The sequence below is a fragment of the Roseicella sp. DB1501 genome (assembly GCF_013112485.1).
Taxonomy (GTDB): Bacteria; Pseudomonadota; Alphaproteobacteria; order Acetobacterales; family Acetobacteraceae; genus Paracraurococcus.
Map to the genome: position 1 here is coordinate 1 of NZ_JABFHG010000007.1, position 109,214 is coordinate 109,214.

General features: G+C 70.5%; 112 protein-coding genes, 3 tRNA genes and 5 pseudogenes (1 of these 120 running past the window's edge). 79 read left to right on the forward strand and 41 right to left on the reverse strand.

Annotated elements, in window-relative coordinates; all coding sequences use genetic code 11:
- Window positions 1–140: 140 nt before the first annotated feature.
- Window positions 141–2,018, forward strand: coding sequence for an ATP-binding protein (locus HJG45_RS14650; protein ID WP_171612883.1), 1,878 nt, complete (start codon window positions 141–143; stop codon window positions 2,016–2,018).
- A gap of 155 nt (window positions 2,019–2,173) precedes the next feature.
- Window positions 2,174–2,976 (forward strand): annotated as a pseudogene (locus HJG45_RS14655) (IS5 family transposase).
- Window positions 2,977–3,234: 258 nt separating this feature from the next.
- On the opposite strand, the pseudogene HJG45_RS14660 reads toward HJG45_RS14655, so the two are convergent.
- Window positions 3,235–4,225, reverse strand: a pseudogene (locus tag HJG45_RS14660) (IS701 family transposase); the annotation flags it as partial.
- Here HJG45_RS14660 and HJG45_RS14665 point away from each other — a divergent pair.
- From HJG45_RS14665 to HJG45_RS14690, 6 genes are all read left to right on the forward strand, one after another.
- A complete protein-coding gene (locus HJG45_RS14665) occupies window positions 4,119–4,337 on the forward strand; it encodes a hypothetical protein (RefSeq protein ID WP_006023163.1) in 219 nt (72 codons plus the stop codon). The pseudogene HJG45_RS14660 and the gene HJG45_RS14665 overlap by 107 nt on opposite strands.
- A 193-nt stretch (window positions 4,338–4,530) precedes the next feature.
- A complete protein-coding gene (locus HJG45_RS14670) occupies window positions 4,531–5,049 on the forward strand; it encodes an RNA polymerase sigma factor (RefSeq protein WP_011995928.1) in 519 nt (172 codons plus the stop codon).
- A gap of 31 nt (window positions 5,050–5,080) precedes the next feature.
- Window positions 5,081–5,851, forward strand: a complete 771-nt coding sequence (locus HJG45_RS14675; RefSeq protein ID WP_006023165.1) for an anti-sigma factor — start codon at window positions 5,081–5,083, stop codon at window positions 5,849–5,851.
- Between the two features lie 86 nt (window positions 5,852–5,937).
- Complete coding sequence (locus tag HJG45_RS14680; protein ID WP_006023166.1) at window positions 5,938–7,155, forward strand: molybdopterin-dependent oxidoreductase; 1,218 nt, start codon at window positions 5,938–5,940, stop codon at window positions 7,153–7,155.
- Between the two features lie 10 nt (window positions 7,156–7,165).
- Window positions 7,166–7,480: a hypothetical protein gene (locus HJG45_RS14685; RefSeq protein WP_006023167.1), complete on the forward strand. Its 315-nt coding sequence runs from the start codon at window positions 7,166–7,168 to the stop codon at window positions 7,478–7,480.
- 65 nt (window positions 7,481–7,545) lie between these two features.
- The gene (locus HJG45_RS14690; RefSeq protein ID WP_006023168.1) at window positions 7,546–7,929 is read left to right on the forward strand and encodes a cytochrome c family protein; all 384 of its coding nucleotides are present in this window, start codon (window positions 7,546–7,548) and stop codon (window positions 7,927–7,929) included.
- Window positions 7,930–8,025: 96 nt separating this feature from the next.
- On the opposite strand, the gene HJG45_RS14695 is transcribed toward HJG45_RS14690, so the two are convergent.
- From HJG45_RS14695 to HJG45_RS14710, 4 genes are all read right to left on the reverse strand, one after another.
- Window positions 8,026–9,009 carry a malate dehydrogenase gene (locus HJG45_RS14695; protein WP_006023169.1) on the reverse strand — a complete coding sequence of 328 codons (984 nt, stop codon included), beginning with the start codon at window positions 9,007–9,009 and terminating at the stop codon, window positions 8,026–8,028.
- 32 nt (window positions 9,010–9,041) lie between these two features.
- Complete coding sequence (locus HJG45_RS14700; RefSeq protein WP_006023170.1) at window positions 9,042–9,509, reverse strand: hypothetical protein; 468 nt, start codon at window positions 9,507–9,509, stop codon at window positions 9,042–9,044.
- A gap of 135 nt (window positions 9,510–9,644) precedes the next feature.
- Window positions 9,645–11,081, reverse strand: a complete 1,437-nt coding sequence (locus HJG45_RS14705; RefSeq protein ID WP_006023171.1) for a beta-propeller fold lactonase family protein — start codon at window positions 11,079–11,081, stop codon at window positions 9,645–9,647.
- A 44-nt stretch (window positions 11,082–11,125) separates the two neighbouring features.
- Window positions 11,126–11,509 carry a DUF305 domain-containing protein gene (locus HJG45_RS14710; RefSeq protein WP_006023172.1) on the reverse strand — a complete coding sequence of 128 codons (384 nt, stop codon included), beginning with the start codon at window positions 11,507–11,509 and terminating at the stop codon, window positions 11,126–11,128.
- Between the two features lie 174 nt (window positions 11,510–11,683).
- On the opposite strand from HJG45_RS14710, the gene HJG45_RS14715 reads away from it, so the two are divergent.
- The 7 genes and pseudogenes from HJG45_RS14715 to HJG45_RS28810 form a co-directional block, all read left to right on the forward strand.
- The gene (locus tag HJG45_RS14715) at window positions 11,684–12,109 is read left to right on the forward strand and encodes a nuclear transport factor 2 family protein (protein ID WP_006023173.1); all 426 of its coding nucleotides are present in this window, start codon (window positions 11,684–11,686) and stop codon (window positions 12,107–12,109) included.
- Window positions 12,110–12,184: 75 nt separating this feature from the next.
- Window positions 12,185–12,691: an RNA polymerase sigma factor gene (locus HJG45_RS14720; RefSeq protein ID WP_006023174.1), complete on the forward strand. Its 507-nt coding sequence runs from the start codon at window positions 12,185–12,187 to the stop codon at window positions 12,689–12,691.
- Window positions 12,688–13,488, forward strand: a complete 801-nt coding sequence (locus HJG45_RS14725; RefSeq protein ID WP_006023175.1) for an anti-sigma factor — start codon at window positions 12,688–12,690, stop codon at window positions 13,486–13,488. The genes HJG45_RS14720 and HJG45_RS14725 overlap by 4 nt, the downstream gene beginning before the upstream one ends.
- Before the next feature lie 101 nt (window positions 13,489–13,589).
- Window positions 13,590–14,672: a YeiH family protein gene (locus tag HJG45_RS14730; protein WP_006023176.1), complete on the forward strand. Its 1,083-nt coding sequence runs from the start codon at window positions 13,590–13,592 to the stop codon at window positions 14,670–14,672.
- A 10-nt stretch (window positions 14,673–14,682) separates the two neighbouring features.
- Window positions 14,683–15,624 (forward strand): LysR family transcriptional regulator, encoded by a 942-nt coding sequence (locus tag HJG45_RS14735; RefSeq protein ID WP_006023177.1) that lies wholly within the window; start codon window positions 14,683–14,685, stop codon window positions 15,622–15,624.
- Window positions 15,608–15,808 (forward strand): annotated as a pseudogene (locus HJG45_RS28805) (cytochrome ubiquinol oxidase subunit I); the annotation flags it as partial. The gene HJG45_RS14735 and the pseudogene HJG45_RS28805, both read left to right, overlap by 17 nt.
- A pseudogene (locus HJG45_RS28810) lies at window positions 15,809–15,916 on the forward strand (cytochrome BD quinol oxidase subunit I); the annotation flags it as partial. It lies immediately after the preceding pseudogene.
- Between the two features lie 235 nt (window positions 15,917–16,151).
- Here the strand turns inward: HJG45_RS28810 and HJG45_RS14745 are convergent.
- Window positions 16,152–17,204: an IS110 family transposase gene (locus tag HJG45_RS14745; RefSeq protein WP_006023179.1), complete on the reverse strand. Its 1,053-nt coding sequence runs from the start codon at window positions 17,202–17,204 to the stop codon at window positions 16,152–16,154.
- Between the two features lie 70 nt (window positions 17,205–17,274).
- Here HJG45_RS14745 and HJG45_RS14750 point away from each other — a divergent pair.
- Window positions 17,275–17,538, forward strand: a pseudogene (locus HJG45_RS14750) (IS3 family transposase); the annotation flags it as partial.
- Between the two features lie 597 nt (window positions 17,539–18,135).
- Here HJG45_RS14750 and HJG45_RS14755 read toward each other — a convergent pair.
- Window positions 18,136–18,402 (reverse strand): conjugal transfer protein TraD, encoded by a 267-nt coding sequence (locus HJG45_RS14755; protein WP_011995933.1) that lies wholly within the window; start codon window positions 18,400–18,402, stop codon window positions 18,136–18,138.
- 1 nt (window position 18,403) lies between these two features.
- Complete coding sequence (locus tag HJG45_RS14760; RefSeq protein ID WP_011995934.1) at window positions 18,404–18,742, reverse strand: conjugal transfer protein TraD; 339 nt, start codon at window positions 18,740–18,742, stop codon at window positions 18,404–18,406.
- Between the two features lie 159 nt (window positions 18,743–18,901).
- Between HJG45_RS14760 and traA the strand changes: the two genes are divergently transcribed.
- From traA to HJG45_RS14790, 6 genes are all read left to right on the forward strand, one after another.
- The gene (gene traA / locus HJG45_RS14765) at window positions 18,902–21,832 is read left to right on the forward strand and encodes a Ti-type conjugative transfer relaxase TraA (protein ID WP_006023182.1); all 2,931 of its coding nucleotides are present in this window, start codon (window positions 18,902–18,904) and stop codon (window positions 21,830–21,832) included.
- Window positions 21,833–21,961: 129 nt separating this feature from the next.
- Window positions 21,962–22,177, forward strand: coding sequence for an AlpA family transcriptional regulator (locus HJG45_RS14770; protein ID WP_006023183.1), 216 nt, complete (start codon window positions 21,962–21,964; stop codon window positions 22,175–22,177).
- Window positions 22,170–22,415, forward strand: coding sequence for a hypothetical protein (locus HJG45_RS14775; protein WP_006023184.1), 246 nt, complete (start codon window positions 22,170–22,172; stop codon window positions 22,413–22,415). The genes HJG45_RS14770 and HJG45_RS14775 overlap by 8 nt, the downstream gene beginning before the upstream one ends.
- A gap of 61 nt (window positions 22,416–22,476) precedes the next feature.
- Entirely contained in the window at window positions 22,477–22,773 is a 297-nt protein-coding gene (locus HJG45_RS14780) for a type II toxin-antitoxin system RelE/ParE family toxin (protein WP_006023185.1), read from the forward strand.
- Window positions 22,774–22,786: 13 nt separating this feature from the next.
- Window positions 22,787–23,095, forward strand: coding sequence for a HigA family addiction module antitoxin (locus HJG45_RS14785; RefSeq protein ID WP_006023186.1), 309 nt, complete (start codon window positions 22,787–22,789; stop codon window positions 23,093–23,095).
- A gap of 55 nt (window positions 23,096–23,150) precedes the next feature.
- Window positions 23,151–24,773: a recombinase family protein gene (locus HJG45_RS14790; protein ID WP_171612884.1), complete on the forward strand. Its 1,623-nt coding sequence runs from the start codon at window positions 23,151–23,153 to the stop codon at window positions 24,771–24,773.
- Here the strand turns inward: HJG45_RS14790 and HJG45_RS14795 are convergent.
- Window positions 24,741–24,830 (reverse strand) — tRNA-Ser (locus tag HJG45_RS14795). The two genes, HJG45_RS14790 and HJG45_RS14795, sit on opposite strands and share 33 nt — an antisense overlap.
- A 244-nt stretch (window positions 24,831–25,074) precedes the next feature.
- Here HJG45_RS14795 and rplU point away from each other — a divergent pair.
- The 3 genes from rplU (at window position 25,075) to obgE (ending at window position 26,809) form a co-directional block, all read left to right on the forward strand.
- Window positions 25,075–25,392 carry a 50S ribosomal protein L21 gene (gene rplU / locus HJG45_RS14800; protein ID WP_171612885.1) on the forward strand — a complete coding sequence of 106 codons (318 nt, stop codon included), beginning with the start codon at window positions 25,075–25,077 and terminating at the stop codon, window positions 25,390–25,392.
- A gap of 12 nt (window positions 25,393–25,404) precedes the next feature.
- Window positions 25,405–25,674 carry a 50S ribosomal protein L27 gene (gene rpmA / locus HJG45_RS14805; RefSeq protein WP_111472341.1) on the forward strand — a complete coding sequence of 90 codons (270 nt, stop codon included), beginning with the start codon at window positions 25,405–25,407 and terminating at the stop codon, window positions 25,672–25,674.
- 85 nt (window positions 25,675–25,759) lie between these two features.
- Window positions 25,760–26,809, forward strand: a complete 1,050-nt coding sequence (obgE, locus tag HJG45_RS14810) for a GTPase ObgE (protein ID WP_171612886.1) — start codon at window positions 25,760–25,762, stop codon at window positions 26,807–26,809.
- A 64-nt stretch (window positions 26,810–26,873) separates the two neighbouring features.
- On the opposite strand, the gene HJG45_RS14815 is transcribed toward obgE, so the two are convergent.
- Both HJG45_RS14815 and HJG45_RS14820 read right to left on the reverse strand, forming a co-directional pair.
- Window positions 26,874–27,038, reverse strand: coding sequence for a DUF1328 domain-containing protein (locus tag HJG45_RS14815; RefSeq protein ID WP_171612887.1), 165 nt, complete (start codon window positions 27,036–27,038; stop codon window positions 26,874–26,876).
- 177 nt (window positions 27,039–27,215) lie between these two features.
- The gene (locus tag HJG45_RS14820; RefSeq protein WP_171612888.1) at window positions 27,216–27,977 is read right to left on the reverse strand and encodes a PhyR family response regulator anti-anti-sigma factor; all 762 of its coding nucleotides are present in this window, start codon (window positions 27,975–27,977) and stop codon (window positions 27,216–27,218) included.
- A 102-nt stretch (window positions 27,978–28,079) separates the two neighbouring features.
- Between HJG45_RS14820 and HJG45_RS14825 the strand changes: the two genes are divergently transcribed.
- The 5 genes from HJG45_RS14825 to HJG45_RS14845 all read left to right on the forward strand — a co-directional run bounded on the left by HJG45_RS14825 (window position 28,080) and on the right by HJG45_RS14845 (window position 31,101).
- Window positions 28,080–28,583 carry a sigma-70 family RNA polymerase sigma factor gene (locus HJG45_RS14825; protein ID WP_368040596.1) on the forward strand — a complete coding sequence of 168 codons (504 nt, stop codon included), beginning with the start codon at window positions 28,080–28,082 and terminating at the stop codon, window positions 28,581–28,583.
- Window positions 28,584–28,661: 78 nt separating this feature from the next.
- Window positions 28,662–29,270: a sigma-70 family RNA polymerase sigma factor gene (locus tag HJG45_RS14830; RefSeq protein ID WP_171613169.1), complete on the forward strand. Its 609-nt coding sequence runs from the start codon at window positions 28,662–28,664 to the stop codon at window positions 29,268–29,270.
- Window positions 29,271–29,342: 72 nt separating this feature from the next.
- Window positions 29,343–29,540 carry a hypothetical protein gene (locus HJG45_RS14835; RefSeq protein WP_171612890.1) on the forward strand — a complete coding sequence of 66 codons (198 nt, stop codon included), beginning with the start codon at window positions 29,343–29,345 and terminating at the stop codon, window positions 29,538–29,540.
- A 246-nt stretch (window positions 29,541–29,786) separates the two neighbouring features.
- Window positions 29,787–30,026, forward strand: a complete 240-nt coding sequence (locus HJG45_RS14840) for a hypothetical protein (protein ID WP_171612891.1) — start codon at window positions 29,787–29,789, stop codon at window positions 30,024–30,026.
- Between the two features lie 274 nt (window positions 30,027–30,300).
- On the forward strand, window positions 30,301–31,101 hold the full coding sequence (locus HJG45_RS14845) for a helix-turn-helix domain-containing protein (RefSeq protein WP_171612892.1): 801 nt from the start codon (window positions 30,301–30,303) through the stop codon (window positions 31,099–31,101).
- Between the two features lie 39 nt (window positions 31,102–31,140).
- On the opposite strand, the gene HJG45_RS14850 is transcribed toward HJG45_RS14845, so the two are convergent.
- Window positions 31,141–32,733: a 2-isopropylmalate synthase gene (locus HJG45_RS14850; RefSeq protein ID WP_171612893.1), complete on the reverse strand. Its 1,593-nt coding sequence runs from the start codon at window positions 32,731–32,733 to the stop codon at window positions 31,141–31,143.
- Window positions 32,734–33,092: 359 nt separating this feature from the next.
- Here HJG45_RS14850 and rpmE point away from each other — a divergent pair, with 359 nt between their 5' ends.
- The 3 genes from rpmE (at window position 33,093) to HJG45_RS14865 (ending at window position 35,069) form a co-directional block, all read left to right on the forward strand.
- Window positions 33,093–33,320 carry a 50S ribosomal protein L31 gene (gene rpmE, locus HJG45_RS14855; RefSeq protein ID WP_171612894.1) on the forward strand — a complete coding sequence of 76 codons (228 nt, stop codon included), beginning with the start codon at window positions 33,093–33,095 and terminating at the stop codon, window positions 33,318–33,320.
- 312 nt (window positions 33,321–33,632) lie between these two features.
- Window positions 33,633–34,118, forward strand: a complete 486-nt coding sequence (locus HJG45_RS14860; protein ID WP_171612895.1) for an Hsp20 family protein — start codon at window positions 33,633–33,635, stop codon at window positions 34,116–34,118.
- A gap of 111 nt (window positions 34,119–34,229) precedes the next feature.
- On the forward strand, window positions 34,230–35,069 hold the full coding sequence (locus tag HJG45_RS14865) for a helix-turn-helix domain-containing protein (protein WP_171612896.1): 840 nt from the start codon (window positions 34,230–34,232) through the stop codon (window positions 35,067–35,069).
- A gap of 10 nt (window positions 35,070–35,079) precedes the next feature.
- Here HJG45_RS14865 and HJG45_RS14870 read toward each other — a convergent pair whose 3' ends face one another.
- Window positions 35,080–35,271 (reverse strand): DUF1192 family protein, encoded by a 192-nt coding sequence (locus HJG45_RS14870; RefSeq protein WP_254452540.1) that lies wholly within the window; start codon window positions 35,269–35,271, stop codon window positions 35,080–35,082.
- 129 nt (window positions 35,272–35,400) lie between these two features.
- Here HJG45_RS14870 and HJG45_RS14875 point away from each other — a divergent pair, with 129 nt between their 5' ends.
- A complete protein-coding gene (locus HJG45_RS14875; protein ID WP_171612897.1) occupies window positions 35,401–35,973 on the forward strand; it encodes a DUF1013 domain-containing protein in 573 nt (190 codons plus the stop codon).
- Between the two features lie 228 nt (window positions 35,974–36,201).
- Here HJG45_RS14875 and HJG45_RS14880 read toward each other — a convergent pair whose 3' ends face one another.
- Window positions 36,202–36,372 (reverse strand): YdcH family protein, encoded by a 171-nt coding sequence (locus HJG45_RS14880; RefSeq protein WP_171612898.1) that lies wholly within the window; start codon window positions 36,370–36,372, stop codon window positions 36,202–36,204.
- 133 nt (window positions 36,373–36,505) lie between these two features.
- Between HJG45_RS14880 and HJG45_RS14885 the strand changes: the two genes are divergently transcribed.
- From HJG45_RS14885 to HJG45_RS14905, 5 genes are all read left to right on the forward strand, one after another.
- Complete coding sequence (locus HJG45_RS14885; protein WP_171612899.1) at window positions 36,506–36,706, forward strand: YdcH family protein; 201 nt, start codon at window positions 36,506–36,508, stop codon at window positions 36,704–36,706.
- Window positions 36,707–36,761: 55 nt separating this feature from the next.
- Entirely contained in the window at window positions 36,762–37,286 is a 525-nt protein-coding gene (purE, locus tag HJG45_RS14890) for a 5-(carboxyamino)imidazole ribonucleotide mutase (protein ID WP_171612900.1), read from the forward strand.
- 11 nt (window positions 37,287–37,297) lie between these two features.
- Window positions 37,298–38,452 carry a 5-(carboxyamino)imidazole ribonucleotide synthase gene (locus HJG45_RS14895; RefSeq protein ID WP_171612901.1) on the forward strand — a complete coding sequence of 385 codons (1,155 nt, stop codon included), beginning with the start codon at window positions 37,298–37,300 and terminating at the stop codon, window positions 38,450–38,452.
- A 352-nt stretch (window positions 38,453–38,804) separates the two neighbouring features.
- Window positions 38,805–39,896: an OmpA family protein gene (locus HJG45_RS14900; protein ID WP_171612902.1), complete on the forward strand. Its 1,092-nt coding sequence runs from the start codon at window positions 38,805–38,807 to the stop codon at window positions 39,894–39,896.
- Between the two features lie 275 nt (window positions 39,897–40,171).
- The gene (locus tag HJG45_RS14905; RefSeq protein WP_171612903.1) at window positions 40,172–40,756 is read left to right on the forward strand and encodes a glutathione S-transferase family protein; all 585 of its coding nucleotides are present in this window, start codon (window positions 40,172–40,174) and stop codon (window positions 40,754–40,756) included.
- A 48-nt stretch (window positions 40,757–40,804) separates the two neighbouring features.
- Here HJG45_RS14905 and HJG45_RS14910 read toward each other — a convergent pair whose 3' ends face one another.
- Window positions 40,805–41,407 (reverse strand): TIGR04282 family arsenosugar biosynthesis glycosyltransferase, encoded by a 603-nt coding sequence (locus HJG45_RS14910; RefSeq protein WP_171612904.1) that lies wholly within the window; start codon window positions 41,405–41,407, stop codon window positions 40,805–40,807.
- 101 nt (window positions 41,408–41,508) lie between these two features.
- A complete protein-coding gene (locus HJG45_RS14915) occupies window positions 41,509–42,219 on the reverse strand; it encodes a TIGR04283 family arsenosugar biosynthesis glycosyltransferase (protein WP_171612905.1) in 711 nt (236 codons plus the stop codon).
- Between the two features lie 74 nt (window positions 42,220–42,293).
- Here HJG45_RS14915 and HJG45_RS14920 point away from each other — a divergent pair, with 74 nt between their 5' ends.
- Window positions 42,294–43,403 (forward strand): PA0069 family radical SAM protein, encoded by a 1,110-nt coding sequence (locus tag HJG45_RS14920; protein WP_171612906.1) that lies wholly within the window; start codon window positions 42,294–42,296, stop codon window positions 43,401–43,403.
- A gap of 326 nt (window positions 43,404–43,729) precedes the next feature.
- Here the strand turns inward: HJG45_RS14920 and HJG45_RS14925 are convergent, their stop codons facing one another.
- Complete coding sequence (locus tag HJG45_RS14925; RefSeq protein WP_217362931.1) at window positions 43,730–44,143, reverse strand: cupin domain-containing protein; 414 nt, start codon at window positions 44,141–44,143, stop codon at window positions 43,730–43,732.
- Between the two features lie 132 nt (window positions 44,144–44,275).
- On the opposite strand from HJG45_RS14925, the gene HJG45_RS14930 reads away from it, so the two are divergent.
- The 3 genes from HJG45_RS14930 (at window position 44,276) to HJG45_RS14940 (ending at window position 46,648) form a co-directional block, all read left to right on the forward strand.
- The gene (locus HJG45_RS14930) at window positions 44,276–44,716 is read left to right on the forward strand and encodes a cupin domain-containing protein (RefSeq protein ID WP_171612907.1); all 441 of its coding nucleotides are present in this window, start codon (window positions 44,276–44,278) and stop codon (window positions 44,714–44,716) included.
- A gap of 32 nt (window positions 44,717–44,748) precedes the next feature.
- Window positions 44,749–45,387, forward strand: a complete 639-nt coding sequence (locus tag HJG45_RS14935) for a ribonuclease HII (protein WP_171612908.1) — start codon at window positions 44,749–44,751, stop codon at window positions 45,385–45,387.
- A gap of 160 nt (window positions 45,388–45,547) precedes the next feature.
- Window positions 45,548–46,648 carry a site-specific DNA-methyltransferase gene (locus HJG45_RS14940; protein ID WP_171612909.1) on the forward strand — a complete coding sequence of 367 codons (1,101 nt, stop codon included), beginning with the start codon at window positions 45,548–45,550 and terminating at the stop codon, window positions 46,646–46,648.
- A 106-nt stretch (window positions 46,649–46,754) separates the two neighbouring features.
- Here the strand turns inward: HJG45_RS14940 and HJG45_RS14945 are convergent, their stop codons facing one another.
- The gene (locus HJG45_RS14945; RefSeq protein WP_171612910.1) at window positions 46,755–47,327 is read right to left on the reverse strand and encodes a hypothetical protein; all 573 of its coding nucleotides are present in this window, start codon (window positions 47,325–47,327) and stop codon (window positions 46,755–46,757) included.
- Between the two features lie 165 nt (window positions 47,328–47,492).
- Here HJG45_RS14945 and HJG45_RS14950 point away from each other — a divergent pair, with 165 nt between their 5' ends.
- From HJG45_RS14950 to HJG45_RS14960, 3 genes are all read left to right on the forward strand, one after another.
- On the forward strand, window positions 47,493–48,101 hold the full coding sequence (locus HJG45_RS14950) for an NAD(P)H-dependent oxidoreductase (protein WP_171612911.1): 609 nt from the start codon (window positions 47,493–47,495) through the stop codon (window positions 48,099–48,101).
- A 2-nt stretch (window positions 48,102–48,103) separates the two neighbouring features.
- A complete protein-coding gene (locus HJG45_RS14955; protein WP_171612912.1) occupies window positions 48,104–49,999 on the forward strand; it encodes a monovalent cation:proton antiporter-2 (CPA2) family protein in 1,896 nt (631 codons plus the stop codon).
- Window positions 50,000–50,170: 171 nt separating this feature from the next.
- Window positions 50,171–51,688 (forward strand): HWE histidine kinase domain-containing protein, encoded by a 1,518-nt coding sequence (locus HJG45_RS14960; protein ID WP_171612913.1) that lies wholly within the window; start codon window positions 50,171–50,173, stop codon window positions 51,686–51,688.
- Between the two features lie 9 nt (window positions 51,689–51,697).
- On the opposite strand, the gene HJG45_RS14965 is transcribed toward HJG45_RS14960, so the two are convergent.
- Both HJG45_RS14965 and HJG45_RS14970 read right to left on the reverse strand, forming a co-directional pair.
- Window positions 51,698–52,009: a DUF4387 domain-containing protein gene (locus HJG45_RS14965; protein WP_171612914.1), complete on the reverse strand. Its 312-nt coding sequence runs from the start codon at window positions 52,007–52,009 to the stop codon at window positions 51,698–51,700.
- A gap of 14 nt (window positions 52,010–52,023) precedes the next feature.
- Complete coding sequence (locus tag HJG45_RS14970) at window positions 52,024–53,382, reverse strand: acyclic terpene utilization AtuA family protein (RefSeq protein ID WP_254452541.1); 1,359 nt, start codon at window positions 53,380–53,382, stop codon at window positions 52,024–52,026.
- Window positions 53,383–53,506: 124 nt separating this feature from the next.
- On the opposite strand from HJG45_RS14970, the gene HJG45_RS14975 reads away from it, so the two are divergent.
- From HJG45_RS14975 to HJG45_RS14990, 4 genes are all read left to right on the forward strand, one after another.
- The gene (locus tag HJG45_RS14975) at window positions 53,507–54,001 is read left to right on the forward strand and encodes a MarR family transcriptional regulator (RefSeq protein ID WP_171612915.1); all 495 of its coding nucleotides are present in this window, start codon (window positions 53,507–53,509) and stop codon (window positions 53,999–54,001) included.
- A gap of 9 nt (window positions 54,002–54,010) precedes the next feature.
- Window positions 54,011–55,339 (forward strand): DUF2254 domain-containing protein, encoded by a 1,329-nt coding sequence (locus HJG45_RS14980; RefSeq protein WP_171612916.1) that lies wholly within the window; start codon window positions 54,011–54,013, stop codon window positions 55,337–55,339.
- Between the two features lie 74 nt (window positions 55,340–55,413).
- Window positions 55,414–56,631, forward strand: coding sequence for a M20/M25/M40 family metallo-hydrolase (locus HJG45_RS14985; RefSeq protein ID WP_171612917.1), 1,218 nt, complete (start codon window positions 55,414–55,416; stop codon window positions 56,629–56,631).
- A gap of 173 nt (window positions 56,632–56,804) precedes the next feature.
- Window positions 56,805–57,260 (forward strand): multidrug efflux SMR transporter, encoded by a 456-nt coding sequence (locus HJG45_RS14990; RefSeq protein WP_254452542.1) that lies wholly within the window; start codon window positions 56,805–56,807, stop codon window positions 57,258–57,260.
- On the opposite strand, the gene HJG45_RS14995 is transcribed toward HJG45_RS14990, so the two are convergent.
- Window positions 57,223–58,299 (reverse strand): A/G-specific adenine glycosylase, encoded by a 1,077-nt coding sequence (locus tag HJG45_RS14995; protein WP_171612919.1) that lies wholly within the window; start codon window positions 58,297–58,299, stop codon window positions 57,223–57,225. The genes HJG45_RS14990 and HJG45_RS14995 overlap by 38 nt on opposite strands.
- A gap of 108 nt (window positions 58,300–58,407) precedes the next feature.
- Here HJG45_RS14995 and HJG45_RS28815 point away from each other — a divergent pair, with 108 nt between their 5' ends.
- From HJG45_RS28815 to HJG45_RS15030, 7 genes are all read left to right on the forward strand, one after another.
- The gene (locus HJG45_RS28815) at window positions 58,408–58,977 is read left to right on the forward strand and encodes a DUF721 domain-containing protein (protein WP_368040597.1); all 570 of its coding nucleotides are present in this window, start codon (window positions 58,408–58,410) and stop codon (window positions 58,975–58,977) included.
- A gap of 147 nt (window positions 58,978–59,124) precedes the next feature.
- A complete protein-coding gene (locus tag HJG45_RS15005; RefSeq protein ID WP_171612921.1) occupies window positions 59,125–59,745 on the forward strand; it encodes a thioredoxin domain-containing protein in 621 nt (206 codons plus the stop codon).
- Window positions 59,742–64,412, forward strand: coding sequence for an AAA family ATPase (locus HJG45_RS15010; protein WP_171612922.1), 4,671 nt, complete (start codon window positions 59,742–59,744; stop codon window positions 64,410–64,412). The genes HJG45_RS15005 and HJG45_RS15010 overlap by 4 nt, the downstream gene beginning before the upstream one ends.
- An 85-nt stretch (window positions 64,413–64,497) precedes the next feature.
- Complete coding sequence (locus HJG45_RS15015; protein ID WP_171612923.1) at window positions 64,498–64,956, forward strand: VOC family protein; 459 nt, start codon at window positions 64,498–64,500, stop codon at window positions 64,954–64,956.
- A gap of 218 nt (window positions 64,957–65,174) precedes the next feature.
- Window positions 65,175–67,052: an ABC transporter ATP-binding protein gene (locus tag HJG45_RS15020; protein ID WP_171612924.1), complete on the forward strand. Its 1,878-nt coding sequence runs from the start codon at window positions 65,175–65,177 to the stop codon at window positions 67,050–67,052.
- 125 nt (window positions 67,053–67,177) lie between these two features.
- Window positions 67,178–68,269: a TRAP transporter substrate-binding protein gene (locus HJG45_RS15025; RefSeq protein ID WP_171612925.1), complete on the forward strand. Its 1,092-nt coding sequence runs from the start codon at window positions 67,178–67,180 to the stop codon at window positions 68,267–68,269.
- 112 nt (window positions 68,270–68,381) lie between these two features.
- Window positions 68,382–69,458: a TRAP transporter substrate-binding protein gene (locus HJG45_RS15030; protein ID WP_171612926.1), complete on the forward strand. Its 1,077-nt coding sequence runs from the start codon at window positions 68,382–68,384 to the stop codon at window positions 69,456–69,458.
- A gap of 48 nt (window positions 69,459–69,506) precedes the next feature.
- Here HJG45_RS15030 and HJG45_RS15035 read toward each other — a convergent pair whose 3' ends face one another.
- The 6 genes from HJG45_RS15035 to HJG45_RS15060 all read right to left on the reverse strand — a co-directional run bounded on the left by HJG45_RS15035 (window position 69,507) and on the right by HJG45_RS15060 (window position 73,882).
- Window positions 69,507–71,096 (reverse strand): ABC transporter substrate-binding protein, encoded by a 1,590-nt coding sequence (locus HJG45_RS15035; RefSeq protein ID WP_171612927.1) that lies wholly within the window; start codon window positions 71,094–71,096, stop codon window positions 69,507–69,509.
- Between the two features lie 184 nt (window positions 71,097–71,280).
- Window positions 71,281–71,784 (reverse strand): F0F1 ATP synthase subunit B, encoded by a 504-nt coding sequence (locus HJG45_RS15040; RefSeq protein WP_171612928.1) that lies wholly within the window; start codon window positions 71,782–71,784, stop codon window positions 71,281–71,283.
- Complete coding sequence (locus HJG45_RS15045; protein ID WP_368040598.1) at window positions 71,784–72,407, reverse strand: F0F1 ATP synthase subunit B'; 624 nt, start codon at window positions 72,405–72,407, stop codon at window positions 71,784–71,786. Before HJG45_RS15045 ends, HJG45_RS15040 begins: the two co-directional genes overlap by 1 nt.
- A 68-nt stretch (window positions 72,408–72,475) precedes the next feature.
- The gene (locus HJG45_RS15050; RefSeq protein WP_111471394.1) at window positions 72,476–72,700 is read right to left on the reverse strand and encodes an ATP synthase subunit C family protein; all 225 of its coding nucleotides are present in this window, start codon (window positions 72,698–72,700) and stop codon (window positions 72,476–72,478) included.
- Window positions 72,701–72,771: 71 nt separating this feature from the next.
- Window positions 72,772–73,530, reverse strand: coding sequence for a F0F1 ATP synthase subunit A (locus tag HJG45_RS15055; protein WP_171612929.1), 759 nt, complete (start codon window positions 73,528–73,530; stop codon window positions 72,772–72,774).
- 58 nt (window positions 73,531–73,588) lie between these two features.
- Complete coding sequence (locus tag HJG45_RS15060) at window positions 73,589–73,882, reverse strand: AtpZ/AtpI family protein (RefSeq protein ID WP_171612930.1); 294 nt, start codon at window positions 73,880–73,882, stop codon at window positions 73,589–73,591.
- A 208-nt stretch (window positions 73,883–74,090) separates the two neighbouring features.
- On the opposite strand from HJG45_RS15060, the gene HJG45_RS15065 reads away from it, so the two are divergent.
- The 11 genes from HJG45_RS15065 (at window position 74,091) to HJG45_RS15115 (ending at window position 82,114) form a co-directional block, all read left to right on the forward strand.
- Window positions 74,091–74,267, forward strand: a complete 177-nt coding sequence (locus tag HJG45_RS15065; protein WP_171612931.1) for a hypothetical protein — start codon at window positions 74,091–74,093, stop codon at window positions 74,265–74,267.
- 156 nt (window positions 74,268–74,423) lie between these two features.
- A complete protein-coding gene (gene dcd, locus HJG45_RS15070; protein ID WP_171612932.1) occupies window positions 74,424–74,978 on the forward strand; it encodes a dCTP deaminase in 555 nt (184 codons plus the stop codon).
- Between the two features lie 22 nt (window positions 74,979–75,000).
- Complete coding sequence (gene murA, locus HJG45_RS15075; protein ID WP_171612933.1) at window positions 75,001–76,260, forward strand: UDP-N-acetylglucosamine 1-carboxyvinyltransferase; 1,260 nt, start codon at window positions 75,001–75,003, stop codon at window positions 76,258–76,260.
- Window positions 76,261–76,350: 90 nt separating this feature from the next.
- Window positions 76,351–77,052: an ATP phosphoribosyltransferase gene (gene hisG / locus HJG45_RS15080; RefSeq protein ID WP_171612934.1), complete on the forward strand. Its 702-nt coding sequence runs from the start codon at window positions 76,351–76,353 to the stop codon at window positions 77,050–77,052.
- A complete protein-coding gene (gene hisD / locus HJG45_RS15085) occupies window positions 77,049–78,338 on the forward strand; it encodes a histidinol dehydrogenase (RefSeq protein ID WP_171612935.1) in 1,290 nt (429 codons plus the stop codon). The genes hisG and hisD overlap by 4 nt, the downstream gene beginning before the upstream one ends.
- A gap of 370 nt (window positions 78,339–78,708) precedes the next feature.
- A complete protein-coding gene (gene infA, locus HJG45_RS15090) occupies window positions 78,709–78,927 on the forward strand; it encodes a translation initiation factor IF-1 (RefSeq protein WP_111471402.1) in 219 nt (72 codons plus the stop codon).
- A 6-nt stretch (window positions 78,928–78,933) separates the two neighbouring features.
- Window positions 78,934–79,521 (forward strand): nucleoside triphosphate pyrophosphatase, encoded by a 588-nt coding sequence (locus HJG45_RS15095; protein WP_171612936.1) that lies wholly within the window; start codon window positions 78,934–78,936, stop codon window positions 79,519–79,521.
- Between the two features lie 22 nt (window positions 79,522–79,543).
- Window positions 79,544–80,698, forward strand: coding sequence for a ribonuclease E/G (locus tag HJG45_RS15100; RefSeq protein ID WP_368040599.1), 1,155 nt, complete (start codon window positions 79,544–79,546; stop codon window positions 80,696–80,698).
- Window positions 80,691–80,897, forward strand: coding sequence for a DNA gyrase inhibitor YacG (locus HJG45_RS15105; protein WP_171612938.1), 207 nt, complete (start codon window positions 80,691–80,693; stop codon window positions 80,895–80,897). The genes HJG45_RS15100 and HJG45_RS15105 overlap by 8 nt, the downstream gene beginning before the upstream one ends.
- Window positions 80,898–81,003: 106 nt before the next feature.
- A tRNA-Phe gene (locus tag HJG45_RS15110) sits at window positions 81,004–81,079 on the forward strand.
- Window positions 81,080–81,628: 549 nt separating this feature from the next.
- A complete protein-coding gene (locus HJG45_RS15115) occupies window positions 81,629–82,114 on the forward strand; it encodes a DUF421 domain-containing protein (RefSeq protein WP_171612939.1) in 486 nt (161 codons plus the stop codon).
- A gap of 61 nt (window positions 82,115–82,175) precedes the next feature.
- Here the strand turns inward: HJG45_RS15115 and HJG45_RS15120 are convergent, their stop codons facing one another.
- Window positions 82,176–82,544, reverse strand: a complete 369-nt coding sequence (locus tag HJG45_RS15120) for an H-NS family nucleoid-associated regulatory protein (protein ID WP_171612940.1) — start codon at window positions 82,542–82,544, stop codon at window positions 82,176–82,178.
- 553 nt (window positions 82,545–83,097) lie between these two features.
- Between HJG45_RS15120 and HJG45_RS15125 the strand changes: the two genes are divergently transcribed.
- A complete protein-coding gene (locus HJG45_RS15125; protein ID WP_171612941.1) occupies window positions 83,098–84,330 on the forward strand; it encodes an ABC transporter substrate-binding protein in 1,233 nt (410 codons plus the stop codon).
- Between the two features lie 13 nt (window positions 84,331–84,343).
- Here the strand turns inward: HJG45_RS15125 and HJG45_RS15130 are convergent, their stop codons facing one another.
- From HJG45_RS15130 to hemC, 6 genes are all read right to left on the reverse strand, one after another.
- The gene (locus HJG45_RS15130; RefSeq protein WP_171612942.1) at window positions 84,344–85,624 is read right to left on the reverse strand and encodes a PepSY domain-containing protein; all 1,281 of its coding nucleotides are present in this window, start codon (window positions 85,622–85,624) and stop codon (window positions 84,344–84,346) included.
- Window positions 85,625–85,927: 303 nt separating this feature from the next.
- A tRNA-Thr gene (locus tag HJG45_RS15135) sits at window positions 85,928–86,002 on the reverse strand.
- A gap of 108 nt (window positions 86,003–86,110) precedes the next feature.
- Window positions 86,111–87,403, reverse strand: a complete 1,293-nt coding sequence (locus HJG45_RS15140) for a heme biosynthesis HemY N-terminal domain-containing protein (RefSeq protein WP_171612943.1) — start codon at window positions 87,401–87,403, stop codon at window positions 86,111–86,113.
- Between the two features lie 4 nt (window positions 87,404–87,407).
- A complete protein-coding gene (locus HJG45_RS15145; protein WP_171612944.1) occupies window positions 87,408–88,796 on the reverse strand; it encodes a hypothetical protein in 1,389 nt (462 codons plus the stop codon).
- Window positions 88,797–88,805: 9 nt separating this feature from the next.
- Window positions 88,806–89,540, reverse strand: a complete 735-nt coding sequence (locus HJG45_RS15150) for a uroporphyrinogen-III synthase (protein WP_171612945.1) — start codon at window positions 89,538–89,540, stop codon at window positions 88,806–88,808.
- A gap of 4 nt (window positions 89,541–89,544) precedes the next feature.
- Window positions 89,545–90,534 carry a hydroxymethylbilane synthase gene (hemC, locus tag HJG45_RS15155; protein ID WP_254452543.1) on the reverse strand — a complete coding sequence of 330 codons (990 nt, stop codon included), beginning with the start codon at window positions 90,532–90,534 and terminating at the stop codon, window positions 89,545–89,547.
- Window positions 90,535–90,576: 42 nt separating this feature from the next.
- On the opposite strand from hemC, the gene tsaD reads away from it, so the two are divergent.
- Together tsaD and HJG45_RS15165 are read left to right on the forward strand one after the other, a co-directional pair.
- Window positions 90,577–91,617 (forward strand): tRNA (adenosine(37)-N6)-threonylcarbamoyltransferase complex transferase subunit TsaD, encoded by a 1,041-nt coding sequence (gene tsaD, locus HJG45_RS15160; RefSeq protein ID WP_171612947.1) that lies wholly within the window; start codon window positions 90,577–90,579, stop codon window positions 91,615–91,617.
- Window positions 91,618–91,705: 88 nt separating this feature from the next.
- Window positions 91,706–92,158, forward strand: coding sequence for a hypothetical protein (locus HJG45_RS15165; RefSeq protein ID WP_171612948.1), 453 nt, complete (start codon window positions 91,706–91,708; stop codon window positions 92,156–92,158).
- A 224-nt stretch (window positions 92,159–92,382) separates the two neighbouring features.
- Here HJG45_RS15165 and HJG45_RS15170 read toward each other — a convergent pair whose 3' ends face one another.
- Complete coding sequence (locus HJG45_RS15170) at window positions 92,383–93,132, reverse strand: SDR family NAD(P)-dependent oxidoreductase (RefSeq protein ID WP_171612949.1); 750 nt, start codon at window positions 93,130–93,132, stop codon at window positions 92,383–92,385.
- 115 nt (window positions 93,133–93,247) lie between these two features.
- Here HJG45_RS15170 and HJG45_RS15175 point away from each other — a divergent pair, with 115 nt between their 5' ends.
- On the forward strand, window positions 93,248–94,264 hold the full coding sequence (locus tag HJG45_RS15175; protein WP_171612950.1) for an NAD(P)-dependent oxidoreductase: 1,017 nt from the start codon (window positions 93,248–93,250) through the stop codon (window positions 94,262–94,264).
- 154 nt (window positions 94,265–94,418) lie between these two features.
- On the opposite strand, the gene HJG45_RS29230 is transcribed toward HJG45_RS15175, so the two are convergent.
- Together HJG45_RS29230 and HJG45_RS15180 are read right to left on the reverse strand one after the other, a co-directional pair.
- Entirely contained in the window at window positions 94,419–94,541 is a 123-nt protein-coding gene (locus tag HJG45_RS29230; protein WP_302479765.1) for a hypothetical protein, read from the reverse strand.
- A gap of 26 nt (window positions 94,542–94,567) precedes the next feature.
- Window positions 94,568–96,028 carry an MATE family efflux transporter gene (locus tag HJG45_RS15180; RefSeq protein WP_171612951.1) on the reverse strand — a complete coding sequence of 487 codons (1,461 nt, stop codon included), beginning with the start codon at window positions 96,026–96,028 and terminating at the stop codon, window positions 94,568–94,570.
- A 148-nt stretch (window positions 96,029–96,176) separates the two neighbouring features.
- Here HJG45_RS15180 and HJG45_RS15185 point away from each other — a divergent pair, with 148 nt between their 5' ends.
- From HJG45_RS15185 to HJG45_RS15205, 5 genes are all read left to right on the forward strand, one after another.
- Window positions 96,177–97,220 (forward strand): alpha/beta hydrolase, encoded by a 1,044-nt coding sequence (locus tag HJG45_RS15185; RefSeq protein WP_171612952.1) that lies wholly within the window; start codon window positions 96,177–96,179, stop codon window positions 97,218–97,220.
- Window positions 97,221–97,299: 79 nt separating this feature from the next.
- Window positions 97,300–99,090 (forward strand): IlvD/Edd family dehydratase, encoded by a 1,791-nt coding sequence (locus HJG45_RS15190; RefSeq protein WP_171612953.1) that lies wholly within the window; start codon window positions 97,300–97,302, stop codon window positions 99,088–99,090.
- Window positions 99,091–99,226: 136 nt separating this feature from the next.
- Window positions 99,227–99,487, forward strand: coding sequence for a hypothetical protein (locus HJG45_RS15195; RefSeq protein ID WP_171612954.1), 261 nt, complete (start codon window positions 99,227–99,229; stop codon window positions 99,485–99,487).
- 147 nt (window positions 99,488–99,634) lie between these two features.
- On the forward strand, window positions 99,635–100,384 hold the full coding sequence (locus HJG45_RS15200) for an SDR family oxidoreductase (protein WP_171612955.1): 750 nt from the start codon (window positions 99,635–99,637) through the stop codon (window positions 100,382–100,384).
- A gap of 70 nt (window positions 100,385–100,454) precedes the next feature.
- Complete coding sequence (locus HJG45_RS15205) at window positions 100,455–101,303, forward strand: fumarylacetoacetate hydrolase family protein (RefSeq protein ID WP_171612956.1); 849 nt, start codon at window positions 100,455–100,457, stop codon at window positions 101,301–101,303.
- A 236-nt stretch (window positions 101,304–101,539) separates the two neighbouring features.
- On the opposite strand, the gene HJG45_RS15210 is transcribed toward HJG45_RS15205, so the two are convergent.
- From HJG45_RS15210 to HJG45_RS15220, 3 genes are all read right to left on the reverse strand, one after another.
- The gene (locus HJG45_RS15210; RefSeq protein WP_171612957.1) at window positions 101,540–103,072 is read right to left on the reverse strand and encodes a UxaA family hydrolase; all 1,533 of its coding nucleotides are present in this window, start codon (window positions 103,070–103,072) and stop codon (window positions 101,540–101,542) included.
- Window positions 103,073–103,257: 185 nt separating this feature from the next.
- Window positions 103,258–104,925: a Na/Pi cotransporter family protein gene (locus tag HJG45_RS15215; RefSeq protein ID WP_171612958.1), complete on the reverse strand. Its 1,668-nt coding sequence runs from the start codon at window positions 104,923–104,925 to the stop codon at window positions 103,258–103,260.
- A gap of 82 nt (window positions 104,926–105,007) precedes the next feature.
- On the reverse strand, window positions 105,008–105,889 hold the full coding sequence (locus tag HJG45_RS15220; RefSeq protein WP_171612959.1) for a TauD/TfdA family dioxygenase: 882 nt from the start codon (window positions 105,887–105,889) through the stop codon (window positions 105,008–105,010).
- 185 nt (window positions 105,890–106,074) lie between these two features.
- On the opposite strand from HJG45_RS15220, the gene HJG45_RS15225 reads away from it, so the two are divergent.
- Window positions 106,075–107,658: an ABC transporter substrate-binding protein gene (locus HJG45_RS15225; RefSeq protein ID WP_368040601.1), complete on the forward strand. Its 1,584-nt coding sequence runs from the start codon at window positions 106,075–106,077 to the stop codon at window positions 107,656–107,658.
- A 106-nt stretch (window positions 107,659–107,764) separates the two neighbouring features.
- Here HJG45_RS15225 and rnd read toward each other — a convergent pair whose 3' ends face one another.
- A complete protein-coding gene (rnd, locus tag HJG45_RS15230; protein WP_171612960.1) occupies window positions 107,765–108,943 on the reverse strand; it encodes a ribonuclease D in 1,179 nt (392 codons plus the stop codon).
- Window positions 108,944–109,053: 110 nt separating this feature from the next.
- On the opposite strand from rnd, the gene aspS reads away from it, so the two are divergent.
- On the forward strand, window positions 109,054–109,214 hold the 5' end (the start) of the coding sequence (gene aspS, locus HJG45_RS15235) for an aspartate--tRNA ligase (RefSeq protein ID WP_171612961.1). It continues 1,699 nt past the right edge of the window; 161 of the gene's 1,860 nt are visible here — the first part of the coding sequence; it begins with the start codon at window positions 109,054–109,056; the stop codon falls past the right edge of the window.

Consider the following 109,214-nt stretch of genomic DNA (forward strand, 5'->3'; position numbering starts at 1 on the left):
CGAGCCTGCCGGCCGTGCGCCGCGCCATTATGGCGCGGCTGCTCGCTGAGCTTGTCCCACCGATCTGCTGTCCGCATTGCCGACGCCGGTTCCGACCGCCACCAGATCGAATACTGCCCAGGTAGTGCTATCGCGACCTCATGGGCGCGAAGCATCCGGGCGGGCTCGGCCAGCCGACCCGGGACTGCTGGCCGGAGGTCTGGCACATCAACGAGCCGATCTACGACCGGGTCTGGGCCGGCCGGACGGTCACCATCGAGGACGGGCTCTACCCGCTCTGCCGCGGCGGCGCGGTCGAGGATCTCTGGCTCACCCTGACCTACAGCCCGCTGCGCGACGCGACGGGCGCCGTCGCCGGCATCCTCGTCACCATCTTCGAGACGACGCAGCGGGTCCTCGCCGTGCGGCGGCACGAGCTCGCCGTCGCCAGGCTGCGCGAGAGCGAGGCGCGGTTCCGCCACATGGCCGACAGCGCGCCGGTGCTGATCTGGATGACCGACCCGGCCGGCCAGCTCATCTTCGCCAACATGCATTACGACCACATGTTCGGCCGCCCGGCCGCGGACATGCTGGGCGATGGCTGGATGACGATCGTGCAGGAGGACGACCTCTCCCGCTTCCATGCCGCCTTCCAGGAGGCGCTGCAGGCCCGGCAGACCTTCCGTGCCGAGGTCCGGGTCCGCGACGCCGCGGGCGCGATCCGCTGGCTGCGCTGCGAGGGCGTGCCGCGGCTCGACGATGCCGGCCGCTTCCTCGGCTATACCGGCTGCGGGATCGACATCACCGAGGCGCGGCTGGCGGCCGACGAGCTCGAGCGTCGGGTCGCGGAGCGCACCGCCGAGCTCATGGCGGCGGAGGAGACGCTGCGCCAGGCCCAGAAGATGGAGGCGCTCGGCCAGCTCACGGGCGGCATCGCGCATGACTTCAACAACATGCTGCAAGGCGTGGTCGGCGGCCTGGCGATGGCGCGCCGCCAGATCAGCGCCGGGCATCCGGAGCGGACGAGCCGCTACCTGGATGCCGCCCATGGCGCGGCGGAGCGGGCCGCCTCGCTGACCAAGCGGCTGCTGGCCTTCGCCCGGAACCAGCGCCTGGATCCGAAGCCGGTGGAGGCGAGCGCGCTGATCGCCGGGCTGGCGGAGATGCTTCGCCGCACGATGGGGCCGGGAATCGAGGTGGATCTCAGGCTGCGCAACGGCAACGTGCTGTGCGACCCGCACGAGCTGGAGAACGCGTTGCTGAACCTCTGCATCAATGCCCGCGACGCCATGCCGGAGGGCGGCCGCCTCACCGTCGCCACCGCGCATGCCGATCTGTCGGCGGCGGAGCTGCAGGACAGCCAGGCGCCACCCGGGCGCTACGTGGCGATCGTCGTGACCGACACCGGAACGGGGATGCCGCCGGAGGTGCTGAAGCGGGTCTTCGACCCCTTCTTCACCACCAAGCCGGTGGGCCAGGGCACCGGCCTGGGCCTAAGCCAGGTCTACGGCTTCGTGCGTCAGTCGGGCGGCATCGTGCAGGTCGAGAGCATGCCGGGCCAGGGCACGACCTTCCGGCTCCTGCTGCCCTTCCATGGCGGCACGGCCGCCACGGCGGTCCCGCCGGCGGCGGTACGGGCGCTGCCGGCCTCGGCGGAGGCCAGGGCGAAGGTCCTGCTGGTGGATGACGAGGCGGCGGCGCGCCGGCCGATGGCCGACCGGCTCCGCGAGCTGGGCTATGACGTGTTCGAGGCGGTGGACGGCCCAGGGGCGCTGCGCATCCTGGCCTCCGTGCAACCGGACCTGCTGGTGACCGATGTCGGCCTGCCGGGCGGCATGAACGGGCGGCAGGTGGCCGAGGCGGTGCGCGAGCGCTTTCCCGGCCTGCCGGTCCTGTTCATCAGTGGCTATTCCGGCGCGGCCCTGCCGGCCGGGGTCGAGGTGATCGGCAAGCCCTTCGATCTCGACATGCTGGCGCTGCGCATCGGCGCCCTGCTGGCGGCTGGCCACGGTGCGCCTGGCCGGGAGCCGGGGGCGTAGCGGGATGGGTTCGGGGGGCGATGGCGGGCCGCGACCGATAGTGATGATCACTACGTTTGCGCTATCTCCACCCAAGGTACTCTTTAGGTCATCAACCCATAAAACTGTAGCGCCGACGCGGCGTTGGCTGATTCAAGGTAGCCGGAGGTGCTGCCATGAAGCCACGTCGCTACGAGATCACGGACTTCGAGTGGTCGATCATCGCGCCGCTGTTGCCGAACAAGCCGCGGGGTGTGGCGCGTGTCGATGACCGCAGGGTGCTCAATGGGATTTTCTGGCGGCTGCGCACCGGCTCTCCCTGGGCCGACATCCCTGAGCGCTACGGGCCGTGTACGACCTGCTACAACCGCTTTGTGCGCTGGCGGAAGGCCGGTGTCTGGGATCGGCTGTTCGCGGCTGTCTCGCGGGCCTATGATGGCGACCTGCAGATGATCGACAGTTCGTCGATCCGCGTTCATCAGCACGCGGCCAACGTCAAAAAGGGGGTGCGGCGGAAGCCGTCGCTGGGGACGTCACTCCTGCCCGATGCATGGGGCGCTCGCGCGGCGGACTGACCACCAAGATCCACGCCGTGGTGGACGCCAACGGCAACCCCATCGCGCTCAAGCTGACTGAAGGCCAGGCGCATGATGGTCGCAGTGCTGCTGATCTGCTGGACAGCCTCGGCGCAAACCAGATCCTGCTCGCCGACCGAGGCTATGACAGTGACGCCCTGCGAGTGGAAATGGCCGAGCGCGGCGCCTGGGCCAACATCAAACCCATGCCGAACCGGGTAAACATCCCGGCCTTCAGCCCCTGGCTCTACCGCTACCGCAACCTGGTCGAACGCTTCTTCAACAAGCTCAAGCATTTCAGGGCCGTCGCCACACGCTTCGAAAAGCACGACGACAACTACCTCGCTCTCGTCAAACTCGCCTCAATCCGCATCTGGTTGCGACATAATGAGTCGGTGACCTAGCGCGCCCCAGGTACCCAGCCCCCCATCTGGCGCGAGGTTCCCTGTCATGGAGATATCAACGATCATCATCTGGCGCAGGTGATCCGCCTGGTGGAGGCGGGATGATCGGCCCCGGCGGGGCGACCCAGTGTATTTGGCCTGTGGGACGGACCGACACTTTGGAAAATACCGCCGCTCCCGGCGCCACGAACGACGAGACTTCGTGCAAGGCATAAGGCATATGTTCGGCTCTGCATCGCTGCGCCATGCGACCAAGCACTACTTTGGCAGTTTCATCGATGGCTCCCTCGAAACCTTATGCGGCAGTGCGGACATCGCTCTGGCGGCGGCTTTGGTAGGAGAGCCGCGATGACGGCGCGTCTGACGGCCGGCAGGCTCGGTTGAGGCGGTCCGCGATGGACTCTTTTTTCCCGCCTGGCTTGGGCCAGGCGCCGGTGCTGGAAGAAGGCATAGGCGATCATGGTCATCAGCGCATGTCGGTGGAGCCCTTGCCGCCCTCGATGTGGTCGAGACCGAGTTCCTCCTTCATTTGCTGATGTGCCTGCTCGCACACCCAACGCGCCTTGATGGAGGCCGCAAGCGTCTTCAGCTCGGTGTCGCCTGGCAGGTTGGACAGATAGTACTTGCGCTCGCCGGACGATCTCAACTCACCGATCAGCCACGCTTCCTCGCCGGGCATGTGCTGCTGCCCCTTGACGAGGATGCGCTGCGGCTCGCCGTCGGCGACCCGGATGCGCGTGGCGGCAAAGGCGGCCTCCAGCGGCCCCTTCGTCCCGATGCGCCAACTCAAGCTCGTCCAGGACGCATCGGCCAACATTGTCTCGGCTGGGATCGACAGCGTGTCGGGGATCGGGTTTTTGCGCGGGCGACCATGGCCGGCTACCGGAAAGATCAGAGAGACATCGATCGGATAGACCTTCTGGTGCCTGGGAATGCCGACGGTCCAGAGAAGTTTGCGTGCGCTGAGCCCCTGACGGAACGGCGCAGAGAGGCCATAGCCGGCATCGGCAAGCACGGTTCCAAACCGCACGCCCACTGCCGTCAGCCGATCGATCTCTTCGAGCGCCATCTCAGGCTTCGTGCGTGCCTTGCGCCAGATCTCCGGCACGCCGGCATGCTCCATAAACGGTGGAAATCGCACGATGAGCATCATTTCCGAAGTCGCTAAGGAACTGCTCGGGATGTTTCTCGCCGATGCCAGCCTGACCACGACGACTCTGGTGCTTGTCGCAATCGTAGCCGGCCTCTTCCTTACGCTGCGCGTCGAGCCATTGCTGGGTGAGGGCGTGCTTCTCCGTGGCTGCCTCGCGACCCTGGTCGAGGCAGTAGCGCGCGAGGCAAGACGTCGGCGTCACTCGTGACCTCACTCGTTCGATCAATACCGGCGCGGCTTCGCATCTGCGGTCGATGCGGCTGTTTCGACATCGGCCGCTGATCCACTGGCCCTGTCAGAAGCTCGGCGATGGAAGTAACCTCTGCAGGCTGCTATGATTGAGAACCGTTCACGGGTTCAGTCCGGCTTTATCGGCGCAGAGACGACATGGTGAACAGCGATTGCTTCGACGCATTGAACAGCACCTGTTGAAGAATTGGAGCCTCCTTTGGGGCTATGCCCTGCGCCTGACGGGCGACCGGGAATCCGCTTCAGATTTGGTGCAGACGTGTGCAGTGAAAGCGCTTGCAAGCGCCTCGCCCCCCTGCGACGAAATTGCCGCCCGTATATATCTGTTCAAGGTTATTCGAAACGCCTGGATTGATGATTTCCGCCGCGCCAAAGTGCGGTGTGACGATTCTGCAGTCAAACCATTGGACGGAACCGTTTGGAATTACGATGACAGGTTGATCGCTGAAATTACCGTGCGGCAGGCTGTTGCACAGATCGAGCCGGTCTATCGCGAAATCATCGAGATCGTTGATCTTGCCGGCTTCCGCTATGTGGAGGCCGCGGAAATACTCGATATTCCCCTCGGGACTGTGATGAGCCGCTTGAGCCGTGCGCGGGCGGCGCTGCTCGACCGGATTACGGCCGACAACATTCGCCCCATTGCGACAGACAGACGCCATGCCAGATGAAAAGCCGATATCCGAGAGTCTCCCAGACACCATGACCTGGGAGATTCTGAACGCTTATGTCGATCAGGAGCTTGATCCCCGACGAGCGGCCCTCGTCGCTGACGCTGTGGCCCGCGATCATGGCCTGGCGGCGCGCGTCGCCACATTGAGCAAGCTCAGGGCGACGGCGAGAGAAATGCCCCCTGCATCGCATGCGCCACCGCCGCTTGCGCTCCGGACATTTGCCGGATTTTGGTCCCTGCGCGTCATGGCTGTAGCAGCGTCTATTCTGCTCGCCGTCGTCCTTGGCAGCACTCTCCTTTGGCGTGGGCCTGCGGGGGAAAATGCATCCAGAGACGCGGCCGATGCTATCCATCTCGAATGGCTTTCCGATCAGTCCCTCCCTCCGAAAGACGCTCCTATCGAGTTCGCTTTGGCTTCGCGATTTATGGGAACATTGCCCGACTTGTCCGCCGCGAACCTCAGATTGGTGTTTTTGTCGGCGGAACCAGTGGTGGAGGGCCATGGGGTCTTTGGCGGTTACGTTGGCCCTCACGGATGCCGGCTCGGTCTATCGATCACGCCGTCGCGCGGGGGCGACACGACTATCCGGGAGGGCCGGGAGCCGGGCGGCATGCTCATTCGCGCCTGGCGGTCTGACGGGGCGGAGTACGCGATCATGAGCCACAGCATGGATCCGGACAGGCTCGACCGCCTGGCGCTGATTGTCGCTGAACTGGTGCGGCAGCGTGGTCCGACGACGGACGAGCAGGAGATTGCCTTGCGCGCGACGGAGACCGTCGGAAAGGCGTGCGCGGTTTAGGATGGTGTGTCGAGGCGAGGGAATAAAAGTCCGGGGCTGTCCGTCTCTACTGATGAAACAAGGAATGTCTCTTAGGGAGGAGCGCGATGTTGAACAGACGGCAGATGCTGAAATCTGCGGGCGGTACGGCCTTAGGAATCGGTGCGGGGCTTGCCGTGGGGGCACGACTCACGGCGTTCGCCGCGGAAACCGTGACTCTGCCCTTCGCCAACGGCGACCGTGAGCTCGTCGCCTATCCGGGCAAGCGGCCTCTGATCAGGCTGACGACCCGGCCGCCTCAGCTCGAGACGCCCTTCAGCGTCTACAATGACGGCTTGATCACGCCAAACGATGCCTTCTTCGTGCGCTACCATCTTGCGGATATCCCGACCGAAATCGATCCGGAGAGCTTCCGTGTCGAGGTCAAGGGCAAGGTCGATAAGCCGCTGTCCTTGTCGCTGATGGACCTCAAATCCCGCTTTGACGCGGTCGAGCTGGTCGCTGTCCACCAATGCTCGGGCAACAGCCGCGGGTTCTTCGAGCCCCGCGTTGGCGGCGGACAAGCCGGCAACGGGCTGATGGGAAATGCGCGATGGAAGGGGGTACCTCTCAAGGCCGTGCTGGACAAGGCCGGCGTGCAAGCGGGCGCGGTTCAGGTTTCGTTCGGCGGTCTCGATGGTCCCGTCGTGCCGGATACGCCGGATTTCGCGAAGGCGCTCGATATCGACCACGCGCGGGATGGCGAGGTCATGCTCGCCTATGAGATGAACGGCGCCGAATTGCCTTGGCTCAACGGCTATCCCCTGCGCCTCGTGGTGCCCGGTTTCTATGGCACCTACTGGGTGAAGCACCTCAACGAAATCACGGTGCTCGACAAGCCGTTCCAAAGCTTCTGGATGGACACCGCCTATCGCATCCCCGCGAATGCATGCGCCTGTACGGAGCCCGGCAAGGCACCCACTGCGACAGTCCCGATCAATCGCTTCGACGTGCGCAGCTTCATCACGAGCGTTCAGGACGGGGCGAAATTGAAGGCGGGCGAGCTTGCTTTGCGCGGAATCGCTTTCGATGGCGGCTACGGCGTCAGCGACGTCGAGGTCTCGGCAGACGGTGGAAAATCCTGGCAGGCCGCGTCGCTCGGCGAAGACCTCGGCAAGTACTCCTTCCGTGAGTGGAAAATGACGATACCTCTCCAAAAGGGCGCTCACACTCTGATGGTCCGCGCGGTCAACCGGATCGGCCAGTCGCAACCGATGGAGCCGCTATGGAATCCGGCAGGCTACATGCGCAACGTCGTCGAACACACACGCATCGTTGCAGCATAGGGAGGAAACCATGAGACACAAAGTTAAAATCGTTTCGGTGAGCTTCCTTGCAGTAGCCTTGGCCGGTGCGGCGCTGGCTGCGCCGAAGACCTATCAGCTCCCGGACGAGACAGCCACGTTCAGGCCCGGATCTGGCCCCGGTTTCGAGGCTGCCCAGAACAACTGCGCAGCCTGCCATTCGGCCGACTACATCAATTACCAGCCTCCGAAGAAGGGCAAAGCGTTTTGGGAAGCGGAGGTTCACAAGATGATCAAGGTCTACAAGGCTCCGATCGAAGAAAACGACGCCAAAGCCATTATAGAATATCTCTCAAATACATATTGAGAATGCTGTCCTGCGCGGCTTGCCGCGCAAGGCAACATCGAGGACGCTTAAATAAGGATGCTTTTGTGAAAACGATCTTGCTCGTGCTTGCTGTGGCCGGTGTCGCGTCCGATGCTTACGCCCAGGATGCGGCCTCAGGTGAGAAAGTCTTCGCGCAATGCCGCGCGTGTCATCAAGTTGGACCGAATGCCAAGAACGCCGTCGGTCCTGTGCTCAACGGCCTCATGGGTCGGAAGGCGGGGACTTACGAAGGGTACACCTACAGCCAGGCTATGAAGGATTCAGGGATCACCTGGACCGACGACAGCTTCTCTACCTACATCATGAACCCGAGGTCAAAAGTTCCTGGCACGAAGATGGCGTTTGCAGGCGTGAAGGATCCTGGCAAGGTGGCTGACCTGTTAGCCTACTTGAAGCGGTTCGACGCGAACGGCAACAAGGTGCCCTGATGCTCTCGCCGCGTGGGGCTTGTTGGCTCGACGGCGCCGCAACAAGAGAAAAAAGTCCGAGGCGTCTCTATCCACCTTGATCCAATGCGAAGAGTCTCAACTCACAAGGGCGCGGACGGCCTCGCGTTCCTCAATCAGCTCTGCAACGGTTCGATCCAGCATCACGCGAGCATATCCACGGATCTTCAAGTCTGCCACGCGGGCATATTGCCCCTCGGCGCAAATGGCTGGACTGCCGCAAAAGAGACCTTCGGGAATTCCGTAAGAGCCGTCCGAGCATAGTCCCATCGAGACCCAGTCGCCGCCGCTGCCATTGATCCAGTCGCGCATGTGATCGATAGCGGCATTCGCCGCCGACGCCGCGGAGGAGGCGCCGCGCGCTTCGATGACGGCCGTCCCACGGCGGGCGACCTGTGGGATCAGTGTCTTGTGATACCAGTCATGGTCAGCGACGATGTCGGCAAGCGGTCGGCCGGCGACTGTCGCATGAGACCAATCCACGAACATGGTCGGTGAGTGATTGCCCCATACGACCAGTCCTTTGATCTCCTCCAGCCCGACCAGCGCTTTTCGCGCGAGCTGGGCCAGCGCGCGGTTATGATCGAGGCGGATCATCGATGTGATATTCTCGGAAGGAAATTCAGGCGCGTGCTCGCTCAGGATCATTGCATTGGTGTTTGCCGGATTGCCAACCACCAGCACCTTCGCGTCCAGTTTGGCGACGTCGTTCAGGGCCCGCCCTTGCAGTCTGAAGATCTCGGCGTTGGTGGCAAGCAGGTCGCGCCTTTCCATCCCCTTGGACCGCGGACGCGAACCCACCAGAATCGCAGCATCGATGTCGCGGAACGCAAGTCTCGCATCGTCGGTCACGGCGACGTCCGCAAGCAGGGGAAACGCGCCGTCCTCAAGTTCCATCACGACGCCGCGAAGCGCCGGCTGAACCTGGGGAAGGTCGAGCAGCCGCAGAGATATGGGCTGGCGCGGGCCGTAGAGCTCTCCCCTGGCAATGCGGAATAGCAGGGAATAACAGATCTGTCCCGCAGCTCCTGTCACGGCGATCTGTTTTACGTGCCCGGTCATCAGTTTACTCCTTCCCATGGTCAGGTCTGGTCTCAAATTCCCGCCCAAACGGCGCACAGGATGATGGCAGTGCCGCCGATTGCGAGCGCCACCGGCATCATGGCGATCTGCATCATGGCCTCGCGGCCGGTTATCCGTCCGGTGGCAATCTCAACCTCGCCGTCAAGAAACTCTCGAACGCTGCGATCCTGCTGGCGTTCGGGGGTCATGTTTCGCCCCATGACGGCGCCGCCGACGAGCAGCCCGAAATACATCACGCTGAGCACGAAAATGACCGCGAGGATCAGGGATGTCTCGCCGCCGGCAAAAGCAAGCCACGCGGCAACACCCAGCCAGGCATAGGCAAGAAGCGGGATCGCGATCGCGATGGGATGGACGCGCGTCGCCGGTAGCAGATAGGGGGTCGGATCCGTCTTTGCATATTCGGGGGTCCCGACCGATGCGGTTCGTGGTGTTTCAGCCGGGAAAGTTGTTGTCGTTCGAAGTGCAATGGTAGCCATGATCGGTCTCCTTCCGAGGGCAGCGGCTCTCGCGAGCCGCTGCGTTTCGTTCTTGGGAGAAGATGGATGAGTCCGATCAATCGATCCAACGCATTAGTTTCGTCGTTCCGTTCGGCAAAAGCGAACGATTAGCAACTATTGGAGTTTCTGAACTTGCACAATTGCGCCCGGCTTGGCGCCCGCGCCCTCCGCAATCACAAGATATCGCCGCGCAGAGGCATCGCCGGTCTCGACAGACGTGCGCAGCGGGCCAACCGCATTGACGATCGCCGCGCCGGCGGGATTGCTCATGAAATTGGCGAGCGGCTCAAGAGCGCCCTGTCCCTCGGCGTCACGCGAAAGGGCCAGAACATAGGGCTTCTTCGGCTCCAGGCCGGTCGCCGCCGCCTGGAGAACCTGAACGAGCCCCTGGTCAAACAGCGAAACCTGGGTCACACCCTTTCCATTGATCCCGGTCAAGACCAGTTGCGTCGGCTTGTTGGCTGCGGCGAGCGGCTGGAGGTTGGCGCGGCCATCGCCCTTCTCGACCGCGTTGGGAACATAGGCGACGCCCTGCGGCGCCTGACCTATCGGGATCGTGGCGATCACTTTGTTGGTCGCCGTATCGATGACTGTGGCAGCGTCGGCATTCTCGAGACCAACATAGACGCGGCTGCCATCCCCCGACGGCCACAAGCCGTGTGGCAGCGACCCGACCGGGATGGTCGCAACCTGCTTGTAGTCCGAGGTGTCGAATACCTTGATTTCGTTCAGGCCGCCAATCGTGACATAGGCGAATTGGCCCTTGGGATTGCGAACAATGTTGACATGATTGGTGATCGGTCCCGTATCGATGACCTTGAACACGGAGAACGGAGGCTTGGCGTCAAACACCATGACCTTGCCGACATCCTTCAGGGTCAGCCAAACTTGGCGCCCGTCGGGCGTGGCTGCGATGTCCGGGCAAAACGGACTTTCCTGCTTGACCCGTCCGACGATCTCCTTGGTCGCCGTGTCGATGACGACCGTTTCAGGGCTGAAACTCGAGCAGACATAGCCATAGCGTCCGTCAGGAGAAAAGATCGTCATGCCCGGACCGTTCGGAACCGTGATCCGGCCGGTTTCGGTGAAGCTCTGTCCGTCGAGAACCGAGATATAGTTTTCCCCGCGAACGCTCACCCAGACTTCCTTGCCGTCCGGGCGGAAGAACGCTTCGTGCGGCGAGCGCCCAACATAGGTCACGTGTTTGACCGCATTCGACTCGGTATCGATAAAGCTGACCGAATTGGAGCCGATCGAGATGACGGCGAGGGTCTTGTGATCGGGGGAGAAGCCCATGCCGTGGACGAGGAGTTGCCCGCGATAAAGCGGGCTCAAATTGGCCGGGGTCTGCTCGCCCAGCTTGATCACACCGAGAACCTCGTTGGTGGAGGGATCGACAACCGAGACGGTGTTGGAGAATTGGTCGGAGGTGTAGAACCGGTCGCGGCTGCTGACCGCGATGTCGGGCGCTTCGGCGGATCCGGGCGCCTGACCGGCAAAGGCCGGGATCGCGGTCGACGCCAGAATGGCAAGTGTGAGAAGTGACTTCATGACCGTTTCCTTCGTTTTAGGATTGAGTTTTGGGAATGGTGCGATCAGGGCTTTGCGGTCGATGCTGAGGTCGGCTCGCTGAGGATCTTCCGCATCACCGCAATTTCTTGACGCTGTTCGACGATGATTCCCTGCGCCAGCCGACGCAGCCGTTCATCCGTACCGAAGCGGAGCTCGATCTCGGCCATATCGATCGCGCCCTGATGATGAGGAATCATCATCGCCGCGAAATCGCGGTCCGGATTGCCCGTCGGTTTTACGGCCATCATGGCGTCGTGCATTCTCGCCATCGCGGCATCCATTACGGCGCTGAAGGTTGTTTCGTCTGCATGTGAGGTCGCGCCATGCTGGTGTAAGTCGGCAGCAGCAGCCCCGGCAATGGCGCTCGCCGCGACAAGGCCGAGGAGAAATGTTCGAATTGGTTTCATGCCAGTGTCTCCTTTGAACGAGAGGGAGACAGTGCCGGCACGCGATTATTCCCTCGCGCGCAATCTTCGTGAACACGAGACCGTGAGCGGGAAGGAGATTTTTTGCTCGGTCATGGAATATGCCGGCGGCGGAGCTGTCTCTAGAGCGTCAACCCCGTTCAAGGAGAACTCTTCATGCGCCTACCCACTCTCGCCGTTGCGGCCGCAGCCCTGGCAATCGCCGCATCCCCGGCCTTTGCCGGTCCCGCTGAAGACATGGCCAAGGCCCGAATCGCCAGCATCGCCAAGGGCGACGTCGCGGCGGTCGTCGGCGCCTATGCGCCGTCCGCCACCCTTCACTGGGTCGGCGGACCTCTCGACGGGACATACGCGAGCCCCGACAAGCTCAAGGAGGTCTGGACGAAGTTTGCCGGAGCGCAGGGCGATCAGAAAACCACGATTGCGGCGCTCAGTGAGGCGGCGAATCCCAAAGGAGCCACCGTGACCGCCGATGTGGTCTTTACGGGCAAGAATACCGTGAAGGTGCGGTATATTCTTCTTTACAGGGACGGGAAACTCGCTGACGAGATCTGGCAGGTCAATCCGAACGCGAGCTACTGACCCCGATTCACGATGATCTGTTCGGCGAGGTATGCCGTGCCGGCGTCCTCGCCGAATGGATGAGGAGCTCAAGGGTTGGACGAGATCGCCAAGCTGATCGAACCGCAGATTCCTGCCTTGCGCAGGTACGCCTACGCGCTCGTCCGTGACCATGACGCCGCCGACGACCTGGTGCAGGACTGTCTTGAGCGGGCCGTGTCGCGCTGGTATCTGCGCCGCGACGACGGTCACCTGCGGGCCTGGCTGTTCACGATGCTTCGAAATCTCTACATCAATTCCTATCATCGACAGAAGCGTCGGGGCACTCGCGTTCGTCTCGACGAGTCGATAATGCCGAGCGTGGCACCAAACCAGACCGATCAGCTGGAGATGAACGACGTTCTATCGGCGCTCGAAAGGCTGCCCGAGGATCATAAGTCGATCCTTCTGCTGATCGGGGTCGAGGACCTGTCCTATGAGGAGACGGCGAGAGTGCTTTCGGTGCCGGTCGGCACCGTCATGTCTCGCCTGTCTCGTGCGCGACAAGGACTGCGCGCATTGCTGAGCGGTTCGCGCGTAACCCCGCTTCGGAGGGTCAAATGACGAATACGCCCCTTCCGATCGGCGAAGACGATCTGCAGGCCTATGTCGACGACCGCCAGAGCGAGGTCCGGCGATCAGAAGTCGATGCCTACCTTGCGGATCATCCGGAACTCGCGGCCCGGCTGGCGGAGGACCGTGATCAGCGCGAGACGCTGCGCCGTCAGCTTGCAGGCAAATTTACCGAGCCAATCCCGTCCCGCTTGAGGGTCGCTAATATCCGCCTTTCGCGTCGGCACAAACGCGGCGTTTGGCTGCGAAACGGTATCGCGGCCGCCTTCTTACTGACCCTGGGTGGCGGGGCGGGATGGATTGCGCGGGGCACGGCGCCCGTTGAGATGCCACCGACGGTCGCCGTTACCCGCGACGCCGTTGCCGCCTACCGCACCTTTGTCGTCGAGGTGAACCATCCCGTCGAGGTGCGTGCGTCGGACGAAGCTCACCTCGTCCAATGGTTGTCAAAGCGGCTGGGGCGGCCGCTTCGTGTTCCGGATCTTTCAAGGTTCGGCTTTCGTCTGATGGGCGGCCGGGTCCTCCCGGCGGCGAGCGAAGCTGCGGCGATGCTGATGTATGACGATGACAACGGCACGCGTCTGACCGTTTATGTGCGCGCCGCGGCGACTGGGGAGACCGCTTTCCGGTTCTGGAAAGAAGGCGACGTTTCTACCTTCGCCTGGCTTGACCAGGGCTACGGATTTGCGGTTTCGGCAGCTTCGGATCGCGACCGTTTGTTCCCGATCGCCGAGGCGGTTTATAAGACCCTCGATGGTGGGGTCTCTGTTCCGCGGCGAGACGGGTGATGGCCAATCGTTCGACACAGGCGAACAAAACGACAAAAACAATGCGTTGGATCGATTGATCCGCTCGTGTGATTGCTCCCGGGCCATTAGGGGACAACACAATGACCGCACTCGCTCGACAGCAATATGAAGACCAACCGGAACTGCTGCCACCGGGCCGCCTTCATCCTCACAGGATCGAAGGTAAGCCGCCGCGCGCAGCCTCGGTCTGGCCGGGGCTTTTCTTGACCGCCGCGGTCGCCGGAGCCGCGTTCGCTCTTCGGCAGGTGCCAGGCGTTGCCGCTTTCAGCCCGATGATCCTGGCGATCCTGATCGGGATCTTCTTTAACAATGTCGTCGGCACGCCGGTGCGCGCGAAAAGCGGAGTGACCTTCTCGCTGCGCAAGATCCTGCGTCTCGCCATCATCCTGCTCGGGCTCCAGTTGACCGCAACGCAGGTGGCGGAAGTCGGCTCGACCGGCATCGCTGTCATTGTGCTGACTCTGATTGCAACCTTTGTCTTCACGACGTGGCTTGGCCGGCTAATCGGGGTGGAGCGCAAGCTCGCGCAGCTGATCGCGGCCGGCACGTCTATCTGCGGCGCGTCGGCGGTTATTGCCACCAATACGGTCACTCAGGCTCATGACGAGGACGTTGCCTACGCCGTCGCCTGCGTCACGGTTTTTGGTTCGATCGCGATGTTTGTCTATCCGCTGTTGCCGGCGCTGCTCCATCTCAACCCACACGGCTACGGTCTGTGGGCGGGCGCGTCGATACACGAGATCGCGCAAGTCGTCGCCGCGGCATTCCAGGACGGCAAGCAGGCCGGTGATTTCGGCACGATCGCCAAATTGTCGCGCGTCATGATGCTGGCGCCGGTGGTTATCGCCTTGGGTTTATTGGCGGCGCGTAGGGCAGAACAGCATGGCCATGGCTACGTGCGCGCCAAGCCGCCGATGCCCTGGTTCGTTCTCGGCTTCATCGCGCTCGTTGGTGTCAATAGCGTGGTGACCGTTCCCGTAGAGGCAAAGACGATCATTGTGATGGTGACGACCTTCCTGCTCTCGATGGCGCTCGCCGCCATGGGTTTGGAGACTGACCTTCGCAAGCTGCGTGCTAAAGGCGTTCGGCCCTTCCTGCTCGGTCTTGCATCCTTCCTGTTCATCGCGAGCTTCAGCTTGATGCTTGTGAAGATGACGAGTTGAGAGCCTTCCGATGACCCTCGAACAACTGCGGATCTTCGTCGCCGTCGCCGAGCGGGAGCACGTCACGCAGGGCGCGCGCGATCTGAACTTAACGCAATCGGCCACGAGCGCGGCGATCGCCGCGCTCGAGGCTCGTTATGCAACCAAGCTTTTCGATCGCGTTGGACGCCGCATCGTTCTGACCGAGGCCGGGCGACTGTTTCTCAGCGAAGCGAAGGCGGTGCTCGCCCGTGTCCATGCTGCCGAGAAGGTCCTGACGGATCTTGCCGATCTGACCCGCGGCTCGCTCGTCATCGCAGCCAGTCAGACCATTGCGAATTACTGGCTTCCGCCGTTCATCAAACGCTTTCGGTCGCAGTTTCCTGGCGTGGCCATCACTCTCACCATCGACAATACCGATGGCGTCGCCCGACGGATCAATGAAGGCTTGGCTGATTTAGGGCTGGTCGAGGGCGAGATCGACGACCCGTCTGTCTCGGTCGCGCCATTCGCCGAGGATGAGCTGGTTCTCGTCGTGCCGCCGGATCACGCGTGGGCCCATGATCCCCGGCGACAGCCGGCCGAGCTCGGTGTCGGCCCCTGGGTTCTGCGCGAGCATGGCTCCGGCACGCGCGCCATCTTCGAAACCACCTTGTCACAATTCGGACTAGCACCACGAGACCTCGCGATATCTCTCGAACTGCCCTCCAATGAAGCCGTCCGCTCCGCCGTCGAGGCCGGCGCTGGCGTCACCGTCGTGTCCGGCCTGGTGGTCAGCAACGCACTGAAGGCAGGAAGCCTCGTGCAGGTGAAGCTCGATTTGCCCAAACGGCGCTTCTTTGCCTTGCGCCACAAGGAATTCTCCATGACGCGCGCCCAGCGCGCCTTCCTGGATTTGATCGCGCCCAAGCCATCTTTGACGCAACGTCATGTGCCAGTTCCGTCAAGAGGGCGAAATGACCAGCTATCTTGATCCGGTAATTCTCGCTCGCGCGCAATTCGCGTTTCCGGTGTCGTTCCATTTCATCTTCCCTGCCTTTTCGATCGGCCTGGCGAGCTATCTGATGGTCCTGGAAGCCTTGTGGCTGACGACCGGACGGGGAGTATATGCCAATCTCTATCGTTACTGGATCAAGATCTTTGCGGTCGTGTTCGGCGCCCGCAAGCTTCGGGCGCTGGAAGATGAGAACGTCAAGCTGAAGAAGCTGTTGGGCGAGGCGATGCTCGACAACGCGATCCTGAAGGATGTTGCCGCAAAAAATGTATGACCCGCCCCATCCTTGCAAGAGCCTTTAAGCCGATGTCGAACAGTTTGCATAAATGTATCCGGCCTCTCGCGAGTGGGCCGCTGTTGCGGCCAGGCCATGATGAGATGCGCACGCCGTTCCCGAATAACTGGCTTCGGGCTGGAGGCCCGTTTTTTTGCCCAGGGCTTACGGTGCGCCGATCAACTGTCTCGTCATCAATTTCCCGAACCTCGCAATTGGTCGAGGACGGTCGTCAGGCCGAGGCCGGCGCCCGCCGCTCGTAGATTGTGCCCGGCTTGGTGATCACCACCCAGGCGACTCGGGCCATCTTGGCGGCAAGCGCCACGACGGCCTTGTTGTTGTGCATTCGCTTCTGCAACCCGTCGAGCCAGCCGCCGAGGCGGTCCCGGGTGCGGTCGAGATGAAGCAGGCATGATCTCGCACCATGAACGAAGAGGCGACGCAGATACGAGCTGCCCCGCTTGCTGATCCCCAGCATCGTCGTTTTCCCGCCGGTGGAGTACTCACGAGGTACAAGCCCGAGCCAGGCGGCCATGTGGCGCCCTTTGCGGAACTGCGTTCCCTTGCCGGCCGCCGCGAGAAGCCCTGTGGCCGCAAGAGGGCCGATGCCCGGGATTGTCATCAGGCGCCTTGCGGTGTCGTCCGTGGCCGCGACGTCCTCTATCTCACGCGTCACCTCGGCGATGCGGGCTTCGAGCCCCCTGACATCCTCGAACAGGCTTGCCAGCAGACGCCGCATCGCTGGCGTCAGGTCGTTGCTCTCGTCCGCCAGCACGGCGGGAAAGTCAGACTTGAACCGGCCAGCACCCTGATGCATCGCGATCCCGTACTCGAGGCAGAAGGCCCGCATCTGGCAGATCACGCGGGTCCGTTGCGCGACAAGACGGTCACGGACCCGGTGGAGGGCCTGGAGGTCGACCTGCTCGGGTGATTTCACCTCGACGAAGCGCATCGTCGGACGCGAAACCGCCTCAGCGATAGCCTCGGCATCGATCTGATCGTTCTTGTTGCTCTTGATGTAGGGCTTCACGAACTTCGCCGGCACGATGCGAACCGTGTGCCCAATCGCCTGGAGCTTACGCGCCAGCCATTGCGAACCGGGGCACGCCTCCATCCCGACGACGGTTGGAGCTGCGCGCTCGAAAAATTGCACGAGCGTCTCGCGCCGGAAGGTTGCTCGCTGGACTGGTGTGCCGGCGGCGTCGAGGCCGCAGTCGTGAAAGAGGTTCTTGCCCAGATCGATGCCGAACACAGCGGCATCGTGTGGCTTGTTGCGGATGGCCATTTGCTGCTCCCTTCTATCGGACTCTGCCTCATCAGAATGAGGCGGGGAGACGGGGCGGACCATCCCATTAATGCTGACGCCCGCCGCGAAGCGGGAGGCCGTGGCGCATGCCTGCACGGAGCACGGTGTGAGCCAGCGGCGGGCGTGTGAAGTCCTTGCGGTGGACCGCTCGAGCGTGCGCTACAGGTCCGTTCGCTCTGACGACGCCAGTCTGCGGGAAGCGATGAAGATGATGGCGTCGGAACGCCGCCGCTTCGGCTACAGGCGCATCCATGTGATGCTCCAGCGCCAGGGTATCTCGATGAACCTCAAGAAGCTCAGACGGCTCTATCGTGGGCTTTGGCGCCGCGACTTAATCGCGGAAGCGGACGCCGCGCTGATCAAGGCGAGGACGCTTGGCCCATCGGTTTCGCGCATTTTGCCGGCCCAGTTGTAGCGCACCTGGTGCTCGCGGCGGGGTCTGAAGGAACCGCCGCCCTGGGCAGCCGTTCTGTCGCTACGATCAGCTTCTGGAACTGCGCGACGACCTGATCGTGCGGCTGAACCGAGCGGTCGACCGGCCGAGATCGTAAGCGCCGCTGCCGCACTGTGCGAAGTCGAATCGCTCGCGTCACAATCTCTTGAAAACTTTCTTCCCTATCACGCGGTACGGGCCGATCTTTTCGCCCGCACTGGCCGAACTGACGCGGCGCTGGTCGCATACCGCAAAGCCCTTGCGCTCGAGCCGAGCGTCGCCGAAGCGCGCTGGCTTGAACGCAAGGCGCCAGCGCTCAAGAGGATTTAAGGAAAGGCTATTGTGTCGTCCATCACATCGCCACAAGACTTGAAAACATCACCCTCATCGTCGTCAGTCTACGATTTGAATTTTCGGTCCAAATCTCGGTTTGAGAACAGTGACTGATGTGTGTTCGGCGCTGATGCCCCCCATCGGTCATGCCCGACCATGGTGCCCTTGCGCGACGGTGGGCGTCTCTTCTTTCCGTTGCGCTGCGAACGCTTCTTTCCCCTTTTCGGCCCAGAGCATGCGGGCCTGTTCGCCATGATCGCTTTGCAGCTTGTCGGCCATCCAGAGCAGCGCGCCGTAGATCATGGCGCGGTCGTTGCCTGTCAGGTCGACGATCCCGGCCTTGACGACGAGGCCGCCGAGTTCGATCAGATGTCGCGTGCGCTTTCGGCGCTCCACCTGCCAGGCGCGCATGTCATGCCGCGCCCGCGCCGCCAGATGCCGGTTGCGCGCGGCCCGGTTGCGGTTGAGCGCTGCCCGCGTCGCGGTCAGACGCTGATGCAGCTCGCCGCGACCGGCCCTGAAAGAACGCGGCGCCACGCTTGGCCCATGCCTCCCTCTTTCCGGCGTCTTTGGTTTCGGCCAGCACGATCAGCGCGCCCGCCAGTTCGTCGGCGCTGAGGGCGTCGGCGCCGGTCGAGATGACCAGTTCGCCAAGCTGCTGCACCTTGCGGGCTTTCAGGTCTCGCGCCTTGTCTTCAAGCGACTTCAGTTCCGCGTCGAAGTCCCGTGGCTTGCGCATCATGTCCTCCATAAGCTGTTGATGGAGCGATGATAGTTGAGGGCCTGCCAGAATGCTGTAAGGTTGCCGGGACGGGCTGGAACGGCGCGAGCAGTCCCGAGAAATTAGTTTCGAGGGCGCGCTTATACGTCGTTCCGACGTGCGCTTCGCCGTGGTGATGTTCGGATCGCAATGGCGATCTTTCATCTTCACGTCAAGGTCATCGGCCGCAAGTCCGGCTCCAGCGCGGTGGCCTCCGCCGCCTACCGCTCGGCCTCGCGGTTGCGCGACGACCGGCTTGAGCGAAGCCATGACTTCTCCAACAAGCGCGGCGTCATCCATTCCGAGGTCATGCTGCCGGAAGATGCGCCCGAACAATGGCGCGACCGCGAGCGGCTTTGGAACGATGTCGAGGCGTTCGAGGTCAGGAAGGACGCCCAGCTTGCCCGCGAGGTGGAGTTCGCCTTGCCACGCGAGATGACGCAAGCACAGGGCATCGAACTGGCCCGCGACTTCGTGCAGTCCGAATTTGTCGATCAGGGCATGATCGCCGACCTCAATGTGCATTGGGACATGGCCGAGGATGGGACGGCCAAGCCTCACGCCCATGTCATGCTGAACATGCGATCCGTGGACGAGGACGGCTTCGGCCCGAAGGTGCGGGAGTGGAACCGCACCGAGATGGTCGAGCGTTGGCGCGAACGCTGGGCCGAACTGGCCAACGAGCGGCTGGCCGAACTCGACATCGACGCGCGCATCGACCATCGCAGCCTTGAGGCGCAGGGCATCGCGCTGGAGCCGCAAAGCCAGATCGGCGCGCCCGCGCAACGGATCGAAGGCGAAGGGATCGAGGCCGCCGACCGCGCGGAAATGCACCGCGAGATCGCGCACAACAACGGCGCCCGCATCATCGCCGATCCTTCCATCGCGCTGGACGCCATCACGCACCAGCAATCCACCTTCACGCGGCGCGACATGGCGATGTTCGCGCACCGGCACAGTGACGGGATCGACCAGTTCAACGAGGTCATGGGCGCGATGCGTGGCGCTCCCGATCTGGTCGAACTTGGCAGGGACGAACGGGGCGAGGACCGCTTCACCACCCGCGACATGATCGAGACCGAACAGCGCCTGCACCGCGCCGCCGAAGTCATGGCGGAGAAGGAGCGCCATGAGGTCGGCGACAGAGACCGCGAAACGGCGCTGGCGCGTGCGGAAGCGCGCGGCCTTGTCCTTTCGGGAGAGCAGGCCGAGGCGCTGGCGCATATCACGGACGGGCGCGATCTGGGCGTTGTGGTCGGTTATGCCGGGACGGGGAAGAGCGCGATGCTGGGCGTGGCGCGCGAAGCCTGGGAAGCGGCTGGCTATGAAGTCCGGGGCGTGGCGCTGTCCGGCATCGCCGCCGAGAATCTGGAAAGCGGATCGGGCATCGCATCACGCACCATCGCCAGCTTGGAACATGGTTGGGGACAGGGCCGCGACGTGCTCACTTCCCGCGATGTGCTTGTCATCGACGAGGCGGGCATGGTCGGCACGCGCCAGTTGGAGCGCGTGCTGTCCCATGCCGCCGAGGCTGGCGCCAAGGTGGTGCTGGTCGGCGATCCCCAGCAGTTGCAATCCATCGAGGCCGGCGCGGCGTTCCGCTCGATCTTCGAGCGCCACGGCGGGGCGGAGATCGGCGAGGTGCGCCGCCAGCGGGAGGACTGGCAGCGCGACGCCACGCGCGATCTGGCGACCGGCCGAACCGGCGATGCGATCCATGCCTATGACAGTCACGGCATGTTGCATGAGGCCGCGTCACGCGAACGGGCGCGCGATGATCTGATCGACCGCTGGGATCGCGACCGGCAGGCGTCGCCTGACCGCAGCCGCATCATACTCACCCACACCAACGACGAGGTTCGCGCCCTCAACGAGGCCGCGCGCGAACGGATGCGGGAAGCCGGCGATCTCGGCGATGACGTGCGCTTGGTGGTCGAACGCGGTGAGCGCGGCTTCGCCAGCGGAGATCGCGTCATGTTCCTTCAGAACGAGCGCGGCCTTGGCGTCAAGAACGGCACGCTCGGCACCATCGAACAGGTCAGCACGCAGAGCATAACCGTGCTCACCGATGATGGCCGTTCCGTTGGCTTCGACCTCAAGGATTACGACCGCATCGACCACGGCTATGCCGCGACCATCCACAAGGCGCAGGGCATGACCGTGGACCGCACGCATGTTCTGGCGACACCGGGCCTGGATGCTCACGGCAGCTATGTCGCCCTGTCGCGCCATCGCGACAGCATGGACCTGCACTATGGCCGCGATGACTTCGCTGACGAGAATAGGCTTGTCCGCACCCTGTCGCGCGACCGCGCCAAGGACATGGCGTCAGATTACGAGCCGGCACAGAGCTACGCCGAGCGGCGCGGCATCACCTTCCGCGGGCGCGTGGAGCGGGTGGTCGAGATCGTCAAGCAGGTTCCCAAGAAGGTGCGCGGCATGTTCGATGGCCTGCGCCTGCCTGCCGATGGCGGGCAGGAGCCGGAACGGGCGGCGCTGGAAAGGGAGAATGCGGCAGACCCGGAGAAGGCTTTGCGCCGCGCCCGGACCAAGGCGCTCATCCGCCATGCCCGCGCCGTGGATGCGATCTTCGAGGTGCAGGAGCGGGGCGGCAATGCCAGCCCGGAGCAGGTGAAGGAATTGCAAGAAGCCCGCAAGGTCTTCGAGGAGGTGCGGCCCCATGGCTCGCACGATGCCGAGGCCGCCTACAAGAAGAGCCCGGAACTTGCCTCGGAAGCGGCCACGGGACGCACCGCCCGCGCGATCCGCGCCCTACAGCTCGAGACCGAGCTGCGCACCGATCCGCAGCGCCGCGCCGACCGCTTCGTGGAGCGTTGGCGGAGCCTCGACCGCGCCAGCCAGCACCAGTACCAAGCGGGCGACATGTCCGGCTACAAGGCCACGCGGTCGGCGATGGGCGACATGGCAAAGAGTCTCGAACGCGATCCGCAGCTTGAATCCATCCTCGAAGGCCGCAAGAGAGACCTCGGCATCGGGATCGACTCGGGCCGCAGCCTTGGTCGGGAACTCGCCTTCAGCCACGGCATCGACCTCGGCATAGGCCGGGGCATCGGACTCTAACACCGCCTATTTTCCGCCGCCTATACCCCACAGCCCTACGACGCCTAAATCACTCTTGCACAACAAGAAATCCTTGGTCTGTCTGGTCTCTGCAATCGTCAGTAAAACCCGGCAGGAGGCAGCGAAGCCATGCCCGCACCAGACCGTATCGTCCGCATGAAAACCATTCTCGCCCGCACCGGCCTGTCCCGGTCCACCATCTACCGCAAGATCGCCGAGGGCACGTTCCCGCCCCGGATTAAGATCAGCATCAACGGCGCCGGCTGGAGGGAATCCGACATCGACCGCTGGGTCGCCGATCCCGTGGCGTGGCGACCGCGAAGCGGGTCTGACTTCAATGACTGATCGGGCAGACACCGCGCCGCATCGCAGAGGCGCCAAGCCGCCGACAGCATCGGAGCAGCTTGAAGCGCTGTTAGGCTATCCGTGGCCGTTCCCCGGCAGGCCGCCCAAACACGACCTCTCCACATGGACCGTCACCGACGATTGGCCCGATCCCGTTCCGGTGACGGAAGCCGAGATCGAGGTCTTCGAGCGATGGTTCGGCGATTTGTTCGACGAACTGTTTGGGCCGGACGCTTGAACATCCCCTATTGCGGAATGAGTTATAGTGTGGTACATACTCCCATCGTTGGAGTGAGCCTGTGATCGTAGGCTTTCGGGATGACTGGTTGCGGGCCTTCTTTGTGGATGATGTCCGCTCCCGCAACATCCCGGCCGATCTCGAAGCCCGGTTGTTCAGAAAGCTCCAGATGATCGACGACGCCGTGACCGATCAGGACTTGCGCGTACCGCCCAGCAATCACTTCGAGAAGCTGCGCGGCAATCTGGCGGGGTTGCATTCGATCCGCGTCAACCAGCAATGGCGGTTGATCTTCCGCTGGGATGGCGTGCGCGGCGAGGCGGACGGAATTTATCTGGACGATCACAGCTACCGATGAAAGCGAGGCAAAGATGCTGACCACCAAGCGCAAGCCGGCGACTGTCGGCGAAATCCTCACCGAAGAGTTCATGCAGCCGATGGGGTTGACGCAGGGTGCGCTCGCCGAGGCGATGGGCGTTCAGCGCAAGCATGTCAACGAACTGTGCGGCAACCGCAGAAACGTGACGGCGGCGACGGCCCTGATCCTGGCCCGTGTGTTCGGCAACAGCCCCGACTTCTGGCTCAACGTGCAGCGGCGCAGCGATCTTTGGGAGGTGATGAACACGCCGAAGGAGCGCGAGCGGATCAAGCGCGCACGCCCGTTGCAGAGCGCGGCCTGAGTCATGCGACCTCACCGCTCGGGCCGGAACAACAGTTGAGAAGGAGGCATTGCCCATGACCGTACCGCAGCGCGCCGCTCTCTATCTGCGCGTCTCGACGGCGCGGCAGGCCGAGCATGATGTCTCCATCCCCGATCAGAAGCGCCAGGGCGAAGCCTATTGCGCCTCGCGCGGCTATCAGCTCGTCGAAACCTATGTGGAGCCGGGCGCATCGGCGACCAACGACCGTCGCCCCGAGTTCCAGCGTATGATCGAGGCGGGCACGTCGAAGCCCGCGCCCTTCGATGTGGTCGTGGTGCACTCGTTCAGCCGTTTCTTCCGCGACCATTTCGAGCTGGAGTTCTATGTCAGGAAGCTGGCGAAGAACGGGGTGAAGCTCGTCTCGATCACGCAGGAGATGGGCGACGATCCGATGCACGTCATGATGCGGCAGATCATGGCGCTGTTCGACGAATATCAGTCGAAGGAAAACGCCAAGCACGTCATCCGCGCCTTGAAGGAGAATGCACGGCAAGGTTTCTGGAACGGTTCGCTGCCGCCCATCGGCTACCGCGTCGTCGCGGCCGAGCAGCGCGGCGCGAAGACCAAGAAGAAGCTGGAGATCGACCCGCTCCACGCGGAGACGGTGCGGCTTATCTACCGGCTTGCGCTCCACGGCGATGGCGACCACGGCCAGATGGGCGTGAAGAACATCGTCAGCCATCTGAACCGCAACCGCATCTTCACCCGCGACGGCGGGCGCTGGGGCATCGGCCAAGTCCACCGCATCCTGACCCGCCGCACCTACATGGGCGAGCACGAGTTCAACAAACGGTCCAAGAGCAAGGAATTGAAACCCATCAGCGAGATCGTCGTCGTGCCGGTGCCGCCAATCATCGACCGAGAGACCTTTGACGCGGTGCAGGCGCTGCTCAAGGCCCGCCATCCCGCAGTGACGCCATCCGCCGTCATCAGCGGCCCAACCCTTCTTACCGGCCTGATCCACTGCGCCAAGTGCGGTGGGGCCATGACCATCCGCACCGGCAAGGGCGGGCGCTATCGGTATTACGCCTGCTCCATGAAAGCCCGGCAGGGGCCGACCGCTTGCGAGGGCATGGCGGTGCCGATGGACAAGCTGGACGATCTGGTCGCCAGCCATCTCGAAGACCGTCTGCTCCAGCCCGAGCGGCTGGAAACGATCCTCGCCGCCGTGCTCGACCGGAGGCAGGAGCGCAGCGAGCGTCAGCGCGAGCACATTGCCGAACTGAACAAGCGAGCGGCAGAGTCCGAAGCGCGCCTCAAGCGGCTCTACGACGCTATCGAGGCGGGCGTCGCCGACCTGGACGACCCGGCGCTCAAGGACCGCATCGACGGCCTCAAGGCCATCCGCGATCAGGCGAAGGCCGATGCCGAGCGCGCCCAGGCCATGCTCCAGAACTCAGGGAGCAAGGCGGTCACGCCGCAGATGCTCAGCAAGTTTGCCCGCGCCGCGCGCCAGCGCATCCGGCTTGAAGGCGGCGGCTACCGCCGCGACCATCTCCGCGCGCTCGCCCAGCGCGTCGAGGTCGCCGATGGCGAGGTCCGCATCATGGGATCGAAGTCTCGGCTGCTTCAGGCGCTTGTGGCGAACGGTAGCGTAAACTCAGTGCCCATTCAGGGACTGAAGTGGCGGAGAGGGTGGGATTCGAACCCACGGTAGGCTTGCACCTACTTCGGTTTTCGAGACCGACGCGATCGACCACTCTGCCACCTCTCCGCAGGCGGGTCGCGCGGCCCTATAAGCGGTGGCGCCGGCCGGCGCAACGCCCTTGCGGCCGGCAGCTCCCAGGGCCGCCCCCCTGCCCGGCGTTGACGTCACCGCGCCGCCGCCGCTATAAGCCCCGCCTCCCGGCGGCGCCCCTGCGCCGACGGCGGCCGCTCGCGGCCGGACATTCCATAGAACTTTCCGGGGCGGTGTCGCCTCGGCACGCAATCCTGGCCCGGCCAGGAGGGGCCGCACGATGACCTTCGCAGTGATCCGCACCGGCGGAAAGCAGTACCGGGTGACGCCGAACGCCGTGCTCACGGTTGAGAAGCTGGAGGCCGAGCCCGGCGCCAGCATCACCTTCCACGACGTGCTGGCGCTCGGCACCGAGGGCGGCCTGACCCTCGGCGCGCCGACCGTCCCCGGGGCGAGCGTGACCGCCACCGTGGTCGAGCAGACCCGCGGCCCGAAGGTCATCATCCTCAAGAAGAAGCGCCGCCAGAACTACCGGCGCAAGCGCGGCCACCGGCAGGACCTGACCGTGCTGCGCATCGCCGAGATCGCGGCGGCCTAAGGAGACAGGACGATGGCACATAAGAAGGCCGGCGGTTCCTCCCGCAACGGGCGCGACAGCGCCGGCAAGCGTCTCGGCGTGAAGCTCTTCGGCGGCCAGGCCGTGCGCGCCGGCAACATCATCGTGACCCAGCGCGGCACGAAGATGATGCCGGGCCGCCATGTCTATGTCGGCCGCACCCATTCGCTGCACGCCGCCATCGATGGCCGCGTGAAGTTCGAGCGCAAGGCCGAGGGCCGCGTCGCCGTCTCGGTCGAGGCCCTGCCCCAGGCGGCGGAATAGCTCGCCGCATCACGTCAGCCCGCGACCGCGTGCTGGAACGGGGGCCTCCTGGCCCCCGTTCGCGTTTTCAGGACCCTGTTCCGCCATGAAATTCCTGGACGAAGCCAAGGTCTGGGTGAAGGCCGGCGATGGCGGCGACGGCGTCGTCGCCTTCCGCCGCGAGAAGTACATCGAATTCGGCGGCCCGGATGGCGGCAATGGCGGCAAGGGCGGCGATGTGATCGTCGAGGCGGTGGAGGGGCTGAACACCCTCATCGACTACCGCTACGCGCAGCATTTCCGGGCCCGCAAGGGCGGCAATGGCGCCGGCTCCGACCGCACCGGCGCCGGTTCGGACGACGTGGTGCTGAAGGTGCCGGTCGGCACCCAGATCCTCGCCGAGGACAAGGAAACGCTGCTCGCCGATCTCGACGCGCCGGGCAAGCGCGTGGTCATCGCCCATGGCGGCGATGGCGGCTACGGCAACGCGCATTACAAGACCAGCACCAACCGCGCCCCGCGCCGCGCCGACAAGGGCTGGCCGGGCGAGGAGCACTGGATCTGGCTGCGCCTGAAGCTGATCGCCGATGCCGGGCTGGTCGGGCTGCCGAATGCCGGCAAGTCCACCTTCCTCGCCGCCGTCTCGGCGGCGCGGCCGAAGATCGCCGACTACCCCTTCACCACCCTGCATCCGCAATTGGGGGTGGTGCGGCTGAACGCCTCCGAGGAGTTCGTCCTCGCCGATATCCCCGGCCTGATCGAGGGGGCGCATGAGGGGGTGGGGCTCGGTGACCGCTTCCTCGGTCATGTCGAGCGCTGCGCCGTGCTGCTGCACCTCATCGATGGCAGCCAACCGGACCCCGTCCGCGCCTGGCGCACGGTGCGCGGGGAACTCGAGCAGTACGGCCATGGCCTAGCCGAGAAGCCGGAGGTCCTGGCCCTCAACAAGCTGGATGCGATGACGCCGCAGGCCCGGGCGAGCCGTCGCCAAGCGCTGGAGCGCGCCGCCGGCCGGCCGGTGCTTCTGCTCTCCGGCGCCACCGGCGAGGGCGTGGCGGAGGCGCTACGGGCCCTGGCCGGACCGGTCGCTGCGGCACGCGCCACCCGGCAGGAGGCGGTGCCGCCTGCCGCCTCGTCTCTGTCGGCCGGCGGCTGAGCCTTCGTTCGCGCCTTGCCGCCGGCTTCCCCGCGACGCCATGCACCGGCGTCGCGGGCCTCCGTCAGACGCCGCGGACCAGGCCGAAGATCAGCGAGATCACGAACAGCACCAGGAAGATGGTGAACAGCACCTTGGCGATGCCGGCGGAGGCGGAGGCGATGCCACCGAAGCCGAACAGGCCGGCCACGAGGGCGATGACCAGGAAGATCAGGGTCCAGTAGAGCATGCGCGCGTCCTCCGCAGCGTTGGCCGCGGATGAACGCCAGCCTCCCGCCGCGGTTGCCGATGCTCAACGATCCGGCAGGAACATCCTGGTGCGGGCCCGGCCTCTCCGCCCCGCCCGGCGCGGCGACGGGCCGCCGGCCCGGCCACATTCCGGCGCATGGTGGCCCCGCGCAGGGCCTCAGACCGGCCGCACCCCGCGCGTCACCGCCTGGAAGGTCGCCACCGCCAGGGTCGTCGGGTCGAAGGGCTTGGTGATGACGAAGGCCGGCTCCAGGGCCTCGCCGGTCAGCAGCCGCTCGGGATAGGCGGTGACGAAGATCACCGGCGCCGTCAGGTGCTTCAGGATGCGCGCCACGGCATGCGCCCCGTCGCCCCCCGCGCCGAGATTGATGTCGGCCAGCACCAAGCCGGGCCGCTCCGCCTCGGCCAGCGCCACCGCCTCCGCCTCGGTCGCGGCGATGCCGACGACGCTGTGGCCGCAGCGCTCCACCAACTCCTGGATGTCGAGGGCGATGATCGGCTCGTCCTCGATGATCAGCACCCGGGTGGCGACCCCGGTGCGCAGGCTGTCCCGCGCCAGCCGCAGCTCAAGCTCGGCCGTCGCCGGCACGATCCGGCAGGCGGCCGCGGCGGCCGTCAGCGGCTGTTCCTCGAGCGCCGTCAGCAGCAGCAGCATGCGCTGCAGCAGCGACATCTCCCCCTCCGCCGCGCCGCCCTCGGGCGCCGGCTCGGCCGCCCTCACCCGGTCGCCGATCGCGCCATAGAGGGCGATTCGCGCCTCGGCATCGGCGGAGAGCCCCGCCGCCGAGCTGCCGAGCACCTGCCGCAGCGCCTCCGCCACCACCTCGTCGCCGCGTTGCTGGCTCCCGGTCAGGGCCCGGGCATAGCGCCGCGCATAGGGAAGCGCACGGATCAACGTGCCGCGATCCATTACTGTCATGTCGCTCGCGCCTCGACCGCTCCTCGGGTTGTCATCTGGCGCACAAGCCCGACGTCCTCGCTGCCATGGATGCCATACGAGACGGTTGATATTGAGCGTCCGGTGACCGAACAAGCCACGGATAGGGGACTGCGCGCCGCCCTCGCGGGATTGTTGCCCGAGTTGCGCGCCTTTGCCCGATTCCTCTGCGGCTCCCGCACCGAGGCGGACGACCTCGTGCAGGAAGCCCTCGCCCGCACCCTGCGCAGCCTGGACGACCGGACCGAGCCGGTGGAGGACCTCCGCGCCTGGTGCCTCGCCGTCATCCGCAACGTTTTCCACGAGCAGCTCCGGGCCCGTAAGCGCGAGGCGAACCGGCTGCGCGACGCCGTCCCGGAGGAGCCCCGCGCGCCGCCGCAGGAGACGCCCGGCCAGATGCGCGACCTCGCCCGGGCGCTCGCCACCCTGCCGCCCCTGCTGCGCGAGGCCGTGATCCTGGTCGGCGCCCAGGGCCTGTCGCATGCCGAGGCGGCGGCGGTCTGCGGCGTGCCGGTCGGCACCATCAAGGCCCGCGTGTCGCGCGGGCGGAAACTGCTCGCCGAAACTCTCGGTTCTGTTACCTGCTAACGGTTCCGCGATGCAACCCCGGCCCGCTGGCGATCATTGGTCAGCATCAGAAAGCAAGGGGACGCATCGATGGACGGCATGACCAATATCCAGCCGAAGACCACCGAGACGAAGCCGCGGCGCGGCACCCCGGCCAGCGCCGAGTTCCACAATCAGCTGGTTGCGCTTCTCCCCAAGCTTCGCGTTCAGGCCCTGGCGCTGACCCGGAATCGCGCCGCGGCGGAAGATCTGGTCCAGGATGCCGTGGCGAATGCTTTGGCGGCGCAGGAGAGCTTCACGCCGGGCACCAATTTCGCCGCCTGGATGCATCGCATCCTGCGCAACCGCTTCATCTCCACCCTGCGCAAGCAGCGCGAGACCACGGATATCGAGGACCTGCCGATGTCGGCCTTCGCGGTCGGCGCCGCGCATGAGGATCGCATGGTGCTGAAGGAGCTCTCGCGTGCCCTTGGTCGCCTGCCGAGCGACCAGCGCGAGGCGCTGTTCATGGTGGTGCTGCAGGGTCTCTCCTATGAGGAGGTGGCGCAGGCCACCGGCTGCGCCGTCGGCACCGCCAAGAGCCGCGTCTTCCGGGCCCGCCGCCAGCTGCAGACCTGGCTGACCGGCGAGGAGCGGTCGGAGCGGCAGGTGTCGAGGACCGAGCGTTCCGACATCGTTCGGATTGGCGAAATCCGCGCCGGAGTCTAAACTGCTATGATGCGGAGTGCGGCGGCGGTCCTGTCACGGACCGCTGCCAGCCCGTCCTTCTCGGCGGCTGTGATGGGCAAGACGGATCAGAAGAGACCGAACAATCCGGCCATGGCCGAGGCTGATCAGGAGGGCGAGGCGGTGGATAACGCCTTCGACCTGTGGCTGCGTCGTGGGTTGCACCAGCTTTACGACACGGTCGCAAAGGAGCCGATCCCCGAGGATCTGCTACGGATGATTGAGGAAGATCGCAACTCCGAGCAGGAGTAAGCGAGTGGTGGGCGCGCGGCGGCATCCGGTGAGAGGATGGGCACGGATCCGGGAGAGGCTTTGTCCTGGCCTCGCCACAGGCAATCCATGCCGCCCGCGGATCATGAGCATCTTCTAATATTTGATAGATTATCGATATTTTAAACCGGCAGCGGCTCATACTACAAAGGTCAGCGAAGCTGCCAAAAGGCAGCGCTCGAGGAGCTTCCGAGGAAGTTCGGCATTCTCAAGACGCTGAGGTGGCCCTTGGGAAAGCTTGAGCTTATCGGCCTGTCGGACATTTCGATGGAACAATTGTTCTCGAAGATTACGAAAACGGAGGCGCTGCTGCACGCCTTGAAGCACGAACTCGTGCGCCGCTGCCGGCCGGAGCTGGAGAACCCGATCCTGCACCGGCATAGCCTGAGCCAGCGAAGCATCCCCAGGAAGGCCCGACCGGTCGGATCTCGGCCGCCACTCTCCAAAAGCGCGGACTGGCGGGACTGAACCACCGCGGCCGGGGTCGCTGACGCGCAGTGCGTCAAGGAATTCGACTGGACATTGCCTGTTCTGGCCGTCCCGCGGATCCATTGCCCCCATCGCCGCTGCAGGCAGCATGGCGCCAGTGATGTAACGGAAATTATAGCAAGCGGAGAATGTCAGAATATCCGCGCCATGCTGCGCCTCACCGTGCGTCGTCCCGAAGAGCCATCATGCCGACATCGCGAGTTTCCTGCCCGATGCCTGGGGCCCGAAGGTCAGCATCGACGGGAGCGCCATCATGCGGATCCGCACCGGGCCCAACGAGATCCGATGCCGAACCCCGGCACACCTGGTCCTGATCCGGTTCGCGCCGCAATCCCGGCGCGAGATCATGCTGAACGGCGCCCAGCGATCGGTCTTGCGGGCTGCCGCCGGTTCGATGGAGATCATGCCGGCCTCCTCCGATCTTTTCGCCCGCTGGACCACACCCAAGGATTCCCTGCTGCTGGCCCTCGATCACGACCCGCTCGCCCGGCTCGCTGGCATCGAGCCGGGGACGGATGATTTCGAGTTCCATCCCCCGCAACCTGGCACGATCGACGAGAAGGCGACGTTCATCGCGGCCATGATCAAGGACGAGATGGACCACGGCATTTATATGAACACGGCGTATTTCAACGCCCTGATCACCGTCCTGAAGATTCACCTCCTCAGGGGCTATTCATCCCTCGTCCCGAGCGGCCCTTCCCCGGACCGTGGCGGGCTTCCGCCGCATTCCTGGCGGAAGGTGACGGACTACATCCAGGCCAACCTGGCGGCGGACCTGTCCATCCCGCATCTGGCCGGGCTGCTGGGCCTGTCGCCCAGCCACTTCCTGCGCTGCTTCCGCCAGTCCTGCGGCCGGGCCCCCCACCAATACGTCCTGGAGCAGCGGCTGGCGCTGGCCGAGCACCTCGCCAGGACGACCCGCACGCCCCTGGCTAAGGTCGCCGAGATGGCCGGCTTCTCCAGCGCCAGCCATATGACGGCGATGATGCGGCGGTTGCGGAACGCCACGCCGGGCGCCTTGCGCCGCGAGGCGCGGCAGCAGCACCCGTAAGGCGGGGCCACCGCCGCGCGGCCCATGCGGCGCGCGCCCTCAGGCCGAGAGCGCCGTCTGCATCTCGGGCGGCGCCGTCCGCGCCCGCTTGGCCAGCAGCTTGTTCAGCGCATGCACATAGGCGCGGGCCGAAGCGACAATGGTGTCGGTATCCGAGCCCTGCCCGTCCACCAGCTTGCCGTTCTCCTCCAGCCGCACCGTCACGCGGGCCTGGGCATCGGTGCCGCCGGTCACGCTCTGCACCGCGTAGAGCTTCAGCCCGACCTCGTGCGGGAAGGCCTGGCGGATGGCGATGAAGGTGGCATCCACCGCGCCGTCGCCGCTCGCCATGCCGTCATGCCGCTGGCCGTCGATCTCGAGCGTCACCGAGGCCATGGGCTTGGTGCCGAGGCCGGTCGAGACGTTCAGCCCGGTCAGCTTCACCCGGTCGTTGCCGCGCACCACCTCGTCATCGACCAGGGCGGCGACGTCCTCGTCATAGACCACCTTCTTGCGGTCGGCGATGTCCTTGAAGCGGCGGAAGGCGTCGTTCAGCGCGTTGTCGCCGAGCTCGCCATAGCCCAGCGCCTTCAGCTTGTCGCGGAAGGCGGCGCGGCCGGAATGCTTGCCGAGCACCAGGGAGTTGGTCGACCAGCCGACGCTCTCCGGCGTCATGATCTCGTAGGTCGAGGCGTCCTTCAGCACGCCGTCCTGGTGGATGCCGCTCTCATGCGCGAAGGCGTTGCGGCCGACGATCGCCTTGTTCGGCTGCACGTCGAAGCCGGTGATGGTCGCCAGCAGCCGGCTGGTCTTCAGGATGCGCTCGGAGGTGATGCCGGTGCGGAAGGGCAGCGCGTCGTGCCGCGTGCGCAGCGCCATCGCCACCTCCTCGAGGCTGGCATTGCCCGCCCGCTCGCCGATGCCGTTGATCGTGCTCTCGATCTGCCGCACGCCGGCCTGGATGGCGGCGACGGTGTTGGCCACCGCCATGCCGAGGTCGTTGTGGTTGTGCGCCGAGAGCACGACCTTCTCGATGCCCGGCACCCGGTTGCGCAGGTCGCGGAAGATCCGCGCCATGTCCTCGGGCAGCGAGTAGCCGACCGTGTCGGGGATGTTGATGGTGGTGGCGCCCGCCTTGATCGCGGTTTCGACGCAGCGGCAGAGGAAGTCGGGATCGGTGCGGCTGCCGTCCTCGGCGGACCATTCCACGTCGTCGGAATGGCTGCGGCCGAGGGTGACGCTGCGCTCGATCGCCTCCAGCACCTCCTCGCGGCTCATGCGCAGCTTCACCCGCATGTGCAGGTCGCTGGTCGCCAGCACGATATGGACGCGCTTGCGGGCGGCGGGCTTCAGCGCCTCGCCCGAGGCGTTGATGTCGGCGGCGTTGGCGCGCGACAGGCTGGCCACCACCGGGCCGTCCTTGGCGAATTTACGGGCGATCGACTGCACGCTCTCGAAATCGCCGGGCGAGGCGATGGCGAAGCCCGCCTCCATGACGTCGACGCCGAGCTCGGCCAGCGCCTCGGCCATGCGCAGCTTCTCCTCGAGGTTCATCGAGAAGCCGGGCGACTGCTCGCCGTCGCGCAGGGTCGTGTCGAAGAAGATGATGCGGTTGTCGTCCAGCGTGCCGAAGCTGGGATGGGTGATGGCCATGGGTGTGATCCTTCGGAGCGGTGTCGTCAGCCAGGCGGGCGCGCAGGCGGCGCCTCAGGTCCCCTGAGCGGTGGCGGCCGGTCAGCCGCGCGTCACGCCCAGGGGCGGCTAAGTCGAAGGAGGAGAAGGCCGAGGGGCAGGCGCGCGCGGCCGGCGGCGGGAAGGCCGCGGATCAGGCCATTGAGAGGGCCCAGCTTGCGCGCATGCGATGCCATCGTGGCGGGCACCCTAGCCAGGGCGGCCGTGGTCGTCCAGTCCGGAAATCGGCGGGCGGATTGCGCCGCGCCGCCCCATCCCCTATAGGCCGCAGCTTCCCGCGGCCGGTCGGTATCGGCTGCGCCAAGCTGCATGAGCGCGCCATGAAGTCCGACATCCATCCCGATTATCACGAGATCACCATCGTCATGACCGATGGGACGACCTTCAAGACCCGGTCCTGCATGGGCAAGGAAGGCGACACGCTGCGGCTCGACATCGACCCGAAGTCGCACCCGGCCTGGACCGGCGTGCAGCGCGTGATCGACACCGGCGGGCAGGTGGCGAAGTTCAACAAGCGCTTCGCCAGCATCGGCACGCGGAAGAAGTAGTCTCTCAACCCTCAGGCGCCGGGCGCGAGCCTCACGGTTTGCTTGGCTTCACCGCGATTGCGGCGGGCCCGTTCGGGGCCTCGGACTGGTCAAAGGACCGGTCCGTTTGCCTAAGCCATTCGTCTCGCCTGATAATTTTCGGCAGCGCCGCCCCCTTGAACCGGGGGGCGGCGCTTTCCATGTGGGGGTGGCACGAGGCGCCCTGATGGGGTCTCGGGCGTGGTTCCCGCCTTTCGCGGTGCCCGGATCGGGGCCGCTGCGGTCGGGGACCGCTGGCGATGATCGACCTTGCTTCCCTAAGGAGGTTCGACTGTGAACACCCTCGACTTCTCCCCCCTCTTCCGCACCGCCATCGGCTTCGACCGGCTCGCCCGGCAGCTCGAGAGCGCGCGCAGCCTTGGCGACGCCCAGGGCTACCCCCCCTACAACATCGAGAAGACCGGCGAGGACACCTATGTCCTGACCATGGCCGTCGCCGGCTTCGGCCCGGGCGACATCGATGTGGTGGCGCGAGAGAACGTGCTGACCGTCGCTGGCCGCGCCCCGCAGCCCGAGGAAGGCCGCAGCTTCCTGCATCGCGGCATCGCCGGCCGTGCCTTCGAGCGCCGCTTCGTGCTTGCCGACCATATCGTGGTCGAGGGCGCGACGCTGGAGAACGGGCTGCTGCAGCTCGGCCTCAAGCGCGTGGTGCCCGAGGCGCTGAAGCCGCGGCAGATCCCGGTGCAGGCCGGCAAGCCGCCGGTGCAGCCGCAGATCACCACGGCCAATGAGCAGGATGGCCAGGCCCAGGCGGCCTGAGCCTCGGCCGACCGAGCCTGTGAAGAAGGGACGGCGGGGGTTTCCCCGCCGGCTTTTTCATGACCTCCGAGGTCATGGATTCGCTGCGCCCGGCGCGGCAGGCTGCGCCGCATGTCCGGCCTCCAGACCACCGCCCCGCACGCCGCCCCCGCGCCCGCCACGGCCGGGGCGCTGCTCGCCCGCGCCCGCCGCGCGCGCCGCCTCAGCCAGATGGACCTGGCGCTGGAGACGGGTATCTCCACCCGCCACCTCAGCTTCGTCGAGACCGGCCGCTCGCGGCCGAGCCCGGGCCTGGTGCTGCGGCTCTGCGAGGCGCTCGGCGTGCCGCCGCGCGAGGCGGATGGCGTGCTGCTCGCCGCCGGCCACGCCCCGGCGCATCGCGAGACGCCGCTCGAGGCCCCGGCCATGGCCGAGGTGCTGACGGCGCTGCGGCTGATCCTGGCGCGGCACGACCCGCTGCCGGCGGTGGCCTTCGACGCCGCCTGGGACATCGTCATGGTGAACGAGGCCTATGGCGCGGCGCTCGACGCGCTGCTGGCCGGCGGCGCCGAGCCGGCGCTCGGCGGCGCCGCGCCGCCCCACCTCGCCCTGCTGCCGGCGCCGCGGCCGAACCTGCTGCGGCTGCTCTGCCACCCCGCCGGCGCCCGGCGGCTCCTTGCCAACTGGCCCGAGGTGGCGCGCGCCCTGATCGAGCGCATCCAGCGCGAGGCGCGGCTGCCGAGCGCCGATCCCGACCGCCAGCCGCCGCTCGCGGAGGCGCTGGCGCAGCCAGGCGTCGCGGCGCTGCTGCGCCACCGCCCGGCCGGGCCCGCCGTGCCGCTGCTGGTGCCGGTCGAGATGCCGCGGCCGGAGGGAGGCACCCAGCGCTTCCTGACCACCATCGCCACCCTCGGCACGGCGCAGGACCTGACGCTGCGGGAGTTGCGGATCGAAACCTATCACCCCGCGTGATCGGGTCGCCTCAGCCGCCCGGCTTGCGGAAGAAGGCGTCGGCGGCGCCGCGATGCGCCTCCTGGCGCGCGATCGCCGCCTCGGCGCGGGCGATCTCGGCCTGCAGGGTGGCGATGTAGCGCCGCAGCTCGTCGATGTCCCAGCGCTCCAGCATCGCCGGGGTGAAGCCGGCGACCGGGCGTGGACGCTCCTCCTCCATCATCGCGTATCTCCTTTGCCCCACGCCCCCGGGCGGGCTTTGACCCTGCCGAGGGCCCCCTCTATATGCCAGCCGATGCCGCGTCGGGGATGCCCGGCCCTCCCCGGCTCGCCCCCGAAAAGGTTCGTCCCCATGACCCAACCCCTGATGCCGAAGGCCACCGCCGTGTGGCTGATCGAGAAGACGTCCCTGACCTTCGAGCAGGTCGCGGAGTTCGTCGGCATGCATCCGCTGGAGGTGCAGGCGATCGCGGATGGCGAGGTGGCGCAGGGCATCATCGGCTACGACCCGGTGCTGAACGGCCAGCTCAGCCGCGAGGAGATCCTGCGCTGCGAGGCCGACCCGACGGCCCGGCTGCAGATCTCCGCCTCCTCCCTGCCGGTGCCGAAGCCGCGCGGCAAGGGTGCCCGCTACACCCCCGTCTCGAAGAGGAACGACCGGCCGGACGCGATCGCCTGGGTGCTGCGCCACTACCCGCACCTCACCGACCAGGCGGTCGGCAAGCTGCTCGGTACCACCAAGGAGACGATCGCCAAGGTGCGGGACCGCACGCACTGGAACAGCGCCAACATCAAGCCGCGCGACCCGGTGATCCTCGGCCTCTGCACCCAGTCCGACCTGAATGCCGCCGTCGCCGCCGCCGGCGAGCGCCCGCCGGGCCTGCCGGTGCCGCCGCTACACGATGCGGAGGAAAGCCTGGCCTGAGCGGCCAGGCGCGGCCGCGGCAGGGAGGGGTTCTCATACCAGTGGCCCTCATGCGTGACCGCATGAGGGCTCCTCGGACGCTGGCGCAAACCTCCGGTTTGCTCGGGCCTTCGCCGCGTCGTGCGAACAGCACGCCTTCGGCATGACGTGCCGTGAGGCGCGCCAAAGGGCGCGACCGGCGGGCTCCGTTCGGGGCCTCGGACCGGACGGGTGACCGGTCCGTTGGTATCAAGCCTCCCGCCGGAGCCTTTCCATCTCCTCCTTCAGTCGCAGCTTCTCCCGTTTCATGCGGGTGAGTTCAGCCTCGTCGGGCCGTGGGCGCGCATCCTCGTCGTCGATCTGCCGGTCAAGGGCCGCATGCCGCTCCTCGAGGGAACGGAGCCTCGGCGCAACGTTCATTCGGCATTCTCCCTGCGCTGTGTGATGCGCGGACGCGGCCGGCACGGCCGTGCTGTTGCGCCCGCGCGGGGGCATGGTAATGGCGGCGCGGGGGGCATTGCACGTCTCCTTTCATTGCCGAGTGCCCGATCCGATGCTGGATGATCGCGAATCCCTGCTGCGCCGGCTGCACGAGATGCGGAGCGAGCATCGCGACCTCGACACGGTCATCGCCCGGCTCTCGGACAGCCTCACCGACCAGCTCCAGGTGCAGCGGCTGAAGAAGCGCAAGCTGAAGCTGAAGGACGAGATCACCTGGCTGGAAAGCCGGCTGCTGCCCGACATCATCGCCTGACGCGGCGGCCCGGCGGAGGCCGCGCCCCGGCGCAACGGAGAGCCCCGAGACCACCATGACCCCCGAGGAATCGCCTCCCGAGGAAGCAGCTCCCCTGGCCCCGGCGCCGCTGGTCGGCATCATCATGGGCAGCCGCTCCGACTGGGAGACGATGCGCCACGCCGCCGAGACCCTGGCCGCGCTTGGCGTGCCGCACGAGACGCGGGTGGTCTCCGCCCACCGCACGCCGGACCGGCTCTACGACTATGCCCGGGCGGCGCGCGGCCGCGGCCTCCGGGTGATCATCGCCGGCGCCGGCGGCGCGGCGCATCTGCCCGGCATGGCGGCGGCGATGACGCCGCTGCCGGTGCTCGGCGTGCCGGTGGAAAGCCACGCGCTGAAGGGCATGGACAGCCTGCTCTCCATCGTCCAGATGCCGGGCGGCATCCCGGTCGGGACGCTCGCCATCGGCCGCGCCGGGGCAATCAATGCCGGGCTGCTCGCCGCCGCCATCCTGGCGCTGGCCGATCCCGCCCTGGCGGGGCGGCTGGAGGCCTGGCGCGCGGCCCAGAGCGCCGGCGTGCCGGAGTCCCCGACGTGAACGCTGCCGGCATGAGCGATCCCGCCGCGCGCGACCCCTTCGCCGCCCGCTTCCCGCTGCCGCCCGGCGCCACCATCGGCATCCTCGGCGGCGGCCAGCTCGGCCGCATGTCGGCCCTCGCCGCGGCACGGCTCGGCTATCGCTGCCACATCTACTCGCCCGAGCCGGACGGGCCGGGCATGCAGGTGGCCGCCGCCGCGACGGTCGCGCCCTATGAGGATGCCGAGGCGCTGCAGGAATTCGCCGACGCCGTCGAGGTGGTGACCTTCGAGTTCGAGAACGTCCCGGCCGCCGCCCTCGCCGCGCTCGAGCCGCTGGTGCCCTGCCGGCCCGGCGTCGCGGTGCTGCGGGTCTGCCAGGACCGGCTGCAGGAGAAGACCTTCCTCGAGCGCGCCGGCGTGCCGGTCGCGCCCTGGCGGGCGGTGCATGACGAGGCCGGACTCGCCGCCGCCATCGCCGAGATCGGCCTGCCGGCGGTGCTGAAGACCACCCGGCTCGGCTATGACGGCCACGGCCAGGCGGTGCTGCGGCGGCCCGAGGAGGCCGCGCCCGCCTTCGCCCGCCTGGCGCCGAAGCCGCTGATCCTCGAGGCCTTCGTGCCCTTCGCCGCCGAGCTCTCGGCGATCGCCGCCCGCACCGCCGACGGCGCCGAGGCGGTCTACGACGCGGTGGAGAATCGCCACCGCGACCATATCCTCGACCTCAGCTTCGCCCCGGCGCGGCTGCCGTCCGAGGTCGCCGAGCGCGCCCGGCGGCACGCCGCGGCGGTGGCGGCGGCGCTCGACCTGGTCGGGGTGCTGGCGCTCGAGCTGTTCCTGCTGCCGGACGGCCGGCTGCTCGGCAACGAGATCGCGCCGCGGCCGCATAATTCCGGCCACTGGACCATGGATGGCTGCGCCGCCAGCCAGTTCGAGCAGCATATCCGCGCCGTCGCCGGCCTGCCGCTGGCCGCTGCCGGCCGCCACCACGACGTCGTCATGCGCAACCTGGTCGGGCCGGAGGGAATCGCCCGCTGGCCAGCCCTGCTGCGCGCCCCCGGCGTGGTGCCGCATCTCTACGGCAAGGCCGAGGCCCGGCCGGGCCGCAAGCTCGGCCATGCCAACAAGCTGCTGCCCCGCGGCGCCCTGGCTCGCCTCGACGATTCGGAGGCCCTGTCCGGGCTGTGACATCCTGGCCGGATGGGGACTCGAAGCCCCATCCGCAGCAGCCCGAGGGGGGCGACGCGGCGCGTGACACCACGCCCCGGGGGCCCGCACCCCCTCCCCGACACGCGCCACCAGGCCTGCGGCATGCACCAATGCGGGCCGAGAGAAGCCTTCCCGATCAAAGCCTTGGTCAACTGTGATGAATTTGCCATTCCGTGCTGTGGCAGCGCCGCCACATTGATGCGGAAATGGTCCATCCGCTCTGCCATTGCCCCGCCCCCGATGGTAACTTCCGGTCACGCATCGTCGCGTCCGTATTCAGGGGGACCGGCAGCGTGACGGATCGCTTCTTGGGGATCGAGGAGAGACAAGGATGACGCTCAGGAAGGCCCTTCTGGCCGCGACGGTGCTGGCGCTGCCGGTGGCGGCGCAGGCCCAGCCGGTATCCGGGCTCTATGTCGGCGCCGGGGTCGGCGCGAACTGGAAGTTCGACAGCGAGGGCAGCTACAGCCGCTCGCGGATCTCGACGCTCGGCGCGCCGACGGCCACTGTGGCCGGCCAGGGCCGCATCAACACCGAGACCGGCTGGGCCGCGCTCGGCAGCCTCGGCTGGGGCTTCGGCAACGGGCTGCGCGTCGAGGTCGAGGGCAACTACCGGACCAACGACATCCGGCGCCTGAAGATCACCGGCGTCCCGAGTTCGCCGGGCGGCGGTTACTACGAAAACTTCGGCCCGATGGTGAACGTCCTCTACGACTTCCGCTTCGGCGGGCCGATCGTTCCCTATGTCGGCGCCGGCGTCGGCTACACCTGGAACCAGGTCCGCAAGGGCGGCGGGCTCGGCTTCCACAGCACCCAGACCGAGGGCGCGCTCGCCTATCAGGGCATCCTCGGCGTGGCCTATGAGATGGGCCCGTCGGTGCCGGGCCTCGCCTTCACCCTTGAGGGCCGCTACTTCGGCAGCCAGTCGCCGAAGTTCGACGACAGCTTCCGCGTCTCGCCGACCGTGTCGCAGCACACCACCTGGAAGCCGGACAACAACAACGTCTCGGTCCTGCTCGGCGTGCGCTACGCCTTCAACGCCGCGCCGCCGCCGCCGCCGGTCGTCGCGCCCGTGGCCCCGGCCCCGGCCGTCGCCCGCACCTACCTGGTCTTCTTCGACTGGGACAAGGCGACGCTGACCGAGCGCGCCCGGCAGATCATCGCCGAGGCCGCCGGCGCCTCCCGCCGCGTGCAGTCGACCCGCATCGAGGTGGCCGGCCATGCCGACCGCTCCGGCTCGGCCGCCTACAACCAGCGCCTGTCGCAGCGCCGCGCCGATGCGGTCGCGGCCGAGCTGGTCCGCCAGGGCGTGTCGCGCAGCGAGATCGCCGTCTCCGCCTACGGCGAGACGCGGCCGCTGGTCCCGACCGCGGATGGCGTGCGCGAGCCGCAGAACCGCCGCGTCGAGATCGTCCTCAAGTAATCGGACGTTCCCGCACGGAGAGTTGGGAAAGGGCGCCGCAAGGCGCCCTTTTCTTTTGGCGCTGCTCGACAAGGGTGATCGTCGAGGCCGGGATTTGGATGAACCACCTCAAGGCCGGTCATGAGGCTGATGAATCAGCGGACTGCAGCGTGGCGATTCAGCTACTACCTGGCCGGTGTCCTTGGCTGGCAGCGGGCCATGCCAGGATAGGGTTCAATGGGCGGCTGCGGCTGGACCGGGCCTTGATGACAGGATGGCGAAGGAGGTGCGCCCCGATGCTGACGCTCTATCTTGCCCCCGGATCAAGCTCGATGGCACCGCATATCGCGCTGCGCGAGATCGACACGCCGTTCGAGATACGCGCCTTGTCCTTCGCAAGGCGTGAGAACCGCAACCCCGCCTATCTGGCGATCAACCCCGAGGGCAAGGTGCCGACGCTTCTCGTCGAGACCCGCCCGCTGACCGAGGTCGCCGGAATCCTGTTCTACCTCGCGCGACGCTTCCCGGATGCTGGCCTTCTGCCGGACAACGATGTCGAGTCGGAAGCAAAGGTTGTCTCCTGGATGTCGTTCCTTGCTGCAACGGTCCACCCTGCGCGGCGGCAAGGGGTCGAGGCCGCTCGCGCCGTCTACGGGTTTGTCGAGCGGCGGCTGGACGGCCGCAAGTGGGTGGTCGGTGAACGCATGTCGATCGCCGACATCCACCTGTTCCGCCTCTTCTGGCGCTTCCGCAACGCGGCGCGCTCGGCAACGGAGGAGTTCCCAAGCCTACTGGCCCACCATGACCGGATGCTGGCTCGGCCTGCGGTGAGGACGACGTGCGAAGTGGAGGCGGCAATCGGCTACGAACTGCCAGCCTGAACAGCATCTTCCGACATTCCCCACACCTGGGTGGAACAACGCAATTTCTTACGGTCCTCCCCTGCCGCCTTGGTGCCGGGCGCGCAGGGCCCTGAGCGCCGCCGCATCATCCACGTCCCGCAGCCGCCGCAGCAGCGCGACGGGATGGCCGCCGCAATTCCGCAGCGTATCAGCCAGCGCATGCTCGCTCGACCAGCGTACCCCGGCGAAGGGCGCGGGCGGCCGGCGCGGCCCGAAGCCGACCAGCCAGTAGCCGCCATCCTCGGCCGGGCCGAACACCGCTCGCGCCCGCCCGAGCGCGCGGAAGGCCGCGGCGATGTCGGCCGGCCCAAGCTCCGGGATGTCGCAGCCGACCAGCACCGCCCGCCGGTGCCGCGCCAGTGCCCGGCCCATGCGCTGGCCGAGATCGCCGCGCCCCTGCGGGTGGCAGGGCAGGCCGGCCCGCAGCCCTGCCGGCCAGCGTGCCCGGTCCGGCGTCACGGCCAGCTCGCAGCGCCAGCGCCGGTCTCGCCCGAGCGCGCGGACCAGCCGCTGCAGCTCGCCGCGATGGAAGCGCAGCGCCGCCAGCGCGCCGACCTCCCGCGCCAGCCGCCGCTTCACCGTGCCGTGCCGCGGGGCGCGGGCGAAGAGGATGAGGGTGTCGCCCCGCATCGCCGCGCTCAGAGCGGATCGCGTTCGGATGGAACCATCTGAACACGTGACGATGCCCGCAAGACAACAGGATGGAGCATGCTGCGCGAACCCCTGTGAACCTAACCGTAGAGCCGCTGGATCAGCCGCGGCGGCAGGCCGAGGAAGAAGAGGGAGAGGCAGAGCAGGTTGCGGGCGGAGCGGCGGCGCCAGCCCTCCCGCCGCCAGCGCGCCGCCGAGGTGAGGGCGGCGACCGGCAGCCCGACCAAGCGGCGCCGGCCGATGCGGCGGACGAGATCGACATCCTCCATCAACGGGATCGGCCGGACGCCGCCGAGCGCATCGTGGAAGGCGCGGGAGAGCAGCAGCCCCTGATCGCCATAGGGCAGGCCGAGCCGGCGGCAGCGCCAGGCGACCAGCCGTTCCAGCCGCCGCGCCGCCGGCGCCGGATCGTCGAGGGCGAAGGCGAAATACCCGGCCCGGCCGGCATTCCCGGGCGCCGCCATGAAGCCGCGGGCGATGCCGGACCAGCCGGGGGCGGGGCGGGTATCGGCATGCAGGAAGAGCAGCCAGTCCCCATTTGCCGCCCGGGCGCCGGCGGCGAGTTGCGGCCCGCGGCCGCGCGGCGCCTCGATGACGCGGCAGCCGGCGGCGCGGGCGACGGCCACGGTGCCGTCGCGGCTGCCGCCATCGACGAGGATGATCTCGGCCACGGCCTCGGCCCGCGCCTTGGCACAGGCGGCCAGCACCGGGCCGAGCGTGGCCGCGGCGTTCAGGGTCGGGATGACAATGCTCAGGCTGCGGTCCGGAACGGGCGGGCGGGCATTAACCATTCGTTCTCACGATGTTCTTGACAGCCCCTGATCCATGCCGGCAAGGTGTGAACGAACAGAAAGGGAACGCTGGCATGCCGGACGGTCTCTCCCCCATGGCCGGGCTGCTGGCGCCGCGCAAGGGCCGCGGCGCCGTCTCCAACCCCGCGGTGCGCTTCGAGAGCACGGCGCGGGAGGCCTTCGACGATGGCTGGGGCAGCCTGGCCGATTTGTCCGATCTGCCGCCTCTGCCGACCACCCTGCTGAAGGAACGGTCGCGCAGCGCGCTGACCTACAACGACAGCCCGGATATCGGCTTCGATCGCTCGCTCAATCCCTATCGCGGCTGCGAGCATGGCTGCATCTACTGCTATGCCCGGCCGAGCCATGCCTATCTCGGCTACTCGCCCGGCCTCGATTTCGAGACCCGGCTGCTGTTCAAGCCCGAGCTGCCGGCGCTGCTGGAGAAGGAGCTCAGCCGCCCGGGCTATGTGCCGCGGCCGGTCGCGCTCGGCGCCAATACCGATCCCTACCAGCCGGTGGAGCGCAGCCTGCGCCTCACCCGGCAGGTGCTGGAGGTGCTGGAGCGCTTCGGGCATCCGGTGACCATCGTCACCAAATCCGCCGGCGTGCTGCGCGACCTCGACATCCTGACCCGGATGGCGCGGCGCAACCTGGTGCATGTCTGCCTCTCCGTCACCACGCTTGACCCGAGCCTGGCGCGGCGGATGGAGCCGCGGGCGGCCGCGCCGCTGCGCCGGCTGCAGGCGATCCGCGCCCTGGCCGAGGTGGGGGTGCCGGCGGGCGTGCTGGCGGCGCCGATGATCCCCGGGCTGAACGACGCCGAGCTGGAGAGGATTTTGTCCGAAAGCGCCGCGGCCGGCGCCACCCGCGCCGGCTATGTTCTGCTGCGCCTGCCGCTCGAGATCGCGCCGCTCTTCGAGGAGTGGCTGCGGACGCATGTCCCGGACCGTGCCGCGCGGGTGCTGGCCCTGGTGCGGGAGACGCGCGGCGGCCGGACCTATGACAGCCGCTGGGGTCTGCGGCAGACCGGCATCGGCGCCCATGCCGACATGCTGGCGCGGCGCTTCCGGCTGGCGGCGACGCGGCTCGGCCTGCTCGGCACCAATGCGCGCAGCCAGCCGCTCGATTGCAGCCAGTTCACGCCGCCGCGGGCGGAGGCGCGGCAGCTGGCGCTGCTCTAGAGCGTGATCGCCTGAGGTGGACTCACCGAAAGGCGTGACTCACGCGGTCAAACAACGGCCTGGACACTGAATACAAAGGCTGGTGGCCTGAGAGTGACGTCCGAAGGACTTTTCGATCAGGACACTAGGGTCCGGCTTGACGATGCACGGGCGCCGGATCTCCCGCTCCATCCTGGCCGGCGGCCTTTCCCCGGGTCCCGCCGGCCGGCCCGCCCCTCTCGCATCCCCCCGATGCGCGGCCGGGCGGGGTGCACGGCACTGGCATCCCCCCCCGCCGGTGCCGTGCATGATGGAAGGCCGTACCCCCCTGCCTCATGCAGGCGGCGTCAGCCTTTCTCCTCGGTGAAGAAGGGGCGGCCATCGGCGAAGATGTTGGGCCGGAGGAAGATGCCGAGGATCGTCGCCCCCTCCTTCCCGGCCCAGGCGACATGGGTGTTGCCCTCCGGCCGCCAGACGAACTGGCCGGGCAGGCACTCGCCCTCCTCGTCGACGAAATGCCCCTCCAGCACATAGGTCTGCTCGATCGCCGTGTGCTCATGCAGCGGCACCACGGCACCGGGCTCGAGCCGCATGAGCAGCGTCGCCATGCCGCTGCCATCGGTGTAGAGCGTCTTGCAGCGGATGCCCGGGAACTTGGTCTCCTCCCAGGGCATGTTGGGCACGTCGAGGAAGACCGAGCGCGGCGAGGGCTCGTTGGCGGTCAGCCGCCGGCGCATCGGTGTCTGGGCCCCGTCGGGCATGGACGCATCCCTTTTGTTCTCGTTGGCGCGGGAAGCGTACCGCGCGCCGGCCGGCGCGGCCAAGCCGCTTGCGCGGCGGCGGGGGCGCGGCATAGCGTGACGGCATCGAAACACCCGGAGAGGTCAGCCATCATGGCGATGCGTCGCGGATTCCTCGCCTGCGCCATCTGCAGCGCAGCGGGCCTGGTGGCCACGGCGGTCGCCGGTCCCGCCCTCGCCCAGGGACAAGGTCAGGCGCAGCCAGGCGCCGCGCCGCCGGCCGGCGGCATCAGCCGCAAGACGCTCAGCACCATCGACTATCCGGGCGACGGCAAGATCTCGATCCTGGTGCTGCTCGAGGCCCCGGCCGGCGCGGTGATCCCGCGCCACACCCATCCGGGCATCGAATCCTCGGTGGTGATGTCGGGCGAGCTCGAGCTCGAGATGCAGGGCCAGCCGACCAAGCGCTTCGCCGCCGGCGAGGGCTTCCAGGTGCCGCCCGGCCTGCCGCATAGCGGCCGCACGCTCTCGGCGGTGCGGCTCGGCATCACCTATGTGGTGGAGAAGGACAAGCCGCTCTCCTCGCCGGCCTGACGGCCCGCGGCATGGGGGTGTAGAATGCGGCGATGCCGAGCTTCGATCTGGAGCGGGAGGCGGGCGGTCGCGTGGCCGGGCTGGACGAGGCCGGCGTCGGCCCGCTCGCCGGGCCCGTCCTCGCCGCCGCCGTTGTCTTTCCGCAGGGCGTGCCCGCGACGCTCGCCGCGCTGCTCGACGACAGCAAGCGCCTGACCGTTGCGGCACGGCTCCTCGCCTTCGCCGCGCTGCGCGAGGCGGCGCGACGGGGCGAGGCGGATTGCGCCGTCGCCGCCGCCTCGGCCGCCGAGATCGGACGGCTGAACATCCTGCACGCCACGCAGCTCGCCATGGCCCGCGCCCTGGCCCGCCTCGCGGCGCCGCCGCGGCTCGCTTTGGTCGATGGCAACCGGCCGCCGCCCCTGCCCTGCCCGGTGCGCTGCGTCGTCGGCGGCGACGGGCTCAGCCTGTCGATCGCCGCCGCCTCCATCCTCGCCAAGGTCACGCGCGACCGGGCGATGGCGCGGCTCGATGCCCGCTGGCCGGCCTATGGCTTCGCCAGGCATGCCGGCTACCCGACCGCGCGGCACCGGGCGGCACTGGCCGCGCACGGCCCCTGCCCGCATCACCGCCGCGGCTACGGGCCGGTGGATGCGGCCTGGGACCAGGCCCGCCTCGCCCTCGGCGCTTGAGTCCGCCCGGCCACACCCGCGCCGGCCCGTGCCGCCGGCGTCCAGGCTTCGGTTGACCCACCGACTCGGCGCGGCGATGGTGGCGGCTCTTCGGGAGTCGCGCCCGCTCGCACCGATCCGGGCGATCCCGGCACGACGGAGGCCGGCGCGCAGCAATGGAATGAGGGACAGCGTGGGGACCGGGCTCGATCTGCCGCTCGACCGGATCATGGTCGGGGACTGCATCGAACTGATGCGCAGGCTGCCGCCGGCCTCCGTGCACGCCATCTTCGCCGACCCGCCCTACAACCTGCAGCTCAAGGGCGACCTGCGGCGGCCGGATGACAGCCTGGTCGACGGGGTGGACGAGGAGTGGGACCGCTTCGACGGCCTGCCCGCCTATGACGCCTTCACCCGCGCCTGGCTCGCCGAGGCGCGGCGGGTGCTGCGCAAGGACGGCACGATCTGGGTGATCGGCAGCTACCACAATGTCTTCCGCCTCGGCGCGGCGCTGCAGGATCTCGGCTTCTGGGTGCTGAACGACATCATCTGGCGCAAGGCGAACCCGATGCCGAATTTCCGGGGCCGCCGCTTCACCAACGCGCATGAGACGCTGATCTGGGCGGCGCGCGGGCCGGAGAGCCGCTACCGCTTCAACTACGCCGCCATGAAGGCGCTGAACGACGACCTGCAGATGCGCAGCGACTGGTTCATCCCGCTCTGCACCGGGACCGAGCGGCTGCGTGACGAGAAGGGCACCAAGCTGCACCCGACGCAGAAGCCGGAGGCGCTGCTGCACCGGGTGATCCTCGCCTGCACCCTGCCGGGCGAGGTGATCCTCGATCCCTTCCACGGCACCGGCACCACCGGCGCGGTCGCCCGGCGGCTCGGCCGGCGCTTCATCGGCATCGAGCGCGACCCGGCCTATGCCGCGGCGGCGGAGGCGCGCATCGCGGCGATCGAGCCGGTCCCGGAGAGCGCGGCGCTGGTCACCGCCGGCAAGCGCGAGCAGCCGCGCCTGCCCTTCGGCGCGCTGGTCGAGCGCGGCGTGATCCCGGCCGGCAGCATCCTCACCGACCGCGCCCGGCGCTGGAGCGCGACCGTCGCCGCCGATGGCTCGATCCGCTGCGGCCGGGCGCAGGGCTCGATCCACCAGGTCGGGGCGGCGGTGCAGGAGGCGCCGTCCTGCAACGGCTGGGCCTTCTGGCATGTCGAGCAGCCGGGCGGGACGCTCCGCCTGCTCGACGAGTACCGGGCGGAGATGCTCGGCCGGCGCTCCTGACGCGCCGGCCCGCCGCGTTCGCAAGGGAACGCGGCGGGCCGCATGCCAGGACAATGGGACGCGGACGGGCGTGAATGCCCGGCCGCCTCTCTGCCTCGCCGGTCGCTCAGGGCACCACGTCGATGCTGATGCCCTCGACGATGGTCACCTGCACCCGGTCGCCGGGCCGCAGCCGCCGGGCGAAGTCGCGCATCTTCTGGTCGTGCAGCGTCACGGTCTGGGCCTGCCCCTGCGGCCCGGTCACGGTGACACTGTTGCTGCTCCGGTCGACCGCGTTCACCGTGACCGGCAGGCGCAGGCTCCGCACATAGGTGGCGCCGGGCAGGCTCCCCGGCGGCGCGACCGCCGCGCCCTCGCCCGCCACGGGCGGCGTGCCCGGCGCATCGGCCGGCGTCATGGCGACCGCCACCGCCTGGGTGACACGCGTCACCACCCGGTCGCCGGCCTTCACCTGCGGCAGGTTGCGGACATGCTTGCCGAGGAAGAGCGTGGTGAGCGTGCCGTCCTCGCTGCGGAGGATGACCGACCGCTCGCGCTGGTCCACCGCCTCGATCACCGAGACGGCCTCGGCGGACCGCGACACGGCGGCCGGCGGCGGCGGCCGCTGCGCCATGGCCGGTCCCATCAGCACCGGTAGGGCAAGCGCGGCCACAGCGAGGGGCAGACGCTGGATCGACATGGCTTTCCTCCTTGGTTCGGTCCGGCCCCGCCGCGGATCTGGCAGCACCGGCAGGCAATCTGGCAGCCTGCCAGCGGCGGCACCAGATCGTTCCCTCCCGCCGGCCGGCTTGACCCGCCGGCCCGCGGCGGCCAAGCCTCGCCGGCTCCCCGCAAGGCCTCGCCCATGCCCCGGCGCATCCTCGTCCTGCTTGCCCATCCCGCGCATCGCCGCTCCCGCGCCAATGCGGCCCTCCGGCGCGCCGCGGGCGAGGTGGAGGGCGCGACGCTGCACGACCTCTACGAGACCTATCCCGACTTCCTGATCGACGTGGACCGCGAGCAGGCGCTGCTGCGCGAGCACGAGGTCATCGTGCTGCAGCACCCGGTCTACTGGTATTCCTGCCCCGCCATCCTGAAGGAATGGCTCGACCTCGTCCTCGAGCACGGCTTCGCCTATGGCCGCGCCGGCACCGCGCTCGCCGGCAAGGCGCTGCTCTCGGCGGTCACCGCGGGCGGGACGGAGACGGCCTATGACGCGGCCGGGCTGAACCGCTACAGCCTTGCGGAATTCCTCCGCCCCTTCGAGGCGACGGCGCATCTCTGCCGCATGCGCTGGCTGCCGCCCTTCATTGTGCACGGCACGCATCTGCTGGACGCCGAGGCCCTGGCCGGACAGGCGGAGGCCTATCGCGCGTTGCTGCAAAGGCTGCGCGAGGCGCCGGCCGAGCCGCTGCCAGGGGCGCTGCCAGGGGCGCTACCAGAGCCGCGCGACGCGCTGCACGGGAGGCCCTGAGCATGGCAGGCGGCTTGCTGGTCCAGGCCTTCGTCTATCTCTGCGCCGCCGTGCTGGCGGTGCCGATCGCCAAGCGCCTCGGCCTCGGCGCCGTGCTCGGCTACCTGCTCGCCGGCGTCATCATCGGCCCCTTCGGCCTGCGGCTGGCCGGCGATGCGGCGGCGGCGCTGCATTTCGCCGAGTTCGGCGTGGTGATGATGCTCTTCCTCGTCGGGCTCGAGTTGCAGCCCTCGCGGCTCTGGGCGATGCGCGGGCCGGTGCTCGGCGCCGGCGGGCTGCAGGTGGGGCTGACGACGCTCGTCATCGCCGGCATCGGCTTCGCCCTCGGCGCGGAATGGCGCATGGCGCTCGCGGCGGGGCTGATCCTGGCGATGTCCTCGACCGCCATCGCGCTGCAGATCCTCGCTGAGCGCGGGCTGCTGCGCACGGCGGGCGGCGAGACCACCTTCGCGGTGCTGCTCTTCCAGGACGTCTCGGTCATCCCGATCCTCAGCCTGCTGCCGCTGCTGGCCACGGTGCCGGCGGCAGCGGGCACGGCGCATCACGATGCGAGCTGGATCGAGACCCTGCCGGCCTGGGGCCAGGCGCTCGCCGTGCTCGGCGCCGTCGCCCTCGTCATCGGCGGCGGCCGGCTGCTGACGCGCCCGGCCTTCCGGCTGATCGCCGAGACGCGGCTGCGCGAGATCTTCACCGCCTCCGCCCTGCTGCTGGTGATCGGCATCGCGCTGCTGATGGAGGCGGTTGGCCTGTCCCCGGCGCTCGGCGCCTTCCTCGCCGGCGTGGTGCTGGCGGACAGCGAGTTCCGGCACGAGCTCGAGGGCGACATCGAGCCCTTCAAGGGGTTGCTGCTCGGCCTGTTCTTCCTCTCGGTCGGCGCCGGCATCGACTTCGCCCAGGTCGCCGCGGCGCCCTTCGCCGTCGCCGGGCTGGTGCTGCTGCTGGTGCTTGCCAAGGCGGCGGTGCTGGCCGGCATGGGACTGGTCGCCGGCCGGCCGCGGCCGGAGGTGCTGCTGGTGACGCTGCTGCTCGCCCAGGGCGGCGAGTTCGCCTTCGTGCTGCTGGCCTTCGCGGTGCAGAACGGCGTGCTGCCCGAGGCGGAGGCGGGCCTGCTGGTCGCGGTGGTCGCCCTCTCCATGCCGGTGACGCCGCTGCTGATGCTGGCCTATGGCCGGCTCGCCGACCGGCTGGCGGTGCGGGACCTGCCGCCGGAGCCGGATGCGATCGAGCCGCAGGGCAGCGTGGTCATCGCCGGCTTCGGGCGCTTCGGCCAGATCGTCGGGCGGCTGCTGCTCGCGCACGGGCATCCGGTGACGGTGCTCGATCACGACATGGACACGATCGAGCAGCTCCGGCGCTTCGGCTTCCGCGTCTTCTACGGCGACGCCACGCGGCTCGACCTGCTGCAGGCGGCGGGTGCCGCGGAGGCGGCGGTGATCGTGGCGGCGACCGATGCGCGCGAGACGACGAATGCGATCGTCGAGACGGCGCTGCGGCACTTCCCGCGGGCGCAGGTGCTGGCCCGCGCCGTCGATCGCGGCCATGCCTACGAGCTGATGGAGGCCGGGGCGCATCTGGTGGTGCGGGAGACCTTCGCCGCCGCGCTCGAGACCGGCGTCGAGGCGCTGCGCCGCCTCGGCATGCCGGCCTACGAGGCCGAGCGCGCCGGCCGGCTCTTCCGCCGTCACGACAGGCGGGCGATGGAGCGGCTGGCGCCGATCCGCGACGATGCGACGCGCTACGGCCTGGCGGTGCGCGAGGCCTCGCAGCGCCTGCTGGAGGTGCTGGAGCGCGACCGCGACCGCGGCCGGGCGGTGATGGATGATGGCTGGGACACCACCGCCCTGCGGGAGGAAGCCCAGGCGCGGAGGACGGAGCGGGATGCGGCGGCCTCGGGCTGACGGCCGGCGCGGGAGAATCGACTCGCGCCGGCACTTTCATGACCTTGAATGGTTTTGCACCCTGCCTGAATCTGCGGGATGAGAACGCCAGCAGGGATGTCCGGCATGCAGGCCTTGCCCATCGCGGGCCCCATCGCGAGCTTGACACGAGACGACGAGGTCGGGAGGCCCATGACTGAGGCCGATGCCACGCGACTGGCCGCCCTGCACCGCTACCGTCTCCTCGATACGCCGGAGGAGGGAGAGTTCCACCGCCTGGCCGGGCTGGCCTGCGACCTGCTGCAAACCGAGATCGCGGTGATCGCCGTGCTCGAGGCCGAGCGGCAATGGCCGGTCGCCCGCATCGGCCTGCGGGGCAAGGCCCCGCCCTGGCCGGCGGCGGCCTGGGCCGCGGCGCTGGCGGCGGCGCCGGGCCAGGTGGCGGTCGTGCCGGATGCCGGCCGGGACCCGCGCTTCGCCGAGGCGGTGCCGGCCGGGGCGGCGATCCGCTTCCTCGCCGGCGCGCCGCTGCGCCTGGCCGACGGCAAGGCCCATGGCAGCCTCTGCATCGCCTCCGCCGAGCCGCGGCCGGGCGGCCTCGACGAGAGGGACCGGCGGCGGCTGCTGACCCTGGCCGCCCTGGCGGCGGATGCGCTCGAGCTGCGGCTGCAGGCCCGGCGGGCGCAGGAGCTGGCGGAGTCCGAGGCGCGGCTGCGCCAAGCGCAGGAGGCGGCCGGGGTGGTCGCCTTCGAGGCGACCTCCGGCAGCAGCCCGGCGCATGCCCCGCTCGGCGCGCTGCGGCGGCTGCTCGGCCTCGCCGAGACGGCGCCGCTGACGCTGCGCGGCCTGGCGGTCTCCGCGCATCCCGAGGAACGGCCGCGGCTCGAGATGGTGGCCGCCCGGCTCGCCGCCGAGGGCGGCACGCTGCTCGAGGAATTCCGGGTGACGACGCGCGAGGGCGACGTCCTCTGGGCGCAGGTGCAGGGCGAGACGCATTTCGGCGCGCAGGAAGACCCGGCCGCCTGGCGGCTCTCCGGCCTGCTGCGCGACGTGACCGAGCGGCGCCGGGCCGATGAGCGGCAACTCTTCATGACGCGCGAGCTGGACCACCGCGCGAAGAACGCGCTCGCCGTCGTGCTGGCGGCGCTGCGGCTGACCCCGGCGGCCGATCCCCGCAGCTATGCCGCGGCGGTCGAGGGCCGGGTCGCGGCCCTGGCGCGGGCGCATACCCTGCTGACCGAGAAGCGCTGGGCCGGCGTCGAGCTGCGCGACCTGGTCGCCGGCGAGCTGCGGAACTTCCTCGGCGCGGCCGAGGCGGTGCCGCCGCCGCGGGCGAGCCTCGACGGCCCGCCGGTGCTGCTGCTGCCGCAGGCGGCGCAGCCCCTCTCCATGGCGCTGCACGAGCTGGCGACGAATGCGGTGAAGCACGGCGCGCTCTCGGCGCCGGGCGGCCGCATCGCCGTGGGCTGGGCGCTGGAGCCGGGGCGCATCGGGCTGCGGCTGCTCTGGGTCGAGACCGGCGGCCCGCCGCTGGCCGGCCCGCCGCCGCGGCCGCGCTTCGGCTCGCGCGTCATGCGGGGCACGGTGGTGGACCAGCTCGGCGGGCAGTTGCTGCTGCGCTGGCCGCAGAGCGGCCTCGTCTGCGAGATCGTGCTGCCGGCCGGGCGCGCCCTGGCCGATCCCGGCGCCGTCGGGCGGATCGGGCCCTGACACCGCCGCTCAGAGCGGGATGTCGACCTCGAGCAGCGGCGCGTGCTGCTGCGCGCCGTAGACATCCGTGTCGCCGATCTCGCCCGCCGGCACCAGCCGCGGCAGCGTCGCCTTGAAGGCGCGGCCGGCGGGATAGGGGGTGAACAGCACATCCGCCTCGGCGACGCCGTAGAGCCGGGCGAAGAGCGCCGGGCCGAGCACGCCGCTCGCCCGCACCCGCTCGAAGGTCGCGTCATCGGCGAAGACCACGTCGATGGTCAGCTCGAAGGGACCGGCATTCTTGCTCTTGCAGACCTGGGCGATGTCGCGGATCAGCGCCATGGCATTCCTCCCGCCTAAACCCGCTCATGCTCGATCGGAAACAGCGCGCAGGGGTCTGCGGTCTCCATCACATGCGCCATGCTGAAGCGGTAGACCTCGCCGGCCATGAGGTCGCTCGGCGAGAAGGGGATGGCCATGTTGCCCTCCTTGCAGAGCCTGCCGGGGAAATCGCAATGCAGCATCGAGGTGCGGGCGAGCGCGATGACGGCGGCGGCGATCTCGGCATCCTCGCCGACCACGTCGATCAGGAAGCCGATCTCGTGGCCGGGCGCCCCGCGCAGCGGCTCGCGCGCGCCCATCACCCCGTCCAGGCCGTAGCGATGAATGGTCAGGCGATAGGCCTCGGGCCCGATCTCGAGATCCCGCGCCTTCTCCGCCACCAGCGACCGTACCCGGTCGAGGAAGCCGGGAAGCTGGCCGATCAGCCCGGGGTCGCGCGTGCCGGCGAAGCTGACGGCGCGGTGGCCGAGCCGCTCCGCCGCCTCGAGCTTCACCGTGTAGGTCCCGGCCGGGTGCCAGCGCATGCCGGTGACGAGCGTCGCCTTCGGCGAGACCGCCTCGAAGCGGCATTCGCTGGTGTCGAGCACGCCGCCCGGCTCGACATGGCGGATCGGCGAGGCGTTCTCGTGCAGCGAATGGTTGGCGACCGAGAGCGGCGTGCAGGCGCGCTCGCCCATCGGCTCGCAGACCACGCCATCCTCGCGCACCGTCACCAGCAGGCAGTCCGGCCCCTTCGGCAGGGCCGGTGCGGCGCCGCATTCCAGCATCTTGCCGGCATACCAGGCCTGGGCCGGGGGAAGCTGCGCCCGCAGCGCATGCGCGGCGAAGGGCGCCGGGTCGGAGCTGCGGCCGCCGAGCACCACCTGCGCTCCCTCGTCGAGCGCCCGCATATAGGGCTCGGGCCCGCAAAGGCCGACGATGCGGGTGGCGCGCTCGATGGTCTCCTCGGCGAGCGGCGGCATGCGGCCGAGCGGATGGACGCGGCCCTCGCGCAGGCCCTCCTGGACGCGCGCCTTCGGCTGCTCGCTGTGGATGAGCGCCATCGGGAAGTGCAGCCCCTCCTCGCGCGCGATGTCGCGGACCATCTGCGCGACGAGCTGCAGATGCGGCTCGCCGCCGGCGCCGCCGCAGGTGCCGATCAGCATGGGCAGCCGGTGCGCCACGGCGGCGCGCAGCATCAGCCGCAGGTCGCGCTTCATGGCGCGGAGCGAGACGAAGGGCTTGCCGCTGCCGAGATAGTAGGGACCGGGATCGCTGCTGCCGCCATCGCAGCCGAGCATGTCGACGCCGCGCGCGAGCGCCGCCTGCAGCGCCGCCTCCGGATAGCCGTAGCCCAGGATGCCGCTGACCGAGACCATGCGGGTTTCGCGCATCGCCGCGTCTCCTTCCCCTCCCGGCCCGCGGGCCGGGGCGTCAGCATGCGTCGCCTGGGGGGCGAGGAATAGCCCCACCATTTACTAGCTTCCTCATTATTCTCACACCTTCTAGACTCGCCGCATGCGGGACGGGACCACCCTCGCCCATGCCCAGTGGCGGCTCGGCATTCTCATTGCGCAGATCGCGCGGCGATGGCGCGCGAGGCTCGACCAGCGGATTGCGGAATTCGGGCTGACCGAGGCGCGTTGGCTGGCCCTGCTGGCCATCTCCCGCGACGGCGAGGGAATGACCCAGAAGGACCTGGCCGGCCGGCTGCTGATCGAGGGCCCGACCCTGGTCCGCACCCTCGACTGGCTGGAGGGCGAGAGCCTGGTCGAGCGGCGGGAGGCGCCGCATGACCGCCGCGCCAAGACCCTCCACCTCACCGCCCAGGCACGGCCGCTGATCCACCGGATCGAGGCGGCGGCGACGGGGGTACGGGCGGAGATCCTGTCCGGCATCCCGGAGGCGGACCTCGCCGCCTGCCTGCAGGTGTTGGAGCGGGTGGCGCAGGGCCTCGCCATCGCCAGCCCACCGCCGCCGCCGGAAGCCGTGCCGGGCAGCCGAACGGCCTGACACCATCCGATGACCGTGGCACGGCTGCGACAATGGTGGGCGGACCTGCTCGCCGCCTTCTGGGTGCGGCCGGCGGCGATGACGCTCGCCGCCGTGCTGCTGGCCGGGCTGCTGGTCCAGGCCGAGGGGGTGGCGCTGCCCGGCTGGGTGGAGGGCTGGGTCTATGCCGGCGGCGCCTCCGGGGCGCGCGACATGCTCGGCACGGTGGCCGCGGCGATGATCGGCGTCGCCGGCACGGTCTTCTCCATCACCGTCGCGGCGCTGACCCTCGCCTCCAACCAGATGGGGCCGCGGCTGCTGCGCAATTTCACCCGCGATGCGGGCAACCAGTATGCCCTCGGCGCCCTGCTCGCCACCTTCGCCTATGCCCTGGTCGTCCTGCGCTCGGTGCGGGATGCGGCGGAGGGGGCCTTCGTGCCGCAACTCGCCGTCTCCGGGGCGCTGCTGCTCGCCTTCCTCTGCATCGGGGTGCTGATCTGGTTCCTCCACCACCTCGCCACCTCGATCAATGTCGAGCATGTGGTGGCGCTGGTGCAGGCCGACCTGTCGCGGGCGCTGGCGCGGCTGCCGCGGCGCGAGGCGGACGAGCCCTGCCAGGAGGAGGAGCCGGCGCCGCCGTCCCCGGCGGAGGCGGCGGTGCTGCTCGCCCCGGCCGGCGGCTATCTCCGGGTCTTCGACGACGCCGCGCTCGCCGCCTGGGCGGCGGAGCGGGATGCGGTGCTGCACCTGCGCCTGCGCGCCGGCGACTTCGTCTTCCCCGGCAGCGCCGTCGGCCGGGTCGCGCCGCCGGCGCTGCGGGAGGCGGCGCAGGAGGCGCTCGACGGCGCGCTGTCCCTCGGGAACCGTCGCAGCACGGAGCAGGACCTAGAATTCGTCGTCCGGCAGCTGGTCGAGATCGGGCTGCGCGCCCTCTCCCCCGGCATCAACGACCCCTTCACCGCCATTGCCGTCCTCGACCGGCTGGGCGCGGCGCTCTGCCAGCTCGCCGGCTACCGCCTGCCCTCCGGCTGCATCCGGCATGACGGGCAGCCCCGGCTCTGGCGCCGCGCGACCGACTATGCCGGGTTGCTCGACGCCATGTTCCACCCGATCCGGCAGGACGGCGCCGGGGCGGCGCCGGTGATGATCCGCCTGCTCGAGGTGCTCGCCGAGGTCGCCGCCGTCGAGGCGGATCCGGCGCGCCGGGCGGCGCTCCGCCGGCATGTCGGGCTGGCGCATGATGCGGCGACCGCCGGGACGCCGGATGCGGCGGCCCGGGCGACGATCGAGGATCGCCACCGCGCGGCCCTCGCCGCCCTCGCGGCGCCGGCCGAGGGCCGGCCGGAGGCGCCCGGCTGAGGCGCCGCCCCTGACGGCGCCCTTGACGCCGCCGCGCCGCCGGGCCGATTTGGCGGCGCAAGCCGGACCCTGCCATGACCGCCGACGAGACCACCGCCCGCCTCATCGCCCATCCCCGCTTCCGCGAGGCGGTCGCCACCCTGGCGCGCGAGCACGACCGGATGGTCGAGGACATCGTCACCCTGACCGAGATCCCCTCGCCGCCCTTCGGCGAGGCCGCGCGCGCCGCCGCCTATCTGGAGATGCTGCAGGCGCATGGGCTCGAGGAAGTGGAGCAGGATGCGGTCGGCAACGTCATGGGCCGCCGGCGCGGCACCGGCAATGGCGGGACGGTGGTGGTCGCGGCGCATCTCGACACCGTCTTCCCGGCCGGCACCGATGTGCGGGTGCGGCGGGAGGGCACGCGGCTCTTCGCGCCGGGCGTCGGGGACGACACGCGCAGCCTCGCCGTCATCCTCGCCTTCCTGCGCGCCATGGACGCCGCCGGCCTGCGGACCCGCGCCGACCTGCTCATCCTCGGCGATGTCGGCGAGGAGGGGGCGGGCGACCTGCGCGGCGTGCGGCATTTCTTCACCGAGGGCCGGCATCGCGGCCGGGTGGAGGCCTTCTTCACCGTCGACAGCCCGGAGGTCGACCGCATCGTCACCGGCGGCATCGGCAGCAAGCGCTGGCGCATCGCCTTCCGCGGCCCGGGCGGGCACAGCTTCGGCGCCTTCGGCCTGGTGAACCCGGCCTATGCCCTGGCCCGCGCGACGCTGACCCTGGCCGGGCTGCCGGCGCCGGCCGATACCCATACCACCCATTGCGTCAGCCGGATCGGCGGCGGCACCTCCGTCAACGCCATCCCCGACGAGGTCTGGATGGAGGTCGACCTGCGCAGCCGCTCGCCCGAGGTGCTGGCGCGGCTGGAAAGCGGCTTCCTTGCCGGGGTCGAGGCGGCGGCCGCGGCCGAGAACGACGCCCGCTCGGTCCGCGAGGGCGGCATCACGGTCGAGCGGATCCCGATCGGCGACCGCCCGGCCGGCCATACCCCGCCCGATGCCGCGATCGTCCGCCTCGCCACCGCCGCCGTGGCCGCGCAGGGCTTCACCCCGCGGCACGAATATTCCTCGACCGATGCCAATATCCCGATGAGCCTCGGCATCCCGGCGATCAAGATCGGCTCGGGTGGGCGCGGCGGCCGGGCGCATTCGCTCGAGGAATGGATCGATGTCGAACCGGGCGAGAGCCTGCGCGGCATGGCGGCGAGCCTCGCCGCGATCCTGGCGGTGGCCGGGATCGAGGAGGGCTGACGCCAACGCCTCGGTCCCCTGGCCGGTCCGAGGCCCGAACGGCGCGCCATGCGGTCATGCATGGAGGCCTTTGGTACAAGCGAAGCGATCCTGCCATCTTCCGGCCATGCCGGCGCGGCACATCCTCGCCGCCCCGATCCGGACCGCCCCCGCACAGTCGAGGAGTAGACCGCTTGGCCCCGGCCAGCCTGGACCCGCCGATTGCCCGCCGCCCCACCTCAAGCTCCTGGGCCGCGCTCGTCATCGCCATCCTGGCCTCCCAGGCCGGCCAGGTGCTGCTGAAGCTCGGCGCCCTCGACCTGCCGCCGCTCGAGGCCTCGCCGCTGGCCAGCCTGCTGGCGCAGCTGCTGCGGCCGCAGACCATCCTCGGCCTCGGCTGCTACGGCTGCGGCACGCTGTTCTACGTGGTGGCGCTCCGCCGCATCCCGATGTCAGTCGCCGCCCCCTGCACCGCCATCTCCTATGTCTCGGCGACGCTGTTCGGCGTGCTGCTGTTCCATGAGGCGCTGTCGCCGATGAAGCTCGGCGGCCTGGCGCTGGTCTGCCTCGGCGTCGTGCTGCTCGCCGATTTCGCCGTCCGCCGGCCGGAGCTCAGCGGGCCAGAGCCAGCAATCTCCGCATCGCGGTAGGCAGGGCGGCATCAGCCTCGGCGAGCGGCCGCATCTCGGCCCCGTCCGGCGGGGCGACCCGCGGCACGGTGGCGGCGAGCAGCGCCATCTCCAGCTCGAAATGCGTGAAGCCGTGCCGGGCGAGGCCGGGCAGGCGGCGCCAGGCGAGGCCCGGCAGCGGCGCGAAGGGCAGCGCCTCCGCCTCCGTCCAGGGCGCGTCGCGCCAGGGGGTGCCGGGGATCTCCAGCATCCCGCCGAGCAGCCCGCGCGGCGGCCGCCGCCGCAGCAGGATCCGCCCCGCCGCATCGGCGAGCAGGAAATGCACCCCCTGCCGCAAGGGCCGCGCCCGCTTCGGCGCCTTGCGCGGCAGCGTCTCCTGGATGCCCCGGCGCTGCGCCGCGCAATCCTCGCGCCAGGGGCAGAGGGCACAGGCCGGGCTGCGCGGCGTGCAGAGCGTGGCGCCGAGATCGAACAGCGCCTGGGCGAAGTCGCCGGGCCGCGCCCGCGCCGCGGCATCCGCCATGAACCCCTCGGCGAGCGCGGCGAGGCGGGGCCTGGCCGCCGGCAGCGGCGCCTCCTCGGCGGCCAGCCGCGCCACCACCCGCTCGACATTGCCATCGACCGGCACCACCGGCTGGTCGAAGGCGATGGCGGCGACGGCGGCCGCGGTATAGGCGCCGATCCCCGGCAGCTCGCGCAGCGCCGCCGCCTCCCGCGGGAAGCCGCCGCGCGCCGCGACGATCCGGGCGCAGGCATGCAGGTTGCGCGCCCGGGCGTAGTAGCCGAGCCCGGCCCATTCCTCCATCACCGCCGCCTCGGGCGCCGCGGCCAGCGCCTCGACGCTGGGGAAGCGGGCGAGGAAGCGGGCGAAGCGCGGCCCGACCGCGGCGACGGTGGTCTGCTGCAGCATCACTTCCGACAGCCAGACCTGATAGGGTTCGGGCCGGCCGCCCTCCGGCGTGCGGAAGGGCAGCAGGCGGCGATGGCGGTCGTACCAGGCGAGCAGCGGCGCGGCGGGCGCCAAGGAGCCGGCCAGGGGAGCGGCGGGGGATGCGGGCATATGGGGCAGGATAGAGCGGATCGCCGGAGGGCGGGCACGTCCGGAGGCGTGAATCCGCTCGCAACAGGGGACAAGGCGGATCGCCGGAGGGTGGGCACGCCCGGAGGCGTGAATCCGCTCGCAGAAGGGAACAAGGCGGAGCGCCGGAAGGCCAACGGCGAGGCGGCCGGCGCGGGACGCAGCCCGCCCGGACCCGCCCCCGCCCCGTCTCCTCGGCGCGACGGCTTCACCCCCGCCCGCTCGCCCTATGGGCCGCGTCCGCTCGGCGCCCTGATCCCGGCGCTGACCCGCCCGGCCTTCCGCAAGCGCAGCCCGGCGGCGGCGCAGCTCATGGCCGACTGGACCGAGGCGGTGGGCCCGGCGCTCGCGGCGGTCACCACCCCGCGTCGCTTCACCGCCGGCACGCTGACCATCGCCTGCGCCGGGCCGGTCGCCATGGAGCTGACGCATCTCGCGCCGCAGCTCGTGGACCGGATCAACGCGCATCTCGGCCGGATGCTGGTCGAGCGCCTGCGCTTCGTGCAGCAGCAGCCGGCGGCGGGCCCGCCCGCCCGCCGGGGACCGGCCGCCGCGCCGCTGCCCGAGGCGGTGGAGCGGGCCGTCTCGGCGGTCCCGGGCGAGGAGTTGCGCGCGGCGCTGGCAAAGCTCGGCCGGGGCGTCTATCGAAATCGTCCCTGACCGCGCCTGCGGCCGGAGTCGACGCCGCATCGGGGCATGCTTCGCCCGGACCGGGTCCGGCGCATGCCCCAGGGCATTGTTGGATCGCGTGCTGCGCGCCTCGCGGTGATCCCGCCGCAGGCGGCCACGCCCTGGAACGGAGGCCGCATGCGCCTGCCCCGCCGAAGCCTGCTGGCCGCCACGGCCTTCGTCCCGCTCGCCGCCCGAGCCCAGGCACAGAGCCCGGGAAGCGACCCGCGCCTCGCCGAGCGCGGCGCCGGCAAGCCGGATGCCCCGGTGAAGGTGATCGAGTTCTTCTCCCTCACCTGCAGCCATTGCGCCGCCTTCAGCCGCGAGACCTTCCCGCGCGTGCAGAAGGAGCTGATCGATACCGGCCTGGTGCGCATGATCTGGCGCGACTTCCCGCTCGACCAGCTCGCCCTGGCCGCCGCCGCCGTCGCCCGCTCCCTGCCGCCGGAGCGCTATGAGGGCTTCGTCAACGCCCTCTTCGCCACCCAGGACCGCTGGGCCTTCACCCGCGGCGATCCGCTGGCCGAGCTGGCGAAGATGGCCGCGCTCGCCGGCATGCCGAAATCCCAGTTCGACCAGGCGGTGCAGGACGACCGACTGAAGCGGGCGATCATGGAGGAGCGCGCCAGGGCGGAGAAGGAGTTCAACGTCCAGGCCACGCCGAGCTTCTCCTTCCAGGGCAGGCGCACGATCAACCAGTCCGGCGCCATGGGCTTCGAGCGCTTCCAGGAGCTGGTGCAGGAGGTGAAGCCGGCGTGAGCGGCGAGAGCGGCGGCCCCTCCCGGGACGGCGTGCCGGGGGACGATGCGGCGGCGCCCGAGATGGAGACCGGCGCGGATACCGCCGAGCGGGCGGCGCTGCGCGCGACCCTTGCCCGGCTGCGCATCGCCGGCTTCAAGAGCTTCGCCGAGCCCACCACGGTCGAGGTGCTGCCGGGGCTGACCGGCATCGTCGGGCCGAATGGCTGCGGCAAGTCGAACGTGGTCGAGGCGCTGCGCTGGGCGATGGGCGAGACCTCGGCCCGCTCGATGCGCGGCGGCGAGATGGAGGACGTCATCTTCGCCGGCACCGCGACCCGGCCGGGCCGCAACCTCGCCGAGGTGACGCTGTACCTGGAGGAGGCGACCGGCCTCGCCCCGCCGCCGAATGCCGAGGCCGAGGATCTCGAGATCATCCGCCGCATCGCCCGCGGCGAGGGCAGCTCCTTCCGGGTGAACGGCCGCGAGGTCCGGGCGCGCGATGTCCAGACCATGTTCGCCGATATCGGCTCCGGCGCCCGCGCCTCGGCCATGGTCAGCCAGGGCAAGGTCGCCGCCATGATCGGCGCCAAGCCGGAGGAACGCCGGCAGGTGCTGGAGGAGGCGGCCGGCATCAGCGGGCTGCGCGCCCGCCGGCACGAGGCGGAGCTGAAGCTGCGCCAGGCCGAGGCCAACCTCACCCGCGCCGAGGATCTGCTCGGCCAGCTCGAGGTGCAGCGCAACGGGCTGCAGCGCCAGGCGCGGCAGGCCAACCGCTACCGCAACCTCTCCGGCCTGGTGCGCCAGGCCGAGGCGGAATGGCTGGCGCTGCTGACCGCCCGCGCCGAGGCGGCGCTGGCGCATGCCCAGGCCGGCTTCGAGACCGCCGCCGCGACCACCCGCCGCGCCGAGGCCGAGGCCGAGGCGGCGGCGATCCGCAGCTTCGAGGCGGAGAAGGCGCTGCCGGCGCCGCGCGAGGCCGAGGCGCTGGCGCGCACCGTGCTGGAGCGGCGCCGGGTCGAGAGCGAGGGGCTGGAGGCGGAGGAGCGCCGCGCCCGCGCCGCGCTGGAGGCGGCCGCGGCGCGGCTCGCCCAGATCGAGCGCGACCTGGCGCATGCCCGGGGCGTCGAGGCGGATGCCGCCTCCGCCGAGGCGCGGCTCGCGGCCGAGCGGGCGTCGCTCGACGAAGCGGCCCGCACCCTGCCCAACCGGCTCGCCGCGGCGGAAGCGGCCTTGCAGGAGGCCGCCGAGGCCGCCCGCGCCGCCGAGCGCAGCGCCAACCTCGCCACCGAGGAGGCGGCGGCGCTGGCCGCTCGGGTGAATGCCGCCGCCGCCGCCCTGGACACGGCCGGGCAGCGCGCCCGGCGCCTCGGCGGCCAGCGCGAGGCGATCGCCGCCGAGCATGCCGCGGCGCTGGCCGCGCGGGTGGCCCCGGAGCGCCTCGCCGCCGCCCAGGCCGCGGTCACGGGCGCCGAGCAGGGCTTCGCCGCGGCGCGCGCGGCGCTGGCCGAGGCCGAGGCGGCGCGGGCCGCGGCGCAGGAGGCGCATGCCGCCGCCCGGCGCGAGGCGGGCGTCGCCGAGGCTGAGGCCGGCCGGGCCCATGCCGCCCTCGCCGAGGCCGAGCAGCGGGCCAGTCGCATCGCGGCGCAGCACGCCGCCATCGCCCGCGACCATGCGGCGGCCGAGGCGGCGCTGGTCCCCGGCAGCCGGTTGCAGGCGGCCGAGGCGGCCGCCGTGGCGGCCGAGGCCGAGCTCGAGACCCGCCGCGCCGCGCTGGAAGCGGCCGAGGCCGCCCGCGCCGCGGCGCAGGAGGCGCATGCCGCCGCCCGCCGCCGCATCGCCGATGCCGAGGCGCTGCGCGAGCGCGCCGCCGCCGAGGCCGCCACCACGGCGCAGCGCGCCGCCCAGCTGCGCGAGCAGCATGCCCGCCTCGCCGAGCAACGCGAGGCCGCGCGGGCCGCCGGCCTCCCGGCCGGGCGGGTCGCGGCGGCGCAGCAGGAGGCGCAGGCGGCCGAGGCGGCGCTTGCCGCCGCCCTGCAGGCGGTGACCGAGGCCGAGGCCGGCCGCGCCGCCGCCGCCGAGGCGCATGGCGCGGCCCGCGCCGCCGCCGCCGAGGCGGAAGGGGCCGAGGCGCGGGCGCTGGCCGAGGCGCAGGCGCTCGGCGAGACGCTGGCCGCCAATGCCGCCGCCGGCAGCACCGCGCCGCCGGTGCTCGATGCCATCCGCGTGCCGCCCGGGCTGGAAGCGGCGCTCGGCGCCGCGCTGGGCGAGGCGCTCGACAGCCCGCTCGATCCGGACGCCGCCCGGCACTGGCGCGCCCTCCCCCCCTTCGCCGCGCCGCCCGCCCTGCCGGCGGCGGTGCAGCCCCTCGCCGCGATGGTCGAGGCGCCGCCGGCCCTGGCGCGGGCCCTGTCGCAGATCGGCCTGCTGCCGGAGGGTGCCGAGGGGGCGGCGCTGCAATCCGCCCTCGCCCCCGGCCAGGCGCTGGTCGCGCGCGACGGCGCGGTCTGGCGCTGGGACGGGCATACCGCCCGGGCCGATGCGCCGAATCCCGGCGCGACGCGCCTCGCCCTGCGCAACCGCCTGCACGCCGCCGAGGCCCGGCTGGCGGGCAGCCGCGCCGCCACCGAGGCCGCCCGCGCCGCCCGGCAGCGGGCCGAGCGGGAGGAGGCCGAGGCCATCGCCGCCGAGGCCGCGCAGCGGGAGACGCGCCGCGCCGCCGAAGCGCGCCTCGCCGCCGCGCGCGCCGAGGCGAGCCGGCTGGCCGCCGCCGCCGCCGAGGCGGAGAGCCGGCTCTCGGCGCTGGAGCCGCAGCTCGCCCGGCTGGCCGGGGAGCATGCCGAGGCCGAGGCCGCCGCCGAGGTGGCCGCCGCCGCGCTGCAAGCCCTGCCCGCCCCCGAGGCGGCGATCGCCGAATACGACGCGGCGGCCCGCGCCGAGACCGCCGCCGCCGCCGCCGAGGCCGAGGCGCGCGACGCTCGGGCCGAGGCGGAGATGGGGTTGCAGCGCGCCCGCAGCGCCGCCGCCGCCCTCGCCGCCAGCGCCGCCCAGGCGGAAAGCCGGCGCGGCGCCCTGGCGCCGCAGCTCGAGCGGCTCGGCACCGAGGCTGCCGAGGCCGAGGCGGCGTTCCAGGCGGCCCGCGAGGCCCTCGCCGGCCTGCCCGAGCTCGCCGCGCTGCGTGCCGCCGCCGCCGCGACCGAGGCCGAGGATGCCGCGGCCGTCGCCGCCGAGGCCGCGGCGCGCGAGGCCCGCACCCGCGCCGAGGCGGCGCTGGAGACGGCGCGCGAGGCGGCGGCGCGGCTCGCGGCCGAGGCCGCCCAGGCGGAAAGCCGCGTCGAGGCGCTGGCGCCGCAGCTCGCCCGCATCGCCGCCGAGGCCGAGGAGGCCGAGGCGGCGCGGGCCGAGGCGGCGGCGAGCCAGGCCGCGCTGCCGGCGCTGGAGGCGATCCGCGCCGGGGTGGAGACGGCCCGCGGCGCGCTCTCCGCCGCCCGGGCCGGCGAGGTCGGCGCGCTCGAGGCGGTGGCCGGGCTGCGGGCGGAGCGCGACCGGATCGCCGCCCGCCGCACCGCCGCCGAGGCCGAGCAGGCGGGCTGGACCACCCGGCGCGAGGATGCCGCCGCCCGGCGCGCGGCGCTGGAGGCGCGCGCCGCCGAGGCGCGGGCCGAGCATGACGGCCTCGCCGCGCTACCCGAGGCCGCCGCCGCCCGGCATCGGCAGGCCGGAACGGCGCTGGCCGAGGTGGAGGCGGCGCATGTCGCCGCCGCGGCGGCGCTGACGGCGGCCGAGACCGAGCGGCGCGAGGCGGCCGAGGCGCGGCGCGCGGCGGATGCCGCCTTCGCCGCGGCGCGCGAGGCGCAGCTCCGCGCCGAGGGCGCCGCCGAGCAGGCTGCCACCGCCGCCGAGGCGGTGCGCGGGCGGGTGGTGGAGCGGCTCGGCGAGGATGCCGCCCTGCCGGAGCCCGGCGAGCTCTCCGACGCCGCCGAGGACCGGGCGCGCCGCAAGCTGGAGCGCCTGGCGAAGGAGCGGGAGGAGATGGGCCCGGTCAATCTCCGCGCCGATGTCGAGATGGGCGAGATCGAGGGGCGGATCGCCGAGATCACCCGCGAGCGCGAGGAGATCGGCGCTGCCATCGCCAAGCTGCGCGGCTCGATCGGGCATATCAACCGTGAGGGCCGCGAGCGGCTGCGGACCATCTTCGACCGGGTGAACCGGGAGTTCATCGACCTCTTCACCCGGCTCTTCGGCGGCGGACGGGCGCATCTCGCCCTGGTCGGCTCGGAGGACCCGCTGGAGGCGGGGCTCGAGATCTATGCCGAGCCGCCGGGCAAGCGGCTCGCCGCCCTCTCCCTGCTCTCGGGCGGCGAGCAGGCGCTGACCGCCCTCTCCCTCATCTTCGCCGTCTTCCGCTGCCATCCGGCGCCGGTCTGCGTGCTGGACGAGGTGGACGCGCCGCTCGACGACGCCAATGTCGAGCGGCTCTGCGACCTGCTCGATGCCATGGCGATCGAGAGCGGCACCCGCTTCCTGGTGGTGACGCACCATCCGCTGACCATGGCGCGCATGCACCGGCTCTACGGCGTGACGATGCAGGAGCGCGGGGTGAGCCGGCTGCTGAGCGTCGATCTCGGCCGGGCGGTGGAGATGGTGGACGGGGGCGCGCCGGGCGGGACGGTGCAGGCGGCGGAATAGGCGCCCGCCGCGGCGAGGTTCATAATTTGTTCTTGAACTCCCCCACCCTTCTCGGCGCAGACTGCCGGGAAGAGGAGGCCATCCCATGCCCGTCGCCCCCATCCCGCCCGGCTATCCGACCGTGATCCCCTATCTCGCCATCGACGGCGCCGCCCGCGCCCTCGCCTGGTATGCCGAGGCCCTCGGCGCCACCGAGCGCATGCGGCTCGAGGCGCCGGGCGGCCGGATCGGACATGCCGAGATCGCCATCGGCGACAGCCTGGTCATGCTGGCCGATCCCTGGCCGGAGGGCGACTTCATCGCCCCGGCGGGCGAGACGGCCTCGGTCGGCCTGCATCTCTATGTCGAGGATGCCGATGCCCTCTTCGCCCGGGCGGTCGGTGCCGGGGCGGAGGCGCTGCGGCCGATGGAGACGCAGTTCTACGGCGACCGGATCGGCACGCTGCGCGATCCCTTCGGGCATCGCTGGTTCATCGCCACGCATGTCGAGAACGTGCCGCCGGAGGAGATCGCCCGCCGGGCCAGGGCGATGTTCGGCGGGTGATGCCGGGCACCCGCTGGCCCAACCTGCGGCCCGCAGGGCCGGGCGCCCGACCGGGCGCCGCGCCGAGTGGCGGGAAGCCAGGCCGTGCGAAGGCACGGCGCCCGGCGACTGAGGCGCAGGGCGGCTTCACCGTCCTGCGCGCGGTATCGGTCGCCGCCGTCGCGGCATCGTCACCGCGCGCCGCTTGATCCCGCGAGCCGCCGGACGATTGCTGCCCTATGCCATTCCGCCGGCCCTTCCGAGTCTTCGAACGCCTGGTCGACCCCGTCGCCCCGCCCGGCAGCCCGGCCGGGCGGCTGCTCGGCACGCCGGTCCCCGAGACGGCGCCGCCGCACCGGCTGCTCGGCTTCTACTGGCACTTCCTGCGGCAGACCCGGGCGCTGTTCCTCGCCCTCTTCGGCGCGGGGATGCTGGTGGCGCTGCTCGACGCCGCCATCCCGGCCATGATCGGCAGGCTGGTCGGGCTGCTGGGCACGCATGCGCGGGACCAGCTCTGGGCCGAGGCCTGGCCGCTGCTGCTCGGCATGGGCGCCGTCATGCTGCTCGGCCGGCCGGTGGCGCTGTTGCTACAGAACCTGATCACCCAACAGGGCATCAACGGCAACGTCACCAGCATGATCCGCTGGCAGAGCCACTGGCAGGTGGTGCGCCAGGGCTTGCCCTTCTTCCAGGAGGATTTCGCCGGGCGCATCGCCAACCGCGTCATGCAGGCCGGGCCGGCGCTGCGCGAGAGCGTGGTGCAGGTGATCAACGCCGTCTGGTACATCCTGGTCTACGGCACCGCGGCGCTGCTGCTGCTCGCCGGCACCGACTGGCGCCTCGCCCTGCCGATCGCCGCCTGGTTCCCGCTCTACGCCCTGCTGCTGCGCTTCCTGGTGCCGCGGATGCGCGAGCGCTCGCGCCGCGCCGCGGAGCAGCGCAGCCTGCTCACCGGGCGCATCGTCGACAGCTACACCAACATCCAGACGGTGAAGCTGTTCGCCCGGGCGCGGGAGGAGGATGCCTTCATCCGCGACGGGGTGCTCGGCCTGACCGAAGCCTTCCAGCGGCAGATGCGCCTCGTCACCTTCAACGGCTTCGCCCTCGCCACGCTGAACGCCGCCATGATCACCGCCATGGCGGCGATCGCGGTCTGGCTCTGGACCCGCGGGGCGATCGAGGTGGCGGCCGTCGCCACCGCCCTGCCGATGGCCTGGCAGATCGCCAACATCTCCGGCTGGGTGGCCTTCAACGTCACCGCCATCTTCGAGAATCTCGGCGTGGTGCAGGAGAGCATGGGCTCCATCGCCGTGCCGCCGACCGCGCCTGACCCGCCGGGGGCGGTGCCGCTCCGCGTCCCGCGCGGCGAGGTGCGCTTCGAGCGGGTGCGCTTCGGCTACGGACGGGAGACCGGGGTGATCCAGGACCTCGACCTCCGCATCGCACCGGGCGAGCGGGTCGGGCTGGTCGGGCATTCCGGCGCCGGCAAGTCGACGCTGGTGAACCTGCTGCTCGGCTTCTTCCGGCCGGAGGAGGGGCGCATCCTGGTGGACGGCCAGGACATCGCCGGGGTCACGCTGGAGAGCCTGCGGGCGGCGATCGGGGTGGTGACGCAGGACACCGCGCTGCTGCACCGCTCGATCCGCGACAACATCCGCTACGGCCGGCCGGAGGCGACGATGGCCGAGGTGGAGGCCGCCGCGGCGCGGTCGCATGCCGATGCCTTCATCCGCGACCTGCAGGACTGGCGCGGCCGTACCGGCTACGAGGCGCAGGTCGGCGAGCGCGGGGTGAAGCTCTCGGGCGGCCAGCGGCAGCGCATCGCCATCGCCCGGGTGCTGCTGAAGGATGCGCCGATCCTGGTGCTGGACGAGGCGACGAGCGCCCTCGACTCCGAGGTGGAGGCGGCAATCCAGGAGCAGCTCGGCACGCTGATGCAGGGCAAGACCGTGCTCGCCATCGCGCACCGGCTCTCCACCCTCTCGCGCATGGACCGGCTGGTGGTGCTGCAGCACGGGCGGATCGTCGAGGAGGGCACCCATGCGGCGCTGCTGCGGCGGGACGGCACCTATGCCCGGCTCTGGCGGCAGCAGAGCGGGGCCTTCGCGGGAGTCTAGGCGGGGTCCTCCCATCGGGGCATTCCCCGCTGCCGGCGGGGCGCCACCGCCGGCCGCGCGCGTTGCGCGGGCCAGCCGTTCCGCGCATTCTGCTGCGGCAACGACCTTCGGGAGCAATCTCCAGGATGAATCGCCGCCGCCTGCTCGCAAGCGGCGCCGCTGGTGCCGCCGGCGCCGCGACGCTCGCCACGCCCAACCTCGCCTCGGCGCAGCCGCGCCTCCGCTGGCGCTGCCCGGGCAGCTTCCCGAAATCCCTCGACACCCTTTACGGCACCCAGGAATACATCGCCCGGCGCGTTTCGGAGATGACCGACGGCGCCTTCCAGATCCAGGTCTTCGGCCCGGGCGAGCTGGTGCCCGCCTTGCAGGTGCTGGACGCGGTCGGCGCCGGCACTGTCGAGTGCGGCTTCACCAGCGGCTACTACTACCTGGGCAAGGACCCCTCCCTCGCCATCGTCACCTGTATCCCCTTCGGCCTCTCCTCCCGCCAGCACTGGGCCTGGCTGACCCATGGCGGGGCGCGGGAGCTCTATGCCGAGGTCTATCGCGACCAGGGCGTGGTCGGCATCCCGGCCGGCAACACCGCGGCGCAGATGGGCGGCTGGTTCAGGAAGGAGATCAAGTCGGTCGAGGACCTGAAGGGGCTGAAATTCCGCATCGCCGGCTATGGCGGCAACGTGCTCGGCAAGCTCGGCGTGGTGACGCAACAGATCGGCGGCCCGGACATCTACCCGGCGCTGGAGCGCGGGGTGATCGACGGCGCCGAATGGGTCGGGCCCTATGACGACGAGAAGCTCGGCTTCAACCGCGTCGCCCAGTTCTATTACTACCCCGGCTGGTGGGAGTACTCGCCCTCCATCGACATGATGGTGAACGCCAAGGCCTATGAGGAGCTGCCGGCGCAGTACAAGGCCGTGCTGAACGCCGCCTGCACCGAGAGCTGGCATTGGATGGCGGCGCGCTACGACGTGCTGAACCCGGCGGCGCTGCGGCGGCTGCTCGCCTCCGGCACCCAGCTCCGCGGCTTCCCGCGCGACGTGCTGCAGGCCTGCTACAAGGCGACGCAGGAGCTCTATGCCGAGCTCGGCGAGCAGAACCCGCGCTTCAAGCGGCTGCATGCGAAGTGGGACGCCTTCCGCATCGAGCAGACGCAGTGGCTGCGCGTGGCGGAGGACAGCCTCGGGAACTTCCTCGCGGTGCAGACGGCGCAACGCTGAGCAGCCTGGCGGACCGGTGGCGATCCTTGCGCTCGCCGCACGGTTCGTGATCGACTCGGGCAGGCCGCCGAGGCAGGGCGGCCCCGCCGAAGCCAGGGAGAGAACATTGTCCATGAACCGCCGCGGCCTGCTGGCCGCGGGCGCCGCCGGCACTGCGCTGGCCGCCCCGAACCTCGCCGCCGCCCAGGCCCAGGTCATGTGGCGCTGCGCCGGCAGCTTCCCGAAATCCACCGATGTCCTCTGGGGCGTGCAGGAGATGATCGCCCGCCGGGTCGGCGAGCTGACCGGCGGCGCCTTCCAAATCCGTCCCTTCGCGGCCGGCGAGCTGGTGCCGGCGCTGCAGGTGATGGACGCCGTCGGCGCCGGCACCATCGAGTGCGGCTACACCGCCGCCTACTACTACATCGGCAAGGACCCGACGCTCGGCTTCGGCTCGGTCATGCCCTTCGGCATGAACACCCGCCAGCATCTGGCCTGGATCCACCAGGGCGGCGGCCGCGAGCTGATGGAGGAGGTCTACCGCGACCAGGGCGTGGTCCCCCTGCCCTGCAGCAACACCGGCGCGCAGATGGGCGGCTGGCTGCGCAAGGAGATCAAGTCGGTTGAGGACCTGAAAGGGCTGAAATTCCGCATCGCCGGCCTCGCCGGCACGGTGCTGACCAAGCTCGGCGTCGTCGCGCAGCAGCTCGGCGCAGCCGATATCTATCCGGCGCTCGAGCGCGGCGTGGTGGACGGGGCCGAATGGGTCGGGCCGCATGACGACGAGAAGCTCGGCCTCCATCGCATCGCGCCCTACTACTACTATCCCGGCTGGTGGGAGCCCTGCTCCGAGGGCGAAATCATGGTCAATGCCCGGGCCTGGGAAGCGCTGCCGAAGCAATACCAGCAGGCGCTGGAGGTGGCGACGGGCGAAAGCCAGGTCTGGAGCACCTCGCGCTACGACATGCTGAACGTGCAGGCGCTGCGCCGGATGGTGGGCGGCGGCACCCAGCTCCGCGCCTATCCGCGGGACGTGCTGCAGGTCTGCTACAAGGCGACGCAGGACACCTATGCCGAGATGGGTGAGCGCAACCCGCGCTTCCGCAAGGTGCATGCCGGCTGGGACCGCTTCCGCCGCGACACCCAGGCCTGGTTCCGCGTCGCCGAGGACAGCAGCGCCAATTTCCTGGCGCTGGTCGAGCGGGGCTGAGCCACGCGGCGCGGGCCCTGATGCGGGGACGCATCAGGGCCACCGGCCCTACTTATCCTTCAGCCGCACGTGCCGCAGCGCAAAGTAGTTGTCCGGCGTCTGCACCACCTCGGCCGTGTTGCGCGCCGCCCAGACGATCTGCTGCTGGTGCAGCGGGATGTAGAGCGCCTCGTCGCGCACGATGCGGCCGACCTCGTTGATCATGCCCTGGCGCTTCGCGGCATCGGTCTCGACCGCGATGAGATCGGTCAGTTCGTCGATGCGGGCGTTGGCGATGCCGCCGTTGTTGAAGTTGCCGCGCGCCTTGCCGTCGCGAGAGGCGATGAGGTTGAAGATGGCGTTGTGCGCATCGCCCGTCGCCGGGGTCCAGCCCAGCAGGTAGAAGCTGGTGTTGTAGCGCGGCGCGTTGATCTCGGCGAAGTAGCGGGCGCGGGTCTGGGCGTTCAGCGTCACCTTCATGCCGATGCGCGCCAGCATGGAGACGATGGCGGTGCAGATCGCCTCGTCATTCACGTAGCGGTCGTTCGGGCAGTCCATGGTCACGCCGAAGCCGTCCGGATAGCCCGCCTCGGCCAGCAGCTTCTTCGCGCCGGCGGCATCGAGCGGCAGGCGCTTGTCCTCCGCCTCGACATAGCCGTTGACGCCCGGCCCCCACATCAGCCCGGTCGGGTGCGACTGGCCGCGCATGACGGTGCGGTGGATGGCGTTGATGTCGATCGCCTGGTACAGGGCGCGCCGGACGCGGGCATCCTTGAAGGGATTCTTGCCCTTCACGTCGCTCTTCAGCAGCTCCGGCCGCAGCTGGTCCATGCCGAGATAGATGGTCCGCAGCTCCGGCCCCTGGATGATGCGCACGCCCTGGCTGTTGCCGATGCGCGTCACGTCCTGCGGCGGCACGGTGTAGACGAAATCCACCTCGCCCGAGAGCAGCGCCGCGACGCGCGTCGCGTCGTTGGCGATGATGTTGAGCTCGGCCCGCTCGATGTTGTGGGTCGGCTTGTCCCACCAGCCGGGGTTGCGCTCCAGCACCGTTTTGCGGTCGGGCTCGCGGCTGACCAGGCGGAAGGGTCCGGTGCCCATGGCGTTGCGGGTGGCGAAATTCTCCTCCCGGCTCGTCAGGTCGGCGGGCTTGGTGGCGTTGTTCTTCTCCGCCCAGGCCTTCGACATGATCGCCCAGGTGGTGATCTCCTGCAGCAGGATCGGGTCGGGGGCGAGGGTCTCGATCTCGACCGTGTGGTCGTTGACCTTGCGCACCTCCTTCACCGAGGAGAGCACGGCGGCGAGGTTCGAGCCCGTGGCGCGCACGCGCTCGGCGCTGAAGACCACGTCCTCGGCGGTGAAGGGCGTGCCGTCGGAGAATTTCACGCCCTGGCGCAGGTGGAAGCGCCAGATGGTGGGCGAGGGCTGCTCCCAGCGCTCGGCCAGCGCCGGCTCGATCCCCATCTCCTTGTTCCGCCGCACCAGCGGCTCGTAGATATTGGCGTTGAAGGAGAGCAGGAAGGTTTCGTTGCGCCCGTAGGGGTCCATCGAATTGACGTCGCCGTCATTGGCCCAGCGGAAGACCAGGGCGCCGGCCGGCGCGGGGATGGCGAGGGCGGTGCCGCAGAGCAGCGCGGCGGCGAGGGCGAGGCGACGCATGTCTTCTGGTTCTCCCAGCGCGGTCGAGGCGCGGGACGGTATCGCGACCGCCGCGAACCGGCAACGTCCGGTGGAGAACTCCGTTTGCCGTCAAGGCCATGGACGCGAAAAGGGGGCCTTGCGGCCCCCGATCCACCGGCTCAGATCCGCAACCGGGCCACAAGCTTGGCCCAGCGACCAACCCTCAGGCGCGCAGTGCCCGCGGCAGGTCGGCAACGGCGCTGTCGATCAGCCTGGCATCGGCCTCGGCCGTCACGCGGTCGGCGATGACCCGGCGCGCCGCGGCGGTGGCGATCTCGGCCGCCGCCTCGCGGACCTCGGCCACCGCGCCGGCCTCGGCCGCCGCGATGCGGTCCATCGCCATGCGCTCGCGCCGCTTGGCCGACGCCTCGGCCTCGGCGGCCGCGCTCTCGGCGACCCGCTCCGCCTCGGCCCGCGCCCGGGCCAGCAGCGCCTCGGCCTCCTTCAGCGCCGCGGCGCGATCGGCCTCGGCCTGCTTCAGCATGGCCTCCGCCTCCTCGCGCAGCCGCGCCGCCTCGGAGAGCTCGGCGCGCACCTTCTCGGCCCGCGCGTCGAGCGAGGCGGTGAGCTGCGCCCAGGCCTTCCGGCCGACCAGCAGCACGAAGATGATGAAGCTGACCGCCACCCAGAAGCGCGGGTCGAGCCAGAAATGCTCCGCGTGATGCATCAGGCCCGCCCTCGCGCTGCCAGTTCGGCCCCGACCGCCTGGTCGACTGCCGCGCGGTCGGCGCCGCCGGTCAGCCGCTTGACGAGGGCTTCGGCCGTGTCGGCGGCGACGCTGCGCAGCGCCGCCATCGCCGAATCGCGCGACGCCGCGATGCGCTGCTCGGCTTCCTCGATCTGGGCGTTCAGCCGGGCATTGAGCGCCTCGGCCTTCTCGGCTGCCTCGGCCTGGGCATGCTGCGTCGCGCTGGTCACGGCGGCCTGCGCCTCGGCGCGCGCCCTCGCCGTCGCGGCCTCATGCTCCGCCAGGGCGGCGTCGGCCCGCTGCTTGGCGGCCTGCGCCTGCTCGAGGTCGCCCTCGATACGGGCGCGCCGCGTCTCCAGCACCTGCGCCACGCCCGGCAGCGCATAGGTTGCCATGACGTAGTAGAGGATGCCGAAGATGATGAAGAGCCAGACGATGCTGGCGATCAGGAAACGGCCCTGCTCGGGGTGCCCGAAGGCCAGCTGAGGCATGCCGGGGACCGGCTCGGCCAAATGCGGTTCGGCCGCCAGGGCAAGGCATGGCACGAAGGCCAGCACCGCCGCGGCGAGCAGGAGCCAAGGCTTCAGGGCCCGAGGCTTCACGGGAAATCTCCTCACCTGGATGGACGCGGATGCGCGCCCGCCATGAGCGGCGGACGCGCCGGGCGACCTCAGGTGAACAGGATGAGGAAGGCGATCAGCAGGGCGAAGAGCGCAACCGCCTCGGTCAGCGCGAAGCCCAGGATGCCGATCGGGAAGACCGCGTCGCGGGCGCCCGGGTTGCGGGCGACGGAGGAGACCATCGCCGAGAAGATGTTGCCGATGCCAACGCCGACGCCGGCGAGAGCAATGACGGCGAGGCCGGCCCCGAGGGCCTTCGCGGCGAGAACGTCCATGGGGTCTTTCCTTGTCCTTGGTGGGATAGAGAGGGTGGTGAAGATAACCCGCCGGCGGCGGCGCGCCTGCCTTAGTGCAGGTGCACCGCGTCGTGCAGGTAGATGCTGGTGAGGATGGCGAAGACATAGGCCTGCAGGAAGGCCACCAGCAATTCGAAGCCGACCAGCGCGACGTTCACCGCGAGCGGCAGGGTGGCGCCGAGGATGCCGAGCACCCCGGCGGCGCCGCCGATCATCACCACGAAGGCGGCGAAGACCTCGAGCATGACGTGGCCGGCGACCATGTTGGCGAAGAGACGGACCGAGAGGCTGACCGGCCGCGAGAGATAGGAGATGATCTCGATCGGGATGATCAGCGGCGCCAGCGCCTTGGGCGCCCCTTCGGGGAAGAAGTAGCTGAAGAAGTGCAGCCCGTGGATCGACAGCGCCACGATGGTGACGATGACGAAGACCAGCGCCGCCAGCCCGAAGGTCACCGCGATATGGCTGGTGAAGGCGAAGCCGTAGGGCAGCAGGCCGAGCAAGTTGCCCAGCAGGATGAACATGAAGAGCGAGAAGATGAAGGGGAAGTAGCGCTTCCCCTCATCGCCGATCTGCCCGACCGCGAGGTCGTGGACGAATTCATAGGCGCTCTCGGCCATGGCCTGCAGCCGGCCGGGCACGATGGCGCGGCGCGACATGCCCCACATCATCAGCAGGGTCACCACGCCGACGGCCAGCAGCATGTGCGCGGTGGACTGGGTGAAGCCCACGGAGTTGCCGACCGCGCCCAGCACGGGAGTCAGCGAGAACTGGCTGAGCGCGTCGATCGAATTGCCTTCGGCGGCCACTGTCGGCTCCCAAGCCCCGTTATGCCCTGCGCACGGGGTCAGGCCCCGGACACGGCGTTCATCGACCGGCACCGCGGCGCGGGTTGAACAGGCGATAGACGTTCAGGACCCCGGCGGCGCCGCCCAGGACGAAGAACAGCAGGAAGAGCCACGGCCAGGTCCCGAGCCAGCGATCCAGCATGATGCCCAGGAAGACGCCGACCCCGAGGGCCGCCACCACCTCGACACCGGCCCGGAAACCGACGCCCCAGGGTCCCGAGGGAGGCGCGCCTCGGCCAGGTCGCGGCGTGTCCAGGCCTCGTCGGGCTCTGGCCTCGCGCAACCGCTCCTCGAACCCGTCTCGCTCGTTCACCGCGCTCCTCCGTCGGCTCCCCGTCGGAAGGCAGGTGGCTGCTACGGCACCCCCCGCTGGCTGTCAAGCAAGCGCGGGCCGCAACGACAGGCCTTCCGACACGCATGTGGCAGCAATGCCGGCCGGGGCGAAAGCGTTCCGCGCACCTTCCCTGGCAGGCTCGGCAAGGCCGTTGACCTTCCCCCTCCGAGCGGCGAAGTCTCCTCGCATGGCGAAGGATCCCGGCCCTCCCCGCAAGCCGCCGCCGGAGCGGCCGGCCGCGGCGGCATCGAAGGCCGAGCGCGAGGCGCGGCTGGCCGCGGCGCTGCGCGCCAATCTCCGCCGCCGCAAGGCGCAGGCTCGCGCGCGGGAGGCGCTGCCCGCGAAGCCGGACCCCGAGGGCTGAGCAGCCTGGGTCAGCGGACCCGGGCGGCGCCGGTTGCCGCTGCCCGGAGGCTGGGCTAAGGGGCCGCCCTTGCCCGGGGCGGCCGCGACCTCGGCGGCCCGGCTGGGCCCGGCGCCGCGGCCCGCCATCCCCTTCATGCCGACCGGAAGGCGCGCCATGACCATCATGCCCGATCACTGGATCCGCCGCATGGCGGCCGAGCAGGGCATGATCGAGCCCTTCGTCGAGGCGCAGCGGCGCGAGGGCACCATCTCCTTCGGCCTGTCCTCCTACGGCTACGACGCCCGCGTCGCCGACGAGTTCAAGGTCTTCACCAATGTCGACAACGCGCTGGTCGACCCGAAGCACTTCGCCGAGGACAGCTTCGTCACCCGCCGCGGCGCCACCTGCATCATCCCGCCCAACAGCTTCGCCCTTGCCCATACGGTCGAGTATTTCCGCATCCCGCGCGACGTTCTGGTCATATGCCTCGGCAAGAGTACCTATGCGCGGTGCGGCCTCATCGTGAACGTCACCCCGCTCGAGCCGGAATGGGAAGGCCAGGTGACCATCGAGATCAGCAACACCACCCCTCTCCCCGCCCGCATCTACGCGAATGAGGGGATCTGCCAGTTCCTCTTCCTGCAGGGTGCCAGCGCGCCCGATGTCAGCTATGCCGACCGGGCCGGGAAATACATGCACCAGCGCGGCGTCGCGCTGCCCCGGCTCTAGGCCGGGATCGGGGGAACGCGCGATGGACCGCATCCGCATCCGCGGCGGCAGGCCGCTCGAGGGCCGCATCCCGGTCAGCGGCGCCAAGAACGCCGCCCTGCCGCTCATGGCCGCCGCCCTGCTGACCGACGGGCCGCTCCGGCTGCTGAACGCCCCGGACCTGGCCGACATCGCCACCATGGCCGGGCTGCTCCGCCAGCACGGGCTCTCGGTCGAGCATGACCGGCAGGCGCGCAGCATCACCCTCTCCGGCGCGGCGCGGAACCTCGAGGCGCCCTACGACCTGGTGCGCAAGATGCGCGCCTCGGTCCTGGTGCTCGGGCCCCTGCTCGCCCGCTTCGGCGAGGCCAAGGTCTCCCTGCCCGGCGGCTGCGCCATCGGCACGCGCCCGATCGACCTCCATCTTAAAGGGCTGGAGCAGATGGGGGCGGAGATCGAGATCGAGGCCGGCTACGTCCTCGCCCGCGCCCCGCATGGCCTGAAGGGCGCCCGCATCCTCTTCCCGCAGGTCTCGGTCGGCGCCACCGAGAACCTGCTGATGGCCGCCTGCCTGGCCGAGGGCGAGACCGAGCTGGTCAATGCCGCGCGCGAGCCGGAGATCTCCGACCTCGCCGAATGCCTGATGCGCATGGGCGCGCGAATCGAGGGCATCGGCACCGACCGGCTGCGGGTCGAGGGCACGGGCAGCCTCACCGGCGCCACCCATCGCGTGGTGCCGGACCGGATCGAGGCCGGCACCTATGCCATCGCGGCTGCCATCACCGGCGGGAAGGTGCTGCTGGAGGGGGCGCGGCTCGACCATCTCGGCGCCACCGCCCGCATCCTGCGCGAGGCCGGCGTCGAGGTCGCGGAGCGGCCGGAGGGGCTGCGCGTCTCGCGCATGAACGGGCTCTCGGGCGTCGACGTGATGACCGAGCCCTTCCCCGGCTTCGCCACCGACATGCAGGCGCAGTTCATGGCCCTGATGTGCGTCGCCGAGGGCGCCTCGATGATCACCGAGACGATCTTCGAGAACCGCTTCATGCATGTGCCCGAGCTCATGCGCATGGGCGCGCGGATCAACTACCACGGCCATTCCGCCATCGTCCGCGGGGTGCCGAAGCTCTCCGGCGCGCCGGTGATGGCGACCGACCTCCGGGCCTCGGTCTCGCTCATCCTCGCCGGGTTGGCGGCGGAGGGGGAGACCATCGTGAACCGGGTCTACCATCTCGACCGGGGCTATGAGCGGGTGGAGGCGAAGCTCGCCGCCGTCGGCGCCGATATCGAGCGGGTGGCCGGCTGAGATGCCCCGGCGCGCCTTGCCCCCATCCCTGCCCTCGCCTGACATGAAATCGTCTCGCCTCCGGACCCCCGCCAGGTGCTAGTCTCTTCCATGGACCTGCCGATCACTGAACCCGTCGCGGCGGCCACGGCGGATGCCGGGCCGCTGATCCTCGCGGTCCCCAAGGGCCGCATCCTCACCGAGCTCGGCCCCGTCTTCGCCCGCGCCGGCGTCACCCCGGCGCAGGACCTGGTCGACGAGGACAGCCGCCGCCTGCGCTTCGAGAGCTCCGATCCCGGCCTCGACATGGTCCGGGTGCGGCCCTTCGACGTCGCCACCTTCGTCGCCTTCGGCGCCGCCCATATCGGCATCTGCGGCGCCGACGTGCTGATGGAGTTCGACTACGACCAGATCTACGCCCCGCTCGACCTCGGCATCGCCCGCTGCCGGGTCTCGGTGGCCGAGCCGGCGGCAACCGCCGGCTCGGACGACCCGAGCCGCTGGTCGCGCATCACCGTGGCGACCAAATACCCGAACATCACCCGCCGGCATTTCGCCGCTCGCGGCGTGCAGGCGGAGATCGTCTCCCTCTCCGGGGCGATGGAGCTGGCCCCCTCGCTCGGCCTGTCGCGGGTGATCGTGGACTTGGTCGCCACCGGCAGCACGCTGAAGGCGAACGGGCTGGTCGAGACCGAGGTGATCGCGCCGGTGACATCGCGGCTGATCGTCAACCGCACCGCCCTCAAGACCCAGCCGGAGCGGATCGGCGCTTGGATCGCCCGCTTCCGCGCCGCGCTCGAGCCCGCCGCGTGATCCGGCTCGACACGCGCGCCGCCGGCTTCGCCGCGGCCTTCGACGCGCTGCTCGACACCGCGCGGGAGACCACCGCCCGGGTGGACGCCGCCGTCGCCGGCATCATCGGCGAGGTCAGGGCCGAGGGCGATGCCGCCCTGCTGCGCCTCACCGCCCGCTTCGATGGCTGGCAGCCTGGCAGCGCCGCGGCGCTGCGGGTGACGCCGGCGGAGATCGAGGCGGCGGTCGCCGGCATCGCGCCGGACCTGCTGCAGGCGCTCGACCTCGCCGCCGAGCGGATCGAGCGCTTCCACGCGGCGCAGAAGCCGCAGGACCTGGAGCTGCCGGACCCGGCAGGGCTGACGCTCGGCATGCGCTGGACGCCGCTGGATGCGGTCGGGCTCTACGTCCCGGGCGGCAAGGCGGCCTATCCTTCCTCGGTGCTGATGAATGCCCTGCCGGCGCGGGTCGCCGGCGTCGGGCGCATCGCCATGGCGGTGCCGGCCCCGGGCGGGCAGCTCAACCCGTTGGTCCTCGCCGCTGCGCGGCGCGCCGGCGTCGCCGAGGTCTACCGCATCGGCGGCGCCCAGGCCGTCGCAGCCCTGGCCTGGGGCACGGAGACGATCGCGCCGGTCGATCGCATCGTCGGCCCCGGCAATGCCTATGTCGCCGAGGCCAAGCGCCAGGTCTTCGGCCGGGTCGGCATCGATTCCATCGCTGGGCCGTCCGAGGTGGTGGTGATCGCCGATGCCACGAACGATCCCCGCCATGTCGCGGTGGACCTGCTGGCCCAGGCCGAGCATGACGAGGCGGCGCAGGCGATCCTGATCACCGATGATGCCGGCTTCGCCGATGCGGTCGCGGCGGCGGTGGAGGCGGAGCTGCGCAGCCTGCCGCGCGGCGCCATCGCCGGCGAGAGCTGGCGGCGGCACGGCGCCATCATCCTGGTGCGGGACTGGGAGGAGGCCTTCAGACTGGCCAGCCGCCTCGCCCCGGAGCACCTGCAGCTCATGCTGCCCGAACCGCGCGCCGCCATGGCCCGGGTGCGGCATGCCGGCGCCGCCTTCCTCGGCCGCCACTGCCCGGAGGCGATCGGCGATTACGTCGCGGGGCCGAACCATGTGCTGCCGACCGGCCGCACCGCCCGCTTCGCCTCGGGCCTCTCGGTCTTCGACTTCCTCAAGCGGACCACCTGGGTGGAGGCGAGCGAGGCCGGCCTCGCCGCCATCGGCCCGGCCGCCGTGGCGCTCGCCGAGGCCGAGGGGCTGCAGGCGCACGGCCGGAGCGTGGCGCTCAGGCTGCGATAAATCCCCACGACGTTGCTGCGCGCCGCCGCGGGGGCCCCGATGAGATGTCCCACGAAGCCGCTTCGCGTCTTGGCGGGGCCCCATTATTCGCTTTTGGTCCGAGGGGCGTTACAGCCTTCCGTGGCAACGCCACGGAAGGGCAACGGGTAGCGGCTGGGGGAACAGGCTGCCAGGGGTGCCGAAGCTGGGGGGCGTGGGATCCGGGCCGCGTCGCCGCATGGCCGGGTTGCCTTGACCGGCCCTCCCCCCGCCATCATGTTGCCGCCCGCCCTTCCATTCCCCGGGGCGCGTCCCGCCGGCCTCCCTCCGCGCTGCGAGCGGCGCTGCAGGTCGACGCGGCGGGCCACGTCGCGCGCAGATAAGGTTTCGGATGTCAAAAGAGGATATGATCGAGTTCAGCGGCACCGTGGTGGAGCTGCTGCCCAACGCGATGTTCCGCGTCAAGCTCGACAACGAGCACATGGTGCTGGCCCATACCAGCGGGAAGATGCGCAAGAACCGCATCCGCGTCCTCGCCGGCGACCGGGTGAATGTCGAGATGACGCCCTACGACCTCACCAAGGGCCGCATCACCTTCCGCTTCAAGTAGGCAGCCTTGCCTGCCGAGCGGCCGCCCCTGGTGCTGGCCTCGGCCAGTCCGCGGCGGCGCGACCTGCTGTCCCGGATCGGCATCGTCCCGGACCGCATCCTGCCCACCGAGACCGACGAGACGCCCCGCAAGGCCGAGCTGCCGCGGCAACTCGCCGCGCGCCTGGCCGAGGCGAAGGCCGCCGCCGCCGCCGCGCAGGCGCCCGGAGCGTTGGTGCTGGCCGCCGACACCGTGGTCGGCGTCGGCCGCCGCATCCTGCCCAAGGCCGAGACCGAGGCGGAGGCGCGGCGCTGCCTGGAGCTGCTCTCCGGGCGCCGGCACCATGTCTATAGCGGCGTCGTGCTGCGTCGGCCGGATGGCGGACGCGCCGCCCGGCTGGTCGATACCGTCGTCGCCTTCCAGCGCCTGACCGAGGCGCAGATCGCCGCCTATCTCGCCGGCGGCGAATGGCAGGGCAAGGCGGGCGGCTACGCCATCCAGGGCGGGGCGGAGATGTTCGTGCGCTTCCTCTCGGGCTCGCATTCCAACGTCATCGGCCTGCCGCTCTTCGAGACGGCGCAGTTGCTGCGGGGCGCCGGCTGGCTGCGGCCCTAGGCCAGGCGCCCCAGGAGTGGCCGTGACGCTGATCCTGCTTTCCGCCTCGCCGGGCGAATGGCGCACCGCGCTGCTCGATGCCGAGGAGCGGCTCGTCGCCTACCATCTCGAGCGGCCCGGCCGGCCCGATGGTGTCGGCGACCTGCACCGGGCGCGCGTCTCGGCCCTCGCCCCGGCCATGGCCGGGGCCTTCCTCGCCATGGCCGGTGGCGAGACCGGCTTCCTGCCGGAATCGGCCGTCGGCGCCGCGAAGCAGCCGATAGCCCGGTCGGTCAACGAAGGACAGCTTCTTGGCGTTCGCGTCACCCGCGCCGCGCAGGGTGGCAAGGGGCCGCGCCTGACCGCCCGGCTGACCCCGGCCGAGGCGGCGCGCATCGAGGCGGCGCCGGCGGGCGGCCCGGCCCTCATCGCCCGCGGGCCGGTGGCGGCGCTGCGGCTGGCCCGCGCCCATCCGGAGGCCGTGCTTCGCACCGACAGCGCCCCGCTCGCCGCCCGGTTGCGGGCGGTGCTCGGCCCGGCGCGCGTGGCGCTGAGCCATGCGCCGGTCTTCGACGAGACGATCGAGGCTGAGCTCGACCTGCTCGCCGGGCCGGAGGTGCCGCTGCCCGGCGGCGGCCGGCTGCTGATCCACCCGACACCGGCGCTCACCGCCATCGATGTCGATGCCGGCAGCGCGGCCGGCACCCGCGACCCGCAGGCGCAGCGTCGCCTCAACGAGGCGGCGGTCGCCGAGGCGGCGCGGCAGATCCGGCTGCGCAACCTGGCCGGGGCGATCCTGCTCGACCTTGCCGGGCTGACGGTGAAGCGGCGCGCGGCGCTGGCAGGGCCGCTCGCCGCGGCGCTCGCGCCCGACCTGCTGGCGCGGCTGCTTGGCCTCGGCCCGCTTGGCCTGTTCGAGATCCAGCGTCAGCGCGTCCATCCGCCGCTGCACGAGTTGCTCGGCTGGCCAGTCTCGCCGCTCACCCAGGGCCTGACCGCGCTGCGCTGCGCGGTGCGCGAGGCGGCCACGCGCCCCGGACGGCGCTGGGCGCTGCGGGCGGCGCCGGCCGTCCTCGCGGCGCTCGAAGCGCTGCCGGGGGCGCTGGCCGAGGCCGAGGCGGCGCTGGGGACGCCCTTGCAGCGCCTGACCGATCCGGGGCGTTCGGAGCCCGAGATCGAGGAGGTCCCGCATGGCTGAGTCTGCCGCCCCGCCGCAACGCCCCGCCCGCCCCTACCCCCGCCCTTGCCCGGTCTGCAGCAAGCCGGTGGCGCCGGACCAGCGCTTCCGCCCCTTCTGCTCGGCGCGTTGCCGGCAGATCGATCTCGGCCGCTGGCTGGCGGGCGATTACGCGATTCCGGGCGAGCCGCCGGAGAGCGGCCCGGACGAGGGCGAGTGAGGCGAGACGCGCGCAATTTCGCCCTGGCCTGGGTGGACAGCCCCCGGGGCTTCCGCTATCTCCCGCCTCCTCTGCCGGCGGCCCCCAGACAGGGCCGGATGCTTGGGCCCAGGTAGCTCAGTTGGTAGAGCATGCGACTGAAAATCGCAGTGTCGGTGGTTCGATTCCGCCCCTGGGCACCATCTCTTTTTCGGTCATGTTGAGGCTCTCCAGGAGCTTGAAGGGCGCCGAGATTGCGGCGGCCCGATCAGTCTCGCCGGCACTCGCGCGCGGATTGCCGCTGAAGCACGTGCGCCCTGCATCGACGCCTTCTGCGTCTCCAATTCCCTGGTCCATTGTTCATGGGCCGCGATCACCGAGGCGCTGGCCGCGTTCACGATGCGGTCGAGGGGCCACGGCGCGCCCTGAGTCCGCGCGCGGGCAAGCGTCGCGTCCCAGAGATCGCGGAGCATCTGGCAGGCCGGATCGAACGGGCCTTCCGAGGTCCGCAGGTTATGGGAACTCGCCTTCGATCACCTCGCTGCGGATCGAGCGGGTGGCCATTGTCATGGAAGCGACAGCCGTACTGGCAATTTTGCGGCCGCGCCATGGCTGGTGCGGAGCCAGACGACCGTCAGCGATACCGCCTTGTCGAGGATCTTGATCGCAAGCCATCAGCCACTGCCGTACCAGCCCTCCGACCATACCCCGCGCGCTGCGCCACACCGCCAACAGCACGACAGGATCATCCCATGAATTGGACGAACATGTTTTTTCAAAATTGGGAAGGGATCGTGCGCACCCTCATAGTCGGCGCACTGGCCTATACCATATTAATTCTGTTCCTTCGCATTTCGGGCAAACGTACGCTTGCCAAACTGAACGCCTTTGATCTTGTCGTCACAGTTGCGCTTGGTTCCACGCTGTCCGCCATCTTGCTGCAGGAATCCGTTGCCTTGGCTGAAGGGATGATTGCCCTTGCCCTGCTAATCCTTCTGCAGTTTGTCGTTGCCTATACCTCCGTCCGCTTCCCCGCCTTCGCAAAGGCAGTCCGATCGGAACCAAGCCTGCTTGCGCGCGACGGTGAGTATTGTGAAGCAGCCATGAGGCGCGAAAGGATTACCCATGGCGAGGCATTGAGCGCCGTGCGCTCCGCGGGCGGGCGAGACATTGAAGACGTCGCATTTCTTATCCTGGAAAGCGACGGCACCCTCAGCGCGGGTCTAAAATCGAAGTGAATACCGGGCGCTTGGCCAAGCTGCAGGAAGCGCTTCGCGGCTCGCCTGCCTTGCCGCCGCCCTACTTGACGGCGAAGTCTGCCCGGCTCTTGCCCTCCGCTTCCAACGCCTGGAGCCATTTGGGCATCCTGCCGCGCCCGCTCCAGGTTTCGCCGTTCGGACCGCGGAACTTCACCGGCACAGGCTCGCCGGCGTCCCTGCGCGTTCGCCGGGAAGACCCCGCTGGCGACTGCGCTACCTTCGGGAACACGGATTCGAACGACAGGCCAAGCTGCTCGATTTCCGCTCTGGCACGCTCGATGACAGCGGTCTTGGCATCCTCCAGCTTCTCCAGCCGCTTCGCCTCCGCGGCATCGCGAAGCGCCGTAAGCTCGGCAACGGTCATCCCGTCCAGGTCGAAGCTGCGCCGGAGGCTGTTGCTATTCGCCATCTTGATTACCTTTAGCTCTTTCCACGAGCTGTAGCAGAGCCGAGGCGAAACGAGAAACCCACCGCTACCGCAGTCTCCACGACAAATGTTGTAAAATATGACGCCGTTCGGCGTGATCAGGGTTTTGGTTACGGCGTGTTGGAGTTGGCGCTATCGCCCAGGACATTTGGGCATTGCACGCCTTTCAGCAGAGGTGGAAGGGCGGCATCGACTTCTCGAAGGCCGAAGCTAACCCGGTCCTGGAAGGATTCGAGCCTTCCGGGATGGCCAAGGGATGATGGCCGATGACCGATCAAGACGATTATGTCCGTGCCGTCTCAGCCGCTTTCGGGATAGGCGGCATGGCGATATACTGGAAAATCGCTTTATGCAGGCGCGGCCGCCTTACTGGCTGAGATGCAGCATTCCGATTGCCAGGGCGCCGGAGGGCGAGAGCGGCGCGGACCGCCCTCGCCCCGGCACGCCCTGGCCCTCCCGTCCCGCCCCCGTCTAGGATCGACCCCGCATTCAAACGAAGCAGGCGCCGCAACGACGCCGCCGGGGGAAACGAGCCATGGACATGACGAGACGATCGCTGCTGCAAGCCGGCGCCACGGCGGCCGCGGCCGGGATGCCCTGGCACAGGGCCCGCGCCCAGGCGGCCGGCCCCATCCGCATCGGCGTGCTGACCGACATGGCCGGCCCCTATCGCGACATCAACGGCCCCGTCTCCGTCGCCTGCACCCGCCTCGCGGCGCAGGAGGCGACCCGGCTCGGCCTGCAGGTCGAGGTGCTGGTGGCGGACAACCAGAACCGCCCTGACGTCGCGCTGAACATCACGCGGCAATGGTATGACCGCGACGGCGTCGATGCCGTCGTCAACATCACCTCCTCTGCCGCCGCCCTCGCCGTCGCCGAGCTGTCGCGGGAGAAGAACAAGGTGATGCTCGCCACCTCCCCCGCCACCTCCGACCTCACCGGCCGCGCCTGCACGCCGAACACCGTGCAATGGGTCTACGACACCTACATGCTGGCCGCCTCCACCGGCGGCGCGACGGTGAAAGCGGGCGGCACGAGCTGGTTCTTCCTCACCGCCGACTACGCCTTCGGCCATTCGCTGGAGCGCGACACGGCGCGCTTCGTGCAGGCGAATGGCGGCAAGGTGCTGGGCGCGGTGCGCACGCCCTTCCCGGGCACGACGGACTTCTCCTCCTTCCTGCTGCAGGCCCAGGCCTCGGGCGCGAAGGTGATCGGCCTCGCCAATGCCGGCACGGATACGGTGAACTGCATCAAGCAGGCGGCGGAGTTCGGCATGACCCGGCGCGGCATCAAGGTCGCGTCGCTGCTGATGTTCCTGCCGGATGTGCATGCGCTCGGCCTGCAGGTGGCGCAGGGGCTGGTCTGCACCGAGACCTTCTACTGGGATCTGAACGACCGCACCCGCGCCTTCGCGCAGCGCGCCCGCGCGCTCGCCGGCCAGGTCCCGATCAGCATGATCCAGGCCGGCGAGTATTCGGCGACGCTGCATTACCTGAAGGCGGTCGCCGATCTCGGCGTGGCGGCGGCCAAGGCCGATGGCGCGGCGACGGTCGCGCGCATGAAGGCGATGCCCTGCGACGACGACGCCTTCGGCCCTGGCCGCATCCGCGAGGACGGGCGGAAGCTCCACCCGGCCTATCTCTTCGAGGTGAAGAAGCCGGAGGAGAGCCGCGGCCTCTTCGACTACTACAAGCTGCTGCAGACTACCGAGGCCGAGCAGGCCTTCCGCCCCCTCGGCGAGGGCGGCTGCCCCCTCATCCGCGCCTGACGCGGCGAGACGCCTATTCCCCCGGCGCCGGCACCATTGTCGCGCGCCGGCGCGCGACGCGCGAACGCGCAGACTGCTTGCGCCACCAGATCAGCACGCCCGTCGCGCTGACCACGGCGACGACGACGCCCATGACGGAGATGAGGATGCGTCCCGGCAGGCCCAGGATGCGCCCCGAATGCAGCGGGAACTGCGCCTGGACGAAGATGTCGGCCGCCGTGCCGACCCAGGGCTCCTGCCGCCCGAGGATGCGGCCGTCCTGGCCGTCCACATAGAGCAGCGGCGGCCCGACCCCGGCTGCGCCATGGTCGTCGCCCGGCTGGAAGAAGCGGATGCCGTAGATGCCGAAGTGGCCGGCATAGAAGACGCTGCCGGCTGGATCGGTCCAGCCGCGGCGCTCCGCCTCGGCCTGGCCGACCGCCACCGCCTCCTCGCGGCTGATGCCCGGCGGGATCGGGGCGTGCAACGGCGCGGGGCTGCGCTCCATGAAGGGCGTCGGCGTGACCTGCGAGACCTGCGACATCAGCGGCAGGAAGACCTCGCGGTAGAGGTTGAGCGAGAAGCCGGTGAAGGCCAGCGTCAGCAGCAGCACCCAGGTCCAGAGGCTGACCGCGCGGTGGATGTCGAAGGTGATCCGGTAGCTGCTGCCCGAGCGCTTGATCATCCAGGCGGGCTTCCACCGCGCCCAGACCCCGCGGGAGAGTTGCCGCGCCACCACCGCCGGGCGGTCGCTCCGGGGCGCCGGCCGCGGCGGCAGGGTGAGGTAGAAGCCGACGAAGCAATCGATCGTCCAGAGGACGGCGATGCCGCCGAGCAGCCAGACCCCCCAGCGGTCGATGCCCCAGAATTCCGGCATGTGCAGGCTGAAATGCAGCTTGTAGAGGAAGGAGACCAGCGTCTCCCGGCTGATCGGCCAGGCCTGTCCCCATTCGCGGCGGCCGAGCTCCTCGCCGGTGGCGGGGTCGAGGAAGACCTGGTTGTAGCCCGGCTCGAAGAGCCGGCCGGTCGCCGGATCGACCACCGGCTGCACGAAGATCGCCAGGGATTCGCCGGGCTCGACGGCGAGCGGGACGAAGGTGGCGCGCACCCGCGGGTCGCGCCCCTCGACGGCCCGCGCCAGTTCGAGCGGCGGCAGGGCCGGGCCCGGGCTGCGCGCCTCGGTGAGGTGCGGGTTGAACCAGTCGTCCAGCTCATGGTCCCAGGAGATGACCGCGCCGGTGAGGCCGGTGACGATCAGGAAGCCGGCGATGAACAGCCCAACCCAGCGATGCAGCAACCCGGCGGCGTGGCGCATGATTCGGCGTCGTTCCCTGTCGCGGCGGCAAAGCTGCGGCTGCTGGCATGGCTGCCTTCATTGGGCGCCGGGGCTGCGTCGCAGCCGGCACGGCCGACCAAGAGCCGGCCCCCGGCCCCTGCCCCCCGGCCCCTGCCCCCCGGCCCCTGCCATGGTGGCGGCATGGTAACCGAGCCTGGTCGGCTTGAGTATGCCTGACCGTGAGATTACCGGATGTCCATGATGGATGCGTTCCGCGCTGGCCATCGGCGGCGCGGACAGCATCCCACCCTGTGATCGAAGGGCGACGAAGAATGGGGAGGCTGGTGCCGACACCCAGGATTGAACTGGGGACCTACTGATTACGAATCAGTTGCTCTACCGCTGAGCTATGTCGGCGTTCCAGGCGGCGGGGAGATACACGGACCAGGTGCGAAGGGCAACGCCCCTCGCGCATTTCTTCCGCCCCCAATGGAGAGGGCGGCGCCCGGCCTCAGGCCCCAGACCTCAGGCCGCCGTCGCCGCCGTCGCCGCCGTCGGCATCGCGGGGCGCACCGGCGCCGTCCAGCCGATCTGCCCGACCGTGCCGCAGCTCGTGCAGACCGGCATCCAGCGCGGCTGCTCCGTGCTGCAATGGGCGCAGCGCCAACGCGGCTCGGGCGCGGCGGAGGCGGCTTGGCGAAGCCAGCGGGACTGCGCCGCGCGGGCCTCGGCGGTCTCGCCATGCTCGGCCTCCTCGAGCTCGGCAAGCAGCAGATAGGCCCGGCGGTCCGCCTCGCCCGAGGCGACCAGCGCCTCCAGCGCCGTCCGGGCGCGGCCGGTGAGCCCGGCGGCCAGCGCCGTGCGGGCGAGCAGCAACCGGCTCTCGGCCGCCTCCGGATTGCGCCGGATGAGCTGCTCCACCGCCTTCACCCGCATGAGGATGTCCGGCTCGTCCACCAGATAGGCCTCGGCCAGGTCGGGATGCGGCGCAGCGGCCCAGGCCTCCTCCAGCACCGCGCGGGCGCGGCGCGGGCTGCCGCCCTCGCGCAGCCGCGCCGCATGCGCGATCGCCGCCGGCGCGAATCCCTTGTCGAGCTGGAAGGCCTGCCGCTCCAGCTCCGCGGCCTTGGTCGGGTCCGGCTCCTGCGCCGCGGCGGCCAGGGCAAGGACCGGCTTCGGCGTCTCGGGCGCCGATAGGGCCAGGGCCTCGCGCCAGTCATGGGTGTGGAGAGCGAGCTGCGCCCGCTCCTCGCGCAGCCAGGCGGCGCCGGGCTGGATCGCCTCGGCCTCGCGCGCCAGGGCCTGCGCCGCCTCCCAGTCGCCCTTCTGCATCGCCTGTCGCAGCAGTCCGCGCAGGCCGAGGAAGCGCGCATCCTCGCGTTCCGCCAGGCTGCGGAAAGCCTCGGCGGCGGCCTCCTCGCGGCCGGAGAGGCGTTCCGCCTCGGCGGCCAGCAGCAGGGTCTGCGGCGTGTCGCCGAGATAGCCCCGCGCCCGGCGCACCTCGAGCCGCGCCGCCTCGGCGGTGCCGGCGGCCAGCGCGATCAGCGCCCGCGTCACCGCGGCATCGCCATCCGCCCGGCGCCGCATCGCGCGCTTCTCGCGCAGCCGGCGCGGCAGGCGCCGCAGCGCGCCGATGCCGACCAGCAGCCCGTGCAGCACCAGGAAAGCCAGGGCGAGCAGCAGCAATGCGATGGGGAAGCTGGTGCCGATCCAGGCATCGCCCACCTGGATCTGCACGGTGCCGCCGAGCTCGGCCAGGTACATCGCCCCGGCGACGCCGATGACCAGCAGCAGCAGGACTGCGATCGCAGCGCGCATCGGCTCAGCCCGCCGCCAGCTGGCGCAGCGCGGCGCGCGCCGCGAGCAGCGACCGCGCCTGGTCGGCCCAGCCCTGCATGGCCTGCCGCGCGGGCGGCGGCAGCCGGTCGATATGCTGCAGGCTCATCTCGATATCCCCGGCCTCGAGTGCCCGGCGGGCGCGCTCGATCTCCGCCTCCGCCGCGTCGCCCCAGACCACCTGGTCGCCGCGGCGGATGGTGACGAGGCCGCCGAGCCGTGCCATCGCGCTGTCCATCACGCCCGCCTTGCTGCCGTCCGGCTGCATCGCCGCGTCGGAGGCGGCGCGCGCCGCCTTGGCCGCGTCCTCGAAGGAGAGGCGGAGCGCCGCCTCGGTCGGTGGCGCTGCCTGGGCGAAGCGGGCCAGCGCCTGCGGCGGCTGGTCGATGCGAGCGAGCGCCTCGCCGAGCGGCTGGCCAGCGCCGAGCGCGCCGCGCAGCCGGTCCACCGCCGCGAGCCGCGCGGTGCGGCTCTCGAGCGCCTGCATCTGCTTCTGCGCCTGCTCGAGCGCCGCGACCCGCTGGCCGAGCGCGGAATCGAGCGCAGCGAGCTTCTGCTGCACCGTCTGCTCCAGCGCCTGCAGGCGCTGCGTCATCTGCTGCTGCGCCGCCTGCTCGCGCTGCTCATCGACGCGCGCCGCATCCTGCAGCTTCTGCGTCAGCGCCTGCTGCGCCGCCTGCTCGCGCTGCTCGTCGGCGCGCTGCGCCTCCTGCAGCTTCTGCGTCAGCGCCTGCTGCGCCGCCTGCTCGCGCTGCTCGTCGGCGCGCTGCGCCTCCTGCAGGCGCCGGGTGAGATCGGCATCGAGCTGCTGCAGACGCGTCGCCTGCGCCTCCACCCGCGTGCCCAGCGCATCGAAGGCGACGCGCGGCGCGACGGCGGCGGGATCAAAGGTCGGCTTCGCTTCCAGGGCCTGCAGCCGGCGCTCGTTGGCGGCGACACGGTCGGTCGCCTGCGCCGTGCTCCGCTCGGCGACCGCAGTGCGCTCGGCAAGGGCGGCGACCTGGCTTTCCAGCGGCCGCAGGTCCGGCATCTGCGGCGCCGGCTTGTTCTCGAGCGCCTGCACGCGCCCCTCAAGCGGCGCCAGCGCCTGCAGCCGGCCGCCAAGCGTGCCGAGCTCGCCGCGCACGCCTTCCAGCGCGCCGAGCCGCTGCTCGAGCTGCGCCACGCGCGCCGGGTCGACGCTCGCCTCGTTCGTCGAACGCGGCGTCTTCAGCAGCCACCACACGGCGAGCAGCAGCACGACGCCGCCGACACCGATCATCACCGCCGCCGGGTCGAGACGCTTCGGGGCGGGCGGGTCCAGCGGCGAGTTGCGGGGCGTCGGCGCCGGGGCACTGGCAGGGGCGCCGGCGGGTGTCTCGGGAGTCTCGCTCATACGTGCAGCCTACCTGGGACCGAGCATAGCCAACAATGCGTCCTGGTCGGGCCGACCGGCGACTCGCACCGCGCGCCAAGCCAGGGGTGCGAGGGCCCGGACCACCGCCTCGGCGACTCTCGGGCTGATGACCAACGCCTCCATCGATGCCGCGGTTGCGGCATGACCGGAGGCCTTGAGGAGGGAGATGGCACGCCGCGCCGAGCGCGGCGAGAAGAACAGGGCGGCAACTACCTCACCATCCCGTTGCAGCGCCGCCAGCGCCGGCTCGGGCAGGGTGGCCGCCGGCCGGGCCGCATAGGCAACCCGTCGCAACACGCGGAAGCCCTGCGCCCGCAGCCGCGCCGCGAGCTCGGCCCCATAGCCCTCGCCCACGGCGAGCAGCAGCGGCCCGGCCGCCGGGTCGAGGCTCCGCGCCGCCTCCGCTGCCAGCGCCGCCGCATCGCCGGCCGCGGCCGTGACCCGCCGGAAGCCGCGCGCCCGCGCCTCGGCCGCCGTCGCCTCGCCCACCGCCAGCACCGGCAGGTCGCCCGACGGGTCATCCGGCGCCAGGGCGCGTGCCGCGGCGCGGCTGGTCAGCAGCAAGGCCTGGGCCGGCGGCAGGGCGAAGGGGCGCGGGGCAAGGACCAGGGCAGGGGCAAGGACAGGGTGCCAGCCGAGCCCCGCCAGCCGGCGCGCCGTCTCCGCCCCGCCCGGCTCGGGCCGGGTGACCAGCACGCCGGCGGGCGTCGCGGAGGACGCCATGGCCTCAAGCGAAGAGGTCGGAGGGGCTGTCCGCGCGCAGGCTGCGGCCCAGCTCGGCGCCGAGCTCCCGCGCCTGCTTCACCGGCCCGGTCAGGGCGCGCTTGAGCAGGAAGGAGCCGTCCGGCCGCGCCACCAGCCCGGTCAGGTGGAGCTGGCCGTCCGGCAGCAGCCTGGCATGGCCGCCGATCGGCGTGCGGCAGGAGCCGTCGAGGGCGCCGAGGAAGGCGCGCTCCGCCCGGCTGACGGCGGCCGCCTCCCGGTCCTCGATGGCCGAGAGCAGCTCGCACAGCTCCTCGTTCGACTCGCGGACGGTGATGCCGACGATCCCCTGCCCCGCGGCCGGCACCATCGCCTCCGGGTCGAGGACGATCGCCGCCTCCTCCGCCAGGCCGAGCCGCTTCAGCCCGGCCAGCGCCAGCAGGCTGGCGGTGAACTCGCCGCTCCGCACGCGGCCGAGCCGGGTCTGCACATTGCCGCGGATGACGCCGCAGCGGAGATCCGGACGGGCGAAGAGGATCTGGCTCTGGCGGCGCACCGAGGCGGTGCCGATGAGGGCGCCGGCCGGCAGGCAGGCATAGGGATCGGCCGCATCCGGCGCGCCGCAGCCCTCGCCCAGCACGATGGCGTCCCGCGCATCCTCCCGCTTCATGGTGCAGGCGAGGACGATGCCGGGCGGCATCTCCGTCTCCAGATCCTTCAGGCTGTGGACCGCGAAATCGATCCGGCGGTCGAGCAGCGCCTCGTGGATCTCCTTGGCGAAGAGGCCCTTGCCGCCAATATCCGCGAGGCGGCGGTCGAGGATCCGGTCGCCGGAGGTGGCGATCACATGCTCCTCGAAGGCCTGCGCCTCGCGCAGGACCGGACAGAGATCGCTGATGATGGCCAGGAAGTGCCGGGTCTGCCATAGCGCGAGCGGCGAGCCGCGCGTGCCGACGCGTAGCGGCAAGGCGCTGCCGTGGCGTGGAACATCGGACATGGAATGGCCGGCGGACATGGGCGCCCTCATAGAACCGCGGCCCTGGATGGGAAAGGTGGGATGGACGACCGCGCGGCGGTGCTGGGGCTGGAATCGAGCTGCGACGAGACCGCGGCGGCGATCCTCCGGGCGGATGGCAGCATCCTGGCCGAGGCGGTGCTGAGCCAGCAGGCCGAGCACGCCCCCTATGGCGGCGTGGTGCCAGAAATCGCGGCGCGGGCGCATCTGGACCACCTGCCGCGGCTGATCGAGGAGGTGATGCGCGAGGCCGGGCTCGATTATGCCGGGCTCGCCGGCGTCGCCGCCACCTCCGGCCCGGGGCTGATCGGCGGCCTGATCGTCGGCGCGACGCTCGGCAAGGGCATCGCCCTGGCGCATGGCCTGCCCTTCGTCGCGGTGAACCACCTTGAGGCGCATGCCCTGACCGCGACCCTGCCCGGCATCACGCCGGAACCGGTGCGCTTTCCCTATCTGCTGCTGTTGCTCTCGGGCGGCCATTGCCAATGCGTCGAGGTCGCCGGCATCGGCCGCTACCGGCGGCTCGGCACCACGCTCGACGATGCGGTGGGCGAAGCCTTCGACAAGGCGGCCAAGCTGCTCGGCCTGCCCTGGCCGGGCGGGCCGGCGCTGGAGCGCCTGGCGGCCGGGGGCGACCCGGCGCGCATCCCGCTGCCGCGGCCGCTGCTCGGCCGGCCGGGCTGCGACTTCTCCTGGTCCGGGCTGAAGACCGCCGTCGCGCATGCGCTGGCCCGGCTGCCGGGCGTGGCGACGGAGCGCGACCGGGCGGATATCGCCGCGGCCTTCCAGGCGGCGGTGGCCGCGGTGCTGGCCGACCGGGCGCGCAACGCCCTCGCCCTGATGCCGGCGGCGACCGCGCTGGTGGCGGCGGGCGGCGTCGCCGCCAATGCGGCGGTGCGGGCGGCCCTGGCCGGCGCGGCCGAGGCGCGCGGCCTGCCGCTGGTCGCGCCGCCGATCCGGCTCTGCACCGACAATGCCGTGATGGTCGCCTGGGCCGGGCTGCAGCGGCTGCGCCTCGGCCTGGTGGACGAACTCGGCCATGCGCCGCGCCCGCGCTGGCCGCTCGACGGGATGGCGGCTTAGCCGCGCCGATTTCCCTCGCCTGCTATAACCGAATGGTTACAGTCTCTCCATCCCGGGCGCTCAAGACCCGGAAGAATGGGAGAGTTCCATGGATCGATCGAGGGATGGCGCCGCGCTGGCGCTGCTGTTCGGCGGGGTGGGGCTGGCGGTGATCGCCGCCTTCTTCCTGCCGGTGCTGCATTTCCGGGGCACCGACCGCACGCTGCTCGGCCTTTCCGCCTGGCAGGCGGTGCCGTTGATGACCCTGCTGAAGCTCGCGGTGCTGGCGCTCGCGGTCGCTGCCGCCCTGCTGCCCTCGCTGCGCGCGCTTCGCCTGCCGATCGCGGCCGCCGCAGCCATCATGATCTTCGCCCCGGCCATCGGCGCGCTGCTGGCGGCGGTCACCCAGGCGAGCGGGGTGCGGACCGCCATCGAGGCGATGAGCGGCTCGCCGCAGACCTGGATCGATCCCGGCTGGGGCCTCGTCGCCCTGCTCGCCGCCGCGCTGATGCTGATCGCAGCGCTCCGCCGCATCGACCGGGCCGAGGCCGGCTCGGCCTGACGCGGCCGGCGCCCCCTGTTGCCCTGCCGCGGCCCTGCCGCGGCAGGCTGTGACGCATCTCTCGCCCGGCGCGAATCACGGAGCCCTCGCGGCGGCGCGCAGCGACGTCGTGGGGAATTCCCTGGACCATGATCCGCTCACACAGGGTCGCGGATCATGGTCCAGGCCGTTGCTTGATCGCGTGACTCACGCTGTTCGGTGAGTCCGCCTCAAGCGGTCACGCTCTAGGCGGTGATGCCGCCATCCACATGCAGCACCTGCCCGGTGATGTAGCCGGCCGCCGGCGAGGCCAGGAAGGCAATTGCCGCCGCCACATCCTCCGGCGCGCCCAGGCGGCGCAGCGGGATGCGGGCGATCCGCTCCTCGAAGGCCTTGGGGTCGAGCGCGGCATGCGCGCCGGGGTCCTTGCGGGTGAAGCCGGGCGCCACCGCATTCACCGTGATGCCGGGCGCCCATTCGATGGCCAGCGCCCGGACCAGCGCCTCCAGCCCCGCCTTGGCGGCGGCCGAGGCCGGGAAGAGCGGCTGCTCCAGCCGGAAAACATGCGCGACGAAGGAGGAGACGGCAACGAGGCGCGGCTGCTCGCCGGCCGCCAGATGCGGCTGCGCCGCGCGGGCGAGGCGGAGCAGGGCCAGGGTGATGGCGTCGTGGCTGGCGGTGAAGGCGGCGTCGCTGAGCGCCGCGACCGGTGTGCGGTCGGCGAAACCGGCATTGGCGACCACCACGTCGAGCCCGCCGAGCGCCGCGGCCGCCTCCGCCACCGCCCGCTCCGGCGCCCCGGCCTCGGCGAGATCGCCGAGCAGCGGCTGTGCCCGGCCGCCCGCCTGCCGCACCGCCTCGGCCACCGCCTCGAGGCCGGCGCGGTTCTTGCGGGTGTGCAGGGCGATCGCCACGCCGGGGCCGGCGAGCAGCCGGCAGAGGGCGGCGCCGATGCCGCTCGCCGCGCCGGTGACCAGGTATCTGCGCTCCGCCATCGTCGCCTCCGCTTGCCCCGCGATCATGCGGCGCGGCGACGATCCGCGGAAGCACCCCGCTTGCCGCCGGCGGCACCCGCCCGCATCCTCACCCGCCTGATTGATTCATGGGGGGATGCGCGTGACGCTGACGGTGCTCGAGCCCGAGGGGCTCTATCCCGATACCAGGCTCGAGCAGGAGATCCTCGGCCCGGGCGTGCGCATCCTGCAGGGCCATGCCAAGGCGAGCCTCGCCGAGCTGCCGGATGCGCTGCTCGCCGAGGTGGACGGGCTGATGACGCTGCGCATGGCGGTGCCGGCCGAGCAGATCGCCCGCTTCCCGCGCCTCAAGGTCGTCGTCCGCATGGGCGTCGGCTATGACCGCGTCGACCGCGCCGCCTGCGCCGCGCGCGGCATCCTCGTCGCCAACCTGCCGGATTACGGCACGATGGAGGTCGCCGAGTTCGCCGTGCTGCTCGCCCTCTCGCTGCGCCGCGGGCTGCTGCTCTATCACGACACCCAGCGCGGGGAGCAGCCGGCCCCTTGGGCGGTCATGCCCTCGCCGCTGCACCGGCGGCAGGAGGTGCAGCGCTTCGGCATCCTCGGCCTCGGGCGCATCGGCAGCGCCGCGGCGCTGCGGGCCAGGGCGCTCGGCTACCAGGTGGTGTTCCACGATCCCTACCAGCCGAATGGCTGGGACCGGGCGCTCGGCATCGCCCGCGCCCGCACGCTGGACGAGCTGCTGGCGCAATCCGACGTGCTCTCCATCCATTGCCCGCTGACGCGCACCACGCGCGGGTTGATCGGCGAACGCGAGCTGCGGCTGCTGCCGCGGAACGCCGTGGTGGTGAACACGGCGCGCGGCCCGATCCTCGATATCGACGCGCTGGAGCGCTGCCTGCGGGACGGCCACATCGCCGGGGCCGGGCTCGACGTGATCCCGGAGGAACCGCCGCGCGAGCCGCTGCCCTCGCTGCTGCGCGCCTACCGGGCGCGGGAGCCCTGGCTGACGGGACGGCTGGCGATCACGCCGCACATCGCCTTCCACACGCCGGAGGCCTGGGACGACATCCGCCGCAAGGGCATCGAGACCATGCGCGACGTGCTGGTGGACGGGCTGCGCAGCAATGTCATCCCGCCGGAGAGTGATTAGGCAATCCCCACGACGTCGCTACGCGCCGTCATGGGTACCCCGGTGTGCCCTCAGGTCCGAGGCGCGTCACAGCCTGCCGCGGCGAAGCCGCGGCAGGGCAACGGGTGGCGCCGTTTTCGAGGGGCGTCCGTCGCGGCAGGGGCGCGCGTCGGCCTCAGTTGGTGCAGACCGGCATGGGGTTGCGGCCGTAATGCACGCAGTTCGTCCCGACCGGGCTCGGCTTCACCTGGTCGCAGGCGGTCAGCAGGCCGAGCAGCAACAGGGCGGCGAATCGCATGGTCGGGTCCCTCGATGGCTGGCCGGCTATGCCCGGGCGTCGGCCGTCCGGTCGAGTGAAGCCTCGGACAGGCGGCGCCAGCGCCGCAGCATGAGCAGCGCGACGCAGGCGAGGCCGGCGGCAAGGCCGATCCAGAGTCCGACCGGGCCGAGGCCGAGGCGCGCCGCCAGCAGCAGCCCGACCGGCATGCCGAGCCCCCAATAGCCGAGCCCCGCCAGCAGCATCGGCACCCGGGTATGCTTCAGCCCGCGCAGCGCTCCGGCGGCGACCGCCTGCACGCCGTCCGCGAGCTGGAAGACGCCCGCCACCGTCAGCAGCACCGCGCCGAGCGCCGCCGCCTCCGTCGCCGCGGGATCGCCGGCCCCGAGGAAGCCGCGGGCGATCGGCCCGGCCAGCGCCAGCAGCAGCAGCGCCATCGCCGCCATGAAGCCGGCCCCGAGGGCGATCGCCACCCAGCCGGCCCGCCGCGCCGCCCCGGCCGCGCCGGCGCCGATGCAGAGCCCGACCCGCGCCGTCGCCGCCTGGCCGATGCCCATCGGCACCATGAAGGTGGTGGCCGCGACCTGCAGCGCCACGGCATGGGCGGCGACGGCGACCGCGCCGAACCAGCCCATCGCCAGGGCCGCGGCGCTGAAGACGCCGATCTCGAGCAGCATGCTGCCGCTGATCGGCAGGCCGATGCGCAGCACCTCGCGCAGCCGGGCCGGATCGGGCCGCCAGAACCGCCCGAGCAGGCGGAAGCGGCCGAGCTGCCGGTCGCGCGCGATGAGGCCGAGCAGGCCGAGCAGCATCGCCGCGTTCACCAGCGTGCTGGCCAGGCCGGCGCCGAGGATGCCGAGGCCAGGCCAGTCGCCGGCGCCGAAGACCAGCAGCCAGCCAAGCCCGGCATTCACCAGGATGCCGGCCAGGGCGATCCAGAGCGCCGGGCCGGGCCGCTCCATGGCGGCGAGGAAGCCGCGCAGCACGATGAAGCCGCAGAAGGGCAGCAGCCCCCACATCAGCGCCCGCACATAGGTCCCGGCCAGGGATGCCAAGCCGGGCTCCTGCCCGAGACGCAGCAGCAGTGGCTCGGCGAACCACAGCACCAGCAGGGCCGGCAGCAGCAGGGCGAGCGAGGCCCAGAGGGCGCTGCGAGCATCGCGACGCATCTGCCGCACCCAGCCACGGCCGGCCCCGCCCGGCCGCTGCCCCGTGCCGCGCGCCTGGGCGAGCATCGGCGTCGCCGCGAGGGCGGTGCCGAGCGGCGCCGCCATCACCGCCCAGTAGAGGTTGGCGCCGAGCGTCGCCGCCGCCAGCGCCTCGGTCGAGAGCCGGCCGAGGATGAGCGCATCGGTCACCGCCAGCACATGCTGGCTGAGATTGGTGAGGGCGAGGGGCCAGGCGAGGCGCAGGATCGCCCAGGCCTCGGCCCGCCAGCCGGCCGGGGCGGCGGGACCGGGACCGGCCAAGGGACGGACCGGGGGGTGGGCGGGGGCGCCGGCATCCATGCCACCCTCCTAGCCCGGATGCGCCCTTCCGTCCCCCGATGCGGCCGCATGGCGGGCCTGCGGCCTTAACCCCATGCTGCCGGCGGCCTTTCCCGACCTGCCGCGTTCTGTTCTAGGCTTGCCGTCAAGCAATTCCGGAGAGACGTCCATGCATCGGCGCGCCCTGCTCTCGGCCCCGCTCGCCACCCCCTTGCTGCTGCCGGTCGCGGCGGAGGCCCAGGCGCCGACCCTGACGACCGAGGAGATCATGGTGCCGACGAAGGATGCCGGCATCGAGCTCTTCCTCCGCAACAAGCGGCCGGAGAAGGCCGAGCCCGCGCGCCCCGACCGGACCCTGCTCTTCGTCCATGGCGCCACCTATCCGGCCAGCACCACCTTCGACCTGCCGCTCGGCGGCCTGTCCTGGATGGATTACATCGCCGGCCGCGGCTTCGACGTGTGGTGCCTCGACCTGCGCGGCTATGGCCGCAGCAGCCGGCCGCCGGAGATGGCGAAGCCGGCGGCGGAAAGCCCGCCGATCGAGCGCGGCGAGCAGGCGGTGGCCGATATCGCCACCGCCGCCGAGTTCATCCGGCAGCGGCGCGGCCTGCCGAAGATCACCGTCATGGGCTGGTCCTGGGGCACCTCGCTGATGGCGCGCTACGCCGCCGACAACCCGGCCCTGGTCGAGCGCGTGGTGCTCTACGCCCCGCTCTGGACCCTGCAGGGACCGCCGCCGATCGGGCCGAACGGCGGCACGCTCGGCGCCTATCGCACGGTGACGCAGGCGGCGGCGAAGCAGCGCTGGCTGAACGGCGTGCCGGCGGAGAAGGCGGCAGCGCTGATCCCGCCCGGCTGGTTCGAGCACTGGGCGGGCGTCACCTGGGCGACCGATCCCGAGGGGCAGCGGCAGAGCCCGCCGGTGCTGCGGGCGCCGAACGGCGTGCTGCAGGACCTCGCGGATTACTGGGCGCCGGGCAAGGAACCCTTCTACGACCCGGCCAAGATCCGCGCGCCGGTGCTGCTGGTGGTGGCGGAGTGGGACCGCGACACGCCGCCCGCCATGGCGACGACGATCTTCCCGCTGCTGACCGCGAGCCCGGGCAAGCGGCTGGTGATGCTGGCCGAGGGCACCCACAGCATCGCCATGGAGCGCAACCGGGGCGCCCTGTTCCAGGCGGTGCAGGTCTTTCTCGAGGAGGCGATGGGCTGAGCCGCAGACGCCACCGGCGCCGGGGTGTTCCACCCTGGCGCGCCAGGGGCTAGCTTCGCGCCCTTCCGGAGAGATCGCCATGGCGGGTTCCGACCAGACCAAGAAGCCCTTCAAGCTGCGCAGCCAGCGCTGGTTCGATGACCCGGAGGATCCGGGCATGACGGCGCTCTACACCGAGCGCTACCTCAATTTCGGCCTGACGCGGGGCGAGCTGCAATCCGGCAAGCCGATCATCGGCATCGCCCAGACCGGCAGCGACCTCGCTCCCTGCAACCGCCACCATCTCGACCTGGCGAAGCGGGTGCGCGACGGCATCATCGCCGCCGGCGGCATCCCGCTGGAGTTTCCCATCCACCCGATCCAGGAAACGGGCAAGCGGCCGACCGCGGCGCTCGACCGCAACCTCGCCTATCTCTCCCTGGTCGAGGTGCTGCACGGCTATCCGCTGGACGGCGTGGTGCTGACCACCGGCTGCGACAAGACGACGCCCGCCTGCCTGATGGGCGCGGCGACGGTGAACATCCCGGCCATCGTGCTCTCCGGCGGGCCGATGCTGGACGGGCATTTCCGCGGCCAGCTCACCGGCTCGGGCACCATCGTCTGGGCGGCGCGCAAGCAGCTCGCGGCCGGCGAGATCGATTACGAGCGCTTCATGGAGCTCGTGGCCTCCAGCGCGACCAGCGTCGGCCACTGCAACACCATGGGCACGGCGCTGTCGATGAACTCGCTGGCCGAGGCGCTGGGGATGTCCCTCCCCGGCTGCGCCGCCATCCCCGGCCCCTACCGGGAGCGCGGGCAGATGGCCTATGCCACCGGGCGCCGCATCGTCGAGATGGTGCACGAGAACCTGCGTCCCTCGGACATCCTGACGCGCCAGGCCTTCGAGAACGCCATCGTCGCCGCCTCGGCCATCGGCGCCTCCACCAACTGCCCGCCGCACATCATCGCCATCGCCCGGCACATGGGCGTCGAGCTGAAGATCGAGGACTGGGACCGCATCGGCCACGACATCCCGCTGCTGGTGGACTGCCAGCCCGCCGGCCGCTTCCTCGGCGAGGCCTTCCACCGCGCCGGCGGCGTGCCGGCGGTGATGCGAGAGCTGCTGCAGGCCGGCAAGATCCATGGCGACGCCATGACCGTGACCGGCCGCAGCTACGCCTCCAACCTCGAGAGGCTGGAGGAGCCGGACCGCGAGGTGATCCGCGCCTATGGCACGCCGATGAAGCAGCATGCCGGCTTCGCCATCCTCTCGGGCAACGTCTTCGACAATGCGGTGATGAAGATCTCGGTCATCGACGAGAGCTTCCGCCGCCGCTTCCTCTCCGACCCGCCGAATGTCTTCGAGGGCAAGGTCGTGGTCTTCGAGGGGCCGGAGGACTACCACGACCGGATCGAGGACCCCTCGCTCGGCATCGACGAGCGCACCGTGCTGGTGATCCGCAATTGCGGCCCGGTCGGCTATCCGGGCAGTGCCGAGGTCGTGAACATGCAGCCGCCGGCGTCGCTGATCAAAGCCGGCATCGACACCCTGCCCACCATGGGAGACGGGCGGCAGAGCGGCACCTCCGGCAGCCCCTCCATCCTCAACGTCTCGCCCGAGGCGGCAGTCGGCGGCGGCCTCGCCCTGATGAAGTCCGGCGATCCGATCCGCATCGACCTCAATACCCGCAAGGTCGACCTGCTGATCCCCGAGGCCGAGCTCGCCGCCCGGCGCGCCGCCTGGCAGCCGCCGAAGCTACCGAACAAGACGCCTTGGGAGGAGATCCAGCGCAGCATGGTCGGGCAGCTCGGCACCGGGGCCTGCCTGGAGCCGGCGACGCTCTATCTCAACATCTTGGAGAGCAGGGGCGAGAGTCGCCACAACCACTGATCTCCAAACCGGGAGCGATTTGCGCGACGAATGGGTCTCATCGACACTTCGCATTGGCAGACGGGCGCAATCCATCCAAATCTAGCGCCAATGGGCCGGCGACAGCGCCGTCCCCTTCCATACGAGGTCGATGACCATGCCGCGCATTTCGCTTGCCGCCGCCCTGCTGCTCGGCCTGGGCGCGGCACCCGCCTTCGCCCAGAGCGGCGACGCCACGCCGGACTCGCCGTCGCGCACCCTGCTGCAGAACCAGCGCGCCTTCATCCCGGACCCGCCGACCACGCAGATGGCGCAGGACGCCAAGCCGGCGCCCGTGGCGAAGGATCGCCAGGCGCAAACGGGGCCGACCGCCCGCCCTGGGCGGCGCGTGGTCCTCGCCGACCGCACGGCCCGGTAGCTCCACGCGATCGATCCCCTCGCTGACGCCGCGACCCTGACGGGCCGCGGCGTTCTGCTGCCCGCCCCTGGCTTCCCCTGGCGGCCCCATTGACGCCGCAGACGCCGCCGCGATGATGGCGCCGGTACTGGGGCGGGGACGCGCAACATGGCGGGCAGGCTGCAAGGCAGGCGGTGCTTCGTGACGGCCGCGGGCCAGGGGATCGGCCGGGCCGCGGCCCTCGCCTATGCCGCCGAGGGCGCCAGCGTGGTCGCCACCGACCGCGATGCCGGCAAGCTCGCCGGCCTCGAGGCCGAGGGCATCGAGACCCGCGCGCTCGACGTGCTCGACGATGCCGCGGTGGCCGCCGCCCTCGCCGCCGCCGGCCCGCTCGACGTGCTGTTCAACTGCGCTGGCTTCGTGCACCAGAACACGGTCGAGAGCTGCACCGATGGCGACTGGGACTTCGCCTTCGCGCTCAATGTGCGGGCGATGTGGCAGACGATCCGCGCCGCCCTGCCCGGCATGCTCGGGAAGGGCGGCGGCGCCATCGTCAACATGGCCTCCGCCTGCTCCTCGGTGAAGGGCGCGCCGAACCGCTTCCTCTACGGCACCACCAAGGCCGCCGTGATCGGGCTGACCAAGTCGGTGGCGACCGACTATGTCGCCCGGGGCATCCGCTGCAACGCCGTCTGCCCCGGCACGGTGGACACGCCGAGCCTCGGCGAGCGGATCGCCGCCAACGCCGCGGCGGCCGGCGGGCTGGAGCAGGCGCGCGGCGCCTTCGTCGCCCGCCAGGCCATGGGGCGGCTCGCCACGGCCGAGGAGATCGCGGCGCTCGTCCTCTACCTCTCCGCCCCCGAGAGCACCTTCGTCACCGGCCAGGCCATCGTCATCGACGGCGGCTGGACGCTTTAGTTTGCGCGCCGGCGGCGAAGCCGCCACACCAACCCTTTGCGCCGGCGCGAGACATCGCAAGGAGACTTCCATGAAACTGCTGCGCTACGGCCCCGCCGGCCAGGAGAAGCCGGGCCTGCTCGACGCCTCGGGCACCATCCGCGACCTCTCGGGCAGCATCCCCGACCTCGCCGGGGATGCGCTGTCGCCGGCCGGGCTGCAGAAGCTCGCCGCGCTCGACCCCGCCTCGCTGCCCGCCGTGCCGGGCACGCCGCGCCTCGGCCCGCCGGTTGCGGGAATGAAGAACCTGGTCTGCATCGGGCTGAACTATGCCGACCACGCCGCCGAGACCGGCGCGCCGGTGCCGAAGGAGCCGATCGTCTTCCTGAAGTCGCTCGGCGCCCTCTGCGGGCCGAATGACGACGTCATCATCCCGAAGAACAGCGTGAAGACCGACTGGGAGGTCGAGCTCTGCATCGTCATCGGCAGCCGCGCGAAATGCGTCTCCGAGGCAGAGGCGCTGGAGCATGTCGCGGGCTACGCCGTCGGCAACGACGTCTCCGAGCGCGAGTGGCAGATCGAGCGCGGCGGCTCCTGGGACAAGGGCAAGGGCTGCGACACCTTCGGCCCGGTCGGCCCCTGGCTGGTGACGAAGGACGAGGTGCCGGACCCGCAGAACCTGTCGATGTTCCTCGAGATCGACGGCAAGCGGATGCAGAACGGCTCGACGCGGACGATGATCTTCGGCGTGAAGACCATCGTCAGCTACGTCTCGCACATGATCACCCTGCATCCGGGCGACGTCATCTTCACCGGCACGCCGCCCGGCGTCGGCCTCGGCCTGAAGCCGCCGGTCTTCCTGAAGGCAGGGCAGACCATGAAGCTCGGCATCGAGGGGCTCGGCGAGCAGACGCAGAAGACGGTCGCCTACCAGGGCTGACCGGCGCGGTCGTCTCGACCCTCGCCTCCCGTTGCCCTGCCGGGGCTTCGCCTCGGCAGGCTGTGACGCCCCTCGGGCTAGAGCGTGATCGCCTGAGGTGGAAACACCGGAAAGCGTGACTCACGTGATCAAACAACGGCCTGGACCATGATCCGCGACCCTGTGTGAGCGGATCATGGTCTAGAAGGGACTCACGGGATCCCCACGAAGCCGCGCAGCGGTTTCGTGGGGATCAATTACATGGTCGCGCCGAGCATCCAGGGCGCGAATTCGGCGGCGCCGAAATCGAAGCTCTCGCTCTTGCTGCGCTTCCCGCTCGCGGTCTCCAGCATCAGCCGGAAGATCCGCTCGCCCACCTGCTGCACCGTCTCCTCGCCGGTGACGATGGTGCCGCAATTGACGTCCATGTCCTCCTCCATCCGCTCGTACATCGGCGTGTTGGTCGCCAGCTTGATGGAGGGGGTAGGCTTGCAGCCGAAGACGCTGCCGCGGCCGGTGGTGAAGCAGAGCAGGTTGGCCCCGCCCGCCACCTGGCCGGTGGCGCCGACCGGGTCGTAGCCGGGCGTGTCCATGAAGACGAAGCCCTTCTTCGTCACAGGCTCGGCATAGCGCACGACATCGACGAGGTTGGTGCTGCCCGCCTTGGCCATGGCGCCGAGCGACTTCTCGAGGATGGTGGTCAACCCGCCGAGCTTGTTGCCGGGCGAGGGGTTGGCGTCCATCTCGGCGCCCTCGCGCCGCGTGTACTCCTCCCACCAGTGCATGACGTCGACCAGCTTCTGCCCCACCTCCGGGGAGACGGCGCGCCGGGTGAGGAGATGCTCGGCGCCGTAGGTCTCGGGCGATTCGCTCAGGATCACCGTGCCGCCATGGCGCACGACGAGGTCGGAGGCGGCGCCGAGGGCGGGGTTGGCGGTGATGCCGGAATAGCCGTCGGAGCCGCCGCATTGCAGGGCGACGCAGAGTTCGCTCGCCGGCACCGTCTCGCGCCGCACCGCATTGGCCTCGCCGAGCACCTCGCGGACGAAGTCGATCCCCGCCTGCACGGTCTTGCGGGTACCGCCCATCTCCTGGATCGCCATGTTGCGCAGCCGCCCGGCGAGCTTCTGCTCCTCCAGCAGCCCGCCGATCTGGTTCACCTCGCAGCCGAGGCCGATGGCGATGACATGGCTGAAATTGGCGTGCCGGGCGAAGCCGCCCAGGGTGCGGCGCAGCAGCGCCAGGGGCTCGCCCTGGGTCATGCCGCAGCCGGTCTTGTGGGTGAGCGCCACCACCCCGTCCACGTTCGGCCAGGCCGCCAGTGGATCCTCGCCGGTGAGCGGATTGCGGCGGAAGGCGAGCGCGATCAACTCCGCCGCATGCGCCGAGCAGTTCACGCTGGTGATGATGCCGATGTAGTTGCGCGTCGCCACCCGCCCATCGGCGCGGCGGATGCCCTGGAAGTTGGCGGGCACCGGCACCGGCTCGGTCGACCGGGCATCCTGGCCGAAGGCGTAGTCGCGGGCGAAGTCGCCCATGGCGAGGTTGTGGGTATGGACCCACTGGCCGGGCGCGATCGCCTCGGTGGCGAAGCCGATGATCTGGCCGTAGCGACGGACCGGCTCGCCCTTGGCATGCGGCCGCACCGCGATCTTGTGCCCGGCCGGGATGCGCACCGCGGTCGCGACGCCGGCGCCAACCGGCGTGCCCGGCGGCAGGACCTGGCGGGCGATGACGACGCCATCCTCCGGGTTAAGTCGGATGACCGGCGGCTGGGTAACAGCGTCCATGGCGGGCTCTCCCTTGCGGGCGCCATTCTAGAGCAGATCCCGATCAGGTGGACCCACCTGATCGGGTGAAGATGCTCTGAAAACAACCGGCTAGAGCTTTTACCGTGAACGCAGGTGAACGGGAAGTGCTCTAGGTCCAGCCGCCCGCCTGCGGAATACCTGCCCGTTGGCGGGCCAGCGCCGTCTCACGCGCCCTCCGGCACCTCCCCCTCGGCCAGGGCCGCATCGCCGGCCAGCCGGCTCGACAGCAGCTCGCCACGCCGCTCCAGCAGCGGATGCGCGACCAGGGCGAAATGCGCCCCGACGCGGCGCAGGTCGCGCACCGCGTCCAGCAGCAGCCCGGCGGCGCTGCCCTCGCCCTCGGCCAGGCGCCGCGCCGCCTCCCGCTCCGCCTCGCGCAGCCCCTCCTTGCCGCGCACCAGGGCGCGCGCCGCCTCGGCATCCTCCAGCATGAAGACCGCGATCGCCAGGCGGAGCTGCTCCTGCAAGGTCGCGTGCAGCGCCAGCACCTCCTGCAGCGCCTCGCCATCCAGCGCGCCGTCGCGCCGCTGCCGCTTGGCGGCGTGCCGCAGCAGGTCACGCTCGATCACGTCGGCGGCGTGCTCAAGGGCGATGGCGAAGGCCTGCACCTCCTGCAGCCGCCGCGCCTCCTCCTCGCCCAGCGTCTCGCGCGGGATGCGGCCGAGATAGGCATGCACCGCGCGGTGCAGCCGGTCGATCACGTCATCCAGCCGCGCTGCCGCCTTGGCCACGTCGCGGTCGGTGTCGCGGAAGGCCTCCGACGAGCCGCGCAGCATCGCCTCCACCTGATCGGCCATCCGCAGCACCTCGCGCGCCGCATTGGCCAGCGCCACCGAGGGGGTGCCGAGCGCCGCCTCGTCCAGGTAGCGCGGCGCCGCCGGATCGGCGGCGGTGCGGTCGGGCAACAGGCGCCGCAGCAGTCGCGCCAGCGCCGGCAGCAGCGGCAAGGTCAGCAGGGCGGTCAGCAGGTTGAAGCCGAGATGCGCATTGGCCACCAGCCGCGCCGGCGCCGGGTCCAGCGCCTGCAGCGCCGTCACCGCCTGCGGCAGCAGAGCGAGGCCGATCGCCACGCCGCCCAGCCGGTTCAGCAGGTTGCCGAGCGGCACGCGCAGCCGGCCTGGATCCTCGCGGTCGCCGCCCGCCTCCAGCAGCGGGTTCAGGGCGCTGCCGAGATTGGCGCCGAGCACCATCGCCACCGCCGCCTCGGGCGAGGCGACGCCGCTGCCGGCGAGGGAAGCGACGAAGAGCACGCCGGCGACGCTGGAATGCGCCGCCCAGGAGATCGCCGCCGCCAGCAGCAGGTTGGGCAGCGGCTGGTCGGCCAGGGCGGTGAGCAGCATGCGCAGGGTCGGCGAGGCCTCGACCGGCGCCATGCTGGCCAGCATCAGGCGCAGCGAGAGCAGCATCAGCCCGAGGCCGATGGCGACCCGGCCGAGATCGCGCGTCCGGGTGCGCTGGCCGCGGCGGAAGGCGACCACGCCGACCAGCACCAGCGCCGGGAAGACCGCCGAGACATCGAAGGAGAGAAGCTGGACGATCAGCGCCGTGCCGACATTGGCGCCGAGCATCGCCGCCAGCGCCGGCGCCAGCGCCACCGCCCCGGCGGCGGCGAAGGAGCCCACCATCAGGGCCGTGGCGGTGCTGCTCTGCAACACGGCGGTGACGCCCAGGCCGGCGAGGAAGGCGCGCAGCGGGTTGCCGAGCGCCAGGCCGAGGGCGTGACGCAGCCGGCTGCCGAAGGCGCGCTGCACGCCGCTCTGCACCATGTGCAGGCCCCAGAGCAGCAGCGCCGCCTCGCCCGCCAATTCCACGAGCAGCCTGGCCTCGTGCATCGCCCCCCGTCACCTCCCGCCGCAAGACCCTCCATCCTAGCGGTTGTGCGGCCGGCGTCGCCTCAAGGCTTCCGGCGCCGGCTCAGACCGCCCCGGCCACGGTGGTCCGGAACATCAGCCGCTGGTAGCGGGTGTGGTCGAAGAGGCTGGCGGTGTGCAGCGTCGCCAGATTGTCCCAGATCACCAGGTCGCCCACCTGCCAGCGATGCCGGTAGACGTAGCGCTCCTGCGCCGCGTGCCGCATCAAGGCCGCGATCAGCGCCTCGCCCTCGGCCGGCGACAGCCCCTCGACATGGCTGATGACCGCCGGGCAGAGAAACAGGGAACGGCGGCCGGTCACCGGATGCACCCGCACCAGCGGCTGCGAGACCGGCGGGAAGCGCCGCCGCGTCTCCGCCGACAGCGGCGGCTTGCCCGGGGTGTGCCGGCGGTTCCATTCCGCGAGGGTGTTGAGGTCATGCACCGCCCGCAGCCCCTCGATCCGCGCCTGCATCGCCGCCGGCAGTTCCTCATAGGCGGTGCCGGCGTCGAGCAGCCAGGTCTCGCCGCCCTCGGGCGGCACGATGGCGGCGTAGAAGAGCGAGGCCCGGCTCGGCACGGCGCGGTAGCTGCTGTCGGCATGCCATTGCTCGACGCCGGTGGCGAAATTCGCCCTGAGCCCGCCCGGCTCCTCGACATTGCCGACGCAGAAGATCTCCGGATGCTCGGGATGGGTATGGGCGGAGGCGGAATGCAGCTCCAGCGCGCCGAGACGCCGGCTGAAGGCCACCTGCGCCGCCGGGTCCCGCGGCAGGTTGCGCAGCAGCAGCACGCCATGGCGGTGCAGGGCGTCGAGGAAGGCGTCGATCTCCGCCTGCGGCAGGTCGCCGGCGATGCGGACATCGGTGAGCTCGGCGCCGAAGGTGGCGCCGAGCGGGCGCGCCGCGAGCGGAGGGGCGAGGTCGAGAAGCGGGCCGGCGCTCATGGGGCGGGTCTCCGTGCTGGATTGAGCGGGCCGGTGACGGGCGTTGCTTGGGCGCTCTCGCGCCGGGGGCGACGATGACTCCATGGGACGGATCAGGCCAGGGGGGCCGTTGACGCGGCGGGCCGCGCAGCCTCCGCTGCGCTGTCGGATTCGGGTCGGCCGGTCCGCCTTGGGGGGAGACTATCGTGGGACTGCATCGCCGCTCGCTGCTGGCCACTGCCTTGGCGCCGGCCCTGGCTGGCCCCGCTCTCGCCGAGGGCGGCCGCGCGCGGGTGCTGCGCTTCATGCCGCAGGCGGCGCCGGCGGTGTTGGACCCGATCTTCAACCCCACCACCATAGCCACCACGCATGGCTACTGCATCTTCGACACACTCTATGGCTGCGATTCGCGCTTCCGGCCGCAGCGGCAGATGGCCGAGGGCGAGGAGGTCTCGGCCGACCGGCTGACCTGGCGCATCCGCCTGCGCGAGAGGCTGCGCTTCCATGATGGCAGCCCGGTACGGGCGGCGGATTGCATCGCCTCGCTGCAGCGCTGGGCGGTGCGGGACGGCTTCGGCCAGGTGCTGGCGCGGGCGGTCGCGGCCTGGGAGGCGCCGGCCGAGCGGGAGCTGGTGATCCGCCTGCACCGCCCCTTCCCCGCCCTGCTCGATGCCCTGGCCAAGCCCGCCGCCAGCCCCGCCTTCATCATGCCGGAAGCCCTGGCCCGGCATCCGGCCGACCGGCCGATCGGCGTCGCCGAGATGATCGGCAGCGGCCCCTGGCGCTTCCTGCCCGGCGAGTTCGTCCAGGGCAGCCGCGCCACCTATGCCCGCAACGAGGCCTACCAGCCACGCAAGGAGCCGGCCGAGGCCGCGTCCGGCGGCAAGCGGGTGCATTTCGACCGGCTGGAGCTGGTCTGGATCCCGGATGGCGGCACCGCCGCGGCGGCGCTGCAGACCGGCGAGATCGACTGGATCGAGTACCCACTGCCCGATCTCGTGCCGGTGCTCGACCGCGACCGGGCGCTGCGCACCCAGATCTACGACCCCAACGGCTTCCTCGGCTTCCTGCGCTTCAACCAGCTGCACCCGCCCTTCAACGATGTCGCGGTGCGCCGCGCCATCCGCGATGCGCTGGTGCAGTCGGACTACATGGCCGCCGTCGCCCTGCCGGGGGACTGGCAGGAATGCCACGCCGTCTTTCCCTGCGGCCTGCCGGGGGTAACCGAAGTTCCGGCCGCGCCCGGCGGCGAGCAGGCAATGCAGCGCGCCCGCGAGGCGCTGCGGGCGGCGGGGTACCGGGGCGAGCGGGTGGTGCTGATCAATCCCAGTGACTTCCCCGCCGTCACCCAGCAGGGTCGGGTCAGCGCCGAGCTGATGCGCCATCTCGGCGTCAACATCGAGCTGGTTGAGAGCGACTGGGCGACCATCATCGCCCGCCGGGCCAACAAGGCGCCGCCGGCGCAGGGCGGCTGGAACCTGCACAACACGAATTTCCCGGCCGCCGCCGTCGCCAACCCGGCAGTCAGCCCGATCATCCGGGGCCATGGCGAGCGCGCCTGGTTCGGTTGGCCGAGCGACCCGGCCAGCGAGGCGGCGGTGGAGGCCTGGATCGAGGCACCCGATGCCGCCGGCCAGGCTCGCGCCATGGCGACGCTGCAGGAGGCGGCCTGGGCCAGCGTGCCCTTCGCGCCGACCGGCCTGTTCCGCCTGCGCACCGCCTTCCGCGCCGACCTTACCGGCGTGCTGCAGGGGCCGAACCCCTTCCTGTGGAACCTGCGGCGCGGCTAAGGGTCAGAGCATGATCGCCTGAGGTGAAAACACTGAAAAGCGTGACTCACGCGATCAAACAACGGCCTGGACCATGATCCGCGAACCTGTGTGAGCGGATCACGGTCTAGCCGGCGCCGATCACCTTGATCCGGCGGCCATCGACGCCGAGCGCCAGCCGGCCGGATTTCAGCGCCAGCGCCGCCTCGCCGAAGACCTCGCGCCGCCAGCCATGCAGGGCGGGCAGGTCCGGCTGCGCCTCGGCCGCCAGCCGGTCGAGATCCTCCGAGCTGGCGAGCAGCTTCGGCGCCACGTGGTGCTCCTCCGACTTGGCGGCGAGCAGCACCTTCAGCAGCGCCACCAGGGCCGGCGAGGGCGAGGGGCCGTGCCGGTCCTTCGGCGGCTCCGGCAGGGCGCTCTCCGGCAGGGAGCGCGCCTCCTTGATGGCGGCGAGCAGCCCGGTGCCGCTGCGGCCCTTGGCGAAGCCTTCCGAGATGCCGCGCGCCCGGGCCAGCTCGGCCGGGCTGTCCGGCGTGGTGGCGGCGAGCTCGAGCAGCGTCTCGTCCTTCACCAGGCGCTGACGGGGGATGTTGATCCGCTGCGCCTCCCGCTCGCGCCAGGCGGCGATCGCCCGCAGCATGCCGAGGAAGCGGCGGTTGGTGGTGCGGGGCTTCAGCCGCTCCCAGGCATTCTCCGGCTCGGTGCGGTAGGTGGCGGGCTCGGCGAGCACCGCCATCTCCTCCGCCACCCAGTCGAGCCGCCCTTCCCGCTCCAGCCGCTCCTTCAGCGCCACGTAGATGCGGCGCAGATGCGTGACATCGGCCGCGGCATAGGCGATCTGCGAGGCCGAGAGCGGCCGGGCCGACCAGTCGGAGAAGCGGTGCGCCTTGTCGATCTGCGCCCCGGCCAGCGCCCGCGCCAGCCCGTCATAGCTCACCTGGTCGCCGAAGCCGGCCACCATGGCGGCGACCTGGGTATCGAAGAGCGGGGTCGGCACGGCGCCGAATTTCAGCAGGAAGATCTCCACATCCTGCCGCGCGGCATGGAAGACCTTGACGATCTCGGGATTGGCCAGAAGGGCGCCAAGCGGGGCGAGGTCGATCCCCTCCGCCAGCGCATCCACCACCGCGACCTCCCCGGCCCCGCCGAGTTGGACCACGCAGAGCTCGGGCCAGTAGGTCCGCTCCCGCATGAACTCGGTATCGACCGTAACGAAGGCCTCTCCACTGAGCCGCTCGCAGAGGGCGGCAAGGTCGGCGCTGGTGGTGATCAGGGCCGGGATTTCGGCGGGCGGACGGCGGCTCATGGCATGGCTTCTACCGCCGCGGGAGGCGGCGGGAAAGCCATGCGGCTTGACAGGACCGCCCCCGGTCCCCTCTTACCCGCGACTTCCAGCAAGGCCAGGTCGATCGCCCCATGCACGCCTACCGCACCCATGACTGCGGCGCGCTCCGCGCCACCGATGCCGGCAGCACGGCGCGCCTCTCGGGCTGGGTGCATCGGAAGCGGGACCATGGCGGGCTGCTGTTCATCGACCTGCGCGATCATTACGGTATCACGCAATGCGTCGTCGCGCA

Bases quoted from the DNA above. Each gene is read 5' to 3' on its own strand.
- HJG45_RS14650 (WP_171612883.1), top strand. From the start codon at position 141: ATGGGCGCGAAGCATCCGGGCGGGCTCGGCCAGCCGACCCGGGACTGC.
- HJG45_RS14665 (WP_006023163.1), top strand. From the start codon at position 4,119: ATGAGCATCATTTCCGAAGTCGCTAAGGAACTGCTCGGGATGTTTCTC.
- HJG45_RS14675 (WP_006023165.1), top strand. From the start codon at position 5,081: ATGACCTGGGAGATTCTGAACGCTTATGTCGATCAGGAGCTTGATCCC.
- HJG45_RS14680 (WP_006023166.1), top strand. From the start codon at position 5,938: ATGTTGAACAGACGGCAGATGCTGAAATCTGCGGGCGGTACGGCCTTA.
- HJG45_RS14685 (WP_006023167.1), top strand. From the start codon at position 7,166: ATGAGACACAAAGTTAAAATCGTTTCGGTGAGCTTCCTTGCAGTAGCC.
- HJG45_RS14695 (WP_006023169.1), bottom strand. From the start codon at position 9,009: ATGACCGGGCACGTAAAACAGATCGCCGTGACAGGAGCTGCGGGACAG.
- HJG45_RS14700 (WP_006023170.1), bottom strand. From the start codon at position 9,509: ATGGCTACCATTGCACTTCGAACGACAACAACTTTCCCGGCTGAAACA.
- HJG45_RS14705 (WP_006023171.1), bottom strand. From the start codon at position 11,081: ATGAAGTCACTTCTCACACTTGCCATTCTGGCGTCGACCGCGATCCCG.
- HJG45_RS14710 (WP_006023172.1), bottom strand. From the start codon at position 11,509: ATGAAACCAATTCGAACATTTCTCCTCGGCCTTGTCGCGGCGAGCGCC.
- HJG45_RS14715 (WP_006023173.1), top strand. From the start codon at position 11,684: ATGCGCCTACCCACTCTCGCCGTTGCGGCCGCAGCCCTGGCAATCGCC.
- HJG45_RS14725 (WP_006023175.1), top strand. From the start codon at position 12,688: ATGACGAATACGCCCCTTCCGATCGGCGAAGACGATCTGCAGGCCTAT.
- HJG45_RS14730 (WP_006023176.1), top strand. From the start codon at position 13,590: ATGACCGCACTCGCTCGACAGCAATATGAAGACCAACCGGAACTGCTG.
- HJG45_RS14735 (WP_006023177.1), top strand. From the start codon at position 14,683: ATGACCCTCGAACAACTGCGGATCTTCGTCGCCGTCGCCGAGCGGGAG.
- HJG45_RS14745 (WP_006023179.1), bottom strand. From the start codon at position 17,204: ATGGCCATCCGCAACAAGCCACACGATGCCGCTGTGTTCGGCATCGAT.
- HJG45_RS14755 (WP_011995933.1), bottom strand. From the start codon at position 18,402: ATGCGCGCCTGGCAGGTGGAGCGCCGAAAGCGCACGCGACATCTGATC.
- HJG45_RS14760 (WP_011995934.1), bottom strand. From the start codon at position 18,742: ATGGAGGACATGATGCGCAAGCCACGGGACTTCGACGCGGAACTGAAG.
- traA (WP_006023182.1), top strand. From the start codon at position 18,902: ATGGCGATCTTTCATCTTCACGTCAAGGTCATCGGCCGCAAGTCCGGC.
- HJG45_RS14770 (WP_006023183.1), top strand. From the start codon at position 21,962: ATGCCCGCACCAGACCGTATCGTCCGCATGAAAACCATTCTCGCCCGC.
- HJG45_RS14775 (WP_006023184.1), top strand. From the start codon at position 22,170: ATGACTGATCGGGCAGACACCGCGCCGCATCGCAGAGGCGCCAAGCCG.
- HJG45_RS14785 (WP_006023186.1), top strand. From the start codon at position 22,787: ATGCTGACCACCAAGCGCAAGCCGGCGACTGTCGGCGAAATCCTCACC.
- HJG45_RS14790 (WP_171612884.1), top strand. From the start codon at position 23,151: ATGACCGTACCGCAGCGCGCCGCTCTCTATCTGCGCGTCTCGACGGCG.
- rplU (WP_171612885.1), top strand. From the start codon at position 25,075: ATGACCTTCGCAGTGATCCGCACCGGCGGAAAGCAGTACCGGGTGACG.
- rpmA (WP_111472341.1), top strand. From the start codon at position 25,405: ATGGCACATAAGAAGGCCGGCGGTTCCTCCCGCAACGGGCGCGACAGC.
- obgE (WP_171612886.1), top strand. From the start codon at position 25,760: ATGAAATTCCTGGACGAAGCCAAGGTCTGGGTGAAGGCCGGCGATGGC.
- HJG45_RS14815 (WP_171612887.1), bottom strand. From the start codon at position 27,038: ATGCTCTACTGGACCCTGATCTTCCTGGTCATCGCCCTCGTGGCCGGC.
- HJG45_RS14820 (WP_171612888.1), bottom strand. From the start codon at position 27,977: ATGACAGTAATGGATCGCGGCACGTTGATCCGTGCGCTTCCCTATGCG.
- HJG45_RS14830 (WP_171613169.1), top strand. From the start codon at position 28,662: ATGACCAATATCCAGCCGAAGACCACCGAGACGAAGCCGCGGCGCGGC.
- HJG45_RS14835 (WP_171612890.1), top strand. From the start codon at position 29,343: ATGGGCAAGACGGATCAGAAGAGACCGAACAATCCGGCCATGGCCGAG.
- HJG45_RS14845 (WP_171612892.1), top strand. From the start codon at position 30,301: ATGCGGATCCGCACCGGGCCCAACGAGATCCGATGCCGAACCCCGGCA.
- HJG45_RS14850 (WP_171612893.1), bottom strand. From the start codon at position 32,733: ATGGCCATCACCCATCCCAGCTTCGGCACGCTGGACGACAACCGCATC.
- rpmE (WP_171612894.1), top strand. From the start codon at position 33,093: ATGAAGTCCGACATCCATCCCGATTATCACGAGATCACCATCGTCATG.
- HJG45_RS14865 (WP_171612896.1), top strand. From the start codon at position 34,230: ATGTCCGGCCTCCAGACCACCGCCCCGCACGCCGCCCCCGCGCCCGCC.
- HJG45_RS14870 (WP_254452540.1), bottom strand. From the start codon at position 35,271: ATGATGGAGGAGGAGCGTCCACGCCCGGTCGCCGGCTTCACCCCGGCG.
- HJG45_RS14875 (WP_171612897.1), top strand. From the start codon at position 35,401: ATGACCCAACCCCTGATGCCGAAGGCCACCGCCGTGTGGCTGATCGAG.
- HJG45_RS14880 (WP_171612898.1), bottom strand. From the start codon at position 36,372: ATGAACGTTGCGCCGAGGCTCCGTTCCCTCGAGGAGCGGCATGCGGCC.
- HJG45_RS14885 (WP_171612899.1), top strand. From the start codon at position 36,506: ATGCTGGATGATCGCGAATCCCTGCTGCGCCGGCTGCACGAGATGCGG.
- purE (WP_171612900.1), top strand. From the start codon at position 36,762: ATGACCCCCGAGGAATCGCCTCCCGAGGAAGCAGCTCCCCTGGCCCCG.
- HJG45_RS14895 (WP_171612901.1), top strand. From the start codon at position 37,298: ATGAGCGATCCCGCCGCGCGCGACCCCTTCGCCGCCCGCTTCCCGCTG.
- HJG45_RS14900 (WP_171612902.1), top strand. From the start codon at position 38,805: ATGACGCTCAGGAAGGCCCTTCTGGCCGCGACGGTGCTGGCGCTGCCG.
- HJG45_RS14905 (WP_171612903.1), top strand. From the start codon at position 40,172: ATGCTGACGCTCTATCTTGCCCCCGGATCAAGCTCGATGGCACCGCAT.
- HJG45_RS14910 (WP_171612904.1), bottom strand. From the start codon at position 41,407: ATGCGGGGCGACACCCTCATCCTCTTCGCCCGCGCCCCGCGGCACGGC.
- HJG45_RS14915 (WP_171612905.1), bottom strand. From the start codon at position 42,219: ATGGTTAATGCCCGCCCGCCCGTTCCGGACCGCAGCCTGAGCATTGTC.
- HJG45_RS14920 (WP_171612906.1), top strand. From the start codon at position 42,294: ATGCCGGACGGTCTCTCCCCCATGGCCGGGCTGCTGGCGCCGCGCAAG.
- HJG45_RS14925 (WP_217362931.1), bottom strand. From the start codon at position 44,143: ATGCCCGACGGGGCCCAGACACCGATGCGCCGGCGGCTGACCGCCAAC.
- HJG45_RS14930 (WP_171612907.1), top strand. From the start codon at position 44,276: ATGGCGATGCGTCGCGGATTCCTCGCCTGCGCCATCTGCAGCGCAGCG.
- HJG45_RS14935 (WP_171612908.1), top strand. From the start codon at position 44,749: ATGCCGAGCTTCGATCTGGAGCGGGAGGCGGGCGGTCGCGTGGCCGGG.
- HJG45_RS14940 (WP_171612909.1), top strand. From the start codon at position 45,548: ATGAGGGACAGCGTGGGGACCGGGCTCGATCTGCCGCTCGACCGGATC.
- HJG45_RS14945 (WP_171612910.1), bottom strand. From the start codon at position 47,327: ATGTCGATCCAGCGTCTGCCCCTCGCTGTGGCCGCGCTTGCCCTACCG.
- HJG45_RS14950 (WP_171612911.1), top strand. From the start codon at position 47,493: ATGCCCCGGCGCATCCTCGTCCTGCTTGCCCATCCCGCGCATCGCCGC.
- HJG45_RS14955 (WP_171612912.1), top strand. From the start codon at position 48,104: ATGGCAGGCGGCTTGCTGGTCCAGGCCTTCGTCTATCTCTGCGCCGCC.
- HJG45_RS14960 (WP_171612913.1), top strand. From the start codon at position 50,171: ATGACTGAGGCCGATGCCACGCGACTGGCCGCCCTGCACCGCTACCGT.
- HJG45_RS14965 (WP_171612914.1), bottom strand. From the start codon at position 52,009: ATGGCGCTGATCCGCGACATCGCCCAGGTCTGCAAGAGCAAGAATGCC.
- HJG45_RS14970 (WP_254452541.1), bottom strand. From the start codon at position 53,382: ATGCGCGAAACCCGCATGGTCTCGGTCAGCGGCATCCTGGGCTACGGC.
- HJG45_RS14975 (WP_171612915.1), top strand. From the start codon at position 53,507: ATGCGGGACGGGACCACCCTCGCCCATGCCCAGTGGCGGCTCGGCATT.
- HJG45_RS14980 (WP_171612916.1), top strand. From the start codon at position 54,011: ATGACCGTGGCACGGCTGCGACAATGGTGGGCGGACCTGCTCGCCGCC.
- HJG45_RS14985 (WP_171612917.1), top strand. From the start codon at position 55,414: ATGACCGCCGACGAGACCACCGCCCGCCTCATCGCCCATCCCCGCTTC.
- HJG45_RS14995 (WP_171612919.1), bottom strand. From the start codon at position 58,299: ATGCCCGCATCCCCCGCCGCTCCCCTGGCCGGCTCCTTGGCGCCCGCC.
- HJG45_RS15005 (WP_171612921.1), top strand. From the start codon at position 59,125: ATGCGCCTGCCCCGCCGAAGCCTGCTGGCCGCCACGGCCTTCGTCCCG.
- HJG45_RS15015 (WP_171612923.1), top strand. From the start codon at position 64,498: ATGCCCGTCGCCCCCATCCCGCCCGGCTATCCGACCGTGATCCCCTAT.
- HJG45_RS15020 (WP_171612924.1), top strand. From the start codon at position 65,175: ATGCCATTCCGCCGGCCCTTCCGAGTCTTCGAACGCCTGGTCGACCCC.
- HJG45_RS15025 (WP_171612925.1), top strand. From the start codon at position 67,178: ATGAATCGCCGCCGCCTGCTCGCAAGCGGCGCCGCTGGTGCCGCCGGC.
- HJG45_RS15030 (WP_171612926.1), top strand. From the start codon at position 68,382: ATGAACCGCCGCGGCCTGCTGGCCGCGGGCGCCGCCGGCACTGCGCTG.
- HJG45_RS15035 (WP_171612927.1), bottom strand. From the start codon at position 71,096: ATGCGTCGCCTCGCCCTCGCCGCCGCGCTGCTCTGCGGCACCGCCCTC.
- HJG45_RS15040 (WP_171612928.1), bottom strand. From the start codon at position 71,784: ATGCATCACGCGGAGCATTTCTGGCTCGACCCGCGCTTCTGGGTGGCG.
- HJG45_RS15050 (WP_111471394.1), bottom strand. From the start codon at position 72,700: ATGGACGTTCTCGCCGCGAAGGCCCTCGGGGCCGGCCTCGCCGTCATT.
- HJG45_RS15065 (WP_171612931.1), top strand. From the start codon at position 74,091: ATGGCGAAGGATCCCGGCCCTCCCCGCAAGCCGCCGCCGGAGCGGCCG.
- dcd (WP_171612932.1), top strand. From the start codon at position 74,424: ATGACCATCATGCCCGATCACTGGATCCGCCGCATGGCGGCCGAGCAG.
- murA (WP_171612933.1), top strand. From the start codon at position 75,001: ATGGACCGCATCCGCATCCGCGGCGGCAGGCCGCTCGAGGGCCGCATC.
- hisG (WP_171612934.1), top strand. From the start codon at position 76,351: ATGGACCTGCCGATCACTGAACCCGTCGCGGCGGCCACGGCGGATGCC.
- infA (WP_111471402.1), top strand. From the start codon at position 78,709: ATGTCAAAAGAGGATATGATCGAGTTCAGCGGCACCGTGGTGGAGCTG.
- HJG45_RS15105 (WP_171612938.1), top strand. From the start codon at position 80,691: ATGGCTGAGTCTGCCGCCCCGCCGCAACGCCCCGCCCGCCCCTACCCC.
- HJG45_RS15115 (WP_171612939.1), top strand. From the start codon at position 81,629: ATGAATTGGACGAACATGTTTTTTCAAAATTGGGAAGGGATCGTGCGC.
- HJG45_RS15120 (WP_171612940.1), bottom strand. From the start codon at position 82,544: ATGGCGAATAGCAACAGCCTCCGGCGCAGCTTCGACCTGGACGGGATG.
- HJG45_RS15125 (WP_171612941.1), top strand. From the start codon at position 83,098: ATGGACATGACGAGACGATCGCTGCTGCAAGCCGGCGCCACGGCGGCC.
- HJG45_RS15130 (WP_171612942.1), bottom strand. From the start codon at position 85,624: ATGCGCCACGCCGCCGGGTTGCTGCATCGCTGGGTTGGGCTGTTCATC.
- HJG45_RS15140 (WP_171612943.1), bottom strand. From the start codon at position 87,403: ATGCGCGCTGCGATCGCAGTCCTGCTGCTGCTGGTCATCGGCGTCGCC.
- HJG45_RS15145 (WP_171612944.1), bottom strand. From the start codon at position 88,796: ATGAGCGAGACTCCCGAGACACCCGCCGGCGCCCCTGCCAGTGCCCCG.
- HJG45_RS15150 (WP_171612945.1), bottom strand. From the start codon at position 89,540: ATGGCGTCCTCCGCGACGCCCGCCGGCGTGCTGGTCACCCGGCCCGAG.
- hemC (WP_254452543.1), bottom strand. From the start codon at position 90,534: ATGTCCGCCGGCCATTCCATGTCCGATGTTCCACGCCACGGCAGCGCC.
- tsaD (WP_171612947.1), top strand. From the start codon at position 90,577: ATGGACGACCGCGCGGCGGTGCTGGGGCTGGAATCGAGCTGCGACGAG.
- HJG45_RS15165 (WP_171612948.1), top strand. From the start codon at position 91,706: ATGGATCGATCGAGGGATGGCGCCGCGCTGGCGCTGCTGTTCGGCGGG.
- HJG45_RS15170 (WP_171612949.1), bottom strand. From the start codon at position 93,132: ATGGCGGAGCGCAGATACCTGGTCACCGGCGCGGCGAGCGGCATCGGC.
- HJG45_RS15175 (WP_171612950.1), top strand. From the start codon at position 93,248: ATGCGCGTGACGCTGACGGTGCTCGAGCCCGAGGGGCTCTATCCCGAT.
- HJG45_RS29230 (WP_302479765.1), bottom strand. From the start codon at position 94,541: ATGCGATTCGCCGCCCTGTTGCTGCTCGGCCTGCTGACCGCCTGCGAC.
- HJG45_RS15180 (WP_171612951.1), bottom strand. From the start codon at position 96,028: ATGGATGCCGGCGCCCCCGCCCACCCCCCGGTCCGTCCCTTGGCCGGT.
- HJG45_RS15185 (WP_171612952.1), top strand. From the start codon at position 96,177: ATGCATCGGCGCGCCCTGCTCTCGGCCCCGCTCGCCACCCCCTTGCTG.
- HJG45_RS15190 (WP_171612953.1), top strand. From the start codon at position 97,300: ATGGCGGGTTCCGACCAGACCAAGAAGCCCTTCAAGCTGCGCAGCCAG.
- HJG45_RS15195 (WP_171612954.1), top strand. From the start codon at position 99,227: ATGCCGCGCATTTCGCTTGCCGCCGCCCTGCTGCTCGGCCTGGGCGCG.
- HJG45_RS15200 (WP_171612955.1), top strand. From the start codon at position 99,635: ATGGCGGGCAGGCTGCAAGGCAGGCGGTGCTTCGTGACGGCCGCGGGC.
- HJG45_RS15205 (WP_171612956.1), top strand. From the start codon at position 100,455: ATGAAACTGCTGCGCTACGGCCCCGCCGGCCAGGAGAAGCCGGGCCTG.
- HJG45_RS15210 (WP_171612957.1), bottom strand. From the start codon at position 103,072: ATGGACGCTGTTACCCAGCCGCCGGTCATCCGACTTAACCCGGAGGAT.
- HJG45_RS15215 (WP_171612958.1), bottom strand. From the start codon at position 104,925: ATGCACGAGGCCAGGCTGCTCGTGGAATTGGCGGGCGAGGCGGCGCTG.
- HJG45_RS15220 (WP_171612959.1), bottom strand. From the start codon at position 105,889: ATGAGCGCCGGCCCGCTTCTCGACCTCGCCCCTCCGCTCGCGGCGCGC.
- rnd (WP_171612960.1), bottom strand. From the start codon at position 108,943: ATGAGCCGCCGTCCGCCCGCCGAAATCCCGGCCCTGATCACCACCAGC.